Genomic DNA, 95,577 nt, shown 5'->3' with positions numbered 1-95,577 from the left:
GTATTCCGTATAGCCCCCGCTGTACTGATGGACACCGTCTGGGGTCAGTTCCAGGACGCGATTCGAGAGCGCGGCCAGGAAGTGGCGATCATGCGAGACGAACAGCATGGCGCCCTCGAATTTGGGGTGATCTGTCTGGAGACCCAAAATGCCCTGTTTTGATTTTCTAAGCCGTCTGCCGGCTGCGAAAAATGCTAACCACATTAGGGCGTTGTAGCTCTTCCATGGGCTGCTGCAGCCGCGGCGACAGCTTGTACAGGAGGCTCACCTGAACCTTCATCTCTCGAGCTACATACGCCATCGGGAGATTGAGTTGCTCTCGCATGACCATCAGGCCATCGACGAGCACCGACGGAGATTCATGGGCAATGAATCGGTCTTCGACTTCCTCAATGGCTTCGCCATGGCGCCTCAGAAAAATAAATCCGGTGCGCACCTGGGCCTCGTTGAGATGCCCAAGCTGATGCCCGCGAAAGATGATCGCGGCCTTCGACGTTCCCCATTTTTTCTTCAGTTCCGAGATCCCTTTCCAGTTGAGCCGACTTCCGCGCACTGCATGCCTGCAGTCGGCGCCAAACGACGACCTCGGCAGCAGCAGCGCACTGGCAAACCGATTGGCTTGGGTCTCGGTCAGGCGATCGCCGGTGAGCACACCGTGGTGTAGCGCGAAATGACCAAGCTCGTGTGCAATGCCAAAACGCTGCCGGCACGCCGAGCGTCCGCCCGCATTGAGCGCAATCACAGGACGCTTGGTCGCAAAAGACACCGCATCGATCTCCGGCGCCAAGCCGTCGACCATGGTCACGACCGCTCCCGCATTTTCGGCCGTGCGTGTGATGTTGCTCAACGGACCAAGGCCGAGGCCGAATCGCTTCCTGAACTCCTCGGCCCCACGCTCAATGTTCTCGATCGTAGACGCATCCGCGGCTCCGATCTGGTACGCCGGCAGATCGAGATGGTTGTCGAGAACACGGACTAGGCGCTTGAGCATCTCGCCGCGCGCACGACCAATCTGCCGCAGCGCAGGCTTGGTCGTGAGCTGGCTTCGGAAGTGGCACTGATCGTCCGCGATCGGCTCGGGTTCGACCGCATAGAAGAACTCCGGCAAAACTTTGAGCTCGTCGACAAGCGCGGACTCGAGTTGCGCCGTCATCGGCTCACCGGCTTCGAGGCGACTCAGATACTGCTTCGATACGTTGACCCGTTCTCCCAGCTCTGTCAGCGACAAGCCATGGAACAACCGAATCAATCGGAGATTGTCACCGATAAACTCAGCGCTCACGACTGCTCGGCGACAGCGTCGTCGTCGGCCGGCCGGCGCTTGGGCGCCACGGTGGGTTTTGCAACCGGGACTGCTGCCGGTGTTGTCTCGCCGACAATCTGGAAGTTGCGGACACTGCTGCTGATCCAACGGCAGGCGATAGTGTCAATGGGCGTGAAACCGACGAACTCGACGTGTGGGTCCGAGATGCCCTCGAGACCACGATCGATCACGAAGCAGAAACGCTGCGGCCGTTGGAAGTCGTCGTAGTCGAACAAGCTTTGCTGGTACGAGTTCGCCAGCGTAACCGCATCTTTCTTCGGGTTGTCGGGATCGTCGTTGCTGTAGCGGCACGGCAGGCCGTCGACGGTGAAGACGAGGTCGTTGCCGGCTGTGGCGATGCCGAGCCAGGGGTGCTTGCCGGACATCGCCTCTTTCAGGATCCGGAGGCGCTGTCGCATGAAGGTGGTACATCCGCGGGTGTAATTGTCGTCTGTATCCCGAGTGAGATCGTCTTCAGTGGCGTACAGCTCATCCAGCAGCCAGCTGGCGACGAGCGCCAAGTGGTTGAGGGCCAGCTGGGGGAAGAACGCGGTCGGCAGCGGATATTCCATTTGTGCAGATTCCGGATTTCGTCAACCGAGAGTTTTGTGCAAAACAGCGATTTCGTCAACTAGAGCGATTTCTAACCATTTCGGTAGGGAAAACAGGCCTTTTTGGGGACTTGCGCGGCAGTGCTGGCGCAGGTCAATTTCCGCGGTCTATGGCAATATCTTTATATATCAATATGTTATGAATTATCAGTTCACCTGCGCATTCCAGAAAACAGGCCATTCTGTTGAGCCCGGATCGACGACCGCGGGCTAAGAGCCGCGCACCAACGAGATCATAGTTTCTCCCTGTCACCTCTCAGCCGCAGCGAAATTTTGTGCACGCCCCGCGTGGCGCCGTTTGTTTGGCTTTTATGTAGGTGAAGCCGCTGTTTACGATCTAACGGTCTTGGTCTGCGCTCTCAGTCGGAAATGCACGATTTGCGCGATGGGCCTCTTCACTGCTTGATGCGCTGTTGTGATCGCAGGGGCATTAGCACGAGGGGGCCAGGACCAGAATTTCTGGACGGATGCGTAGCGTCGCGTCGCTACTGAGCCGCCGCGAGGAGCTTAGGGCTCACCGACGCTTGAGCTCGCGCACTGGCCTCGCAGCTCTCAGTGCCGGAGCAAACCCTTCTTTCCTGCGAGGCAACCGCACGCGCCGGTCGACATCCTCCAGCATCGTGGCGACATGCTTGAGCGCCGATTCTTGGTTTTTGAGCGAAACGCTCTGTGCACCTTGGTAGTCCGCTGCAGCGCTGCGTAGGGCGGCGAACGCCCGCATGAGGCCCTCGTGCGCGCCGCGGATCGTCCCAGGTACGTCCGCCAGCGTGTCCGCCGCACGTTCCTGGGCTTGCTTGATGTCGACGAACTGGGCGTGCTGCGCGTCGAGCCGGGCGATCCAGGCGTCGCGTTCGCGGTCGAGCTGTCCGGCCATCGCATCGCGCGCCGCGAGCGCGCAGTCGCGTTGCACGCGCATATCGTCGAGCAGCGGCGCCAGGCGGCCGAGCTCGAGGTCCTTGTCCGCCAGCCGTGCCTCGGCGCTTGCGCGTTCGCGCTGGGCCTCTGCAGTGGCGACTTCCATCGCGTGCAGGCGCGCATCCAGCTGCGCGGAGAGCTGCTCCAGCGCGGCGCGCTCGGCGGCGAGACGCTCCTCGGCCTCACGCCGCGCCTCGGTCCACAGCGACTCCAGCTGTGGCGGCACCGACGGCGCGGGCGCCGGGCTCGGCGCCTGTTCGGCGTTCCAGCGATCGAGGTGCTTCTTGATTGTCGTGAAGCTGCCGCGGCCGAGCTGTTCGCGCACCGCGATGGTGGTGGCTTTCTCGCCGCCGTTGAGCAACGCTTGCGCGGCGCTCACAACGTCGTCATAAGTGATCGGCGCCGGTGCTTCGGACATGACGGATCTCCAGTCGAGACTGTAATTATATAGTTGTTTACATCGTTTACATACAATAATTACATGTCCGACAATGGCACATGTCGGACACATCGAGTTGGGGCACACTGCGCCCATGACCGACACACCTATCAGTTCGGAGCCTCGCGACCAAGCCGTCGCGGAGCTGCTGGCGCAGACGCCCGAGGCGCTGGTCGACCGTTTGCGCGCGCTCGCCGACGATCTGAAACTCGCCTACGCGCCCAACACGCTGCGCACCTGGCGCGCGGACTGGCGCGTGTGGACGGACTACTGCGCGCGCCACCGCGAGCCGGCCCTGCCCGTCACCCTCCCCGTGCTGCGCGGCTTCCTGCTCGAGCGCATTGCCGCCGGTCGCAAGCGCGCGACGTGCGAGCATTACCTGGCAACGCTGACCATCGTGCACCGGCTCGCGGGTCTGGTGTCGCCGATGGACGCGATGGAAACCAAACTGATGTGGCGCGGCTTGCGTCGGGAGCACCTGAGCGCGCGCCAGCGCCAGGCCCAGGGTCTGACGCTCGCCGACGTCGACACCATTCTGGCCACGCTCGATCCGACGCAGCCACGCGATCGGCGCGATGCGGCGCTGATCAGTGTAGCTTTTGAGGGCATGTTTCGGCGCTCGGAGCTGATCGCACTGCGGATCGAGGATCTGTCGACCGAAGCCGACGGCTCTGGTCGCATTTTCCTGGCGCACAGCAAGACCGACCAGGAAGGCGCCGGCGTGCTGCAGTACCTGTCGCCGGAAACCATGGACCGCGTGCAGCGCTGGCTCGAAACGACCGGCCAGACCGACGGTCCGATCTTTCGATCGGTGCCGCGCTCGAACAAGGCCGACCGTTACGACACGCCCTTGTCCGACCGCGACGTCGCGCGCATCTTCAAGGCCCGGGCCTTGGCCGCCGGTCTGGATCCTGTGCGCATTTCTGGGCACAGCACACGCGTGGGTGCCGCGCAGGATCTGCTCGCCGCCAACTTCAGTGCGGCGGAAATCATGCGCCAAGGCCGCTGGAAGTCCGAGCGCATGATCGTGCGCTACGGCGAGAGCCTCTCCGCAGGCCGCGGCGCGATGGCGCGGCTGATCAAAGCGAAGCGACGCGATACACCCCAAGGGTGAGCGCAATCCCTACGGATGCGATGCGCGAGTCGATTGAACGGCACCGGCGTCAGCCGGAAGTCTCGACGGACGAGCACCTTCGACAGGTCGGTATCGCCCTGGGCGCGTCGATCGCCCATCGGCGCAAGCTGTACCTCGATACGCGATATTGGGTCCTGCTGCGCAATGTCGTGCTCGGACGCGCGCAGTCGCCTCTGTATACCGAGATCCTGGAGCGGCTGCGCGCCCAGGTCGCAGCGGGTATCGCGCTCTGCCCAATGAGCGACGTCACGTTCACGGAGCTGATGCGGCAGTCGGATCCCGTGACGCGGACAACCACGGCGCAACTGATCGACGAACTCAGCCTGGGTGTCGCACTCCACACTGAAGAGCGGCGCGTGGGCACGGAGATCGCCCACTATCTGTATCAGGATGGTGCGCGAGAAAACGTGCACCCGTTGGCTCATCTGGTCTGGACCCGGCAGGGCTTGCTGCTGGGCGCCGCCTATCCAAGGGGGCTTCCCCTCGATGCGGCTGAGGAGCAGGCGCTGCAGAAGGCGTTCATCGATCACCTGTCGCGGCTGTCGCTGGCGGACCTCGTGGCCACGATCGGCGAGCCCCCAATGCCCTACCCCTTCGAGGCGATCGCATACAGACTCAACGCGAGCGCCAGGACCCATGCGCATCAAATTCGTATCTTCCGGCAGGCCGTCCTCAACGAAGTAGCCGGCGGCCTGGATTTGATGAAGGGACAGATGGCCGACGTGATGCTCGAACTGTATGCGCGCAAGCATGGTGGCCCGCCGGTGCAGACGCCTGAGCAACGCACCGAGCAGGAACGCAGACTGCACGGTTTTTTCATCCACTTGTTTGAGAAGCGACCCCAGCAGATCGGGAAGTGTTTGCCGACCCTCTATGTTCACGCCAAGTGCCATGCAGCCGTGCGATGGGATCGCAAACGCAATCTCGACGGACACGACCTCCTCGATTTCCATCACGCCGCCGCAGCTGTCGGATACTGTGACGCATTCTTCACGGACCATCCCCTCAAGGTGCTGCTGCGATCGGGGCACGTGGCGTTGCACAAGGAGTTTTCGTGCCACGTCGTGGCCAGCGAACGCGAGGTTCTCGATTATCTGCGACGGTGATGTCGACCCTGCGGTAACATTTTCGGCAAAGCGCTGAGAATCAAGCTGCAAACGCATTGTGGGGTGACAGTCGCCGACGTTCTCCACAAGGTCGTCCACAGGCTCTGTTGATAACTCTGTCACCCTCTCAGAGCCGGGTGATGGGCCAATCTTGCTGCTCTGCTGCCTGTACTCACGGCCTCCAAGTAAGCGGATACCGGTATGGCCGACATCGCGGGCATCTAAAGCTGAAATAGTGGCCTCTCCAAAAAGACAATTCGCCAAGCGGTCGCCCCGCTTCAACGACTATCCACTTCGCATCGGCATGAAATTGTCGCGCTCAAGCGGAAGCTGGATTCGATCGAGAGGATGACGAAGACCCGTAGCAGGTCGGCCACGCAATGCGGACCGACTCGAGGAACCATCATGCCCATCATCATCCGCTGTCTGCTGCCACTCCTGGCCGCCGGTCTGAGCGCCTGCGGTGCAGGCCATCACGCATCGTCGGTCGTTGCCGATGCGGGGACCGTCGCGGCGCAGGCCTACGACATCAGCGTCGATTCGCCGGCGCCGGACAATCTCAGCGGCGCCGCCACCACCGCGATCGCCGCCACGGTGTTCGTGCCGGCCCATCGCGCAGGCGAGCGCTATCCGCTGATCCTGCACAGCCACGGCTGGGGCGGGGATCGCATCAATGCCTCGGATGCCGAGACCAACAACCAGAATGCCGACACGTCGACGCTGTACTCGCGCGTTGTGGACCTGGAGGTCAAGCGTTTCTGGGACGCCGGCTACGCCGTGATCAGTTTTGACGAGCGCGGCATCGGCCAGTCCGGCGGAATGGTGCGCGTCATGGACCCCGATTACGAGACACGCGATGCGATGGCCCTGATCGACTGGGCGCTGGCCAATCTGGACCTGGCGCTGGACGCGCACGGCGATCCGCGTGTGGGCACGATCGGCGGCAGCTACGGCGGCGGCTGCCAGTTGCTGCTGGCGGCGCGCTGGCCAAGGGCTGGCTTTCCGGCTTGTGCCTGGTCGCCAAGACCGACCAGCGCAGGATGGACGCCGTCGTGCAGGGCGCCTGCGAGGAAGCAGCCGACCTGCCCGCGACCCGCTTCAGCGAAGACCTGCTGGTTTCCGGACCCGGCATCACGGAATACTTCGGCGAGCACAGCCTGGCCGCCTTCGAACGCCGCCACGACGACCCGGCCGACGCCTACAAAATGCAGGCGGTGGACGCGCTGTTCGTGCAGGGCATGCGCGACACCCTGGTCAGCCTCAACCACGCCTGGCACGGCTACCGCTTCCTGAGCCAGCTGGGCGGCGACGTGCGCCTGCTGACGCATCAGCACGGCCATATCCTGCCGGCGCCGTTTTCCACCAATGCCGCGCTCGGCAGCATCGCCTGCGGCGGTGTGGACACCATCGAAACGATCCGTGCATGGATGGACGCCAAGCTGCGTGGCAACGCGCAGGTGCTGGCGCAGATTCCGGAGGTGTGCATTTCGCTGGACGACGACGGCGGCGTGCGCCTGGACCAAGTGCCGCGCGGTGGCGCGGCAGTGGTCAGCATTCCGCCGACGGCCGTCACTTCGGCCAACAGCGATCTGGCCAACGGTCCGGTGTTCGTGCCGCTGGCGGCTCCGATCCGGGGCGAGAACTTCGTGCTGGCCGGCATTCCGACCGCCAGCCTGAAAATCACCAGTGACCTGCCCGGCACGGCCGGCGTGGCCTTCGTCGCGGTGGGCGTGAAGTACGGCGACGCGGCGCCGTATCCGGTGGATCACCAAGTGCGCGCCCTGCGCAGCGACCGCGAGCATGTCGACATCGAGCTGCGCGGCGTCGGCGAGCGCCTGCACGACGGCGGCCAGGTGGGCGTGCTGATCTACGGCGACTTCAGCGAGTTCGAACCCGAAGGCCAGCCGGTCAACTTCCTCGCCAACGCCTTCACGATCGAAGGCGAAGTGAGTCTGCCCGTTTTCTCCCGCTGATGCGCGCGTCCAGCCTGCTGCAGTCATTCGCAGTTCTGGCCACGGCCGGCTGCGATTCCGGCGCTGGCGCAGGTCCCGACGCCACGGCACTGCAGGCCGAGACGTCCGGAGACGTATTGATGCGCTGGCGCGCAAAAAATACTACACAGTCGATCTCGATGCGCGTGTCAACGGCAGCAAGATCGCGCAGGCGATCTGCACGACGAGTCAGCAAGGCACGGTGATCAAGCTCGACAACCTGTCGGCAAGCGTGAAGTAAGCGTCCGGCGAAGATCGGCAGCCATTCCCTTTCCATCCCTGGAGCCAAGCGTTGAAGAAGCGCTGCTTTACGTGTTCTCCGAATTGCCGGGCCGCGCGCTGGTTCCGGATTGATCAAAGTCAAGAACACACCCCAGAGCATCGGCAATAATTGCGCGGCCGATGCCGATCCTGCGCCGTCATAAAATCCTGTCCGCGCTCGCCCTGTGGGCGGCGCTGGCCCAGCTGTGGCTGGGCACACTCCACGCCAGCATGGCCGGCGCAGCATTCTGCGGCGACGGCAGCGCGGGGCGCGCGGCGGCATTGCAGCAGCAGCTGCCACCGGAACTGCGCCTTCCGCTGGAACGCCTCGACGGCACGCCGCAAGCGGACTGCAAACTCTGCGCGCTGAGCTGCAGCGCAGCGCTGCCGGCCCCAGCCGCCATAGCCGACTGGCCGAAGCCTGCTCCGCTGGCCACGAGCGTCGCACTGCCTGCCCACCCTTCTGTGGGCCCTGTCCCACTGCCGCCGCCGCGCGGACCACCCGCCACGCGCTGACTCCCGCGTTCGCGTTTTCCATCTCATTTCAGCGCGCCGGCCCGCACGCCGCGGCCGGCGCCGGAGTCATTGCATGCGTCCTCTCGTTCACGGCGGGCTCGCGCTCGTCTGCGCCCTTGCCGTCACGGCGGCATCCGCCGAACCTGCATCCGAACCAACGCCACCGGCTGAAGCTGCCCACAAGAAAACCAAGCCGCAACAGCTCGACCTCATCGTCGTTACTGCGCCGGAAACGCGCGCGCCGCTGACGATCCGTCTCGACGCGTCGGTCCCGCAGCAACCGCTGCCGGCCGCCGACGGCGCCAGCTATCTGCGTAACATCCCCGGCTTCAACCTGATCCGCAAAGGCGGCGCCGACGGCGACCCGGTGCTGCGCGGCCTAGCCGGCTCGCGCCTGACCATCCTCAGCGACGGCCAGGAGCTGTACGGCGGCTGCGGCATGCGCATGGACCCGCCGACGGCCTACCTCTATCCCGAGACTTTCGACGAGGTCGTAATCGTCAAGGGACCGCAGACCGTGCGCCACGGCAACGGCAACCTGGCGGGCGTCGTCCGATTCGAGCATGACGACCCTGTGCCCGGCAGCGCGTATCGCCTCAGCGGCGTCGCCGGCAGCTTCGGCCGGTACGACACCGCGGGCAGCGCGCGCTGGCAGAACCAGGCCGGCGGCCTGCGCGTCGACGGCAGCCAGGCGCAGATGGACGACTATGCCGACGGCGACGGCAACGACGTGCACGGCGAGTATCGCCGCTGGAACCTGCGCGCCAGCGCCAACTGGACGCCGACTGCGGACCAGCGCCTAACGCTGGGCGCGGAGCGCTCCGACGGCGAAGCCGCGTACGCCGACCGCGCGATGGACGGCGTGATGTTCGAGCGCGACGGCCTGTTCCTGCGCTACGCGATCGCACAGCCATTCGCACGCGCCGACAAGGCCGAGGCCGAGGTCTACCGCAACTATGTCGATCACGTCATGGACAACTATAGCCTGCGCACGCGAGCGCCGGGCGCGATGGCCATGGTTTCCAATCCCGATCGCGAAACCTGGGGGTTGCGTGCCAGCGTCGACCTGGCGCCGACACCGTCACTGACCGTGGCGGTTGGCGGCGATCACCGCGCGGACACGCACCGCGTGCGCAGCGCCATGTCGATGATGGGCGAGCCGGACTACCGGCCGCTGCCGCGCACGCCGGACATGGACGCCCGGATCACCGGCGTTTATGCGGAATCGACCTGGGCCCGGGTCCCCGGCCGGCGCCTGGTCGGCGGCCTGCGCTACGACCGGTACGTGGCCCATAACCGCAGGACCAGCGGCGACTTCGCCGGCGACACGCAGACCGATGACCTGTTCAGCGGCTTCGCGCGCCTCGAAGCCGATGGCGGCCCGTACACGGCCTACGCCGGCATCGGCCACGCACAGCGCCCGGCCGACTACTGGGAGCGCATCAGCTACGACGCGTTCGATCTCGACCCCGAGCGCAACAGCGAGATCGATCTGGGCGTCGTGCGCGAGTCCGGTCGCTGGCGCGGAAGCGTCGCGCTGTTCTACAGCCGCATCGACGACTACATCCTCACGCGCAGCGACCGCACCGCGCGCAATGTCGACGCGCGGCGCTGGGGCGGCGAGGCCGAACTCGGCCGCGCGCTTGGCGCCGAATGGCGCGTCGGCACGGCGCTGTCATGGGTACACGGCGAAAACCGCAGCGACGGCACGGCACTGCCACAGACACCACCGCTCGAAGGCCGGCTCACGCTCGACTGGCAGCGCTCCGCCTGGGCCGCCGGCGCGGTCTGGCGTGGCGCCGACCGGCAGGACCGCGTGCAGATCGGCTACGGCAACATCGTCGGCCAGGACGTCGGCACGACGCCGGGCTCAGGCACGCTCGCGCTGCACGCCGGCTGGCGCGGCTCCCTCGGCCTGCGCGTCGTGCTCGGCATCGACAACGTCTTCGACCGCGCCTACGCCGAACACCTGAGCCGCTCCGCCGGTGCCGTGCCAGGCTATCCGACCCTGGTCCGCATCAACGAGCCGGGACGGCAGACGTGGCTGCGGCTGAGCTGGCAGATCGGGGGCTGAGATCTCTTCAAACACTCGATCTTGCGCACCGACAATCTAGCCGTCGGCCGTTCCGCGAGGCGAACGGGGATCGGATACCGAAGCGCCCACCTAGGCCCAGGATGTTTGGTCCCGGCGCCCGAGACGTCCCGGTGTCAGTTTGGCCCCCTTTCCGAAGGCGTGAGAGAAGTTTGCACGTTTCCTTTCGAGCGCCGCATCTCGATTGCTCACCAGACTTCAGTGGTCCGCCATAAGGAGGCGCACTCGACGCTGCAGCGATCGCCAGGATCGCTCCCATTTCCCCGCATGCGGCGTCGTGAACGCGACGGTCGCAGCCAGCGCCCCGAGTTTCTCGAGCCGCGCGAGCAACGAATCCCGTTCTGCGCACACCCGGTCGAAGTCGGCAGGGTCGACAAACGCGACCTTGCGATCCTTGCAGACGCCGATGCAAGGCTGAGGTGCTTCGATCTTTCCGCAACCGATGCACTGCCATGCCTCGTACCGGGTAACCGCTTCGTCACCGTGCCGCGGATCGTGATTGCTTCGCATCGTCCTGGTTTAGGTTAAGCCGCTGCTCAACCCAGCCACGGGCGCAGCAGGCCGAGCGGATGATGCGCCCGCGCAATGCTGTACATGAGTGCAAAGGCGAGCAGCGCGAGCGCGCATGTCACCGCCCGGACAGTCGCCGTGCGGCCTCGCTTGAGCGCAAACGAGCCGAGCACGATGTACGCGACCAACAGGGCGAGCTTGGCGGTCAGCCAACCGTTGGCGAATATCGCGCCGGGCAGGACCGAGACCAGCATCAGCGCCGCGGTCAGCAGCGTCGTATCGATCGTGTAACTGACGTAGCGCACCGGTGCAGCGAGCGCCCAGGACTGCCGCCCCCCGAGGACGAGCATGCCGCGCACGAGAAACAGGCCGCCGCTCAGCAGCACCGTGAAGACGTGCACGAACTTGATCTGGGGATAGAACTCGATCATCAGCCCGGTTTTCCGTCCGCGCGCGGCGCCAGGTAGGTCCACGCCAGCCACAGTGCCCAGGGTCCGAGTGCCAACAGCCAGCCGACGCCGGCAAGCGCGTGCCAGAGCATGGGATCCCGAGCGACGTCCGCGGCTATGCGGACGATCGCGACGAGCTGGATCGTGGCGAACGCAAAGACCGCGATCGGCGGCAGCACCAGCGGCCGTCCGGCATGACCTTGCGTCACGCGCGTCACCATGGCGACCAGGACGCTGCCGAAAAAGCCGATGAAGAGCGCGTGCGCGGGCGCGCGGCCGAGCTCGAATGCTCCGGTGACGACGTACCAGATGCTTTGGGCTGAATAGAGCGCGAATGTCGCCGGCAACCAGGCCAGCCCCAGAAACAGCACCATCAGCAGCGGCGGTGGCCGCTGCGCATGCGGCTGACGCGGCCACCAGCGCCGGCACAGGTACGCGGTGAGCAGGAACATCGGCACGTCGACCGTCCACAGCCAGACGTAGGCATGGACCAGTTCGAGTGCGAGGTGCGCCAGGCAGCCGAGCCAGAACGCGGCGAGCAGCCACAGGGGCCGCCAGGGCACGTAGCCGGCCACGACGTTGCCCGCGAAGAACGGAAACATGCGGTGGGCAACCGTCAGGTAGATGAGCAGCAGAAACCCGAACGTGCCGATCTTGATGCTGGCGAACAGCCACCAGGCGCCGGCGCCGAGCAGGAACGCCCCGAACATCGCGAGACCGGAAAGGCCGACGAGCAACGCGCACAGGCACGACCATGCATGCCAGGTGGTGCCGCGCTCCCGCCACAGGTGCGGCGCCAATGCGGACACGCCGGCGAGCCAGCCGAGCGCGGTCATCGCCCAGCCGGCGACCAGGGCCCAGTTCGGCCCTGTTGCTCCAACGAGCGTGACAATCTGGCCGCCGAACAAGCCGAACCCGACCGGGAGGTAACGCCAGCGCGGCAACTCGGCAAGCCCCATCCAGCGAGGAAAGACCGTCAACAGGAAGCCGAACATGAAGCTCGGCAGCATCTGGTACTGCATGACGAAGGCATGCAGCCAGCCTGCAGGTACGCGCGGCTGCGGCATCCACGGGGTCGACGCATTTGCCGACAGCAGCCACGCCGTCCACCACGCCATGGCGAGGAGCAGGTTTGTCGCACCGACGAAGAACATCAGCCGGTGCGGCGCGGCGCCCAGGCGGCGCAGCGACAGCGTGCTGGCCGCCGGCTCGGGCACGTCAGGCCTTTCGCGTCTCGCCGCTGCTGACGGGTTCCGGCGTCGGCGCGATCCACAAGCGGATCATGAACCACGCCAGGGCCAGTGCGCCGACGCTGAAGATGACGTCACCCGGAACGCGCATCCAGACCAGCACCTCGATGATCGGCTTACCCATGAATTCCGCCGAGCGCGCGTAGGCGTAGCCATGCTCAATCGCGGCCAGCAGCTGTAGCGTGCCCAACGGCAACAGCGTCAACAACGCCATCAGCGCAAGTCCGATGTTGAGTGCCCAGAATGCCGTTCCCAGCAGCTTCGTGTTCCAGAGCATCTGCCCGCGCAGTCCGCGCAGGCAGAACAGTACCAGCGCGATGCCTAGCATGCCATAGACGCCGAACAGCGCCGTGTGGCCGTGCAGCGGCGTCAGGTTCAGACCCTGCATGTAATACAGCGACAGTGGCGGATTGATCAGAAATCCGAACAGGCCTGCTCCGACGATATTCCAGAACGACACGGCGATGAAGAACATCACGGGCCACTTGTATCGAACCATCCACGGCGCCGCGTGACCGAGTCTCCAGGTGTGGTACGCCTCGAATGCAATGTAGGCCAGCGGCACGACCTCGAGAGCGCTGAAGCTCGCGCCCAGCGCCACGACACCGGTTGGCGTGCCGACGAAATACAGGTGATGCAGCGTGCCGAGCACGCCACCCGACATGAAGATGATCGTGGCGAACAGGACCGCGACCGTTGCCGTGCTCGCACGCACTAGTCCAAGACGCGTGAAGATCAGCGCCATGACCGCCGCGGCGAAGACCTCGAAGAAGCCTTCGACCCAGAGATGCACCAGCCACCAGCGCCAGTACTCCACTTCGGAGATATGCGTGTGCTCGCCCCACATCAGCGCCGAAGCGAAGAACAGTCCGATCGCGACCGTCGACAGAAACAGCAGTGCGGTGATCGAGCGCGTTTCGTTCGTCGGTCCGCGCAACACCGGCCACAGCGCGCGGCCGACGAGAACCAGCCACAGCAGCAGGCCAATGAACAGATACCACTGCCAGAAGCGGCCCATGTCGGCGTACTCCCAGCCCTGGTGGCCGAACCAGAAGTTGTGCTCCAGGCCAAGCGTCTGCATGACCGCCAGCCACTGTCCGGCGAACGAGCCGACGACGATGATCAGCAGTGACACGAACAGGAAGTTCACGCCGAGCCGCTGGAAGCGAGGCTCGTGCCCCGAGAGGGCCGGCGCGATGTACAGCCCGGTGCCGAGCCACGCGACGGCGATCCAGAGCACGGCCAGCTGCGTGTGCCAGGTGCGTGTGATTGAATAGGGCAGATGCTGCGACAGCGGGTAGCCGTAAGCCTCCTGCCCTTCCACCTGGTAGTGCGCGGTGATCGCACCGAGCAGGATCTGGACGAGGAACAGCGCCAGCACGACCCAGAAATACTTGGCGGTCGCGCGCATTGACGGCGTGATCCGAAGCACCGCGAACGGATCAGACGCGGGTATCGCAGCCGCCGGCTCATCCCGGCCATGCGTGACAGCATAGTGCCAGCCGAGCAATGCAATGCCTGCCAGCAGGAACAGAACGCTGAAGGCTGACCACACCCACAGTGCAGGTGGCGGCCGGTTGCCCACCAGCGGCTCCGCCGGCCAATTGTTCGTGTACGTGACCCTCTGCGGCTGCACGCCACCGCGCTCCGGCGCAAGCGTCTCCCCTTGCGTGCCAAGGCGCTCGGTCGTGGCCGCCCACGCAGTCCACCAGAAGAACGCCGACAGTGCCTCGCGGTTCTCGGCCGAACCCACCGTGTCATCGCGCATCGCGTACGCTTCGCGCAGCGTGGCGGTATCGGCGCCCGAGCCGAACAGGCTTTCGTAATGGCTGCTGACCTCGCGGATCGCCGCCACCCGATCGTCGCTGAACGTGATCGTCGCCGTGGCCGGGTCGTACGTGTTGCGGCGTATCGAAGTCTCGAGACGTCCGCGCAAGGCCGCCTGGTCGTCGGCCGGAAGATCGGCGTACCGCGCGCCTCGGGAACGTTGCGCCCACGTGTCCAGGAGGGTTGTCGCCTCGCGGTGCAGCCAGTCCGCGCTCCAGTCGGGCGCCACATACGCGCCGTGGCCCCAGATGGATCCGAGCTGCATGCCGCCTGTGGACTGCCAGACCTGCCGTCCGCGCTCGATGTCGGCGCGCGTATAGACCACTTCGCCGTTCGCGCCGACGACACGCTCCGGCATCGGCGGCGCGGCGCGGAAGATCTCGCCGCCGGACCAGAGCAGCACGGCAAAGGAGACCACAAGAAGAGAGATCAGGCTGGTCCAGAGTTTCTTGGTGTTATTCACGACTATCTCCTTGGCAGTCAGTGATTTACCCCTGCGGGATACCAGCGCCCCTCCGGCCGACGCGGCAGCCGAAAAGTCAGACGGCCTGCGGCGCAGGAAGGTTCCCGGGTGCAGGGGTCGGAACCCGGCGCACGTGCCTCATCAACGAGGACGGGTCGCGCTATCGCGTGCTCAAGGTTGTTCGTAACGCGGAAAGAGCACGTTGTTCTCAAGGTGGATGTGCTCCATCAGGTCGTGCACCAGCTTGGCTGCGCCGAGATAGAGTGCCTGCCACGATCGGCACGCGCCCTCGGGCAGCTCGAAATCGCCAGTCAGTTCCTCCAAGCGGCGCAACTGTGCGCCGTGGTCGTTGTGCTCGTGCCGCATTTGCGCAATAGGGCCACTCAACCAGTCGGCAAGCGGCTGCTGCATTGCTGGGAACAGGATGGTCTCTTCCTTGCACATGTGTGCCTCGAGTTCCGCTTGCACTTCAGTGAGTGCATCGGCGAGTCCGTGCGGCACACGCGGATGATCTGCATGAACCGATTCAACTTTGCGCGACAGCCGGATCAGCTCCGGAAGCTCTCGCCGGTGGACATCGTGATAGCGACTCAGAATGTGGTGAATCAGTAGCGCGGTGTCCTGCGGGGCCGGCGCCGCCTCGGGGACGGAAGCGAGGCCGTCGAGCGCGCGCACCACCTCGGCCGTATCAACGCCGCGCGCTCGCGCCGCTTCATCGAGCGGGACATTGCCCCGACAGCAGAAATCGAGCCTGAACCTGCGAAAAATCGCCGTCGCGCCAGGCAGTGTCGCAGCGATATCACCGACGGTGCGCAGATGCATGGAAGCCTGCTGGAGTTGCACGTTCATTGAGTCTCTCAGAGTGAACAGGTATTTGCGATGCGCATTTAAAACCGTGTAATGTGCATTGTCAATACTTGTTTAGCGTGACCAATGCGCCTCACCGCTTTCACAGACTACGGCTTGCGCGTCCTTATGCGACTGGCCGGTGCACCGGACCGGCTGTTCACCACCGACAAGCTCGCCGAGGAGTTCGGCATTTCACGCAACCACCTTGCCAAGGTGGTCCAAGACCTGGCCCGCGCCGGGTTCATTCGCACACAGCGCGGGGCCGGCGGCGGCTTCATGCTGGCAGTTGCGCCTGGGTCGATCTCGTTGGGCGATGTTGTCCGTCAACTTGAACAACGCCAATCACTGGTCGAATGCTTCCGCAGCGACGGCGGCGCGTGTTCGCTGACGCCGCGGTGCCGGCTCAAGTCGCGTCTAGTTGCTGCGCAAGAGGCCTTCCTTACCGAACTCGACAGGACCTCACTGGCCGAATGTGTCTATGTTCCCGGCAGCGCGACGCTCTCGACATCGGCGATAGAGAGTTCGCCCGTGCGCGCGGCGCGGTCTGCGAGTGCGCAGACGGCCAAGTATCGCGGGAGGACGCGCGGACGCGCACTGTAGTTGCATTCCACAAAGTGCGAGCGCGCAAGAGAGGGGTACGCGATGCGCCCTCCCCTACAGCGTCGTAGCGTGGGCGGCAGCACAGAATCGCGCAGAACTGACATCGGGATCGGCGGCTCTCGTAGCAGCCCCACTCGTTCGGGAGCGGCCTGTTGCATTTGAGTCGGCCGTGGCGCCTAGCGATGTTGACTTGGATCAAATCCAGCGCCGTGGATCCGATGCATATTCCACGACGACTCGAACCCCTGATCGGAGAATGTCATGACAGTCCAAGCAGCGCCTGCCGATTCCGATGCGCCCACCGTCGATCGATCCCGACGCCATTTCCTCGAGACTGCCGGTCTTGCAGGAGTCGCAACGGTCGGACTCCCTTTCGCATTGAGCGCGTGCCGTCAGCCCGACGCGCCCGACATGCCGCAGAACCTCGCTACGGCAGCCACGTCACTCCCGAAGCGCCACGAGATCTCACCCGGACAGCTCGACGAATACTACGGCCTGTGGAGCGGTGGCCACTCGGGCGAGGTGCGCGTGCTGGGCATGCCGTCCGGCCGCGAGATCAAACGTATCCCGGTGTTCAATCGCTGCGCGATGTCGGGCTGGGGACAGACCAACGAGTCGAAGGCGATCCTCGGCACCCGGGCCGACGGCACGATGAAGTACACGACTGGCGACACCCATCACGTGCACGCCTCGTACACGGACGGCACCTACGACGGCAAGTACGCCTGGGTCAACGAGAAGATCCACGGCCGCATCGCGCGCATCCGGCTCGACACCTTCGAGTGCGACAAGATCACCGAGATCCCGCACATCCAGGGCTTCCACGGCATCTTTCCGGACAAGCGCGATCCGGTGAAGGCGGAGGTGAACCACACCACGCGCGTGTTCTGCGGCTCGGAGTTCGCGATTCCGCAGCCCAACGACGGCCGTGATCTCGACGACCCGACCAAGTACTACTCGGTGTTCAGCTGCGTCGACGCCGAGACCATGGAGGTGCGCTGGCAGTGCAAGGTCAAGGGCAACATGGATCTGGTCGCCACCTCGTTCTCGGGCAAGCTCGCCGCCGCCAACCAGTACAACGTCGAGAACGGTGCGATGCTCGCCGACATGATGTCGGCCGAGCGCGACGCCTGCGTGTTCTTCAACGTCGCGCGCATAGAGCAGGCGATCAGCGACGGCAGGTTCTACACGCTGTCCGATTCCAAGGTACCGATCGTCGACGGCACGCCGGAGAAGAACACCGATCCGAAGACGGCACTGACCGCCTACGTGCCGGTGCCGAAGAACCCGCACGGCGTTAACGCCAGCCCCGACGGCAAATACTTCATCTGCGCCGGCAAGCTGTCGCCGACGGCGACGGTGATCGACGTCGCCGCGGTGGAACGATGGTTCGAAGGGGAAGTTCCCGAGATCGCGCAGACCATCGTCGCCGAAGTCGAACTGGGCCTCGGACCGCTGCACACCGCCTTCGACGGCCGCGGCAACGCCTTCACGACGCTGTTCCTCGACAGCCAGATCGTGAAGTGGAACGTCGAGAAGGCGATCGCTTTCTACAAGGGCGACAACAACGCCGCCTACGTCGTCGACCGGCTCGACGTCATGTACCAGCCGGGCCATCTCAACGCGTCGATGAGCGAAACCCGAGAGGCGGACGGCAAGTGGTTGATCACGGGCTGCAAGTTCTCCAAGGACCGCTTCCTGCCGGTCGGCCCGCTGCATCCGGAGAACGAACAGATCATCGACATCAGCGGCGAGAAAATGCAGCTGATCGCCGACCACCCGGTATGGCCGGAGCCGCACGATTTCATCGTCATGCGCCGCGACATCGTCAAGCCGCGGCAGATCTACGACCTCGCCGAATTTCCGAACGCAGTGAAGGAATCCAGGGTCGTGCGCGAGGGCAGAAAGGTCACGGTCCATCTGATCTCGGTCGCGCCGTCGTTCAGCCTGCCAGAGGTACGGGTCAAGAAGGGCGACGAAGTCACCGTGATACTGACCAACATGGACAAGGTCGAGGATCTGACCCACGGCTTCGCGCTGCCCAAGTACGACGTCAACTTCATCGTCAACCCACAGGAAACAAAATCCGTCACGTTCAAGGCCGACAAGCCCGGCGTGTACTGGTTCTACTGCTCGCACTTCTGCCACGCGCTGCACCTGGAAATGCGCTCGCGGCTGCTGGTCGAAGCCTGAGCGCCGTTCGACAGACCCGCGGCGGCCCGCTCCGCCGCGGGTCTCGTCTTGCGGCGATCAGCAACGATCCTCGTCAGCCCTTTGTAGGAGCGGCTTCAGCAGCCGCGACGAACCGCTGGGCCGCGTGCAGAACCGGGTTGCCAGTGACGTGCCTTGTTGACTTGCATCATCGAAGGACCAGCGCCCACATGAGAGCCTGCGCACCATGACAAGCGGAGTCCGCTCATGAAGGCGCTGGCGCGCATCGTCGCGCTGCTCGCATTCGCATTTGCCGGCGCCCTCGCCGCCTCTTCCTATGAGGCGCCGTTGCCGCCGCAGCTGGCGACCGATCCCGATTTGTGTGCCTACCTGCCCTGCGGCGAGGTGCTGCCGGGTGCCGCGCATTTTTCGCCGCGCAAGGGACGGCCGGCCTATGTCGAGGGCTATGGCGACGAAGGGGTGCAGCGGCAACTGCTCGGCTACGTGTTCCTGTCGACCGACATCGTCGACATCCCGGCGTACTCGGGAAAGCCCGTCGTCACGCTGATCGGCATGGACAGCGCCGGCCGCATCACCGGCGTGAAGATCCTGCGCCACTCCGAGCCGATCCTGCTGCTCGGCATCCCCGAAACCGAGCTGACGCGCTTCATCCAGCAGTACGAGGGCAAGTTCGTCGGCGGCAAGATCGAGATCGGTCGTTCGCGCGAGGATGAAGGCTACATCGGCCTGGATGCGATCAGCGGCGCGACGGTGACCGTGATCGCCGAGAACCAGGTCGTGCTGCGCTCCGGCCTGCAGATCGCGCGCCAGGTCGGCATCCTCAAGCCGACGATCCGCCCGCCGGCGCGCTTCACGGCGGTCGCGGATAAGCGCGACTGGGCGGCGCTGGTCGACGAAGGCAGCATCCGCCGCCTGACCGTGCAGCCCACCGACGTCGGCGTCGACGAAACCGGCACGCCCTACATCGACCTGCACTTCGGCTATCTCAATGCGCCCGCGGTCGGCCGCAGCGTGCTCGGCGAGCGCGGTTACGACAACCTGATGTCGCGCCTCGCGCCCGGCGAGCACGCAATCTTCGTGATCGGCAGCGGCGCGTCCTCGTTCAAGGGCTCCGGCTTCGTGCGCGGCGGCATCTACGACCGCGTGCAGGTGGCGCAGGATCTCGATACTTTCACCTTCCGCGATCTCGACTACCTCAACCTCTACGGCATCGAGGCCGCGGGCGCGCCGCCCTACCGCGAGTCGGCGATCTTCATCATCCGCTCGCCGGCATTCTCGCCGGCCTATCCCTGGAACCTGGTGTTTCTCGGCAACCGCATGGACCCCGCTAGCGGCGCCAGAAGCTTCGTCAGCTTCGACCGCGAATACTGGCTGCCGGCGCGCTACCTCGAAGGCGGCCGCCCCGCGGTCGAACGTCCCGAGGCGCCGTGGCTGCAGGTGTGGAAGACCAAGGCCTTCGAGATCGTCGCCTTCGCGCTGCTGCTGCTGCTTGCCGGCGCCAGCTACGCGATGCGCGACCGCCTGACGCGCGCGTCCACGCGCAAGGACAAGACGCCGATCGAGGCGACAAAGTACCTGTTCTGGTCGGTCAGCGTCGTCGCCGTCGGCTTCTACGCGATGGCGCAGCCCAGCATCACGCACGTGCTGACCTGGTTCCACTCGCTGATCTTCCACTGGAACTGGGAGCTGTTCCTGTCGGACCCGCTGATCTTCGTGTTCTGGTGGTTCATCATCCTGACCGTGTTCCTGTGGGGCCGCGGCCTGTTCTGCGGCTGGCTGTGTCCCTTCGGCGCCTTCCACGAGATTCTCTACAAGATCGCGGGCAGCCTGGGACTCAAGCGCTTCCAGTTCGCGCTGCCCAAGCCGCTGCATGACAAGCTCAAGTGGGTCAAGTACGGCGTCTTCGCCGGGTTGCTCGGCGTGTCGTTCTACTCGATGCCGCTGGCCGAGAAGCTCGCCGAGATCGAGCCGTTCAAGACGACGTTCCTCGTCGGCGTCTGGAACCGCTCCTGGCCCTTCGCGGTGTGGTGGGCGCTGCTCGCCGGCCTGGCGCTGTTCATGGACCGGCCGTTCTGCAAGTACCTGTGTCCGCTGGGTGCGGCGCTGGCGCTGCCGACGACGTTCCGTTTCTTCGGTCTCAGGCGCAAGGCCGAGTGCGGGCCCTGCGACGCCTGCGCGGTCGGCTGCTCGCAGCTGGCGATCGACAGCAAGGGCCGCATCGACCCGCGCGAATGCCTGCTGTGCCTGGACTGCATGGTGATGTACTACGACGCGCACGCCTGCCCGCCGCTGGCCAAAGAGCGCAAGCGCCGCGTGCGCGCCGGCGAGCCGCTCACGGCGATCGGCGCCGACGGCTACTACGCACCGATGGCCGGACCACTTCCCGGGCCGATTCCCGGACCGATGCACGAGCCGATTCGGCTGGCCGCACTGACATCGGGCGCGCACCGGCCGTCGGCTTCCAGACCGCCGTTCCACGACGGCCGGCCGCAACCGACCGACGCGGCGACGCTGCCCTCCTTCCTCTGGCAGGAGGCGGTCTTCCACCTGCTGCCGTGGAACCGCCACTTCTGGCGCCAGGCGTTCGGCCCGAGTGCGATCAGCGCGGCGGCGGCCGTGGTCGTCACCGTCGCCTGGCTGCTGACCGCAACGGGCCAGCTCGCGCCCGCAGTGACGCTGGCCTGGTGGCTCGGCTGGAGCGTCTACGAAGCGATGACGCGCCAGCGCTACAAGCCTTGGGTCAAGGACGGGCCGTGGTGGCGGCGCGACTACCGCGACGCTTCCGGCGTGGATCTGATCGCCTATGTCGCGACCAAGAACCTGCTGATCGGCGCCGCGCTGTTCCTCGCGGCGAGGGTGCTGCAGTGAAAGGCCCTCAACCACAACCCGTAGGATGGGCCGAGCGTCAGCGAAGCCCATCGCTGTTGTCGCGCCGCCCGATGGGCTTCGCTGCGCTCAGCCCATCCTACGGGATGCTCTGCGTTCTCTGCGTCCTCGGCGGTTTCGCCTGCGAGCTTCACGCCGCCGAATGGACCGTGCACCCCGGCGAGTCGATCGCGCACGCAATCGCCCGCGCCGCGCCGGGCGACACGGTGCGAATCGAGCGTGGGCGCTACGAGGAGAATCTGGTGATCGCCAAGCCGCTGACGCTGCGCGGCCTCGACCGGCCGACGCTGAGCGGCGGCCTGCGCGGCGACGTCATCCGCGTGATCGCGCCGGACGTCACGATCGAAAACCTGATCGTGATCGACAGCGGCGCCGACCTCAGCGCGCAGAACGCCGGCATCTTCATCCAGAAGGGCGCCGACCGCGCGACGGTGCGCCGCTGCGACCTGGTCTACAACCTGTTCGGCCTGTACATCGAAGGCGTGAAGGATGCGCAGGCGATCGGCAATCTCATCGTCGGCAAGCGCGACCTGCGGTCGGTGCATCGCGGCAACGGCATTCAGGTTTACAACACCCGCGGTGCGCGCATCGAGAACAACCACATCGGTTTCGTACGCGACGCCATCTACGTCGACATCTCGCACCACGCGGTGTTCCGCGGCAACCGGCTGCACCACAGCCGCTACGGCACCCACTACATGAACTCCCACGACAATCTGTGGGAGAACAACCAGACCTATCGCAATCGCGGCGGCCTGGCGCTGATGGAGGTGCGCAACCAGACCGTGCGCGGCAACTACGCCTGGGGCAACACGGACCACGGCATCATGCTGCGCACGATCCAGGACTCGGTGATCGAGGACAACGTCGTCGAGAACAACGCGCGCGGCTTTTTCATCTACGACGCCGAGTACAACGTGCTGCGCAGCAACCGCGTGATCGGGAACCAAGTCGGTGTGCACCTGTGGGCCGGCTCGGTGCGCAACCTCGTCGAGCGCAACGACTTCATCGGCAATCGCGAGCAGATCCGCTACGTCGCCGCGCGCGACGAGACCTGGGGCCGCGACGACGGCAACTACTGGAGCAACTACGTCGGCTGGGACCGCGACGGCAACGGCATCGGCGACGTGCCCTACGAGGCCAACGACCTGGTCGACCGGCTGTCGTGGCGCTTCCCGATGATGAAGCTGCTGCTGGCGAGTCCGGCGGTGCAGACCCTGCGCCTGGTCGCGCGCCAGTTCCCGCTGCTGCGCGCGCCGAGCATCGTCGATCCAAAGCCGCGCATGCGCCCCTGGCGCGCTGACGCCCACCCTCTCCCGCAGGCCAAATCGGGAGAACAGAGTTGAGCACGTCACACCCGGTCATTGAAATCCGCGCGCTGCACAAGCGCTTCGGCGCAGTGCACGCCGTCGCCGGCGTCGACCTCGCCGTCGAGCGTGGCGAGCTGTTCGGCCTGATCGGCCACAACGGCGCCGGCAAGAGCACCCTGTTCAAGCTGTTGCTGGGCCTGATCGCGCCGACCTCCGGCGACATCCACGTCGAAGGCAAGAGTCTGCGCGGCGCGGCGTTTCGCGAGGTGCGGCGCCATCTGGGCTACCTGCCCGAGAACGTCGTCCTCTACGACAACCTCAACGGCCGGGAAACCCTGCGCTTCTTCGCCGACCTCAAGGGCGTGCCGCGCGCGCAGTGCGACGGCGTGCTGGAGCGCGTCGGCCTGGGCGATGCCGGGCGGCGGCGCGTGCGCGAATACTCCAAGGGCATGCGCCAGCGCCTGGGCTTCGCTCAGGCCCTGCTCGGGCAGCCGCGGCTGCTGTTCCTCGACGAACCGACCAACGGCCTCGATCCCGAAGGCATTCGCGAGTTCTACGCGATCCTGCACGCGCTGCGCGAATCGGGCGTCACCATCCTGCTGACCTCGCACATCCTGTCCGAGATCCAGCAACGCGTGGACCGCCTGGCGATCATGAAGTCCGGCCGCATCCAGGCGGTCGGCACCGTGCAGCAGCTGCGCGAGAGCACCGACCTGCCGCTCAAGGTGTCGTTGCGCTTTGCGCGCGGCGACGACGGCCTGCAGGCGCTGCTCAGGACGCTACCGGCGCGCACGCTGCGCTTCGATGCCGGCGAGGCGACGCTGCAGTGCACGCGCCAAGCCAAGATGGAAGTGCTCACCGCGCTGACCGCGCTCAACGGCCGAGTGCTCGACCTGCACGTGCGCGAGCCCTCTCTGGAAGACGTGTTCCTGGGCCACGCCAGCGAGGAGCCGCGCTGATGGCCCGCCTTGCGCTGAGACCCATCGCGGTGATCGCCGGCAAGGAATTCCGCGACCGCGTGCGCAACCGCTGGGTACTGGTCGTCGGCCTGCTGTTCACCGCGTTCGCGCTGGTGATCGCCTACTTCGGCGCCGCGCAGCAGGGCACGGTCGGGTTCCGCGGCATCGAGATCACGATCGCGAGCCTGACCAGCCTGGTGATCTACCTGGTGCCGCTGATCGCGCTGATCCTGGGCTTCGATGCCATTGTCGGCGAACGCGAACGCGGCTCGCTGGACCTGCTGCTGTCCTACCCGGTCACGCGCTTGGAGCTGCTGCTCGGCAAGTTTCTCGGCCTGGCGGGCGCGCTGGCGGTGTCCACGGTCGCCGGCTTCGGCGCCGTGGCGCTGCTGCTGGCGCGGCAGCTGTCGTGGAACGACGCCTGGCACTACGCCGGCTTCGTGCTCAGTTCGGTGCTGCTGGGCATGAGCTTCCTGAGCCTCGCCATCGCCGTGTCGGTGTTCGCCTCCGAGCGCACGCGCGCCAGCGGCCTGGCCATCGCGCTATGGTTCTTCTTCGTGCTGGTGTTCGACCTGCTGCTGCTCGGCGCGCTGGTCGCCAGCGGCGGCGCGATCGGCACCGACGTCTTCCCCTACCTGCTGCTGCTCAATCCCGCCGACGTGTTCCGCGTGCTGAACATCTTCACGCTGGAAGACGTGCGCGTGTTCTACGGCCTGGCGACCGTGTTCCCGGAGCGCCTCGCCGACCCCTGGCTGCTCGGCGGCGTAATGAGCGCGTGGATCGTCGCGCCGCTGTGTCTGGCCTACTGGAGATTCCGCATATGAGATCGAATTTGAATGAGCGTCTGATGGGACAATCCGCCCTGCTGATGGTCGCGGCCTTTGCCGCCGGCGCGCTGATCGCCGCCTGCCGCGAGGCGCCGGGCACGCCCGTGCGTCCACTCGAAGTCACGGCGGGCACCGCCTGCAGCCTCGACGGCATGCTGCTCGCCGACTATCCCGGGCCCAAGGCGCAGATCCATTACGCGTCCGGCACGCCGGATTTCTTCTGCGACACCGTCGAGATGTTCTCGATCTACCTGCAGCCCGAACAGCAGAAGCGCGTCGCCGCGATCTACGTGCAGGACATGGGCGCGACCGACTGGGACACGCCGGCCGGCCACTGGATCGACGCGCGTAGCGCGACCTACGTCCATGGCAGCCGCAAACGCGGCTCGATGGGACCGACGCTGGCTTCGTTTGCACGCGAAAGCGATGCCCGCAGCTTCGCCACACAGCAGGGTGGCCATGTGATGCGCTTCGAGCAGGTGACGCCCGATATGGTCGCGCTCGACGGCGGCGCGCTGCACGACAGCCGCATGTAGGTGCCACGCATGCCGACATGTGCCCCAACTCGGAGTCACGGACCATGATGGCTGCGCAGTTTCCTTTCGGTGCTCATGCCACTTGCATATGCTGGGCTCAGGGTCCGCACCTGCCCTCCCTTGCCGGCCCGTCTTGCTCCAGGAGAACCTCATGACAACGCAAACGCTGCCGATTGAATACCGGGGCCGCAGCCGGCTGTGGGTGGTGTTCTGGATTTACGGTGCACTCGCCAGCCACCTGTACTTCGGCGCAATCCTGTACTTTTACAACCGTGTCGGGACGCTCCTTCTGGCTGCGTTGCTGGCCGGTTTCGTGGCCTACACCGCCTGGATCATGCGCGCGGTATGGGTGAACGCTTTCAACGTGCAGAACGAAATCTATGGCTACATCGCACGAGCGTTGACTGTCGCCTGGGCGATCAACGCGGTGCTGGTCGCGGGCTTCCTGTTCCTCGGCCACCTGGGCGCGGTCGCGTTGCCGATCTGAACCATGGCCGGGCTCGAAGCGCTGACGCCATGAACCCGGCGCCTGAGGCCGCAGGCGGATGGGCGCGGCTACGCCTGGACCTCTCGGGCATGTCGCCTGCCTACTTCGGCATGGCGATGGCCACCGGGATCGTCTCGCTTGCGGCGCACCTGCTGGCGCTGCCGCTGTTGGCGCGGGTTCTGCTGGCCATCAATATCTTCATCTACGGTCTGCTGTGGCTGCTGACGCTGGCGCGTCTGTGCCTGCATCCAGCGCGCTTCCTCGAAGACATGGTGGATCATCTGCGCGGCCCCGGTTTCTTCACGATGGTCGCCGCCTCCGGCGTGCTCGGCAGTCAATGCCTGCTGATCGCCGGCAGCCTGTTCTGGGGCATCGCTCTATGGTGCACCGCGCTCGTGCTCTGGGTCGTGCTGACTTACGCGATCTTCACGGCTTTCACCATCAAGGCGCGCAAGCCGCCCCTGGACGAGGGCATCAACGGGGGCTGGCTGCTGGCGGTCGTCGCGACGCAGTCGCTGGCCGTGCTCGGAACCTTGCTGGCGGCGCGCATCGGACAACCCTACAAGCTTGAAATGAACTTCCTCGCGCTGTCGATGTGGCTCTGGGGCGGGATGTTGTACATCTGGATGATGTCGCTGATTTTCTATCGCTACACGTTCTTCCGGTTCTCCCCTGCCGACCTGTCGCCACCGTACTGGATCAACATGGGGGCGATGGCCATTTCCACGCTGGCCGGCTCGCAGCTCATTCTCAACGCCCCGGACGCCCCATTCCTGTTGTCGCTGCTGCCCTTCATCAAGGGCTTCACGGTGTTCTACTGGGCCACCGGGAGCTGGTGGATTCCAATGCTCCTGATATTGGCGATCTGGCGTCACGCGGTCATGCGCTTTCCGCTGCGCTACGATCCCTTGTACTGGGGCGCGGTATTCCCGCTGGGCATGTACTCGGCCTGCACGCATCACATGATCGAGGCCCTGTCCTTGCCCTTCCTCCATTTTCTTCCGCGGCTGTTCATGGCCTTGGCCCTGGCGGCCTGGGCCGTCACCTTCCTGGGATTCCTGCTCGGCGCGCGGCAACGCATCCGCTCGGCCTGGCCCGCCGCAGCCCGGCCCGGCCCGGAGCCTGGGCGGTAGGCATCGGCCGGGCGGTCACTTGCCCGCCTGTACGGCGGCCATGATTTCCGGCAGGTCGGTGTCGCGGCCGACTTCCGGGTGCCGGGCCAGATCCATGCGCCGGATCGCGAAGTGCATCCACACCAGTGCAATCGAAACGAGCACGAACAGCAGCATGAAGCAACTGGTCCAGACCCCAATCAGGTCGTTCAGGGCACCGAAGGCGATTGGCAGGAAGAAGCCGCCGAGGCCGCCGATCAGGCCGACCACGCCGCCGACCGCGCCGACGTTGTCCGGGTAATAGACTGGGATGTGCTTGTACACCGCGGCCTTGCCCAGCGACATGAAGAAGCCGAGCACGAACACCAGCACGGTGAATGGCACGACGCCCATCGCCAGGGTGAATTCGATCGGCCCCTTCACCCCGCTGACGACATAGCTGGTGGACGGGTACGACAATAGAAAGGTGCAGCCCGCCGCGACGCCAAAGGTCCAGTACATGACCCTGCGCGCACCGTAGCGGTCCGACAGCCAGCCGCCGACGATGCGGAACAAGCTGGCCGGGATCGAATAGCAGGCCGCGATCAGGCCGGCGGTTCTGATGTCCAGCCCGTAGGCGCCGATGAGATAGCGCGGCAGCCACAACGCCAGCGCGACAAAAGCGCCGAACACAAAAAAATAGTACAGACCAAAACGCCAGACCTGCAGGTTCTTCAAAGGTTCGAGCTGCTTGAGGAATGGCTCGGGCCTGATCCCGGCGCGGCGGCGCGCAGTGTGTTGCGGGTCGTCCCGGGTCACCAGGAAGAACGCGATGGCGGTCGCGGCCAGCACCGTCGCCCAGATCTGCGCCACGGCGTGCCAGCCCCAGGCGACCAGGACCAGGGGCGCGCCGAGTTTGGTCACCGCCGCGCCGACATTGCCGGCGCCGAAGATGCCCAGTGCCGTGCCCTGTTTCTCCTTGGGAAACCACTTGGAGACGTAGGCAATGCCGACCGCGAAGGAGCCGCCGGCGATGCCGACCAACAGGGCCGCGAACAGGTACCCCTCGTAGCTGGACATGGTCGTCAGGAACCAGGTCGCCGCAGAGGCGCACAGCATCACCGCGGTGAACACGATGCGGCCGCCGATCTGGTCGGTCCAGATGCCCAGTGCCAGCCGGCTCAACGAGCCGGTCAGGATCGGCGTCGCCACCAGCAGACCGAACTGGGTGTCGTTCAGGCCCAGTTCCTGTTTGATTTGCACGCCGATGATCGAAAAAATCGTCCACACGGCGAAGCAGATGGTGAAGGCGAAGGTGCTGCCCCATAGGGCCACCTGCTGCTGGCCGGAGCCGACGCTGGCGTGGACTTGCATGCTGATTTCCTGGCTGAGTGAGATTCGAGTCGCGTCGAGGCGCCGAGTCAGGCCGTTGCCTCCAGCTCGTCCAGGCCAATGACCGGATAACGCTCGCGCAGGATTTGCAGGTACTGGTGCAGGGCGTTCTGCTTGACCTGCGTTTCCAGATATGCGGCGATCCGGTCGGCGGCCTCGTCGAAACTCAGCGCCGCGCCGCGGACGGTCTCGTCAACCCAGACCACGTGGTGGCCGTAGCGCGACTCAATCGTGAGGCCTGCCAGGCCAGGTTTGAGCACGTGCAACTGGCGCTCGAACTCCGGCGTGGTCTGGCCGCGCTCGATCCAGCCCAGCTCGCCGCCGTCGTCGCGGGACGGACAGGCCGAGTGGCGCATGGCGAACTCGGTGAAGCGCTCCGGATGCTCGCGCAGTTCGGCGATCAACTCCTTGCCCAGTTGGCCGGCGTGCTCGCGCGCGCTGTCGTCGCCGGGCGCCGCGGCCAGCAGGATGTGCCGGGCGCGAACCCGGTCGGGCTGACGCAGGCGCTCGCGGTTGTTTTCGTAGTAGTGGCGGCAGGCCTCTTCGCTGGGTTCCGGCGTCGCCACCTCGCGCTCGATCAGCGCGCGGATGCAAGCCTCTTCCAGGGGCTCTCCGTCCGCCGGTTCGACCTCGGCGGGCAGGCCCAGGCGCTCGGTCTCGCGGCGCAGCAGCTCGCGAACCACCAGGGCGCGCGCGGCATCGGCACGCGCGCGCTGCGGGCTGGTCGCCGGGTGATGCTGCATCTCGCGGGCGATCTCGGCTTCGCTGATCTCAGCGTCGGCCACCCGAACGTAGACAGGCGCGGGGCCAGGCAGCGGCCGGCTGGGGGCGTTGGCGTGAACGTGCACGTGCGCCGCGGCCTTGGTCTGCGTCGCTTCCGGCAATGCGCCCGCGTTCACGACAACGGGGAGGTCGCGCAACTTGGTCATGGCTTGGCGTAGTCCACCGGCGCTTGTCGCTTGCGCACCACCTGGTAGGGGCGCCGCAGGTAGCCGAGAGGAATCGACCAGATATGCACCAGGCGCGTGAACGGAAAAATCAGGAACAGGGTCAGGCCGAGCGTCACGTGCGCCTTGAAGATCCAGTGCGCGTCGAGCATGAAGCCCGCCGCCCCGAGGCGGAAGGTGGCGATGTGCTGCGCCCACTCGCTGAGCTTGATCATCTGCCCTCCGTCCATATGCCCGGACGACACAAAAATCGAACCGAGGCCGAGCAGCAGTTGGGCATACAGCAGCACGAGCACCAGGATGTCGCGGAAGCTCGAGGTGGCGCGGACGCGCGGATTGAACAAGCGGCGCAGCAGCAGGATGGTCAGGCCAATGAAACACATCACGCCGAAGATGCCGCCGACGACCATGGCCAGCAGCTGCTTGTTGCCAGCGCTGATGAAAGGTTCGTACAGCGCATGTGGGGTCAGCAGTCCGACGAAATGGCCGGCGAGGATGGCGAGCACGCCGATGTGGAACAAGTTGCTGCCCAGGCGCATCCACCTTCCGGACAGTAGCTGGCTGGACCCGGTGCGCCAGGTGTAGGGGTCATAGTCGAAGCGTACCCAGCTGCCGATCGCGAACACCGCGAGGGCGATGTAGGGGTAGATCTGGAAGAAGAACGTATTCAGGTAGTTCATGGCGTCATCTGTGATCGGAACTCTGCGCCTGCACAACCGGCCGCTGCGGCGGCTTGCAGTCCGTGGCGGGCGCCTCGGGACCGAAGCGCACGGCCTCCTCCTCCCACACCTGGTCCATGGCCTCGGCGGTATCATCGCGGGGCTCGGCGATCGCGCAGCGCCGCGCGATTTCCAGCTCCACTTTGCCCTCAGCGATTTCAACCAGGGCCTCGAACAGCACGGCATAAGGGCTGCGGCGCTCGGCCGCGCGCGCGGCGAGCAGCTTCAGAATGTGCGAGGTGTGCTGCAGCCAGTCGCGCGCTTCGGCCAGCGGACGCTGCGACAGATACTCCAGCACCAGCGGCAGATAATCCGGCAGCTCCCGTGCGGCCAGCTCGAAGCCGCTGCTGCGGTAGGTTGCGATCAGATCCACCATGGCCTGGCCGCGGTCGCGCGATTCGCCATGAACGTGTTCGAACAGCAGCAGGCTCATGTGGCGGCCGCGGTCAAACAGACCCAGCCAGCGCTCCTGGGCCGCCATCGGATCGAGTTCCAGAAGCTCGCGCACGAATTCCGACAACTGGAGGCTGCGCGCCGGCGCCAGCACTTCGTCGCCCGCAGCTTCGAGCAGCTCCTCGCGGTGTTCCCAGAGCGCCTCCGCCGGATAATCGAGCAGCACGCCGATCAGCTTCAGAACTTTCATGCTTTCTTCCCCTCGACCGTCTGACGGTTCGGCGGAACCTGATACGTGGTGCTGGGGCGGCCGCCGAACAGGGCCTCAGCCGGAGACGACGGCGAACAGCCGTTGCCGAAAGTGAAGCCGCAGCCGCCGCGCTCGCCGAAAGCGTCGTTGGCGTACTCGCGGTGCGCGCTTGGAATGACGAAGCGGTCCTCGTAATTGGCGATCGCGAGATAGCGGTACATCTCCTGCGCCTGCGCCACGGTCAGGCCGGCCTGCGTCAGCACCGCGGTGTCCTCGACACCATCGACGTTCATCGCCCGACGCCAGGCGCGCATCGCCAGCAGGCGCTCCAGCGCGCGGATGACCGGGGCCTCGTCGCCAGCGGTGAGCAGGTTGGCGAGATAGCGCACCGGAATGCGCAACGATCTGACGTCAGGGATCTCGCCGTTCGTGCCCAGCGTGCCGGCGTCGGCGGCCGCCTGGATCGGCGACAGCGGCGGCACGTACCAGACCATCGGCAAGGTGCGGTACTCGGGATGCAGCGGCAGCGCCAGTTTCCAGTCGATGGCCAGCTTGTACACCGGCGACGCCTTGGCGGCCTCCAGCCAGCTGTCCGGGATGCCCTCGGCGCGGGCGGCGGCGATCACCGCGGGATCGGTCGGGTCCAGGAAGAGATCCAGGTGCGCCTGGTACAGGTCTTTTTCCGACGGCACCGCGGCCGCAGACTCGATGCGGTCGGCGTCGTACAGCATCACGCCGAGGTAGCGGATGCGGCCCACGCAGGTTTCCGAACACACTGTCGGCTCGCCCATCTCAATGCGCGGGTAGCAGAAGATGCACTTCTCGGACTTGCCGCTCTTCCAGTTGTAATAGATCTTCTTGTACGGGCAGGCCGAGACGCACATGCGCCAGCCGCGGCACTTGTCCTGGTCGATCAGGACGATGCCGTCTTCCTCGCGCTTGTAGATCGCGCCGCTCGGGCAGGCCGCCACGCAGGCCGGGTTCAGGCAGTGTTCGCACAGGCGCGGCAGGTACATCATGAAAGTCTTCTCGAACGCGCCGTAGATTTCCTTCTGCACGCTGTCGAAGTTCTGATCCCTGCTGCGCTTGGCGAACTCGGTGCCGAGAATCTCCTCCCAGTTCGGGCCCCAGTGGATCTTCTGCATGCGCTCGCCGGAGATCAGCGAGCGCGGGCGCGCGGTCGGCTGGTGCTGGCCTTCCGGCGCCTGGTGCAGATGCTGGTAGTCGAAGTCGAACGGCTCGTAGTAGTCGTCGATCTGCGGCAGGTCGGGATTGGCGAAGATCCTGGACAGGATGCGCCAGCGGCCGCCGGCCTTGAGCTGCAGCCGGCCGCGGCCGTTGCGCACCCAGCCGCCGTTCCATTTCCGCTGGTTCTCCCATTCCTTGGGATAACCGATGCCGGGTTTGGTCTCGACGTTGTTGAACCAGGCGTACTCGACGCCTTCGCGCGAGGTCCACACGTTCTTGCAGGTGATCGAACAAGTGTGGCAGCCGATGCACTTGTCCAGGTTGAGCACCATCGCGATCTGGGCACGGACTTTCATCACACCACCTCCCTTGCGCTGGCCGGAATGGGCTCGCCGTCATGCCATTCGATCCGGTCCATCTTGCGCACAACCACCATCTCGTCGCGATTGGTACCGACGGTGCCGTAATAGTTGAAGCCGTAAGCGAGCTGTGCGTAACCGCCGATCATGTGCGTCGGCTTGACCACAACGCGGGTGACCGAATTGTGAATGCCGCCGCGGGTGCCGGTGATCTCCGAACCGGGTGTATTGATGATGCGTTCCTGTGCGTGATACATCATCGCGATGCCGTTCATCACGCGCTGCGACACCACTGCACGGGCGGCGATGGCGCCGTTGACATTGAACAGCTCGATCCAGTCGTTGTCCTCGATGCCGGCGCTTTTCGCGTCGTCCTCGCTCAGCCACACGATCGGCCCGCCGCGCGACAACGTCTGCATGATCAGGTTGTCGGAATACGTGCTGTGGATGCCCCACTTCTGGTGCGGCGTGATCCAGTTCAACACGATCTCCTTATGGCCGTTGGGCCTCCGGCCCAGCATCGGCGCGATGGTCTTCGTGCTGACCGGCGGACGGTAGCCCATCAGACCCTCGCCGAAGGCCAGCATCCACTCGTGATCGAGGTAGAGCTGCTGGCGACCGGTGAGCGTGCGCCACGGGATCAGCTCGTGCACGTTGGTGTACCCGGCGTTGTAGCTGACATGTTCATCCTCCAGACCCGACCAGATCGGCGAGGAGATGATCTTGCGCGGCTGTGCTTGCACATCGCGGAAGCGGATCGCTTCGTGCTCCTTGCCTTCCGCCAGGTGGGTGTGGTGGCGCCCGGTGAACGTCTCCAGCGACGCCCAGGCCTTGACCGCGACATGACCGTTGGTCTCCGGGGCCAGATGCAGGATCACCTCGCAGGCATCGATCGCCGTCTCGATCCGCGGGCGACCCTGGCTGACGCCGGCTTCGGTCACGCTGTGATTGAGCTGGCCGAGGAATTTCACTTCATCCTGGGTGTCCCAGCTCATGCCCTTGCCGCCGTTGCCGAGCTTGTCGAGCAGCGGGCCCAGCGAGGTGAATTTTCGGGACAGGTTCGGGTAGTCGCGCTCGACCACGACCATCGACGGCATGGTCCGGCCGGGAACCGGCTCGCACTCGCCCCGTTTCCAGTCGGTGACTCCGAATGGCATCGACAGTTCGTTCGGCGTGTCGTGCAGCGTCGGCACCAGCACCAAGTCTTTTTCAACGCCGAGCACACCCGGCGCTATTTCGCTCACGGCGTGCGCAATCCCCTTGAAGATGTCCCAGTCGCTGCGCGCCTCCCAGGCGGGGTCCACCGCCTTGGACAGCGGGTGGATGAAGGGATGCATGTCCGAGGTATTGAGATCGTTCTTCTCGTACCAGGTGGCAGTCGGCAGCACGACGTCCGAGTACAGCGCCGTGGTGCACATGCGAAAGTCGAGCGTGACCAGCAGATCGAGCTTGCCTTCCGGGGCATCGTCATGCCATTTGACGTCCTGCGGCTTGGCGGCGCCGCGCTCACCCAGGTCCTTGCCCTGCAGGCCATGGCGCGTGCCGAGCAAGTGCTTGAGCATGTACTCGTGGCCCTTGCCCGAGGAGCCGAGCAGGTTGGAACGCCAGATAAACAGGTTGCGCGGAAAATTTTCCGGCGCCTCGGGATCGGCGTAGGCGAAATCGAGCGCGCCGGACTTGAACTGCGCCACCGCGTGCTGTACGGGATCGAGACCCCGGGCCTCGGCTTCGCGTACCACCTTCATCGGATTGCAGTTGAGCTGCGGCGCCGAAGGCAGCCAGCCCATGCGCACCGCGCGCAGGTTGTAGTCCACCAGCGAGCCGCCGTATTTCTTCGGATCGGCCAGCGGAGAGAGAATTTCGCTGACGTCGAGCTTTTCGTAGCGGTACTGGCTGGAGTTGAAATAGAAGAACGAGGTGCCGTTCATCTGCCGCGGCGGCCGGCTCCAGTCCAGGCCAAAGGCCAGCGGAGCCCAACCGGACTGCGGACGCAGCTTTTCCTGACCGACGTAGTGCGCCCAGCCGCCGCCGGTCTGGCCGACGCAGCCGCACATGACCAGCATGTTGATCAGGCCGCGGTAGTTCATGTCACTGTGATACCAGTGGTTCATCGCGGCACCGACGATGATCATGCTGCGGCCACGGGTCTTGTCTGCGGTGCGCGCGAACTCGCGGGCGATCCGGATCACCTCCGCCCGCGGCACGCCGGTGATCTGCTCCTGCCACGCCGGCGTGCCGGGGACGTTGTCATCGAAGCTCTTGGCCACGTGATCGCCGCCGAAGCCGCGGTCGAGACCGTATTGCGCCATCAGCAGGTCGTAGACACTGGCGACCAGGATCTCGCTGCCACCGGCGCACATGATCTTGCGCATGGGCAAGTTGCGCTTCAGCACATCCTGCTGCTTGTTGCTGTTCCAGTACGCATTCTCGACGCCACCGAAATACGGAAAGCTGACTTCGACGATGTCGTCGCAGGCTTCCGCCAGGCTCAGGCACAGGTGGGTCTCGCGGCCGCGGCTGTCGCGCTGCTCGATGTTCCAGCGCCCTTTCTCGCCCCAGCGGAACCCGACCGAGCCTTGCGGCACAACCAGCTCGCCGCTGAGCTCGTCGAAGGCGAGTGTTTTCCATTCCGGGTTGTTGGTCTCTCCCAGCGCGCCGTCGAGGTCGCTCGCCCGCAGGAAGCGGCCGGCGACGTAGCTGCCGTCCGCGTGCCGGTCCAGTCTCACCAGCAGCGGCATGTCGGAGTACTGACGGCAGTAGTCCTGGAAATACTGCGAAGGCTGGTCGAGATGGAACTCGCGCAGGATCACATGGCCGAATGCGAACGCCAGCGCGGCGTCGGTCCCCTGCTTCGGATGCAGCCAGTGGTCGGTGAGCTTGGCGACCTCGGAGTAATCCGGCGTAATGGCAACGGTCTTGGTGCCGTTGTAACGCGCCTCGGTGAAGAAGTGCGCGTCCGGAGTGCGGGTCTGCGGGACGTTCGAGCCCCAGGCGATGATGTAGCGACTGTTGTACCAGTCGGCCGACTCCGGCACGTCGGTCTGCTCGCCCCAGACCTGCGGGCTGGAGGGCGGCAGGTCGCAGTACCAGTCATAGAACGACAGGCAGGCGCCGCCGAGCAGCGACAGATAGCGTGCGCCGGCGGCGTAGCTGACCATGGACATGGCCGGAATCGGCGAGAAGCCGATGACCCGGTCCGGGCCGTACTGCTTGGTGGTGTACAGGTTGGAAGCGGCGATCACCTCATTGGCCTCGTCCCAGGTGACGCGCACGAAGCCGCCCATGCCGCGCCTGGACTTGTAGCTGGCGGCCTTTACCGGGTCTTCGACGATGCTGGCCCAGGCGTCCACCGGCGATTGGGTCTTGCGCGCCTCCCGCCAGAGTTTGAGCAGCGCGCTGCGCATCAGCGGGTACTTCAGCCGGTTGGCGCTGTACAGATACCACGAGTAGCTGGCGCCGCGCGGGCAGCCACGCGGCTCGTGATTCGGCAGGTCCGGACGGGTGCGCGGGTAGTCGGTCTGCTGGGTTTCCCAGGTCACCAGGCCGTTCTTGACGTAGACCTTCCAGCTGCAGGATCCGGTGCAGTTCACGCCGTGGGTGGAGCGCACGATCTTGTCGTACTGCCAGCGCTGGCGATAGCCATCCTCCCAGCTGCGGTCCTCGTCGCGCGTCGCCCCATGGCCATTGGAAAACGGCGCCGGAGCCGGCTTCAGGAAGTTCAGTCGATCAAGGAAGTTACTCATACGCGCCTGCTCCAGGAGAACGAATCGATCCGCACGGTCCGCGCGCGCTTAGCACGGACACTCCGCGCCCTTGCGGAAGTACCACCACCACGTGACCAGCACGCAGATCGCGTAGAAGACGACGAAGCCGTACAGGGCTGCCTGAGGACCGCCGGTCAGCGCGATCGAGGAGCCGTAGCTCTTGGGAATGAAAAACCCGCCATAGGCGCCGATGGCCGAGGAGAAGCCGATCACCGCGGCCGACTCGATGCCGGCCCGGCGCATCGCTACAGCTTTTTCCTCGACGCTGGCGTTCGCACCGAGCGTGCGTTCCTGCAGCGTGCGGAAGATCACCGGGATCATGCGGAACGTCGAGGCGTTGCCGATGCCGGTCAGGACGAACAACAGCATGAACATCGCCAGAAAGCCGTAGAAATTGCCGCCACTCCCCGCTTCCGGCAGGAAGTGGACGACGCCGAACACCGCCGCAATCATCAGCGCGAATACCCAGAAGGTCAGCAGCGCACCCCCCAGCCTGTCCGCGAGTGCGCCGCCGGCCGAACGTGCCAGCGCCCCCACCAGCGGCCCGAGGAAGGCGAACTTCAGCACGTCCACCGCCGGGAACAGGGTCTTGGTCAGCATCGGAAACCCCGCCGAGAAGCCGATGAAGCTGCCGAAGGTGCCGACGTACAGCCAGCACATCAGCCAGTTGTGCTTGCGCTGAAAAATCACCGCCTGCTCGGCGAAGCTGGACCTGGCGTCGGCGAGGTCGTTCATGCCGAACCAGGCGGCGGCCGCGCTCACCAGCAGGAACGGAAGCCAGACGAACCCCGCGTTCTGCAGGTACAGCGTCTGACCGCCGGCGGCGGTCTGAGGACCGCCTGCGATCGCGCCGAACAGACTCAGCGAGATCACCAACGGAATAACGAACTGGGTCGCCGACACGCCGAGGTTGCCAAGCCCGGCGTTCATGCCCAGCGCGTAGCCTTGCCGCGCCTTGGGGAAGAAGAACGAGATGTTGGACATGGACGACGCGAAATTGCCGCCGCCCAGGCCACACAGGATGGCAATCGCCACGAAATGCCAGAACGGCGTGCCCGGGTCCTGCACGGCCAGGCCCAGCCAGATTGCAGGGATCATCAACGAGGCCGTGGAGATGGCGGTCCAGCGCCGGCCGCCGAAGACCGGCACCATGAACGCGTAGAAGATGCGCAGCGTCGCGCCCGATAGCCCCGGCAGCGCTGTCAGCCAGAACAACTGGTCGGTACTGAATCCAAAGCCGATCTTGGGCAGGCTCACCGTCACTGCCGAGAACATCATCCATACCGCGAAGGCCAGCAGCAGCGCCGGGATGGAGATGGCGAGGTTGCGGTTCGCTACGCGTTGGCCGCCACCCGCCCAGAAGGCCGGATCCTCCGGACGCCAGCCGTGAAGAGCGTCGTCGCGACGCCCGGCAAGGAGTTCATGGGTCGCTGTCATATCGGTCATATCGGCTCTATGTCCAGTCCGGGAAAGCGTGGGGATGACCAGCACAGGCGCGGTCATCCGCTGCCCTCGCTGCCCTGCAGGCTAGGCGGCGCGGGCGCGCTGCGCGTTGACCTGTATCAAGGACGACCGTTCTGCAATGGCCCATATCGGATTTCCTAAAATCTGTACTCGATCCACGCCCACGACTTGGTCGTGTCGACGGAAACGGATCTGGCGTTGTAGTCGGCGTACTTGGCGCCGACGGACAGTGTCTCGAGGAAGGCCCAGGTGAGCTGGACGTCGATCTCGTCGCCGTAGTCGCGGCCGCCCTCGTCGGCTGCGAATTGGTGCCCCCGCAGCAGCCAGCCGAGCTTCTCGAACAGCGTGCCGCTGATCTGCGCGTAGCTGTCTTTGATGCCGTCGCGTGGGGTCATCAGGAACTGGTCTGCCCAGCCCTGGAAGGCGTGCAGCGTGGCGAGCGGGGTCTGGAAGCTGTCGGTGCCGTCGCCGCCCAGCACTTCGTAGCCGAGCTTCAGTCCGATGGCCGGAATGCCGTAGCCGAGCTCGGCAAGCAGGTAGGACGACTCGCCGATGGCCGAGTCGCTGTAATCGGACTGGCGGGCGACGTCCGCGGCGTAGACCAGCTTGCCGGCCCCCAACGCGATGCTTCCAGTCGCACGCAAGCCGAAGGTCCGGCTGTCCTCGCGCTGCGGCGGATTGAGCGATCCCGGCGCGTTGGGCACCGACGTGGCATTGGCCGACCAGTCGAGCAGATAGCCGTACGCGGTCAGCGACAGCCACTGCGCCGGCGCGTAGATAACGTTCAGCAGATGGCCGTGCAGGCGCAGGTCGGCAAACGTGACGGTGTTGATGTCGGTGACGAAGGCATAGTCGATCGTGGTCTTCGGGATCCAGTTGCCGGTGAGCCGCGCGGCGTCGAAAGTCTGCTCGTTCTGGCGCCAGCCGACGTTGCCGACGAAGCGGGCGTTGTCGAGCACGATGCGCTGGCGGCCGTATTTGACGACGGTACCGGGGAGGCCGGCATAGCGGACGAAGGCCTGGTTCAGCTCGTTGCCCTTGGGATCGGCAACCGTCGCGAACCCGGTGCGGCCATTCAGCGTGCTGTTGTAGCGCTCCGCACCGATGGCTTCGACGCCCTCGAACTCGATGCCCGCGTCCAACCCGTTCCAGCGGTCGGTGGTGTAGCCCAGGCGCGTGCGGACCGTGCCGGCGGCGGCGCCTTCCAGCGCGTTGTCCTGGTCAACGCTTTCATAGCGCAGCCGTAGATCGAGATTGGGTTTGCCGTCCGCCAGCGCACTGCGCAGCGCCGGCAAATCGTCGCCCGCCAGCGCGGCACCGGCGTTGGCAACCGCCAGCGTACCCAGTCCCAGAATCGTTGTTTGCAGGCGGTTCATGTCAGCTTTTCTGCGCTGTTGTCTCTAGGGTTCTTGAACCCGGCATTGGTGCCGAGGCCGTACCAACAGTTCAGCACCAAGCCGAGCAGCTGGTGCGAGCGGGCGCAGGTTGCGGCCGGTGGTGGGGTTTGGATTTGACTCAGATCAAACGCCGAAGACGGGCGAGTCGGCGACTACCTCAGAAGGGGTACTCCCGGCGCGCAACGCAGACCACTGTTTTTCCTTGACTTGAATCAAGGTTGCTGCGCCCGCAGCAGCTACGATGACGGCGTCGAACTCATTGGAGGTAGCTTCGCAAGACCGGCGCGGCACCGTATGACGAACCCGGACACGCTGCCGACGCTACCCGCGAGGAGCCTGCTGCTGCGGCTCGCTCTGGCGATGGGCACGATTACGGCGCTCGCCTTTGCCAGCATGGCGAGTTCGGTGTTCTTCGCCGAAGCGATGCGGGGGGCCGCTGGCGCCATCAATCAGGCGGGCACGCTGCGCATGCAGTCCTATCTCATCGCTGCACGCCTGGCATCGGGTGAAACCAGCGCGACCGTCCGCCAGCAGCTTGCGGCCGACTACGATGCCCGGCTGGCGAGCCCGCGGCTGACCTCGGTGTTGCTGACCGGTCCCGACGACGAGGCGCGTGCGAGCTACATCGCCGTCGCGGGAGAGTGGACCCACCGCATCCGGCCCATGCTGCTGGCGACGACAGCCGATGCGGAACGGGCGCAGCGCTTTCTGGTCAGCGTGGCGCCCTACGTTGTCAAAGTGGATGATTTCGTCAGCCTGCTGGAGCGTCGCACCGAATCCAAGGTGCGCTGGCTGTACTTGATCCACATGGTCTCGCTGTTCCTGACGCTGGCAGTCGTCGTACTCACGATGTACATGATGCATGTGCGCGTGCTGTTGCCGCTGCGCGACTTGCTGGCATGTGCACGCCATGCGCGGCGCGGCGACTTCAGTCAGCGCACGCCCTACGAATCCGAGGACGAATTCGGGCAACTCGGCCGCGCCTTCAACACGATGGCCGAGGACTTGTCGAAGATCTACGCGGACCTGGAAGAACGTGTGCGCATCAAAACAACCGACCTGGAGCGCAGCAACCGCTCACTGGAGCTTCTGTACAGCGTCGCCGTCCGGCTGAACCAGAACCCTCTGCCACAAGACGCTCTGCGCGCGCTGCTGCCCGATCTGGAAACCGCACTCGGCGTAGGCCCGACCGCGATCTGCCTGAACACGGCCGACGGCTGCGACTCGTTCTATCTGGCCGGCACGCATATCGCAGACGCGGGCGACGCCAGTGCCTATGCTGCCCCGCACTGTCACGACTGCGCGCCCACCGCCGCGTCGACCGTCGCCGAGCACCTGCCGCAGCACTGTCCGCGCCACAGCGGCCACACATTTCCCGTCCGCGACCACGAACAATCCTACGGCGTGCTTGTGGTCGGCACCCTGTCGCGCGAACTGCAAGCCTGGCAGTCGCGCCTCCTGGAGGCGGCGGCCGCACAGATCGGCACAGCCATCACCAACAGCCGACGCGCAGAGCAGAGCCGTCGTCTGGCACTGTTCGAGGAACGTGCCGTGATCGCGCGCGAGCTGCACGACTCTCTGGCGCAGTCGCTGTCCTACCTCAAGATCCAGACCAGCCGACTGGATGCGGTGCTGCAGAAGAACGGTCCGGGCAGTGACGCGCAGCGCGTGATCAAGGAGCTGCGCGAAGGCGTCGGCAGCGCCTACCGCCAGCTGCGCGAACTGCTCAGCACCTTCCGTCTGCGCATGGACGGCCGAGGCCTTGCGCCGGCTCTGGAAGCCACGGTGCACGAGTTCCAGAACCGCAGCGGCATTCCGATTGCCTTCAACTACCGCATGGAGCGCTGTCAGCTTTCACCAAACAAGGAGATTCACGTTCTTCAAGTCGTGCGCGAGGCCCTCTCCAACGTCGTGCGTCACGCTCAGGCCACACAGGCTTCAGTGACGGTGAGCTACGACTCGGCTGCCCCCCGTGTCACAGTGACGGTCGACGACAACGGTACCGGCATTCCGCCGCACGCAATGCGCGCGCAGCACTACGGCCTCGCGATCATGGACGAGCGGGCGCACAGCCTCGGCGGCACATTGCATGCGTTCACGCGTGCGCAGGGTGGCACACGGGTGCAGCTGGTGTTCTCACCCCCCAACGCCGATGGCGCGACGCGCGCGCACACCGAGGTCGCCGCCCATGCCTGAATCCGACGTAGCCGTGAACCTGGTCGTGATCGATGACCACCCGCTGTTCCGCCGCGGCGTCGCCGATCTGATCCAGATGTCCGACCGGCTGCACCTGTCCGGCTGTGCGTCGTCGGGTGCCGAAGGCGTTGCACTGGTGCGTACGCAGAAGCCGGCGCTGGTTCTGCTGGACCTGAACATGAAAGGCATGAGCGGCATTGACACGCTCAAGGCGATCAAGGCGCTGGACGTGGACAGCCGCGTCGTGATGCTGACGGTGTCGGATCACGAGGACGACGTGACTGCCGCACTGCGCGCCGGCGCGGACGGCTACCTGCTCAAGGATATGGAACCGGAAGACATTCTGACCCACCTGGAGCAAGCCGCAGCGGGGCGCCTCACGATCAGCCCCCGCCTGACCGAGCTGCTGGCGCGCGCGCTCCGCGGACTGCCACCGCTAACCGATGCACTGACGGCGCGCGAACGCGACATCCTGCGACTGCTGGCGACCGGCAGGAGCAACAAACTGATTGCCAGCCAGCTCGACATCGCCGAGGCGACCGTCAAGGTCCACGTCAAGAGCCTGCTGAAGAAGCTGCGCATGCGCTCGCGCGTCGAGGCCGCCGTGTGGGCCGTCGAGAACATCGAGCGCGACTCACCCTCCGGGAAACTCAAGACGCCATGACGCCCTCCTCCGCCCAGGCGCTCGCGCTGCTGCGCGACGGCTCGCATTTCCAGTGGTACGTCATCCCGCTGCTGCTGATCGTGCTGTATCTGTATGCCGATCAGATCGCCCAACGGCGCTGGTCCGTTGTGCTCGGCGCCCTCGCGTTCTGGCTGATGGACTGGATCAATGAAATCTGGAACGGCCTGCTGTTCCACTTCACCCAGTTCGCTCCAGCCTGGGGCACGCCGGGCAGCTCGGCCTACGTGATCCTGATCGGGCTCAACATCGAGATCAGTCTGATGTTTGCGGTGATGGGTCTGTATGCCGTGCGTCTGCTGCCGCCCGACCGTGGACTGAGGGTCCTCGGTATCAACAATCGCTGGCTCATCGCCGTGGTCAATTCGGTCGCGTGCGTGCTGGTCGAGGTCTGGCTCAACCGCGCCGGTGCGCTGACCTGGGACTGGAGATACTGGAACGCCGGCTTCCCGTGGCTGATCTTCCTGATCGGCTACCTGCCGTTCTACGTCGTCGCCTACCGGGTACACGATATGGCCAGCACACGGCGGCAACTGATCGTTGTTGGATCGCTGGCCGGCGTCGTCGTAAGCGCGCTGGCGGTCTTCGGCGGCGCACTGGGTTGGATCTGACGCCCGGCTTACCGTCGCTGCGGTATGGCGGATACTACCTGCTCGTTCAGCGCCACCGCTATGTTTCACTCGGGATCATAGCGCGCGTGGACGAACGCGACGCACCGCTTTCTGTTGCGCGCAAGGATCGGGCTCGTAATCGGGTCATTGCCGGCCATCCCCTCGAAGTGCCGGCGCCTCAATTCCGACCACGTGGCGCGATCATGCGCACACCAGCTGCGAAAGGTGTCGGGTGACGCGCTGTACGGCACCCACTGTCAAGCCCAGACTGGGAATGTGCGGTGATGTCCTCGCCGAGCGCGGGCCGCAGGGCCGATCCGATCTATCCGGTGCCTAGCAGCAGAGCGCGTCCCTGCCCAGGTCGCGTGCTCGCCGCACGCCGAGCAGCGCCAGCGTCACTGCCAGCTCGCGCTGCAGGATCGCAAGGACCTCGGACACGCCCACGCCGCCGCGCGCGGCAAGCCCCGCGAGCCAGGCGCGGCCAACCAGGCAGGCGCGCGCGCCACAGGCCAGTGCCTTGGCGATGTCGTCGCCGCTGCCGATGCCGCCGTCGACCAGCAGCTCGAGCCGGCCGCAGACGCCATCGGCGATGCGCGGCAGCACCGAGATGGTCGACGGCGCGCTATCGAGCTGGCGGCCGCCGTGATTCGATACCACAATGGCGTCGGCACCCGCATCCGCCGCGCGCACTGCGTCGTCGGGATCCATGATGCCTTTGACCACCAGCGCACCTGGCCAGCGTGCGCGGATCCAGGCAATGTCGCGCCAGGTCACGGACGCGTCGAACTGCGCGTCGACCCACTGCTTGAACTGGTCGATGTTGCGCGCACCGGGCACCGCAGCCGCGAGGTTGCCGAAAGTCAGCGGGCGACCGCGCAGGCCGACATCCCAGAGCCATCCGGCATGACCCAGCATGTCCAGCGCGAACTGCACACGGCTGCGCGCCGTCGTCTGCCCGGCGAGACCATTGCGCACATCCCGATAGCGATCGGCGAGCACCGGCAGGTCCACGGTCAGCACCAGCGTGCGGCACCCGGCCACGCGGGCCCGCTCCATCAGCGCAGCCACGTAGCCGCGGTCGCGCATCATGTACAGCTGGAACCAGAACGGCGCATCGACGGCGGCGCGCACCTCCTCGATCGAGCACACCGAGACGGTGCTCAGGCAGAACGGCACGCCCGCCACCCGCGCGGCGCGCGCCGCCTGTACTTCGCCGCGCCGCGCGTAGAGCCCGGCCAGTCCGCAGGGCGCCAGCACCACCGGCAGCGCAAGCGACTCGCCTAGAACCTGCGTCGAAAGGTCGAGCCGCGACACATCGCAGAGCACGCGCTGGCGTAGCTTCAGCGCATCAAGATCCGCCCGATTCGCCGCCAGGGCGCGCTCCGCATAGGACCCGCCGTTGAGATAGTCGAACAGGGATCGCGGCAGTCGCTCCTGCGCCTGTCCGCGATAGTCGGCCACCGAAGCCAGCACCGCCATATCCGCACCCTCGTTGTCGATCTTTGGCGGAACTTGCCAGAGCGATTGTCCGGGCATTTTGATTCAGATCAGACTCGCGTCGCGGAGCGGTGCAGGCGAATGATCGGACGCGTCCCCCTTGACTCAAATCAAGAACACGCTGCGGCCATCGATCTATGTTTCTCCCTCGTATGCCATGCATTCCGGACGGAGCGCTTCCCGATGAATCTTCAGCCCGGACTTCCATGCGGAACCCAATCGGAAGTCACGCCGCGATCCAGCCTTTCGCATCGGCTCGATCGGCACCATCTAAAGCCAGCCCTATCTGACGGCTTTCTCGCCCTCGATTCGACGCACGGCGATCTCGACGATCTGTTCGCCACGCATCAGGAGCAGATCATCGCGCAGGACTTCAGGCTCGCCGCACGGCTGCTCAATCACTATCGCGAGCGCCTGTTCCTGCACATGCGCCAAGAGGAGGCGCATCTGCTGCCCTTGTATTCGCATCGCCGCGGACGGCGCGAACGCTCGGGAACTCCAGCGGCGGAGATCTATTACGCCGAGCACCGCAAGCTGCGCGAGCTGATCGATCGCGTCTCCCACGACTTCACGTTCCTGCTGCGGCCGCAGCCTTCGCGCCTGCAGATCGTTGCGATGATCGAACGCGAATCACAATTCAAGCGCGTTCTGGAGCACCACGGCGAACGCGAGCGCAGCGAGTTGTACGTTGAGCTCAACCGGCTGACAGCCGCCGCCGAGCGCGACGCACTGGTCGCGCTATGCCTGAGTGAGTGGCGCGACGGCGGTGCCTGACGTCCAACTCAGGCACTCGTTCTCCCCCAACTCGTAGGACAACCTGCCGAACACCTCACTCAGCTAGTTGCAGTGGAGATGAGCACATCCTCCGCGTCGGGCCTGGAGATCACATGGGCCTTGGCCACTTCGAACTGGTCAGCAGCACCCCGCTGATACTTATGCTGCCGACGATCTTGTATCGCCGAATCGCAGAAAACACCTGCGATAACCCGCCACTGCATCCCTGCAGCGGCGCGACCTCCGGCCATTCAGGTCTCGAATCGATCTGCCACGATCAGGGCATGGACACGAAAGCGCCATCGGTGCACATCTCGTGCACGAACATCGCATCACCGACGTCTGCCGCAAGCACGTCCGCGGACAGGGAGATCGTTGCACGATCGTACGGCTGAGTGACGCGGCGTCCGATGACGGCGTACGTCGGGCCGGTGAGACCCGTGCCGAGCAGGTCCAGCGCCGTCGCATCGAGCACAACTGGCGCTTCCTGCGGAGTTGCGCTGTCACCGAGGTACGTCGCGACGGTCACGCTGGTCAGCAGGCCCAGGTCCAGGAGCCCCGGCGGGAACGAGACCGCGAATACCGCATAACGGCCTGCAGGGATAGATGCCGGTTCCGGAATCAGCACGCTCTGGTCAAGTGAATCAATCGCCGTGCCCAGGAGACTTGCCGTCAGGGTGAACGTCGACGCTGTACGCAGCGTTCCGTCGATGGCAAGTTCCTTGTCGCCAACGCTGTTGAGCAGGTCCGTTGCGCTGTTGCCTCCGAGCGAGTTCAGCAGTCCCGTCAAGGTGTCGCCGGCCAAGCCGTTGGCGCCCACTTCCGTCGTGGCCCCGGCCGTCGACTGCGCGCTACGCGTGCAGACGAATCCGAAGTTGGTGCCATCGCCAGCAATCGGAGTGTCCTCTTCCAGGATGATGCCGTCGACGACCGGGTAGTTCGGATTCGTCGGGTCGTTGGGGAATCCGGTATCGGTGTTGGTGCCGTCGCCGGTGGGCGTGCCATCGTCGCCGATGCCGTCATCGGGATCGATGGGACCGCTTCCGTCGTTACCAGGCCCTCCGCTCCCGGGACTTCCGGATGAGCCGTCGAAGTCCGCCTGGCAACCGACGAGCCCTGCCGAGAGCAGCGAAACAAGAAGCGTGATGGGAAGGAGACGCTGTGTTTTCATGGTCAGTCCTGATGAATGTCCAATTGGCTTAGTTGAGGATGCGTAGTTCAACGCGACGGTTGCGCTCGCGACCTTCTTCGGTGTCATTGGTATCGCGCGGCTCCGACTCGCCGTAGCCCTTGACGCTCATCTGCCCGTCCGGGACACCGTGGTCGACGAAGTACTGCTTCACCGCCTGCGCGCGTCCTTCGGCGAGCGCCTGGTTGTATTCGTCGGTGCCGATGTTGTCGGTGTGGCCGGCGATCTCGACCTGCATGTCCGGATACTTCTTCAGGATGTCCGTCGCCCAGTCGAGAATCGTCTGCGCATCCGGACGCAAGCGGATCTTGTCGAACTCGAAGGTCACGCCCTTGAGTTCGATGATCTTGTCGAGCGTGCAGCCATTGCCGGCGACGCGATCTCCGGTTGGCGTGTTCGGACACTGATCCTTGTCGTCGACGACCCCATCGCCATCGGCGTCGAGAAGTCCGGTGGAGACCTCGACGGTGCGTACGACTTCTTGCGGCGCTGCAGCTTCGGCTTCGTGTGCTTCAAACAACGGAATCTCGATGCCGAGATTGATGCGCGGCTCCCAGTAGCCTTCCTGGAAGTCGTCGTAGACGTAGCGCGCTTCGCCGCGCAGGCGGATCTGACCGGCTTCGGTGACCGCGCCGGAGACCACGCCGATGCCGACATTGCCGGTCCAGGACCAGTCGTCCTCGGAGTCCGGCAGGGTATCGTTGTAGGCGGCGGCGAGGCCGCCGAGCAGGTACAGCGCGCCTTCAAAGCGGTTGCCGAACGTGTAGGTCAGGTCGGCGCCGAAGCCGTTGCGGTACAGATCGATGCCGGCGGTCTTGTCGGTCTCGTAGTTATCGAGCGCGAAACCGAGTTCGTAGCCCCAGCGACTGTCCTCGAACGCCGTGCCGTACAGCACCTGGACGCCAGTGGCGTAGTCGAGGTTGTCGTTGCCGCGCATCTCATCGGCGAAGGTGTAGCCGCCGAGGATGCCGACGTAGCTCGAAGAGGTCAGCTGGGTCTCGTGTGCGTTGGCCGGGACCACGAACAGCCCCGCCAGCGTGACGGCGCAACAGGCACAAAGGTGCTTCATGAATGCCCCCGATTGTTATTGGCTGGCGTCGTCCCTATGCCTGCGCGAGTGGCGCGACGTCGAAGCCTAGCAACCGTTTGAGCTTCTCGATCTCAACGACGTTCGGGCAGAACGCCAGCCGGGCGAGCTCCGCTTCGCGGCACGCGAGCGCACGATCGCACGCGGCCTTGCAGGGACAGGCGCGGCACGCTGCGATCTGGCGCTTGATCACGGCAACCGGAACCGCACGCAGATAGGCGCGGAGGTCGAACTGTCGATTCTCCAGCATCAGACGCAGACGCAGACGCGCCAGGCGCAGCCTCTGGTAGCCGCGCACCAGCCACGTGTCGTCGTCGGCATCGTTCAAGGCCAGCAGAAAGAAAATGGCCACGCACACCGTGAACACTCCGAGGAGCGCGTAGATGTATGGCGCAATGGGAATGCCGCTCGTGAAGCTCGCATCGATCATGGCCGTCTCCTGCATGCGGGCGACGTGCGCCCCTTGCGTATCATTATTCGGGACCGCGCTGCGGGCGAGTTGATCTGGATCAAATGTCTCCGCGGCGTTCCGTGCGGACGGGCGCCATGGCCAACGCAACAGGGCTCGCGTCACAATGATGTTGACGATCCCGGACTGCGGACGAAGAGTCGCACGTATCGCGCCAAGGGTCACGCCGTGAAACACGTGATCCAGGTCTAGCCGCGTCCGCAGATCGCCGCGAAAGTCCACGCGCAGATCCTGATTCATTACCGCGGTCAGCGGCACGGATGCGGTCACGCGCGCCAGCGTGTCGACGTGAACCTCGAGCGGCAGCTGAAGGTTGAACCGCAGCGGCAGCCGCGCCCGGAAGCGGACGTTGCGGTACTGCTTGGCGCCCGCATACTGAAACTGTGTCGCTGCCTCGATCTCTGCGGTTGTCGTCACCGGCAAAGAGACGGTGTGCCGCACCATGAGGCGCACCGGCACCCGCTGATCGAACTGGGCGCGCAGACGGTAGCGCCCGCGCAGCGGAACGCTCAGCGTGTCGCGCACCGGCAGCACAGTCTCGACTTGTCCGCGCACCTGCAGTCGCTGCAGGCGCGCCGCATCCAGCGTCGCGGCCATGCCTTCCTTGAAGCGGATCTGCATCGGCTGCTGCTCCATCAGCACGTCGGGTTGCAGCTGCGTCGGAACCGAGAACGTCAGCACGGCGACTCCCATGCCGATGAGCGCGGCGGCCGCGGCCGCAATCAGCGCCAGCAGCAGCGCGCGCAGCAGCGTCATGGCCGGTCTCTGAGCAGGCGTAGCGCGTCGATCGGCAAGTCGATGTCGGCCGACTGCACTTCGATCAGCACCGGCGTCGGATCGATCACGACACGTGTGTCGAGAGGGCCGATCACCGGCATGCTCAGGCGGCCACGGATCGGGATGTCGGCCTCGAACTCCGTTTGCAGCGGTACGTTCAGCACCTGATCGAACTTGATCGCCATCGGCGCATCGAACTTCAGCGGCATGTCCTGATCGATCGGAATGGTCAGGCTGATCGGCACGTCCGCCTTGATCGGGATGAGCCCGCGGATCGGCAGTCGTTGCCGCACGCCGAGAAATTCGGTTTCGACGACGGTATTGAGCGGGATCGCCTGGTCGAGGTGGAGCTGGTGCTTCACCGGCACGTCCATGCGGATCCGCACCGGACTGTCGAAGTGGGCGACGACGTTGAGCGTATCGGCGACCGGCAGCTGCAGCGTCTGGTTCACCGGCACACGCGCATGGATCGTGTCGGCGATATCCACCTCGACCGGATCCAGCACTTCGGCGTGCATGCCCATGGGGTCCTTGATAACGATGTTCATGTCCTGATTTCGCACCGGTAGCTGCAGGCGGTCCGGTTTGAGGATCGCCAGACCGCCGATGAGGCCGCCGGTCACGCCAGCCGCGGATGACAACGTGAACAGCAGGACGAGGGCCGGGCCGCGCATCAGAACTCCACCGATAAGGACAGGGAAAACTGGTCACGGTCACGCAGCACGTTGCGCCGGGTGCCGCCGATGTGGACCAGCTGGCCCACGTCCAGCCGCCAGGAACCGCGCGCGATGCCCAGCGCTGCGAAGCCGATCTTGCGTCCGGCCAGAAAATTCTCCGCAAGACCGGGACCGACGCCGGAGACGTCGTGGACCAGAAACAGTGCCGGCGACAGGCGCACACGGCTGTGCAGCAGGTCGTCGTACTGCAGCACCACGCCGGTGCGATAGCCCCAAGCGTGGCGCGTGACGTAACCGCCGGTGTTGCGCAGCGGATTGATGCGCAGCCCGTCGCCGCTGTCGGCGGCGCCCGCGGAGGCATGCGTATGCGTTCCCGGGCCCTCCAACTGGAGGCGGTCCAGCGACGGCAGATCCGGCAGCCACACCGCCTGCAGCTCGGCAATCCACGCACCCTGATGTGCGCGCAGCCAATCCTCCGGCGCAAAGATGCGCGTCGCGCCCAGGGTCGTATTCAGCATGCGCAGACGTTCGTAGCCGCGAACGTATTCGCCCGGCGCAATCTCGCCCGGCACGCCACCGCGATGGGCGGTCAGGAAGTCCGGCGCGGCGCGGCGCGACGACGGCAGCACGAACGCGCCGAGTCCGAGCCCCGCTGCGAGGCTGGTCAGATCGACGTCTGCCCGCGGGAACGCTGGCTGCACGGCGGCGAACAGCACGTCTTCCATGTCGACCTGCACCGGCTGGTTTGGCCGCCACGCCGCTTCGGCCTGCAGCAGCCACGCGCCGGCCTGTGCGCCAAGCGACAGGCCGTAGAGCTCGACGTCCTCCGGGTATTCGAGAAACCAGCGCGCGCCGTCGATCGGCAGCGCCTCGAACCCGTCGCCCGGCGGGTCGACAAAGGGCACGCCGCAGTCGGCGAGGAACTGCAGGCCGCTCGCGGTATCGCGGTGGTTGGCATTGCCCTCGCGGCGCGTGCAGCTTGCCGGCGCCGCGTAGGCCGACAGCGCCGGAACGCGGCTGTGATAGCGCGCATAGTGCAGGCCCAGCTCGGCGCCTTCGAGCACGTCCGGCAGCGTCTGGTAGACGGCCAAGCCGAATTCCCCGCCGCTGCGCGGCTCGCGGTTGGCAGCGCGCCGCAGCGAGTAGCTGGTCGCCGACACGCGCGCCAGCAGCGGATTCGCCGGCGTGCCGAGCTGGCCCGGATCGTCGGGCGCCTTCGAGAACAGGCCGACGACGTGGTCGTCCTCGTCGACTTCGTTGCCGGCGTCGAGAAACGACTGCAGCGAGCCTTTCGCCGGAAAGCCGTAGGGCCGCCACTCGTACAGCTGGAAGGCCTCGACCGCAGTGCCCGAGGGCAACGGTCCCAGACGCAGCAGCGTCATGCCCAGCGGCTGGAACACTTCGGTCATCCGCAATCCCGGGCGCACGAGGCTGTTGACGTCGGGCGGGTTGACGACATTGAGCGTGCCCTGCGTCGCCAGCGCGCTGACGCCCCACAACACGGTCTGCCGGCCGACACTGATGTCCACCGGGATGACGTCGGCGAGCAGGTCCGCGTAACGCACATAGGCGTCCTGGAGCCGTACGCCATGTCCTTCCGCGCGCCGCGCCTGCAGGCCGCGACGCTGGCGCAGCGGCACGCCTGGCTGCGGGCCGGGCACGACGATCTCGTTAGGATGGAATTGCCGCAACCGGTCCCGAAGCGGGTCATAGAAAGCCAGCCCCGAGAGCTGCATGCTCCACGAGCCGTGCTCGGCCAGCGCCTCGACCTGCCACTTCGTCGTGGCGGCGACCGCGTCGCCGCGCTCGAAGTTGAGGTCGCCGTCGTCGGTGTTGGATGACAGCGCGCCGCGCGCGGCGAGATAACGCGCGTTGGGCGCGGTATCGGCGCCCGTCGCCCCCAGGCAGTCGTCTGCAGCGCACAGGTCCGGATCGAGGCTGGCCTTGCCGATCAGAGAGGGATCACGCGCCGCGGTTCGCCACGCCGCGCCAGCCGACACGCGGTGATGCATGGACAGCGTCCACCCCGGAGCGTCAGGTGACGCGTGGACCGGTATCGAAACCAGTCCTGGAATCAGAGCCAGCGCCCGCACAATCTCGCGAGCGCGGCCCTGCCTCTCGCCGCTGCACCCCCGGCTTCCGCTCATGCCACTTAGGCCCAGATGTTAGTGAAATCCATCATCTGGCAGTGCGCCGGACAGCCTCTTGATTTAAATCAAAGGCGTTTGGGCGGGACCCAATAGGATGTATCTATACCGCGGCCGAGACACAACATCATGTGATTTTGGCTGTCTTTAATCTCGACGCGCACCGGGCAGGGGGCAAGATGACGACCAACAAGCTGTGGTCCATGCAGGAAGTTTTCTACGACAGCGTACTCAAGGACAAGTACTGCAAGGCCGACGAGGCGACGGTCGACGACGTGTTCCGCCGTGTCGCACACGGCCTTGCTGCGGCCGAGCGCGCCGACGCGCGCGCGGATTGGGAGGCGCGCTTCCTGCAGGCAATGCAGGACGGCTTCTGCCCCGCCGGCCGCGTGATGTCGGCCTGCGGCACCGACATCCAGGCAACGCTGATCAACTGCTTCGTGCAACCGGTCGGCGACGCGGTGTCCGAGGACGCGTCCGGACGTCCGGGCATCTACGCGGCGCTGATGCAGGCCGCGGAGACGCTGCGCCGCGGCGGCGGCGTCGGGTACGACTTCAGCCACATCCGACCCAAGGGCGCGCGCGTGCGCGGCACGCGTTCGCGCGCCAGCGGACCGGTCAGCTACATGCGCGTGTTCGACCGGTCCTGCGAGACGGTCGAAAGCGCCGGTGCACGACGCGGCGCGCAGATGGGCATCCTGCGCTGTGACCATCCCGACATCGAGGAATTCGTCGCTGCGAAGGACATCCGCGCCGAGGCACAGAAGCTGCGCAGCGGTGGCGTCGCCGGGGCGGATCTGGACGGCCTGCAGCAGCGACTGCGCACGCTGTCGAACTTCAACCTGTCCGTCGCCTGCACGGACGCCTTCATGCAGGCGGTGATCGACGACGGCGAGCATGCGCTGGTGCACGACGCCGAGCCCGATCCGACAGTGCACCCGCAGGCATACCGCCGCGACAGTGACGGCCGCTGGGTTTACCGCGTACTGCCGGCACGCGAGTTGTTCCGGCGGATCATGGAGACCACCTACCACACCGCCGATCCGGGCGTGGTGTTCATCGACCGCATGAACGCCGACAACAACCTGCACTACTGCGAAACCATCGAAGCGACCAACCCCTGCGGCGAAGAGCCCCTGCCCGATTACGGCTGCTGCTGCCTGGGTTCAGTCAATCTCAGCCGCTACGTGCAGGACGCGTTCAGCGCCGGCGCGCAGCTCGACTGGGAGAAGCTCGAAGCCACCGTCGCTGTGGCCGTGCGAATGCTCGACAACGTGCTCGACATCACCTACTGGCCGCTGCCACAGCAGGCCCGCGAAGCGGCCGACAAGCGTCGCGTCGGCCTGGGCTTCACCGCGCTGGGCACGGCGATGGCGATGCTGCGGCTGCGCTACGGCTCGGACGAGGCCGTGGCCTTTGCCGAACGCGTCGCGCAGACGATGCGCGACGCCGCATACCGCGCCAGCATCGCGCTGGCGCAGGAGCGCGGTCGTTTCCCGCGGCTCGATGCCGAAGCGTATCTGCAGTCCGGCTTCGCGCGCCGGTTGCCGGACGACATCCGCGACGGTATCCACACGCACGGCATCCGCAACAGCCACCTGCTGGCGATCGCGCCGACCGGCACGATCTCGCTGGCCTTCGGCCGCAACGTCACCGGCGGCATCGAGCCGGCCTTCGCCTGGTATTACACGCGCACGGCACGCAGCGGAAGCGGCGAGAAGATCAGCTGGCCGGTCGAGGACTATGCCTATCGCCTGTACCGGGAACTGGGCGGCGATGTGGAACATCTGCCCGACTATTTCGTCTCCGCGCAGACGCTGGGCGTGGCCGATCACCTGCGCATTCAGGCCGCGGTGCAACCATATATCGACACCAGCATCAGCAAGACGATCGGCGTTCCGGTCGACTATCCCTTCGCCGACTTCGAGAACGTATACATCGAAGCCTGGACGCTCGGGTGCAAAGGCTGCACGACCTACCGCCCAAACGACGTGACAGGCGCGGTTCTGACGGTCGCACCTGAACCCGCTGCCAAGCCGGCGCAGCTCGCGGCCGACGACCCCGATCGCCGCGTGCGCCTGGACCAGGTGCCGGCGCCGGCGCTGGCGAGCCTGCGCTGGCCAGGCCGGCCGCAGCTGCTTACCGGCAATCCGTCTTGGACCTACATGATTGAGGACGGCGGCGTGCGTTTCGCAGTGTTCGTAGGCCACACCGAGAACGGCACGGCCTGGCCGTTCGAGGCCTGGGTCAACGGCGCCGAACAACCGCGCGGCCTGGGCGCGACCGCCAAGCTGCTGTCGATGGACATGCGCTCGAACGACCGAGCCTGGCTGCGCCGCAAACTCGATTCGCTCGAGTGCACCGGCGGTCAGTTGATCCGCGTCGCATTACCGCCCGACGGACGCGAAGTCGTGCTCGGCAGCCCAACCGCCGCGTTCGCCAAGCTCGTGCGCCTGCGCTGCGAACAGCTCGGCGCGTTCGCGCACGACGGTCCGACTCCGGTGCTCAATGCGCTGATGAGCGAACACGAACCCAAGACCAGCACCGACGGTACGATGTCGTGGACCGTGGACGTGTGCAATCCCGGCACCGGCGACGACTTCGTGCTGACGCTTAAGGAGCTGCTGCTGCCCGACGGCTCACGCCGCCCGTACAGCGTCTGGCTCGCCGGCGACTACCCGCGCGACTTCGACGGCCTCGCGCGCCTGCTGACCCTGGACATGCGCATCATCGACGTCGCCTGGATCGGCGCCAAGCTGCGCAAGCTGCTGTCGTATGCGGAACCGCTGGGCGACTTCTTCGCGCCGACGCCGGGCAGTGCCAAGTCGCAGACCTGGCCGTCGACCATCGCCTACCTCGCACGGCTGATCCTGCACCGCTACCAGATGCTCGGGCTGCTCGACGCGGAAGGCCGGCCGACGCGGCCGATGGGGGTGCTCGAAGCGCCGGCGTGTGCGATGCGACGCGAAGGCGCCGCGACCGCCATTGCTGGCCGCCGCTGCCCCGACTGCGGCGCCTACGCAGTGATCAAGCGCGACGGCTGCGATGCCTGCACGGCGTGCGGCCATGTTGGTAACTGCGGTTAGCCCGTGCGGATGGCCCATAGACGCTATCAACTGGCATCTTGCGCAAGTTGATCTATATCAAGTCCTGGTGCGGATCGTGCGAATACCCTGCGCCGTCCCGCTGGGAATGCGACTACGATGAACACGCGAATGATTGCGGTGCTGTGGACGTCTCTCACCATTGCCGCTGCGCCCCTTGCAGCACAAGCCGGGGGCGCCGATCGCGCGGTCAATGCATGCGCCGCCGCATTTGTGGATCAGCAGTTTTCCAATCGAAACGTCGTGGTGAAGAAACTGTACCCGGCGCCGAGCATCATTGAACTGCTGGCGCGCAAGAAGCACTACACAGTCGATCTCAAAGCGCGTGCCAGAGGCGGCACGATTGCGCAGGCGGTTTGCACCACAAGCCTGCAAGGCAAAGTGATCACGCTGGAGAGCCTTGCTGTGAACGTAAAGTGAGCGTCCGGCGAAGGACACGATATCAAGCTGTTCACCGCGATGATTGCATGCGCTGGCGCCAAGCCTCGCGCGTTCCTTCCCAGTAGAGGGAGCGGCGGACGGATCCATCCGGGCGGACGCTGTCGCGCTCACCCATCGGCCGGAAGCCAGCCGCCTCGATCACGCCGGCCGAACGGACGTTGTCGAGCGCAGCGGTGACGCCGATCAGGCGCACACCCAGCGACTCGAACATCCAGCCGAAGCTGCGCGCCGCGCCGGTCTTGCCGACGCCTACGCTTTGCAGGTCGGCGCGATAGGCTCCGACAATCTCGGCGGCGGAGCGCTCCGGCCAGACCGTGAAGCGGGAATAGCTGGCGATGCGCCCCGCGGTGTCCACCAGGACAACCAACAGGCCTTCGCCGACTTCGCGGGCGCACCGGGCCTCCTCCACCAAGGTTGCAATGTTGCCCGCAGTCAACGGCCGCGGCAGGTCGTAGATGGGATCCGAAACGGCGGGGTCGCTGAGCAGATCCACAAGCCCCGCCACATGCGCGGGAGAGGCCAGGACATAGCCCTGCCCCAGTTGCGACAAGTCCGCAGCGCGCACCGCCGCGCGGATCGCGGCGGCCTCCTCGGGCGATACATCGAGTACCGTCTTCGGTGCAGCACTCATCTTGCCCTTCCTCCGCGTACGCGCCTCTGATCCACCTGCGGTTGCGGCCAGCGGCGCCAGAACCGTTCAAGGTGAAATCCTATCGCCCGACACGCGGCTGATGAAGAGGCACATCTACTTCTTCAGTACGCCTTCCCCATCGTCGCCGCATCGCTTATCGGCGTCCATGAACTCTGCGATCACCCGCTATTTAATCTGCCCCACCATGTAATCAACCGCCGCCTTGATCTCGTCGTCGGTCAGCGCGGGGTTGGCGCCCTTGGGCGGCATCACGCCCTTGGCCCCTTGGAAACCCTTGATTGCGTGGTCGTAAAGCGTCGGCTTGCCCTGCGCAATGCGCGCAGTCCAGTCCGCCTTGTTGCCAACCACCGGCGCGCCCATGCCGGGCATCTGGTGGCACATCGCGCAGCTCTTCTTGACGATTTCCTCGCCCTTGCCCGCGGGCACGCCCGCCGTGGCGGCGGCGGAGAACAGAAACAAGAGGACGGAAGCAGACTTTTGAATGGACATTGCGTGCTCAACGGAAAAGGTGCACCCCAAAGCGGGCGCTGCATCCTCACATGTTCGCGGCTCGCTGGAGTTGATTTGCGTCAAAGGTCGCTCCGCGACGCATGATCTACATCAAAAGGGCCGTCACAGCGCGCGCCATCATTGGTCGGTACTGAATCCAGGCGACAGCAGGCGGAAGACCGCGATGACAAATGCAAATGGCCTGACGCTTGCGCTATGTCTGCTGTCGACCGCGCACGCCGCAGATATCCGAGGCACGGTGACGTCCGTCGACGGCGATTCCGTCGCCGGCGCGATCGTGAGCCTGACGCGCGCCGATGGAGTGTTGCGCCAGTCGGTCTACAGCGATGCATCCGGTCGCTTCCTGCTGGGCACCGGGCAGTCCGGCGCGGCGCGCCTGAGTGTGCGTGCGCCCGGCTTCGCTGACGAGAGCCGCGACATCGCCGCAGTGAGCGCAAATCCTCGGCCTCTGAGCATCACCCTGGCTCGACTGAGCAAACCCGCCCAGGTCTCAGACGCACTGCCGGCGTCGGCGCATGCGGCACGCGTCCACCTGGAAGACGAGCGCATCCGCCAGGGCTACCGCTCGCAGTGCTTTTACTGCCATCAGCTCGGCAATGCCTGGACACGGCGGCCCCGAACCGAAACGCAGTGGCGCGAGACCATCGATCGCATGGAACGCTATGGCGCGCTGCTGACCTGGCCGGCGCGTAGGCAGGTGGCGGCCGCCTTGGCTGCGAGCTTCGACGGACGGCCGATTCCGGACCGGCAGACCCATGTCTACGACCCAGCCACCGCTGGCACCACGCTCACGGAAGTGGCGGTCGCCGGCAACGGGGCGTTCGTGCACGACGTCGAGCTCGGTGACGACGGCCTCTTCTACAGCGTGGACATGGCCAACGACCGCGTCTACGTCACCGACCTTGCGACGGCGCAATCCACCGCTCTGCCGATGCCGGACAACGGCCTGCCGTTGCACGGCGACTTCGCCGGCGCCTCCGCGCCGGTGGCTGCGTTCCACGCCCACCACGGCCCGCACAGCATCGTGCGCGGACCCGACGGCCGCCTCTACACAACCAATTCCATGTCGGCGGAGATCGGCGTGCTCGACCCGGCGACGGAGCGTTACAGCTTCCACAACGTCGGCGGCGGCGCAGTGTATCCGCACACGCTGCGCTTCGACCGTTACGGCGTGCTGTGGTTCTCGATCGCCCTGTCGAACCAGCTCGGCCGGTTCGATCCCCGCACCGGCGCAATGCAGGTGATCGACCTGCCGGCCGGCGGCTTCTGGCAGGGCCTCACCGACGCGACGCTCACCGGCGTGCTGAAAATCGCCTCGCTGCTTCCCGGCAAGGATCTGCAGCTGCTGCTGTCGCACCACAAGTGGAGCGGCCAGGGCCACCGCATTTTCAACCTGCCCTACGGCCTGGACATCCATCCGGTTGACGGCAGCGTGTGGTACGCGAAGCTCTACGCCGACAAGATCGGCCGCTACGATCCGAAGACCGGTGCGATCAGCGAGTGGGACACGCCGCTGCCCGGACCGCGGCGCATGCGTTTCGCGCCCGACGGCACGCTGTGGATCCCGGCGTTCGGCGGCAGCGGGCTGTTGAAATTCGAACCGGACACGCAGCAGTTCACCCGCCATCCAATGCCGGTGCTTGCCCCGGATGAGTTCGAAACCCCCTACGCGCTCAACGTGCATCCGCAGACCGGCGATGTCTGGATCACGTCGAACCAGTCCGACCGCATGTTCCGCTTTACACCCGCATCAGCGCGCTGGACCGCGTATCCGATGCCGACGCGCACGACTTACATGCGCGACATCGTGTTCACGGCGGACGGATCGGTGTGCTCGACCAATTCCAACCTGCCGCCGATGGCCATCGAGGATCAGATGCAGTCCATCGTCTGCCTGCGGCCCGGAGAGACCTCGCAATGAGCCTCCACCATCGCCTGTGCCGGATCTGGGCGGTCGTGTTCGTGATCGCGGGACTTTCGTTCGCCTTTGCGCCGGCAACGGTCGCGATGCTGCTCGATGCGCTCGCGCGCGTGCTGGGTCTGTCGCCGGGATTCGCGGAAGCGGTGGCGCGCGCGTCGCTGTGGTACGGACTGGCGCTGTCGCTGATGGCGACACTGGTCTATCTCGCCTGGCAGGCCGGCGGGCCAGACGCACCGCCGCAGCTGCTCAACGCAGTGTTGCTGTCCAAGCTCGCCAGCACGCTCGCCTTCTCGATATTTGCGCTGACCGCGTTCAGCGGCTGGTGGCTGTGCGCAGCGGCAGACGGCTTCGTCGGACTGACGCTGATCGCTACGCGTCCGACCGCACGCAGGGGCACGTAGTGAACGCCGGCGAAGCGTTCGCGCGCCGCTGGCTGATTGCGCGCGGCTGTGCGCCCGTCCGCGCCGGCGCTCTTGCGATGGCGGCCGGCCAGCGCGCGCGCCGCTACCCGCGCGCGGTCGCACTGCTGCGCGCGGCCGGCCTGTGGCTCATCGAATTCGTGTTTCCGCGGCTGCTGCTGGGCCGCTGGCGTCGCGCCAGCCGGCTCGATGCGACCGCCTTCGAGGAGCTGGAGCAACGCGCGCACCACGCCGGGCGACTGTGGATCCGCGGCATCTATCTGCTGGCGCGTCTGCCGCTGTGGGAGCTGCGCCATGCCGAGCCGCCGCCGCGGCAGACGCCGCATCCGCTGGAGCCGTTGCTGGCGCGGGTGCCACCTTTGACGGACCACGCCGAATTCGATGTCATCGTGGTCGGCTCCGGCGCCGGCGGTGCGCCACTTGCCGCGGACCTCGCGGCGCGCGGCCATCGCGTTGCCATCCTGGAGGCCGGCGGCCTGGTTCAGGGCGAGACCACCGCCGGCGCCCTTGCGCACTACTACCTGAACCAGGGCTTCGTCGGCGGCGCCAGCGGCAACGCGCTGTTGCCGGTAATGCTCGGGCGCAATGTCGGCGGTACCACGCCCATCAATTCGGCGACCTGCCTGGAGCCGCAGCCGCCCTTCCTGCGGCAGTGGGACCGCATCACCGGCCTGCCGTTCAGCGACGGCCTGCTGTCTGGAGAGCTTGCCCGCGTCCGCGAAACGCTCGGCGTGTGTGTGCCGGACCGCAAGCTGCTCGGTGCCTCCGGCGAAATCTTCGAGCGGGGACTCAAGTCATTGGGACGCGAAGGCGCCTATGTGTTGCCGCGCAACACCCCCGCTTGCGAGGGCCTGGGGCGCTGTCCTTTCGGCTGTCCGCGCTTCCACAAGCGCAGCACCGACATTGCGTTTCTGCCGCTGGCACTGCAGCGCGGTGGAGTGCTCTACCCCGGCGCGCGCGTGGACCGCATTGCCGAATCGAGCACCGGCGTTCAGCTGCATGTCCGGTTCCGTGATGGGCAACGCCTGAGCCTGCGCGCACGCAAGTGCGTGCTCGCCGGCGGCGCCCTGGGCACGCCGCAACTGATCCGCGCCAATCGCCTGGGCTCGCACTGGCGCGCGGCCGGCGATCACCTCAAGGTCCACCCTGCGGCCAAAGTGCTGGCGTTGATGCCCGATTCCGTGCACGGCGAGCGCGGGATTGCGCAGGGCATGGGCTATCAGGCGCCGGAACTGCCGCGCATCGCCTTCGAAGGCATCTTCACGCCCAAGAGCACCGTCGCGCCGGTGCTTCCTTGCGCGGGGGCTGCTGCGGATTACTGGATGGACCACTACGATCGTGCTGCCAGCTTCGGCATGATGGCCCTCGACCGCGGCAGCGGCTCGGTGCGCTGGACCGGCGGCCAGCCGGTGCTGCGCTATGCACTGCATGCGGACGATGTGCTCGATCTCGCGCGCGGCATGAAGCTGATGGCCGAGGCATTCTTTGCCGCCGGCGCCGAGTGCGTACTGCTGCCGCTGATCGGACTGCGCAACGAGTTCATCACTGCCGCGCAGCTCGCCGACTTTTCGCCTGCTGACGTACGGGCCCACCATCTTGTCGCCAGCGGCTTCCACCCGCAGGGCACCGCCGGCATGGGTCGCGTCGCCGACGTCGATCACCGCCTCTACGGATGTCGTCATATCTTCGTCAGCGACGCGTCACTGCTGCCCGACACTCCGGGCGTCAATCCGCAGCTCACGATCATGGCGCTGTCGCTTCGATTGGCCGGAATGATGGACACGGAACTGGCGAGCTGACCGACCGCGCCTCATGAACACAAGCATTCGCCCCGATCTCACCCTCGTCGCCCAGCGCACGCTGCATGATCTGGCGACAACCATGCCCGGCGCCACAGCGGTCCTCCAGAAGTACCGTTTGGACTATTGGCGTAACGGTCGCACGACGCTTTTGGACGCTGCGGCACACCTCAGGCTGTCCGCAGACGCAGTCGCGTCGGAACTCGACGCGCTGGACCCATCCAGCTTCCCGACTCCACCACCGGACCGACATCGGCTGATCCGGCACATCGAAGAACGCTTCCATCGCGTTCACCGCCGGGAGTTGCCAGAACTGGTACGTCTCGCGTTACGCGTTGAGACTGTGCACCGTAACCACCCGCAGGTTCCCCTGGGCCTTGCCGATGCGCTCGATAGTCTCGGGCGAGCCATGGAGGCACATATGCAAACGGAAGAGGATCTCGCATTCCCGATACTCTGCCTGCACATCGACGTGATCTCTCTCCCAATCGCGATGCTGCGCGTGGAGCATGAAGACCACCTCGCGCGACTACGGCATATCGAACGGCTGACAGATGGTTGCCGCGTGCCGGACGATGCCTGTACGCACTGGCATGCGCTATGTCTCGGTCTGTGCAAGCTCAGCGACGATGTCTCGGAGCACATCGAACTGGAGAACACGTACTTGTTCCCAGTCGAAAGTGCCTGACGATGGACGCTATCGGTCGAGGTTTCCGTGGGACTCGGGCAGCCTGCTGAACACCACCAACGCCGGCTCTGGGCGCTGCTGGCGCTGGGCCTGGCGTGCTGCAGTCCAGCAACGGCCCTGGAACTGAAGCTGACCGGCGCGGACGGCACGGAACTGCCTGCCGTCATGGTGCGCGCCTGGTCCACGGCCCCGGCGGTAGGAGAGCACAGCGGAAACGGCACACCGCTCCGCGGCCGCGCGCAGCCGGAGCATGCCTGGTTCACCGACGCCCACGGCCTGCTGAGGATCGCAAAGCCGCCATTCGCCGATTTGCGCCTGCAACTGCGCCGCCCGGGATACCGGACGCTGAACCTCGATCGAGTGCGCGGCGATGCCTACCTGGAGCTGCGACTCGAGCCGGAATCCGATCCCGCAGCCTTGGCCGCGAGCCGGCCTGCCAATGCGTGGTTTTCCCAGCTCGATCTGGGCGACGCGACACTGAAGAAGCACTTCGCGCTGCAGTGCGCGTTCTGCCATCAGCAGGGCAACGCATTCCTGCGCCGCGAACGCAGCGCGGACCAATGGCACGGCGCCATCGCGCGCATGATCACCTACGGGTCGCGGCTGGCGAGCGCGGCGCAAGACGCGCTCCCGGAGCGCCTGAGCCGCGGCTATCGCGAACTGCGCGAGCATCCGCAGAGGATTCCTGCCGGTACGCCGTGGTCGCAGGACCTCGCCGGCATCGCCATCACCGAGTGGCCGATCGGCGATGCAATGTCGCAGATGCACGATCTGCTGGCGCATTCCAACGGCAAGGTCTATGTCGGCGACAACCTCAAGGACGACCTCTACGAGATCGATCCTGTCAGCGGCGGGTACACGATCTACAAGTTGCCGCACGATCCCGGCGACGATCCGGGCGGCCTGCTGGCCGCGCGGCTCCGGAGCTTTCCGCAGCACGAGACCTACGTCGGCCTGCATTCCCTCGCCGAGTCGCCCGCGGACGGCCACATTTTCATGACCTGCTCGTTGCAGCGGCGCCTCATCGAGTTCGCGCCCGAAAGCGGCACCTTCATCGTGCACCGGTTCAACGAGGGCTATTACCCGCACACGATCCGGGCCGATGCGCGCAACCGCGTGTGGTTCACGCTGGCGCTGTCGAACCAGGTGGCGATGCTCGATCGCCGCAGCGGCCGCTTCGCGTTTGTCGATCTGCCGCCGCGCAATCTGCGTGAGCGCATCACGGTGGCGCTGGTCGGCGTGATCCTCAGGCTCGCCGACTGGGGGCTGCCGCTGAACAGGCTGCCGATCGACTGGCAGTCCTCGGGCCTGCCCCTCCCCTATGGTGTCGAGGTGGCGCCCGACGGCGCGGTCTGGTTCGCGCGCCTGTATGCAGACGACATCGGCCGCATCGATCCGCAGACGCTGGCGTTGACGATGGTGCCGACGCCCTTTGCCGGCCCGCGCCGTCTGCGCGCCGACGCTGACGGCAATCTGTGGATTGCCGCGTTCCCCGAATCCGCGATCGCCCGGTACGATCCGCGCAGCGGCAGCTTCACCCGCCACGAGCTGCCGGTACAGCCGACGGGCAGCGAAACGCCCTACTCGCTCAACGTGGACCGGGCGCGCGGCATCGTCTGGGTGAACGGCAACCAGTCGGACTCGGTGATGGCCTTCGACATCGCGCGCCAGACCTGGCATTTCGTTCCGCTGCCGCGCGCGGTGTCGTTTACCCGCGACGTCGAAATCACCGCCGACGGTGCGGCGTGGACCAGTACGTCCAACTTCCCGAGCTGGCACACCGAGGGCGGCCAGCCGACGCTGATTCGCATCGAGGGCGTCGCGCCGTAATCGTCCATCCTCCGACCGCGCGCTGGGACCTCCGCGCCGTCGCGGTGACAATGGTCAAGTGCCGTTCGACTCCAGTCCCCTTGTTTGCGGACGCCAGGTGTCGGGCTCACCCATGACCAGACTTTCAATCAGCCGGGACAGACGTTTGCCCTCGTTGGCGTGGGGGGTCAGCGCCAGACGTGTGTGCTGAAATTCGGGTTTATCGAACCAGGTGGATGTCCCGAGCTGCTCGAACGTAGCATGTCCGCCCAGTTCCTCGAACCAGTCGCCCTTTCCCCGCGCCAAGTACAACAGTGCCAGCTCGTCATAGGCCGGGTCATTCTTCACAACACCGGGATGGACTTGCTTGGACGGGATGTTGTTCTCGACATACGCCATGCGGACCGGATGCAACACGTCCAGTCCGTTGTAAGCCTCGCCGGCCGGTACCCGCCAACCCGGCTCGTGGCCGATGATGACCTTGGGCAGGTCCAGTTCGTTCAACTTTTCAAAGACGCCCTCGGTCAGGCCGGGATACCAACCATGGGCGTTGTATTCGGCACCAAAGCCGTTGCCGGTGGACGAATGCACGGCCACCGTCAACACACCGTAGCTGTTCGGCGGATTGCTGAAATACTCCGCCTCGTAAAAGGCCAGATCGTCGGAGGTGATCGTATCGCCGAAGCCACCCACCATCATGATGATGCGGTCTACCTTGGCCTGCACAAGCTGCATGCCGGATAACGGCGAGAATTCATCCGGTCCCGAATTCAGCAGAGCCTTGAGGTTGTATAACTGACCGACGGTCAAAATCGTCACACTGCGGCCCGGCTCGGCTGCCAGGAGTCGGCGGTACAACTCGACACTGCCCGGTACCGAATCGTAGGTCTGTGGCGTCCAGTCGGCGTAATGGCCGGCAATGATGCGGGTGGCGGGAAACAGTTCATGCGTGACGGCTGAGGCCAGTTGCACGTTCTGACTGTAGCCCTGGTCCGACGGATCCTTGAACACGCCGATCGGGACGTCGTGGCCGTACCATTTGTTCAGGATGTCGATGACTTCGATGTTGCTGGACTCAGGCAACGTGGCCATGAAGCCTAGCAGTCGGATCTCGCCGGCACGATGCAGGTTGTGCGCCATGGCCAGCGTGCCGACATCGCAGGGATCGGGACCCACGTCGCCGTCCAGAATCACTTTCGGCACCGACCGGGCCGTGGCGGAAACGTTGCCAGTGCTGGCGGGCAACATGGCATCGCTGTCCCCGACGCACGCGGCCATGGGCAGCGACAGCATGATCAGGAGCAGACGTCTCATGACACTGCCTCAGTGCGCGCAGTCGTCGCCCAGGCGCTGGAACACCAGGCTCGCATTGGTGCCGCCGAAACCGAAGCTGTTCGACAGCACCGTATCCAGCTGCACATCGTCGCGGCGCTCGCGCACGATCGGCATGTCGGCAGCGTCCGCATCGAGTGTCTCGATGTTGGCGGATGCAGCGATGAAGCCGTGCTGCAGCATCAACATGCTGTAGATCGCCTCGTGCACGCCCGCGGCGCCGAGCGAGTGTCCGGACAATGACTTGGTCGAACTGATTGGCGGTGCCTGGGCGCCGAACACCTCGCGAATCGCGCGCAGTTCGACGATGTCGCCAGCCGGCGTGCTGGTGCCGTGCGCGTTGATGTAATCGACCGGCCCCGGCACGGTCGACAGAGCCTGGCGTATGCAACGTACCGCACCCTCGCCCGACGGCGCGACCATGTCCTCGCCGTCGGATGTCGCGCCATAGCCGGTCAGCTCGGCGTAGATCTTCGCGCCGCGATCGCGCGCGTGCTCATAGTCCTCCAGAACCAGGATGCCGCCGCCGCCGGCGATGACGAAACCATCGCGGTCGCGATCGTAGGTGCGCGAAGCCTGTTCCGGGCGGTCGTTGAAGTGGCTCGACAGCGCGCCCATCGCATCGAACAGCATCGCCATCGACCAGTGCTCCTCTTCGCCACCGCCGGCGAAGATCACGTCCTGGCGGCCGGCGCGGATCTGCTCGGCGGCGTGACCGATGCAGTGCGCGCTGGTCGCACACGCAGAGCTGATCGAGTAGTTCAGTCCGCGGATGTGGAACGGCGTGGCCAGGCACGCGGCGACCGTGCTGCCCATCGTGCGCGGCACCATGTACGGACCGACGCGCTTGACGCCGCGCGCGCGCAGATTGTCGGCGGCCTCGACCAGGTTTGCGGGCGATGCGCCCCCGGTGCCGACGATCAGACCGGTGCGCGGATTGGATACATCCTCCGGCGCGAGCCCTGCGTCGGCGATCGCCTGCTGCATCGCCACGTACGTGAACATTGCAGCGTCGCCCATGAAGCGGCGCAGCCTGCGGTCGATCAATGCCTCGCGGTCGAGATCGACCGCGCCGCAGACCTGGCTGCGCAGCCCGGCGTCGCGGTACTGCGGGCTGAAGCGGATGCCGGAGCGACCTTCGCGGAGCGCCGCGCACACCGTCGCCGGATCATTGCCAAGGCACGAGACGATGCCCATACCAGTGACGACAACACGCCCCGAACGCCGGCTGTCTCTGCGGTCTGAAACAGCGCAGCATCCACGCGATAGAGACGCGCGACGTCGTGTCCCCGCGCTCACCCGATCACCTCCCCGTGCTGGAACAGGCCCACGCGCAAATCCTTGGCGGTGTAGATCTCGCGGCCGTCGACGGCCAGGCTGCCGTCGGCAATGCCCATCACCAGTCGGCTGCTGAAGATTCTCTTGATATCGATCCGGTAGCTCACACAGCGCGCATCCGGCAAGACCTGACCACGGAAGCGCACCTCGCCGACGCCCAGTGCGCGTCCACGTCCCGTGTGACCGCTCCAAGCGAGGAAAAAGCCGGTGAGCTGCCAAAGCGCGTCCAGGCCCAGGCAACCCGGCATCACCGGATCGCCGGGAAAGTGACAGCCGAAAAACCAAAGGTCCGGCCGAATGTCGAGTTCGGCCAGCAGCACACCCTTGCCGTACGCTCCGCCGTCGCGGCCGATGTGCGTGACGCGGTCGACCATCAGCATCGGCGGCGCCGGCAGCCGCGCGCTGTCTTCGCCGAAGATCTCGCCGCGCGAACAGCTCAGCAGCTGCTCGCGGCCGTACACAGCGCCGGGCAGCGGCGTCTCGTTCAGGCTCGGTATCGCGCTCATCGCATTCTCCAGGGCGCGCCAGCATGCAGATGCAGTGCGGCCGCGATCTTGATGTAGGTCAAGTGCGCCGGCCGCCGTCGAGGCGAGGATGACTATCGACCCGCCGCATCCCCCGAATCGCCGATGAGCATGAACCCGCGCTTCCTGACCCATGTCGTCGAAAACCAACCGGCATCTCTTGCCGACTACGACGCCTACGCGACCGACCGCGCGCTGCAGGAGGCGGTACGGCGCGAAGGTGGCGCCTGGGGTGAGGAACGGCTGAAGCGCATGGGTCGGCTCGCCGGCGGTGAGTTGATGCAGCTGGGCGCCGAGGCCAATCTGTACAAGCCGGCCCTCAGGTTGTTCGACCGCCACGGCCATCGGCTCGACGAAGTGGAATTCCACCCGGCGTACCACTGCCTGATGGAGACCGGGATCGCCAATGATCTGCACGCGCTGCCGTGGCGCGAGCCGCGCGCCGGCGCGCAGGTCCTGCGGTTGACGCTGTACTACCTTTATGCGCAGGCCGAACAGGGCACCGACTGCCCGCTGACAATGACGCACGCCTGCGTGCCGACACTGCGGGCACAGCCGGACGCGGCCCGAGAGTGGCTGCCCCGCGTGCTGTCGCTACGCTACGACCCACGGCCGCTTCCCGCCGCGCAGAAGCTCGGCGTCACCGTCGGCATGGGCATGACCGAGAAACAGGGCGGCTCGGATGTGCGCAGCAACAGCACACGTGCGCACGCCATCGGCGCGCGAGGACCGGGTCAGGCCTATGAGCTGGTCGGCCACAAGTGGTTCTTGTCGGCGCCGATGTGCGACGCCTTCCTCACGCTGGCACAGGCCGATGGCGGTCTGTCGTGCTTCCTAATGCCGCGCTTCCGGCCCGACGGCACGCGCAACGCGCTGCGCATCCAGCGCCTAAAGGACAAGCTCGGCAATTGCAGCAACGCGACCTGCGAGGCCGAGTTCGCCGGCGCCCACGCGGTGATGATCGGCGAGGAAGGCCGCGGCATTGCGACGATCCTGGAGATGGTCGCGCTCACGCGGCTCGACTGCATCGTCGGCTCAGCGGCGATCATGCGCCAGGCGCTGGTACAAGCGATCCACCATGCCCGCCATCGCAAGGCCTTCGGCAAGCGGCTGGTCGACCAGCCGCTGATGCAGAACGTCCTCGCCGACATCGCGCTGGAGTCCGAGGCGGCGCTGGCACTGCTGCTGCGCATCGGCCGCGCGGTCGACGATTCGGCAAGCAACCCGGCCGCTGCGGCGTTTGCACGCATCGCCACCCCCGTCGGAAAGTATTGGATCTGCCGGCGCGCGCCGGCCGTGGTGAACGAAGCGCAGGAGTGCCTCGGCGGCGCCGGCTACGTCGAAGAATCTATCTTGCCGCGGCTGTACCGCGAGGCGCCGGTCAATTCGTTGTGGGAAGGCTGCGGCAACATCCAGTGCCTCGACGTGCTGCGTGCGCTGACGAAGGAGCCCGACGCGCGCGACGCGCTGTTCGCCGAACTCGACGCCGCACGCGGCGGCCATCCAGCGCTGGACCGCGCGGTCACCGATATCAAGCGCGAACTGGATAATCGCGACGGCATCGAACTGCGCCTGAGAACGATCGTCGAGCAGATTGCGTTGGCGCTGCAGGCGTCGATCCTGTTGCGCGCCGGACCTGCGGACGTCGCCGAGGCGTTCTGCGCCTCGCGCCTCGACGGTCGCCACGGTCTGGCGCTGGGCACTCTGCCAGCGCAGGTCCCACACGCAAGACTGATCGATCGTGCCTGGCCCCGGACTTGAGTCCCCACATCATGGACGCACCGACATCGCTGAGCACTGCAGCACTGCCCTCCCAGGACGCAGCGCATGACGCCGGGATCAAGCCGCGCAGCGAGATTGAAGCCCTTCGCGCAAACTTCCACGAGCATATCGAAGCGCGGATCCACGACGTCGGCACGATCTCCAATCTCGTGCTGACACTCAGGCAGGTGCTGCACCTTGCCGATTCGTCTGAGGTCTCGCCCCGTATCGTTGCACGCGTTCGCGCCATCGCCGCAGAGCAGTTGCGCCGCTTTGAACATGGCGCCTGTGGCTGCGATCGATGCCTTTCCGCCAGCACGCAGACGTTGCCGTCGGCCATCCGCGTACTTTGAACGGCAAGGTTGAGGTCTCCCACCCAGGTTCTACATCCACACCTTGCAATTAGTCATGAACAGACCCATCACGCCGGAGTTGCAGCAGCTGTTTCGCAGCGCGCCTTTCGTAGCCGACCTCGGCATGGCACTCGACCGGCTCGCCGATGGCGAGTGCGACACTTCGTTGCTCATCGCGCCCCGTCATCTGCAGCAGTTCGGATCGGTCCACGCCGGTGTGCTGGCAACGATGGCCGACCATACTGCGGGCGCTGCTGCCAGCACGCTGCTGTTGCCGGGCCACCGGGCGATGACGCTCGAGTTCAAGATCAACTTGCTGCGTCCGGCGTGCGGCGAGCGACTGGTCTGTACCGCCAGAGCGCTCAAGCCCGGGCGCCAGTTCGTGGTGCTGGAGTCGGAGGTCTGGTGCGAGCACGGCGAACAGCGCCCGCTGATCGCCAAGGCGATGGTCACCGTCGCAGTGCTCGCCCCGCCTCCACCATCGCCGAAGTAGACGCGAACGTCCGTCGTCTTCGGGCTTTCAGCACCTCCGGTGCAGGCAACGATCGAGGATTTCCTGCTTCATGCCTGGCGAGAGGTCACTGAAGTACGCCGAGTAGCCCGAGACGCGCACCAATAGCCACGGATGCGCGTCGGGATTGGCGATGGCTTCGCGCAGCACTTGTGGATCGAGGATGTTGGTCTGCATCTGCATGCCACCGCGCGCGAAGTAACCGCGCACCAGTCCGCCCAGCGTGTTCCCGGCATCGGCGCCGTCGAATGAACCCGCGTCGAGCGTCAGATTCACGTTGATGCCGTTGCCCGCGCAGCGCCCCGGCGAGGTCGACGCGACCGAGTTGAGCGCGGCGGTCGGACCGCGACGGTCCTGGCCGTTGGCCGGCGTCAGACCGTTGGCCAGCGGCCGTCCGGCGCGGCGTCCCGACGGCAATGCTCCAGTGGTTTCACCGAAGGCGGCATGACAGGTCACTGAGTAGAAACCGGCGACATACGCGCCGCCGCGCGTGCTGTGGTGGCGCGCCAGAGAATCGGCGAACACCCGCATCACGCTGGCCGCGATTTCGTCGACGCGCGGATCGTCGTTGCCGTACTTGGGTGCGGTCAGCAGGTCGCCGCGCAGATCGTCGTGGCCCCGGAAATCCGCGGCCAGCGCACGTTGCAGCGTGGCCATGTCGCTGCGGCCCTGCCGGAACACCACCGCGTCGATCGCGGCGAGACTGTCGGCGACGTCGGCGACGCCGACGCCCTGCACGCCGCTGGCGTTATAACGCGCACCACCTGCAGTGGAGTCGGCGCCCGACTCCAGGCAGCCGCGCAACAGCATCGACGACAGCGGCGTCGGATGATGGCGCGCGTTCGCGCGCTCGATTGCCTGCAGGTCGGCGATCAGCTCGTCGACCAGCCGATCCAGTTCCTCGCGGAACGCATCGAACACGTCTTCGGCACTCCCCAGCCGCCGCGCCGGCCGGCGCAGCGCCCGCTCCAGCGGCAGTGCGAGGTTGAGCAGCGCGGCGTCGGTGGAGCCGAAGGTCGCGCCGGCGGCGACCGGCTCGATGCAGCCGACCGGCGAGTAGTCGCGCGCATCGGCAAGGTCCATGCCGCGCGACACTAGCATCGGGATCACGACCTCGTCGTTCATCATTGACGGCGCACCCGCGCGCATCGCCGCGACACGCGCGACATAGGCGGGCGGACTGCCCTCGTGGATACGCGCGTGGTAGTTCGGCTGGCGCATCTGCAGCTCCTGCATCGCGTCCAGAAACAGCCAGGTCATCGCGTTGGTGGCGTCGTTGCCCTCCCTGTCGACACCTCCAACGACGACCACCTGGCCGTTGAAGATGCCGCCGTGATAGCGCGTCACACGGCGCGAGAACACCGGCACGATCTCGCTCATCTTGACCGTGAAGCAGCCGACCAGCTCGCGCGCCCGCGTCTCGTCGCAGCATCCGGAAGCAAGATCTGCCGCGTAGTACGGATACAGAAGCTGATCGAGGCGGCCCGGCGAGATCGCGTTGTCGAGGCTTTCCAGGTTCAAGGCGACCTGCGCGAACAGCAGCGACTGGAACGCCTCGCGCAGCGTCGTCGCCGGTTGAGCGGGCACGCGACGGCAGACCCGGGCGATCTCCTCCAACTCTGCGCGTCTTGTCGCGTCGGACGTGCGGCGCGCCTCGTCGAGTGCGGCGCCCGCGTGGGCGGCAGCGAGCCGTTCCAGCGCGTCGCAGGCGATTCCGACGGCGGCGTAGAACTCGCGCCGTGCCGCGTCCGGCGCGGCGGTTGCACGTTCGCGCGCCTGTGCCGCGATGCCGGACGTGCCGAGCCGCAGCAAGGTTTCATAGTCCGGCACAAAGTGCGAGATGCCGCCCGCTTCGTTGACCACGTAGCGGCGGCCGCGCAGCTGGTCGACGACGAAGCGCGCGGCCTGCAGCGGCGGGAAGGCGCGCGCAGCGAGAAAGCGCGTGGACCAGAAGGGCAGGATCTCCAGCAGAAGCTCGGCACGCCCGCGCAGCGTGATCTGCAGCGGATTGACCGCGCGCGACGGCAGGCGCAGCAAGTCCTCGGCCAGAGACACGTGCGACAGTTCCGGCATCACCGAACCGCCGACGCGATGCGAACTGAACGCGCCGACCAGCAGCTCGTCGTCGTATACGATGGCGCTGCGTTCTGTGAGAATCCGGTGCAGCGCTTCAGCCTTCTGCATGATCATCGGCTTGTCCGCGTTGCCGTGGTCGCGGAAATAGCGCGTGACCGCGCGGGCGCGCTCCAGGCACACGGCGGGCTGCGCCGTCTGCACTGCGGCGCGCAGACGCATCACGCGTTCGCCGAACCGCGATGAGTACGCGGCCGGCCGGGCCTCGGCACATTCGACCTCGATGCCGGCGACGCGCAACAGGCTGGCGGCGCGGTCGAGTGCCGCCTGCGCCTGAGCCGGCAGGATTCCCAGACTCGGTTGCCCGCCGCCAATGCGCGCGATCTTGTCCTCGCCGGTCCGGTGATAGCGCAACAGAGTGATCGACGGCCGGTCGAGATCGCGCAGCAGACCGGCGATGCCGCGCAGGGTGTCGTCGTCGTCATTGCAGCCGGGCACCACCGCCATGCGGAATTGCACGTGGGCGCCCGCGCTCACCAGGCGTCGGGCGTTATCGAGGATGCGGCGCGCCGACGCGCCGGTCAGCTCGCGGTGGCGCGCGTCGCCCCAGGCCTTGAGGTCGAAGTAGATCCGGTCGACGTGCGGCAGCGCGCCTTCGAAGGCCCGCCACGGCACCGCGCCGCAGGTCTCGACCAAGGTGTGCAGGCCGGCAGCCCTGCAGCGCGCGAGGAACTCTGCGGCGGCATGTTCCTGCATCAGCGGCTCGCCGCCCGACAGCGTGACGCCGCCGCCGGAGGACTCGCAGTAGTCGCGGTCGCGCTCCACCTGTTCGAGTAGCTCGTCCGGACGGACCTCCTCGCCGATCAGGCGCAGCGCCTCGTGCGGGCACACTTTCGCGCAGGCGCCGCACGCGTCGCACTTTTCGCGATCGACCTGCACCGATGCCGCCGACACCGTGATTGCGCTTCGGTCGCAGGCGTCGACGCAACGACCGCACCCGGTGCAGCGGTCTGCGTAGATCGCCAGCTCCGCCTGCGGCAGCTGTGACTCCGGGTTGTGGCACCAGCGGCAACGCAGAGGACAACCCTTCAGGAACACAACCGAGCGTATACCGGGGCCGTCGTGCACACAGAAGCGCTGCACGTCGAACACGCGCAGACGTCCGCTCCGCGCGCCCCGGCTACTGCGCGATTCAGTCGGCGCGGGCTCGAAGCGGTTCAACGGGACCGCTTCGGCTCAGCCACCGCTTCTCCGTACGGCAGGATTACGCGCAAGGCATCGTTGCGGAACACCGCGAGCGGCCTGCTGCGATCCATGCCCAGCGCCTGCACTGTGCGCGCGGCCGGGCCATCGCCGGTGATCTTCAGCACGACCGACCCGGCGCCGCCGAACCGCAAGCGGCCGTGCGTCGGGATCACGGTGTGTATGAGCTTGCCCTTGAGGATGGAGAACGTCGTCACCGTGAACGCGTCGACACCGACGCCGTGGCCGCTACGATGGTCGAACGTCAGTTCGCCATCCAGCTCGATGTGAACCGACTCGCGCGCGAAGTGCGTGGGAATCGGCTTCACGTATTTGGGGTAGCCCCAGAACTCGACGCCGGCGGCGCGCGCCAGCGGCGTGGTCACCGGCAGGTTGACGACGTAGAAGCCGGCATCGGGTTCCCGCTCCGGATGGCGCAGCAGCCGCCACAGCGACGGCGACGTCTGGCGGCGCCGCACCAGGATCACCAGTCCGATCTCGTTGTAAGCGCCGGCGCTGGTGTCGCGGTATTCGAATGCGACGAAGCCGGCGATCGCCTTGCCGAAGACCGGCATCGGTTCCAGCCGCCCGTCCGGCATCAGCGCCGCCGCGTCCGCGAGCGGCACGCGCCAGAACGCAAACACCTGGCTGGCGTCCTCGTACAGGATCGGCATGTCGCAGCGCCCGGCCGAGCAGTGCGCCTCGACCTGCGGCGTTGCCGCGAGAAATGGATGCGAGTAGCGGTTCGCCGACTTGCGTGCGCCTTCAGCGTTCATGGCCGTGCCTCGTTGAGCAGGATGGGGTTCATCAGGCAGGCGCCGCCCTTGATCGCCAGCGCTTCGTTGCAACCGTCCTCGATCAGCGCGGCGCGCGCATCGCGCAGCAGCTTCTCCAGCGGAAACTCGCGCGCCAACCCGGCGCCGCCGAAGATCTGCAGCGCCTCGCTGGCGACTTCGAACGCGGTCTGCGTCGACGTGATCTTGCTGGCGATGGAGCCCTGCAGCGCGGGACGGCCCGCGTGCAGCGCGTTGTAGCGCATCGCACTGCGATTGAGCGCGCGCGCCGCCTCGATCTTGCGAAACATGTGGAACAGGCGTAGCGGACGTTCTGATGGCGGATCAGCGGCGCGCCGCCCTGGCGGCGCTCGTGCACGTAGGCGAACGCATGCTCGTAGGCCGCCCGCGCGACGCCGACAAACGCCGCGCCCATGCCGGCGTTGGCGTGCGCGAGCGTCAGGTACACGGCGCGCGCATAGTCGTCCGGCCCGGCAACCAGGCAATCGCGCGCGACCCGGACGTCGTCGAAGTAGATCTCGCCCTGCGGCAGCGCACGCTGGCCGAGCTTGTCGAGCGGCTTGCCGCGCGACACGCCCGGCGCATCGAGCGGCACCATCAGCACGCAGCCGCCACGGACGGCGCCGCCTTCCTCGTATCCGCAGAACAGGATGCAATGTGTCGCCACCGGGCCGTTGGACACCCACGCCGATTTCTGGCCGCGGATCACCAGCTCGCCGCCGTCGGCGGCGGCGACGCAGTTGGGCCGGCGTGACACCCCACCCGCCGCAGAGAGCGCGCCGTCGTAGTCGAGCATGTCGGTGCCGTGGTCCGGCTCGGTGATGCCCCACGCACCGAGCCCCTTGCCGCGCCAGCGCTGCGCGAACTCCGGTCGGTTCAGCAGCAGCGCAACCACCGACGGCAGCATGCCGGCACCGAACGACACCGCCAGGCCCGCGTCCCCCCAACCCAACTCTTCGAACAGGATGCTCTGCAGCTCCGCCCCTTCTTCGGGCGGCAGTTCGTGCAGCGTCAGCGCGTCGATGCCGAAGGCGGCGAACTGCTGCAGCACCGTCCAGTACGGCGAGCCGGCGGCAATGACGGCATCCGGCGCCAGGCGGTCGAGCTGCGCCGCCGCCGGCCGCATCACACCGTGGGCGAAGCGGTGCGCGACGTCCGCCAGCGCAGTCTGCGCGTGCGACAGCGGTCCTTCGAGACCGCGCGCCGGAAGATCGACGCGCAGTGCCGCACCCGGTATGACTGCATCATCCATGTCCCGACCTCCTGGACGCAGCTTTCGTCCGGACGAACCTACGCACGCGCGCGGTCCAGGATCTTGATGTATGTCAAATCGGCGCCGCGCCGAACACCTGCGGCCACAACGCGTCTACCTTGCGCACCACGTCCTCGCGCATCACGATCGGCTGGCCCCAGGCGCGCGTCACCTCCGGCGCCGCCTTGCGCGTGGCGTCGAAGCCGAGCTTGCCGCCCAGGTTCGGCTCGGGACTGGCGAAGTCCAGGTAGTCGATCGGCGTGCGGTCGAGAATCAGCGTGTCGCGCGCCGGGTCCATGCGCGTCGACAGCGCCCACATGACGTCCTTCCAGTCGCGCACGTTCACGTCGTCGTCGGTGACGATCACGAACTTGGTGTAGGTGAACTGGCGCAAGTAGGACCAGATGCCGAGCATCACGCGCCGGGCATGCCCCGGGTAGCGTTTGCGGATCGACACGCAGGCGATGCGGTACGAGCAGGCTTCCGGCGGCAGATAGAAGTCGACAATCTCTGGAAACTGCTTCTGCAGCAGCGGCACGAACACCTCGTTGAGCGCCGCGGCCATCACTGACGGCTCGTCGTACGGCGAGCGGCCCATGTAGGTGCTGTGGTAGATCGGCGCGTCGCGATGCGTGATGCATTCGATCGTGAACACCGGGAACATGCCCTGCGCGTTGTAGTGCCCGGTGTGATCGCCGAACGGACCCTCCAGCGCCTCTTCGCCCGGCTCGATGTAGCCCTCCAGCACGATCTCGGCGCTCGCCGGCACCTGCAGGTTGTGGGTCAGGCAGCGCGCGACCTCGCTGCGCGCGCCGCGCAGCAGGCCGGCGAACTGGTATTCGGAAATCGTGTCCGGCACCGGAGTAACGGCGGCCAGCGTCGTCGCCGGATCGGCGCCGATCGCCACCGCGACCGGGAAACGCTCGCCGGGATGCGCCTCGCACCAGTCCTGGAAATCGATCGCGCCGCCGCGGTGCGACAGCCAGCGCATGATCACCTTGTTCTTCGCGATCACCTGCTGGCGGTAGATGCCGATGTTCTGCCGCTCCTTGTACGGCCCGCGCGTAACGACGAGACCGAAGCTGATCAGTGGGCCGGCGTCTCCGGGCCAGCAGGTCTGGATCGGAAAGCGGCTCACGTCGACCTCGGCTCCGCGCAACACGTTCTGCTGGCACAGCGCATGATCGACGGCGCGCGGCGAGGTGTGCAGCGCGTGCCGCAGCTGCGGAAAGCGCTCGATCGCCTCGCCGAGGTCGCGCGGCCACTGCGGTTCCTTGAGGAAAGCCAGCAGCCGGCCGAGCTCGCGCAGTTCGTCCAGCGATTCGCGGCCCATGCCCAGCGCCACGCGCCGCGTCGTGCCGAACAGATTGCCCAGCATCGGCATCGTGCCGCCGACCGGATGTTCGAACAGCAGCGCCGGGCCGCCGGACTTGAGCGTTCGCTGACAGATTTCGGTGACTTCAAGATTCGGATCGATCGGTGGCGCGACCCGCTTGAGTTCGCCTTGCAGTTCGAGCAGCTGCAGGAACTCGCGCAGGCTGCGCAGCGGTGCGACACGCATCGTGCTTCTCGCGACGTCGGAGGGAAAAAGCGGGAATCCGGGGCCCGGAGAGTTGGCGCGCTACTCCGGCGGAGGAGAATGAGTGCCCGGGATTCCCTGGACGCAGATACTAAAACCGGTACAGCAGGTACATCTTGACCTACGTCAAACGGCGACAGATCCGCCGCTGTTAAGATCCGCGCCCTCCTCCTGCCGCGGTACGTGAGCGCGATCCATGCAGCCAGCCCCGCAGCCGGGCCAAATTGAACTGGTCTGCCCGGCCGGCAATCTGCCGTCGCTGCAGGCGGCGGTCGACAATGGCGCCGATGCGGTCTACTTCGGCTTTGCCGACGACACCAACGCCCGGCATTTTCCCGGGCTCAACTTCAACACAGACACCGCCGCGCGCGGCGTCGCCTACGCGCACGCGCGCGGACGCAAAGCGTTTCTGGCGATCAACACCTATCCACGGCCGCGCATCTGGCCGCGCTGGCGCGAGGCGGTCGATCGCGGCGCCGAACTGGGCGTCGACGCGCTGATCGTCGCCGACTTCGGCCTGATGGAATACGCACGCGAACGTCATCCCCAACTGGCCCTGCACCTGTCGGTGCAAGGCTCGGCGACCAATCAGCAGGCGCTGCGTTTCTACACGGAGCGCTTCGGCATCCGCCGCGCGGTGATTCCGCGCGTGCTGTCGGCGACGCAGGTGGGTCGCCTGGCCGCACAAAGCCCGGTGCCGCTGGAAGTGTTCGGCTTCGGCAGCCTGTGCATCATGGCCGAGGGGCGCTGTCATCTGTCCTCGTATCTGACCGGCGATTCGCCCAACATGAGCGGCGTGTGCTCGCCGGCCTGGGCGGTGCGCTGGGAGCAGAACGGCGCCGCGCTCGAGGCGCGACTGAACGGCGTGCTGATCGATCGCTATGGGACCACCGACCGCGCCAGTTACCCGACTTTGTGCAAGGGGCGCTTCGAAGTGGATGGTCACGTCTTCCACGCGCTGGAGGAGCCAACCAGCCTCAACACCCTGCAGATCCTGCCGCAGCTCGCCCAGGCCGGCGTGCGCGCGATCAAGATCGAGGGCCGCCAGCGCAGCCCGGCCTACGTCGCCCAGGTCGCGCGGGTCTGGCGCCAGGCGCTAGACCTGCTCGCGCGCAGCCCGCAGGGCTACGCCGCACGCAGCGACTGGATGCGGGCGCTGGCGGCCCTATCCGAAGGCTCGCAGACGACGCTGGGCGCGTACCACCGGCCCTGGCAGTAAGACATGAAGATCTCTCTCGGACCCCTGCTCTATTACTGGCCGCGTGCCGCGGTGTTCGACTTCTACGAGCGCGCGGCGGTGTCGGCGGCCGACATCGTCTACCTCGGCGAGACAGTCTGTTCCAAACGGCGCGAGCTGGGCCCCGAAGACTGGCTGGCCATCGCTCGCACGCTCGCGCGGGCCGGCAAGGAGGTCGTGCTGTCGACGCTGGTGCTGATCGAGGCCGAGTCCGAGCTGGGCGTGCTGCGGCGCTGCTGCGACCAGGACGAGTTCATGGTCGAGGCCAACGATGTCGGTGCGATCCAGCTGCTGGCGCAGCGCGGACGGCCGTTCGTCGCCGGCCCCGCCATCAACAACTACAACGCACGCAGCCTTGCGCTGCTGCAGCGCAGCGGCCTGCGCCGCTGGGTGATGCCGGTGGAGCTGCCCGGCGACGTGCTGCGCGACATCGTGAGCGATCTGGACGCGGCAAGCCTCAAGGGCGCAGTCGAGACCGAAACCTTCGCCTACGGCCGACTGCCGCTGGCGTACTCGGCGCGCTGCTTCACCGCGCGCGCCCACAACCTGCCCAAGGACCAGTGCGAGTTCCGCTGCCTGCAGCATCCGCAGGGCATCGCGCTGAAAGCGCAGGACGGCCGCGCGCTGTTCACGCTCAACGGCATCCAGACGATGTCCGCGGCCATCCAGAACCTGGGCTCACAGTGGCAAGCGCTCGCCGACCGCGGGGTCGACGTGCTGCGCGTCAGCCCGGAAACGCCAGACAGTCTCGATGTCGTCACCGAACTGGCGCAGGCGATCCGCGAGGATCGTCCTGCCGGGTCAACCGATGGCGCCGACATCTGCAATGGCTACTGGACCGGCGCAGCCGGGATGCTATGGAACACGACCGAATCCGCATGAACCGACTACCCCTTCCACCGCTGCCACCGCCTGGACGATGGGTCCCATTTCCGCTGCAGAAGCTGGCGCTCGAGCGCGCACTGGCCATCGCGTTCCGCGAGCCTCTGGCCGCCGGTGCGCTGGATTTCCTGCGCGGGCGCTGGGTTGCGATCCGCATCGAGGACGCCTGTATCGAGTGGTATGTCACGCGCGGCTTTCGCGGGCTGCGCGTGATCGCCGGCGGTGTCGCGCCCGATGTCAGCTTCCGCGGCCGGCTCCGCGACTTTGCGCTGCTCGCCAGCCGGCGGGCGGATCCGGACACGCTGTTCTTCCAGCGCCGGCTGTCGGTGACCGGCAGCACCGAACTGGGACTGGCCTGCAAGAACGTGATGGACAGCGTCGAATGGGACCGCTGGCCGCCTCTGCTGCGCCGGCTGGTCGACGGCGCCGAGCGCTTGAGCGCACTCGCCCTCGGAAGCGGACGAAGCTCGCTGTAGGTCGGGCGAAGCGACGGTACGCCCTCACCAAGGGAGGCAAGGCCGCCTGGCCTGCGCTGGCTCAGCCTGGTGGTGCGTACCTGGCATCTACGTAAACCCACGCCGTGCGCCCCGAGGACAGTGGCGCAGCAACCCGCATGTACGAAGGCACTTCGTACCGATCGGCATGCTCCAGCTCTTGTGCGGTGACCTCGAACACGGTGCCGCCGACTCGCGCACCGGCGTCGCCGATGTACTTCACGATCGGGTGGTGCGTCTTGCCACTGGCTCGAACGACCTCCGGATCGCCGATGGCGACCAGGGACTGTTCATAGCCAACCAAGGAGTCCGGACTGCCGGAAAGCTCTCGACCGAATGTCGCCAGCTGAACGTCTGACTGCTGCAGGGTGCCGTAAGAGAAGAGCAATGGCATGCGAGGAGATGCTCGCTCCGAGGAGACATGCGAGATGCCTTGCAGCGGCTCGGTGCCCTGTCCACGCAATCCCGCTAGAGGCTGGCCGGTGGGACTCGTCGCGAGACATGTTCGAGACCGTCGAGGTCGACGATGTGCATCACCCGGTGGTCGAGCTCGATCAGGCCCTGCCCCTGGAAACGGGCAAGAACCCGGCTGAGGGTCTCGCCGGCGATGCGCAGGTGGTTGGCGATGTCCGCACGTGGCATCGGTAGCACCACCCGCGTGGACAACTCGCCGCGCGGATGGACGCGCATCGCCAGACCGAGCAGGAACGCGGCCAGACGTTCTTCGGCCATGTAATCGCCGATCACCGCCATGTTGCCATTGATCTCCTTGCACATCAGCCGCATCAACTGCCGCGCCAACGTGCTGACGTCGGAGGTCATCTCCATCAGCGCCTTGTACGGGAAGATGCAGACCGAACTGACCGTCAGCGCGCTGACGCTGCACTGATGGACCCCCGCGTGAACGCCATCCAGGCCAATCAATTCACTGGGCAACTGAAACCCGATGACCTGCTCGTAGCCGTCGCAGTCGATCGCGGTGGACTTGAAGGCGCCGGTGCGCACGGCGTACAGCGCCTTGAGCGGCTCGCCGGCATGGAACAGGTACTGCTTGGTCTGCATCACCCGACCGATGCGCATCACGCTGTCCAGCCGCTGCGCCTCGTCGAGCGGCAGACCCAGCGGCAGACAGAAGCGACCGCGCGGACATCGACTGCAGAGGTGGTCGGGAACGACCGCTTCCTCGGATTGCTGCCAAGCTCCGGCCGTCAGCACGCTCGAATTCATTTCATTCAGACAATATGCATCTATTGGCAATGTCGTCGGAATCCGCCGGCGCCTCATTGACCTAGATCAAAGAACTCGCTCATGCGTCTGCGCTACGCGTTGCATCTCTTGATCCAGATCAAAGCCGGCACGCAGCGGCACGCTATGGTTGGCGCTCGCGCCGCTCAATCAGCCGGCGCCTGAGGTCATTTCCGGACGACTGCAACGGCCATGTTGGACACACATTCAAACGCCACGGCCTCCAGGACGGGCGAAAGCGCCGCAAAACCCCTGGTGTTTGCCTGTGCCGGCTGCTCCCACGTCGCGCGCCTGAGCTACGACCTCGCACGCGAACTCGATCGCCGCGGCATCGCCGAGATGTCGTGCCTCGCCGGCTTGGGTGCATTGAAGCCCGCATTCGTCAAAGAGGTCGCGCGGCGCACCACCTGGGTGATCGACGGCTGTCCGATCGAGTGCGGCGCTGGGGTTTTTGCACGAAACGGACACGCAATCGGTCGGCACATCAAGCTCCACGAGCTCGGCTTCCGCAAGTACGGCGAGATCGCGCAGGACTTCGACATGGGCGGCTTGATCCGTCGTCTGTAGGCGCCTGTGTGAACGGAGCTGCGCCGGTGAACGAATCCAACCCTGATCCAGCGCGCGGGGCACGCGACTTCCTCGCACCGCTGTTCCTCGGCTCTTACGGCGAAAATGACGACGCCTTCGAGAGAATCCTGATCGAGTTCCTGCGCGACCACATTTATTGGCGACGCAACTTCCACCCGGAAGACCCGCCGCCGATCTCGACTTGTGCCGCCGACTCCGCGGAATACCGCGACTTCATGGCGCGCATGCGCCGCGAACTGCACCTGCTGAGCGCGGCGCTGAAACACTCGGTGCCGTTCTCCAGCCCGCGCTACATCGGCCACATGGCCTCGGATCTGCTGCTGCCGGGCCTGATCGCCCAGATGACGGCGCTGCCCTACAACCCGAACAACGTCGTCGACGAGGCGGCGCCGGTCACCGTCGACATGGAGATCGACGCCGGCCTGCAGCTCGCACGCATGCTCGGCATGCCCGCCGACGAGACGCGGTGCCCCAGTGCCTTCGGCCACCTGACTTCCGGTGGCAGCGTCGCAAACTACGAGTCGCTGTGGCTGCTGCGCGCGGTTCGCTTCTTCCCGCTCGCGGTGCGCGCGGCCGCGCAGCGCTGCGGCTGCGACTTCGACTGCGGCGACCGGCCGCTGAGCGCGCTCGACGACTGGGCGCTGTTCAACTTGCCGCTGGACCAGGCGATCGCGCTGCGCGCCGCCTGTGAGACGCATCTGGCCGCCGACGCCGACCGGTCTCGGGCGGAGGCACTGGCGCAGGCGATCGAGGCCGAGCGCATCGAGACGCTGGGCGTCGCCGAATTCTGCGCACGCCACCCGAAATGTCTTCCGCCGGTCGTGATCGTGCCGGTCACGGCGCATTACTCCTGGGACAAGGCGATGAAGCTGCTGGGCCTGGGCACTGCGAACCTGTGGCGCATTGCCACACGCGGCATGCGTCTCGATCCAGCCGCGCTGGACGCGGCACTGGCGCGGGCGCACTTTGAGCAGCGGCCGGTGCTGTGCGTCGTCGGTGTGCTCGGCACAACCGAGTTCGGCACGATCGACCCGATCCATCGCATCGTCGCAGCGCGGCAACACTGGCAGGCGCGCGGCCTGAACTTCGGCATCCACATCGATGCCGCCTGGGGCGGGTACCTGGCGAGCATCTTCCGCGCCGAGGACGGTTCGCTGCGCAGCCACGAACAGGTGCGCGCGGACTTCCGCTACTTCCCTTCGCACGAGGTCTACGACGCCTTCGCCGCGCTGGGCGACGCCGACAGCGTCACCGTCGATCCGCACAAGCTGGGCTATCTGCCTTACGGAGCGGGCGCGCTGGTGTGCCGCGACCACCGCGTGTTCGATTTCGTCGCGCAGGACGCGCCGTATGCGTTCTCCGCTCCCGCGGCGCCGACTGCCCACGATCCGCGCGCCCGGTTCCGCGCGCTGGGCCGATACATTCTCGAAGGCTCCAAGTCCGGCGCCGCCGCCGCCGCGGTTTACGTCACGCACCGCACTCTGCCGCTCGACCATCGCCATTTCGGGCGCCTGCAGCGCGAATCTCTGCTCGCCACTGAGTACTTCTTCGACCGCGTGCGGACGCTTGCCGACGCCGTCGCCGACGTGGCGCGCCTGATCCTGCCGTTCGAGCCGGACAGCAATCTGGTCTGCATCGCGATCAACCCGCTCGGCAACAGCTCGCTGGCGCGCATGAACGACTTCACGGAGCGGATCTACGGCCATCTCAAGGTGGATCGCCAGCAGCCGGTGCAGACGCGACAGTTCTTCGGTTCGTCCACGCGCCTGTCACGCGCCGCGCTCGGCGGGACCGACAGCCAGCGCATCCTGTCGGCGCTGGGCATCGATCCGGCCACATTCTGCGACCGCCCGGGCGTCGACGAGCGTTCGGCCGACAGCATGCTGATCCTGCGCCATACGCTGATGAACCCGTGGCTGCGCGACGCGCCCGCCGGTACGAACTACCTGGACCTGTACTGCGATTACCTCGCCGGCCTGATCCGCAGCGAACTGCGCGGCGGCGTCAGCCCGCCAGCTTCCGGGACACCGCCGCCGGCAACGTGAAGCGGAACACCGTGCCGCCGCCCGGGTTGGCCTCGGCCCACAGCCGGCCGCCGTGCGCGCCGACAATCGTGTGCGCGACGCACAAGCCGATGCCGCTGCCATTGGGCTTGGTCGTGACGAACGGCATGAACAGGCGCTCCTGAACCTCCTTCGCGAGCCCGTCGCCGCTGTCGGCTACGGCGACTTCCAGAGAGCCGTCGCCCGCCCGCGCGGTGCGGATCGACAGGTCGCGCCGTGCGCAGCCGTGGACGGCTTCAATGGCGTTGCGGGCCAGGTTGAGCAGCACCTGCTGCACCTGCGTGCGATTCATCAGGCATGGCGGCAGATCGGCCGCCAGATCGAGCGTGGCATGGATGCCCAGCTGCCGGCTGCCGATCAGCGCAAACGCCGCGACTTCCTCGACCGCCGCATTGAGGTCATCCGCAGTACGCTCAGTAGAGCCCGCCTTCATCATCCGCAGCACCTGGCGCGGCACTTGCGCGGCGCGGTTCGCCTGCTCGGTCACCTTCGCCATCAGCTCGACAGCCTCGCAGCTGCCACCCTGCTCCGGCGGCGGCAGCAGGCGGCGCGCCGCGGCGACGTAATTGCAGACTGCCGTGAGCGGCTGGTTGAGCTCATGGGCGATCGCGCTGACCATCTCGCCCAGCTCGCCGCGGCGAGCGATGTGATAGAGATTCGCCTGCAGCTCCTGGATCCTGCGCTCGGCCTCGCCTTCGTCGTTGCGCAGCCGCATCAACGCGCCCTTATGGAGATAGCACAACACCGCAGTCAGCCACACGATCGCCAGCGCCATCGTGCGGTTGGTCAGCACGATCCACTGTTCGGCGCCCGGCGGCGAACCCCAGTAACCCATCGCGGTCAGCGCGGTGCCCAGCGCCGCCAGCGCGAACGGTGCGCCGCGCCATGGCAGCCACAGGCTCGGCAGCACGAGCGCAACGTAGAGCATGCCGTCCGCGACACCGCGCGGCGTCGTCAGATCGAGCGCGAGACTGCCCAGCGCGATCATCGCGCACAGCATCAGGGTCACCGGCAGCATCGCCGCGTGCGCAAAGCCGGCGATCGCGCGCATAGGGTCTTCCGAACGGTCCCGCATACCGAATTCTACGGCGACCGCCACAGCCCGCGCATCGTCGCCGGCGCCCACTCAGCTGGTCTCCGTTTCCGGCGGCCGGACGCGGCGCAGCAGGGCGCGGCCGGCCATGCGCAGCTTCATGCGCGCGGGCATGCGCGCGAAATTGGACTTGATCACGCCCTGGGTGAAGCGCGTCGCTTTCGAGTAGTCGATGTTTACATCGACGATAACCGGCCGGTTCTGACCCGCCACGCGCAGGGCCTCGCCGATGACCGCTCCCACGTCGTCGTTGGTTTGCATCGAAAGGAAGGCCGCGCCGGTCGCCTCCGCCACGCCGCGAATCTGGATGTCCGGCAGTATCGAACAGGCCTTGCGGTTGTACGGCAGCTTCTGCGCCTGCGCGATCTGCGAAAGCTCGCCGTCGTGGAACACGAAGTACACAATGCCCAGCTTCAGCTCGGTAGCCGTCAGCGTCTCCATGCAGGTCATCAGGAAAGCGCCATCGCCGACGATGCCGACCACCTGCTGCTGCGGATGCGCAAGCTTCGCGCCGATCGCCGCCGGCACGCAGTAGCCCATGCAGTTGAAGTCGGTCGGCGAGATGAAATGGCGGTTCTTCAACACCGGGAACAGCTCGGCGACCAGGAAAGTGTGATTGCCGTCGTCGGCGACGACGATCGCGTCCTCCTGCAGCGCCGCGCGCAGGCGGTCGAAAAATCGCGCCGGGTTCACGCGCGTACCACTGTCGTGCGCGAGCCACTCGGCGTGATAGCGGCTCTTATCGTCGCGAATGCGGGCGCGCAAGGCGTCGTCGGTGCGTGGCGCGGCCGCGTCGGTGGCGGGCATGTCTGCGAGCAGCCGCTGCAGCACTGCGCGCGCATCGCCGGCGATGGCAACGTCGGCCGGGTAGTTCACGTTGAATACGTCCGGGTTGATGTCGACGTGAATCAGGCGCCAGCTCGGCCGGATGCCGTAGCTGCCGGTGGCGATCTCACCGAAGCGCACGCCAACGGCAAGCAGGCAGTCGCAGTGCCGGAACGCCTCGGTCGCGGCCGGCACTGCGGCCGGACCGAAGCCCATGCCGGTATGCAGCGGATGCGAAGCCGGGAACACGCTCAAGCCCTGCAGCGAGGTCGCCACCGGCGCGTTCAGGCGCTCGGCCAAGGTGATGATCAGATCACTCGCACCGTGGGCGCCCCAGCCCAGGAACAGGCCCGGCTGGCGCGCGTGCGTGAGCAGATCCACGGCCTGCGCGATGGCCTCATCGCACAGCGGTGCAGCGGCAGGGTTCGGCGTATACGGCGCGGGTTCCTCGACCTCGGCCGGAAACAACTGGATGTTGACCGGAATCTCGACGAACACCGGGCCAGGTTCGCCGCTGATGGCAATCCGGTAGGCCTCGTACAGCGTCGGCACGATCTCGGCGTGCGTACGGATACGGTAGCGCGCCTTCGTGTAGCCCTCGACCAGCCGCATCTGATCGATCTCGTGCACCTGGTAGTGGTAAGGACTGTCGGTGCGCACGCCGCCGGTGATCACCAGCATCGGGATACCGTCGAGAAACGCCTCGGCGATGCCGCTCGAGGCCAGCGTGACACCGGCAGCCGGCACGATCACCAGCGTGCCGATCGAGTCGGAGGTGCGACTGACCGCGTCGGCCATGAAGGCCGCGCCGCCCTCGTGCGTCACGCGCACCGGCCGGATCGTCGCCGAGTCCACCAGCTCGTCGTACAGCTCTGTGTTGTGCACGCCGGGAATGCCGAACGTAAAGCGCACGCCCAGCTGTTCGAGGGCGAAGCGCGCGAGTTGAGCACCTGTCTGTTTCATGTGGAAACTCCTTCAACGTCACGAACGACCGGCTTTGGCGCACGCGACTGGATGGCAGCGGGCGTACCGGCAGCGATGGCCGCGGCCGCCGCCTGGCCGGTGAGGATGCAGCCGCTCAAACAGGTACCCTCCATCGAGCGCTTGCCACTGCTGCCGCCGCCGCCGAAGCCGGCAGACTCCCCGACTGCATACAGGCCCTGCAGCGGCATGCCGAAGGCGTCGAGCACGCGCCCGCCCAGATCGGTCTGGATGCCACCCAGGGTCTTGCGTGTCACCACGCGCAGGCGGACTGCAATCAGCGGCAAGGCTGCCGGGTCGAGAATGCGCTGGAAGCGGCAGGTGCGCACACGGTCGCCGAGCCAGCGGCGCAGCTGCGCGATGCGGCGCAGCTGGTCGTCGTTGTGGAAGCGCGGCCCGCGCGAGATGTTGTCGTCGTAGCGCCGGATCTCCGCTTCCAGCACACCTGCGTCCACGTCAGAGCTGCCGGCCAGCTGATTCATCTTTTCCGCGAGTTCACTGACCGACTTCGCGGTGACGAAATCGGCACACTCCATCACCATCTGCCGGATCAGACGCGGATTCCCAGAGAGGATATTCACGAGGAATGACATGAACCGCCGATCGCGGATATCGGGGTTGTGCTCCGCGCCCGACACTGCCAGCTCTCGCGCCGCGATACGCCAGTTCAGCACCTGCCACGAATACGGCTTCTCAAGCGCCGCGACGCGCTGTACCAGATGCCGAGTGTCGAAGCCGGTCACCAGCGGCTCCGGCCCGATGCGCACGCCGCGGTGATCCATCCATAGCGCGGACTTGCAGGGAATCAGGCTAAGGCCGTGCCCGTCGAAACGTGGCCGCGGATGGCGCACACCGGCGGCATAGTTCCACATCTGGTCGAGGTGTGTGACGCGGCCGCCGAGTGCAGCCACCGCATCATGCATCGCGCCGTCGGCCTCCGGGTGCGAGCCGTTGAGCAGCATGTCCGGCGCGGCACCCCAGTCGCGCGGCCAGTTCGCGCGCACCCTGGCCAGATTGCCGGTAATGCCGCCACTGGCCACGACGATGTGCTCCGCATCGACCGCGAACGCGCCGCCGTCCGCGGTCTCTCCCGCGCAGCCGGTGACTGCGCGCCCATGGTAAGTCAGCTCGTGCACGGTATGGCCACAAAGGACTTGCAACCGATTGCGCTGTGGATGCTCCCGCAGCGCCGCGACCAGCACCTGCGTCAGGTGCCGCGCGGTGCCCCAAACGACGTGGTAACGCGGCACGCTGTTGCCCGGCCGGTACCAGCCGCGCTCGACCCACTGGACTGCCGGAAAGAAACTGACACCGTAGCGCCTTAGCCAGTCGTACACGTCCGGCCGGCAGCGCTCAACGTAGTACTCAGCCCACTGTCGCGGCCAGTGATCGTCGGCGTCAAACTCTGCAAAGCTGTGCCAGTCCGCCAGTGCCAGCGTCCGAGAATCGCGCACACCTTGCAGGCGCTGCAACGGCGTATCCACTAAGTGCACGCCGCCAAACGCCTCATTGGCAAGCCCACCGACCCCGTCCGCGCCACCGCGCTCAAGTAAGAGGACGTTCCGATTCCGATCGAGAAGTTCGAGAGCTGTGACGACACCAGCCAAGCCCCCTCCAATGATCGCTGTTTCGGTGCGGTACCGCATCTGTGGCCCATCAGTCTCTGCTGACAACATGTCTTTGGTTTGCGCACGCTGCTGCGTCAGCGAAGGGACAGACAAGGCTGGATACTGATGGCATTAGCAACGACCGGTGTCGGGATGCCAACCACTCTAGGTGACCTGCCTTTGCAGGACTTGACCTAAGTCAATCGGAATGCTCTCAACGGTGCGTTGAGTGGGGGGGATGGCTTGAATCGACCGGTGCAAACACTCCGTGGGCGCACATGACAACCGGTTGAAGAGCTGCATCAGCGTCTAGGCCATCAATCGCATTGGTCCGTCTTTCGCTTCAGTCGAAGCGGCGATACGTCACATCTCGACGTATATGGCCCGCGCCGCCGTCAGAGCGATTGCCGTCTCACAGACAGACCTGTCAGCGCTCGAACGAAACGTTGCTAGGCCCGATAACCGCAGGGAATCACAATAACAGCCGTTACGCCACGGCGAGGGAAATCCCCCTCGCCTCGCGCCGATTTCCCTCTACGATAGGGTGCCCGTCCTGGGCGATATCGATGGAGTGATGAGGCATGGCTACGGCCAAGAAGAAACCTGCTGCGAAGAAGCCCGCTGCCGAGAAGGCGGTGAAAAAGGCTCCCGCGAAGAAGATCGCCAAGAAGGCGCCGGCCAAGAAGGCCGTCAAGAAGGCCGTCAAGAAGGCCAAGCGCAAACCGAACCCCGCGCTGATGGTGCCGTTGACGCCCAGCGCGACGCTAGCCGAAGTCGTTGGCAGCAAGCCGCAGGCGCGCGGCCAGATTGTCAAGAACCTCTGGGCCTACATCAAGAAGCACGGCCTGCAGGACGGCAAGAACAAGCGTCAGATCAACGCCGACGAGAAGCTCAAGAAGGTGTTCGGCGGCAAGGCGACCGTGAACATGTTCGAGATGACCAAGCTGGTCAGCAAGCACATTAAGTAAGCGCCGGCCGCGTACCTCCAAGGCTCACTTGGAAGCAGCCCCCGGGGACGATGCCGCTCCCGGGGGTTCGTTGTTGCTGGACACGTAACTTATCGGTGTCCCTCATGGGTCGTTGTTGCCGTGCCTGTCGTCAGCTTGGCTTACGGGATCCATTCGCCCGAAGAAGCGATCGCCGCGTGCATGGCGTCAGGAGCCAAATCGATGTCGCCCGGCCACGACACAGCTCCGAGTTCGACGTGAACGTCCCCGAACCGAGCAGGATCCGAGAGTGCCGAGAAGATGCCGGCGCTGTCAGAGTGAATTAGCCGCTTCATCCGAACGACGCCTGCAGTTCCGTCGTTGAAGACCACGCGCAGGCAGTAATCCGGCAGTACCTCGACCGAACGCACGCGCCATGCGGCAGCCGGTCGCGTGGCGACCACAGGTGCGGTGTGATCCTCTGCCTCCCGCTCCGTCGCGCCGGTGTCGGCCGACAGGAAACGAAGGCGCCGTCGCAGGTGTTCCAGAACGCTTGCCCACGTCGGAAACCGACTGGAGCCGAAATGAAGCACCTCGCCCTCAAATCGGTCCTGCCCTTTTCCACTGATGTTGTCGTCGATCAGAACGTCGCCGCGCAGCAGCGACTTGTCGGACGCCAGGATCAGGCGCTTGGCCAATGGATAGTCGAACACCTTCTCGACCCAGATGCGCTTCTCCGAATAGCACGCCGGGTTGCGCGTCGACGGCGCCGACAGGATCCATACGTCGAGTCTAGGATTGCTCCGCAGCTCGGCAACCGCCTCTATCGCCCCTGGGATTACGCGGAGCGAGGCGAACAACCCGGGGATGCTCTGCGGAAAAGCGACGTCAGGGTGCGTGCGTGCCGCTTGCTGATATGCAGCGGCGATGTCACAGAGCACGCCGTCCATGTCGATGAAGACGCGTAGCTGCGCATCGGCGGGGCGCGGTCGCCGGCCCTGCTTAGCTTCGCCGTCAGGCGGTAGCTTCGGTTTCATCGCTGATCCCGAGGTAAGGCGACGTACGCATGGATATCGGGGACGCAGCGATCGCAGGCAGTGAACCACCAGCCCGCCAACACTCGACGGGTGACCTGGGCCGACGGGTCAGTGGCGCCACACCGGCTGCAGGTTTGCAGCGATGCCGTCTGCGCCTCTCTGATCTTCGCTTCCAGCGTCGGGGCGGCCGGCACGGATCCCTCTTCGCCTGCGCTCGTGAACGAGGTCGCGCCGTCGGCGGATTGGAATTCCGCGCGCAGGGCCACTCCTTCGGCGTACATCCGCAGTTCGCCGAACTTTTCCTTGATCTGGTGCCAACGGACGGGAATCCCGTGCTCCGCTACGTAGGCGCATACGCCGGCGACCAGTGTGTGCCAGCCGTCAGGCCAGCGGAGACCGAGATTCTGGCCTTGGAACTGCTCGGGATAGCGGGCCTTCAACTCGGCGTCGTGTTCAGCGAAGTGCGCGTAGAGGTCGCCAGGATGGACGGCCTTGCCGGCCGTCGCGACCCCCTCACCGTCATTCCCTGCTGGGCCGCTCATAGATCCACCACGAAGAGCCCGTCGGCGCGGAAGTCGGGGATGGCGTCGCCCGCGCACCCGAGCTGATTGGTGACGACGCGGACGCCCTGCACGCGCGCATCGACGTTGACATGGGTATGGCCGTGCACCCACAACCGGACCGGGCTGCGCAGCAGGTGGCACATGGGGCGGACCGTCCGATCTGCATCAAGCTCGGATGACGGCGCGGTCATCGGCGCGTTGTGCGTGACCACGATCAGTGGCCGGTCGGCGGAACTGATCTGATGGTCCAGCCAGCGGACACTTTTCACGAACTCCTTAGCCTCAGTCTGTGCGAACAGCGTCTGCCAATCGCGGAACAGCTCCGCGCTGGTCCACTCATCGATGGACGAGAAGTTGGCCCACAAGGTCGTGCCCAGCACCCGCACACCGCCGATGTCGAGCGTATCCCGCTCGAGAACGGTGACGGTGGAGCCGCGGGCGACGTGTTGGCATTCATCGATCAGTCCGTTGTAGGGAGTACCGTCGTATTCGGCGCTCCCGAGCACGTACACGACGCGCGTGCGGCGAAAGGTGTATTTCGCCCAGTAGACGCCTTCGGCACCCAGGCCGATGTTGCCGGCAAGAATCACCAGATCGGCATCGTCCGGCGGCGTGAACTCCAGAGGGTTTCGGCCGGACTCGAAGTGCAGGTCCGAGAAGATGCGGATTCTCATGGCGCTCAGACGTCCAGCTCGAAGAGGCCGTCCTCTCGGAAGCCCTGCGCCGGGGTGCATGGGTAGCCCCACTGATTCGTGAACACCCGCACGCCGTTGACCTGCCGGTCGACGTTGTGATGCGTGTGGCCATGGACCCAGACCCGGATCGGCGGTCGGATCAGGTCGTCGCACAGGCTGTGCGATGCCGTGCTGTTGATCTGGCCCGCGAACAACGGATGACCCGTGCGCGCCGTTGGCGCATGGTGGGTCACGACAATCAGCGGTCCGCGCGCGGCCTGGATCTGCTGCTCGAGCCACAGACGGCTCTGTGCGTGACGCGCCATTGTGCGTTGCGGACGCAGTGGCGCTGTCCCGTCCCGGATGACCGCGTAGTCCCCCAGCTCATCGCGCGCCCAGTCGACGCAACGTTTGATGAGGGATTCGCCCACAGCGGCGAAATCCGTCCAGAGCGTCGCCCCCAGAATCCGGACGCCTCGAAAATCCAAGACGTCGTTCTCCAGCACGTGGACACTGGTCCCCCGGGCTGCCGCGCGGCATCGCTCGACGAGATTCCCGAATTCCTGGTGGTAGTACTCGTGATTGCCGAGCACATAGACCACCGGGCGCCCCGCGAAGCGATTCGTGGCCCACTCGATCGCGCCTGTACCCACGTCGATGTCGCCGGCGAGGATCACCAGATCCTCGCCGTAGTCCGTCCCGAACACCGGGTGGAAGCGACCGAGCTCGAGGTGGAGATCGCTGTAGATCCGCAGCTTCAGCATGCGCGGCCACGCGGAATCATCTGGATCACTTCTAACTGCGTTGCCTGCCGCCCTTCTTCGTGGTGGGCGGTGCCGATCGCTTCTTCCGACCCTTGGACTGGGACTTCCTGTCGGGCGCCTTGGGTTCGGGTGTGTCGGCGACCGGGTCAAGCACCTCTGCGGTTTCCAGGGCAGCCTGCAGCTTGTCCATGCTCAGCACGTATGCGATCGCGCGCATGAACTGAAGGTAGCCTTCGAGTACGCCGCCGTGCCAGCGAGACCACAACTCGTGGATGGCGTTGGCGTCCGCGGAATCCGTCTTGAGTTCGACGATGGGACTTTCGGGGCACCCCGGAACGTTCATTCGCACGAGTTTCTCGCCGGCGTAGGTGTCCGGCAGAAACAATCCGTGGAAATGCGCGTCGTCGATGGTGCCGATGACGGAAAGCGTGTAATCACACGCCTCCGGCAGGCGATAGTCGAGGAGCAGCGGGATCGCTCGGCCGCGACGCAGGGCTTCCGCGAGATCGGCGGGCAGATGATCTGAGGACGGCATGGTGTCTCCGGGTTGATAGCGAGAAAGGAAGGTGTGCCACTGGATGATCAGCGGGTCGAAACGTCACTCCAGCTCCGGTTGGGAATTCCCGACTGGTTGCGTGGCGTCAGAGTCCGGCGCCGAACCGGACATCGCCGGCGTCACTTCACGAACCGCGACGGGTTCGGGTTCGACGTCAAAGGCGCAAGAGATTTCGGCCGGCAAGTACGGACCGAAATCCGGCGTGCCCGCCAGCCTGACGACGTAGTACCAGCCATCGATGTCCTCCAGGACGCGGAGAACCTGGGTGGGCGAACCGCGCCGTCGGAATGCGAGGTGTCGGCGAAACTGAAGCCCGGAGAAGGAGGCATTCATCACGGGCCCGATCGCTTGAGTCGCTGGGCCTCGGCGATCAACTCGGCGCTATGCCGCTCCCAGAGTTGATCCGCCAATTCGTGGCCCAGTTGCTCGTCGGCGACGTCCAACCCAAAGATCCGGTCCGCCATGGGCGGTACGAGCAGATACGAGGGCGCCACCGCGTAGTAGCTGAGGGCACCACATCGGGCGACTACGACCACTTCGCCGGTCGCCGGAATGCCGTACTGCGCCCAGACGACTTCGGGTACCTGCTTGTCCTGGCAGCTTTCGGCCTGAGGAATCACCTCGCCGCGCGAAATGCGTTGCTCGACATCGGAGCCTGGCGTCGCGCCAAAGCGCATGTGCTCCGGCGTCATGACCCGGCCTCAACTGAGCAGGGTCTACCAAAGCGCGGCGAACAACGGCTTGTGAGCGGAGCAATATGCACGGTCGAATCTCGAGCCTGTGGGCTGGATGGATTTCGACCGCATTCCCAGACTGCCTGCCGCGGCTTCGGGCTATCCGCTGGCACATCGACAGGCGACTCAAGCGCTGGGGGCGCCGACCGCGAGATTATTCCCTACTGGAAATATCCTGTCGAGCCCGAAAGACGCCTGTCTTCACTTTCTGAGCAGCTGATCCGGCGTCACGCCCAATGCGCGAGCAAGCTTGTCAAGGACGTCGATGGACACCGACTTGGCCCCGGATTCCAGCTGGCTGAGGTACGACTGCCCCATCCCTGCTCGAGCGCACAATTCTTCCTGGGTCAAACGTTTCTCTTGGCGCAGGCGCCGTACGTTGACCCCCAGGAGTTCTCGTAATTTCTTGGCCGGCCTCCGCATGGGAGGCTAGCCTCAGGGCAAGGGACTAGACGGTCTATTTCCAGTTGGGAATAATCTACAAGCCGGCGCGAGCGGAGCGTGGTGCCCGGCCCTTGGATTCCGAGCGGTCAGCCCGGAGGGAAGCCAATGGGCGCTCTGCTGCGGTCGAACACTGTGGGCCCGTTGGTCTGGAGGCGTCATCAGTGTCATTCCGCTTGGTCTACGGCGATCACGAACTCTCGGTCGAGATCCCATTCGAGCCTCACGTCGAGGATCGCGTGCTCGCCCTGCTCTCGAAGAAATCGGACAAGCCCGGCCCGGACCGGGCCGCCACCGAGTTCATCCAGGGACTCGTGGCTATCGTGACCGACATGCTCGAGCGAGCGCCGATGCCACCCAGTGACAAACAGGTCCAGTACGCAGTACAGATCGCGCGAACGCTCAATCTGGAGCTGCCGGCGGAGGTCCTGCAGTTACGAGAGTCGATGAGCGCATTTCTGGACGAGCACTCACCCGAGTACCGCCGACGCCGATCGACCGAGCGCGGTGACTTGGGCCCCTACCCTCGTTAACGTGCGCTATAGAGCTGATTGCTTTGCCGCGTCGGATATGAGGCACAACTCCAGTGATGCCGCGCGGCCGTGGTCCGGCCGCAGCAGCACTCCAAAGTCGCGGATAACTCCGCGGTCTCCGAAAGCCAGCACGCATAGCTCTGCGGATCAGCCAGCTCGCAGCTGGAATCCCCTACGTTTCCGCAAATCTTCCCTTGGATAGGCGCTACGTGCATGATCATCGAGCTGCGGCGGTTGTGGACGAAGCGACAGATCCCAATGCTTCAGAATTTGCGAGCGGCCAGGATGGAACGAGTTGAGCGCTTCTACTTGATCGACCAACTACTGCGCTCTCAAACCGGGGGGGTATCTCGAAACGCGCTTCTCGATCGACTCGGAATTTCACTGCCGACATTCAAGCGCGATCTGGAATACATGCGCAATCGATTCTGGGCGCCCATCGTGTGGGACAGCAGTACGGGCAAGTACCGATTTGACTTCGCGCAGGCTGGCGCTGACCGCTACAACCTCCCCGGGCTCTGGTTCAGTCCACGCGAGGCGCATGCGTTGCTGGTTCTCGAATCCATGTTGCAGCAGATTCAACCGGGCGTGCTCACCGAGCATACGTCCCCGTTTCGAGTGCGGCTCGAGAAGTTGCTCGAGAATTCGATCGATGATCGCGAACAGCTTCGGCGTCGAATCCGCATTCTGACTATGGGCGGTCGCGCCGTCGACTTCGCCGGCTTCAGCTTGCTCGCGCATGCCGTGCTCAAGCGCAGGCAGATCCACCTGAAGTATGAAGTGCGCGCCAGGGGCGAACTGACTGAACGTACTGTCTCGCCACAGCGACTGGTTCACTATCGCGACAACTGGTATCTCGATGCTTGGTGTCACTTGCGTTGTGGACTTCGCAGCTTCGCAGTCGACGCGATACAGGAACCTTCTCTGTTGGATAAGAAGGCCAAGAGCGTACCCGACAAAGCGCTTGATCGAGAGCTCGCGAGTAGCTACGGGATCTATTCCGGACAACCAGACAACCTCGCCGTACTCCGTTTCTCGGTGCTGCGGAGCCGCTGGGTGGCGAAGGAAACGTGGCATCCCGAACAACGGGCCGAGATTGCCGCCGACGGAAGGCTGACCTTGCGCTTGCCATATCTCCATGACGACGAACTGATCATGGACATTCTCAAGTACGGCCCGGACGTCGAGGTCTTGGACCCGCCGGCGCTTAGGCAATCCGTTCACGAAAAGCTCTTGCAAACCAGAGCGTTATACGACGCCTGAGCCAGGCTCATCTGGTGAGCCACCCGGGGTGGATCATAGGAAGCTCAGGAAACCGGAACGGGCTTTGCCCGGACTGCAGCCAAGGAGCGTCACATGAGCAAACCGCAGGACCGCACCGTGTATCGCGACAAGGATGGCGACTGGGTCAACAAGCGCAACGACGCCGAACGCGCGTCGAGTCGTCACGACAATCAGGCCGAAGCCGAGAAGGCGGCCAAGGAGATGCTGCGCAATCAGGGCGGCGGTGAGCTGACGGTCATGGGCCGCGACCACCTGATCCGCAGCAAGGACACAATTGCCCCAGGCAACGATCCCCATCCGCCCAAGGATAAGGAACACTGAGCGCCACGACGTAAGGCGCGGCCATGTCCAACAGAAGGGAGCATGCCTTGACCGCAGCCGTGACGGTCGGACTTGCACAGGCCGTCTATGAGCGCAGCTCGGGGCGGGCAACAGCGATGCCTGCTCTGTCGGCTGCGTTGGCTGTGGCGCTCGCGAGTCTGCCGGACTGGCTTGAGCCACCGTGGCATCCGCACCATCGCCAGTTTTGCCATAGCTGGGTGGCTGCCGGTTGCCTGCTCCACGGAGGCCATCGGCTCCTTCTCTGGCGGCCCCAAGATCCTGCGCACGGCGCAATACGCTACCTCAGCCTCATCGGCGTTCTGACATACCTCACCCACCTGGCCTTGGACGCCCAAACGCCAAGATCGCTCCCGTTGATGGGCCGGCTGACAATCTAAAGGCACGAAGCATGTACGACCGCATGGTGTTCAGAATGTTCGCCGCGCCTGCTCTACTCGTCTTGGGCGCGGCAATCGCCGCCATCGTATTCAGATGGTGGATCCCGAGCAGGCTTTCTCATCAGCCCTTAATGAGCGCATTGGTCGAGGCGTCACATCAGGCGGCGACGTACGTGCCGGCCGGATTGTTGCTCTGGTCGGGGATCCTCGCCTTCGGTCAGCTCCTCGAGCTATGGCAGTGGCGTGCGGGTCGAGCGGATTCCTGTCATCACTGCGGAGGGGCTGTCCGGCTTCAGGAAGGTCGTTGGGGGTTCTACTTCAGGTGTTATGCGTGCGGCCGCACCCGCCGTGCCTAGCCGAGCAACATTCGCACGTGTTGCGTTACGGGCACACGGAGCCGCTCGGGCGGATCAAACGCACATCTCGCGCATTCTTCATCTTCTAATCCAGCCTCAATGCAGGTAGCGCAATGGCCAGGTCCGTTACCCCCTCTCAGCTTCGGAACATGATCCGACAGGCGCAGCAAAAGCAGCGTCAGGCGATTGACAAGATCAACCGAGAACTCAGGGCTCACTCGCAACGAGTGAACCAAGCAGTGAGGAACTACAACCAGCAGGTAACGGCGTACAACGCACGCGTACGCGCAAATCGCGATCGCCTCGCCAGAGAGCTTGCGCGGCTGAGTCGGCCCACGGCTTCGTCTCGACAGGTGACGCTGCGCGTTTCCTTCAATGCTGTGCATAGAGCCTATGAGTGCTTGGAGCGAGCCGCGGATGCCGGACAGCTGGATCAAAAATACAGCGAGATCCTGGATTTATCCGAACGTGAGGCTGCAAATAGCGCCGGGCTGGTGAACGCTTTTGAAGGTGACGCAGAACAGACGTCTGGCGCCGCTCCAGACGAGCCGGCCAGCCCGGTGACTCCCTTCCTTGAGATCATCTCATCCGAACTTGCTGATCGTTGGCGCGGCGCCCTGTACTCACTGAGTCCGCGCAATCCCGACGCTGCGAGGCACTTCTGCACCAGCGCCCGGGAGATCATCGCGCGCATCTTGCAGACGAAGGCGCCGGACGACGCAGTCGCCGCTGCCACTCCGGATTGCGACCGCACGCCGCAGGGCACTCCAACTCGCCGAGCCAAAGTACGGTACCTGCTTCGAGTCCGCGGGCTGGATCAAGCTGACCTCGAGGCATTCGTCGAGAGCGATATCAGCAACGTTGTCGATCTCTTTGAGGTCTTCAATACCGGAACTCATGGGACAGCGGGCGCTATCAAGCTCACGCAACTCCAGGCACTCCGAAAGCGAGTCGAGGACGGGATCGCGTTCCTATCCCATCTGGTGCAGTAGCAACTTTCCGGCAGATGCGGTGGGAGATCCAGATCGCCAGGAACCTGCCTGCAGAAGTCCTTCAGTTGCGCAAGGCGATGAGGGTGTTTCTGGACTAGCACGCGCCCCGAGTACCGCCGCGCCCCGCTCCCCAGATAGTCGGGGCGCCCTAGCTTAACTAGCGCGAATGTCCTCCCGCACCTTGTCTGTTCGATGGGTTCTACCCCGATGACTCGGACACTTTCGAGAAGGCCGATAATGGCCGCAAGGAGTGTTCATGTCGAAGCGAAGGAAGTTCAGTCCAGAGTTCAAGCGCGGGGCCGTTGAGCAGGCCCGCC

Annotated in this window: 81 protein-coding genes and 3 pseudogenes; 39 read left to right on the top strand and 45 right to left on the bottom strand. The window is 65.8% G+C overall.

The features are described from left to right. Window positions 1–166: 166 nt before the first annotated feature. From E4T66_RS20135 to E4T66_RS20125, 3 genes are all read right to left on the bottom strand, one after another. A complete protein-coding gene (locus tag E4T66_RS20135) occupies window positions 167–1,282 on the bottom strand; it encodes a helix-turn-helix domain-containing protein (RefSeq protein WP_136851711.1) in 1,116 nt (371 codons plus the stop codon). After that, on the bottom strand, window positions 1,279–1,875 hold the full coding sequence (locus tag E4T66_RS21760) for a hypothetical protein (protein WP_136851709.1): 597 nt from the start codon (window positions 1,873–1,875) through the stop codon (window positions 1,279–1,281). Before E4T66_RS21760 ends, E4T66_RS20135 begins: the two co-directional genes overlap by 4 nt. A 553-nt stretch (window positions 1,876–2,428) precedes the next feature. Continuing rightward, window positions 2,429–3,247, bottom strand: coding sequence for a DNA-binding protein (locus E4T66_RS20125; RefSeq protein WP_169577748.1), 819 nt, complete (start codon window positions 3,245–3,247; stop codon window positions 2,429–2,431). 202 nt (window positions 3,248–3,449) lie between these two features. Here E4T66_RS20125 and E4T66_RS20120 point away from each other — a divergent pair, with 202 nt between their 5' ends. The 6 genes from E4T66_RS20120 (at window position 3,450) to E4T66_RS20100 (ending at window position 10,351) form a co-directional block, all read left to right on the top strand. Beyond that, complete coding sequence (locus E4T66_RS20120) at window positions 3,450–4,382, top strand: tyrosine-type recombinase/integrase (RefSeq protein WP_169577747.1); 933 nt, start codon at window positions 3,450–3,452, stop codon at window positions 4,380–4,382. 20 nt (window positions 4,383–4,402) lie between these two features. Further along, a complete protein-coding gene (locus E4T66_RS20115) occupies window positions 4,403–5,509 on the top strand; it encodes a hypothetical protein (protein WP_136851703.1) in 1,107 nt (368 codons plus the stop codon). A 405-nt stretch (window positions 5,510–5,914) separates the two neighbouring features. Further along, the gene (locus E4T66_RS20110; protein WP_169577746.1) at window positions 5,915–6,802 is read left to right on the top strand and encodes an alpha/beta fold hydrolase; all 888 of its coding nucleotides are present in this window, start codon (window positions 5,915–5,917) and stop codon (window positions 6,800–6,802) included. Continuing rightward, the gene (locus E4T66_RS21475; protein WP_169577745.1) at window positions 6,748–7,482 is read left to right on the top strand and encodes a hypothetical protein; all 735 of its coding nucleotides are present in this window, start codon (window positions 6,748–6,750) and stop codon (window positions 7,480–7,482) included. The genes E4T66_RS20110 and E4T66_RS21475 overlap by 55 nt, the downstream gene beginning before the upstream one ends. A 420-nt stretch (window positions 7,483–7,902) precedes the next feature. Continuing rightward, window positions 7,903–8,277 carry a hypothetical protein gene (locus tag E4T66_RS20105; protein ID WP_136851698.1) on the top strand — a complete coding sequence of 125 codons (375 nt, stop codon included), beginning with the start codon at window positions 7,903–7,905 and terminating at the stop codon, window positions 8,275–8,277. A gap of 73 nt (window positions 8,278–8,350) precedes the next feature. Beyond that, window positions 8,351–10,351 (top strand): TonB-dependent copper receptor, encoded by a 2,001-nt coding sequence (locus E4T66_RS20100; RefSeq protein WP_136851696.1) that lies wholly within the window; start codon window positions 8,351–8,353, stop codon window positions 10,349–10,351. Window positions 10,352–10,567: 216 nt separating this feature from the next. Here E4T66_RS20100 and E4T66_RS21645 read toward each other — a convergent pair whose 3' ends face one another. From E4T66_RS21645 to ytfE, 5 genes are all read right to left on the bottom strand, one after another. After that, window positions 10,568–10,879: a hypothetical protein gene (locus E4T66_RS21645; RefSeq protein WP_211243049.1), complete on the bottom strand. Its 312-nt coding sequence runs from the start codon at window positions 10,877–10,879 to the stop codon at window positions 10,568–10,570. A gap of 26 nt (window positions 10,880–10,905) precedes the next feature. Further along, the gene (locus E4T66_RS20095; protein WP_136851694.1) at window positions 10,906–11,310 is read right to left on the bottom strand and encodes a SirB2 family protein; all 405 of its coding nucleotides are present in this window, start codon (window positions 11,308–11,310) and stop codon (window positions 10,906–10,908) included. Continuing rightward, window positions 11,310–12,545 carry an NnrS family protein gene (locus tag E4T66_RS20090; RefSeq protein ID WP_211243048.1) on the bottom strand — a complete coding sequence of 412 codons (1,236 nt, stop codon included), beginning with the start codon at window positions 12,543–12,545 and terminating at the stop codon, window positions 11,310–11,312. Before E4T66_RS20090 ends, E4T66_RS20095 begins: the two co-directional genes overlap by 1 nt. A gap of 1 nt (window position 12,546) precedes the next feature. Continuing rightward, window positions 12,547–14,868 (bottom strand): nitric-oxide reductase large subunit, encoded by a 2,322-nt coding sequence (locus E4T66_RS20085; RefSeq protein ID WP_136851692.1) that lies wholly within the window; start codon window positions 14,866–14,868, stop codon window positions 12,547–12,549. 171 nt (window positions 14,869–15,039) lie between these two features. Then, window positions 15,040–15,690, bottom strand: a complete 651-nt coding sequence (gene ytfE, locus E4T66_RS20080) for an iron-sulfur cluster repair protein YtfE (protein ID WP_248679824.1) — start codon at window positions 15,688–15,690, stop codon at window positions 15,040–15,042. 111 nt (window positions 15,691–15,801) lie between these two features. On the opposite strand from ytfE, the gene E4T66_RS20075 reads away from it, so the two are divergent. The 9 genes from E4T66_RS20075 (at window position 15,802) to E4T66_RS20035 (ending at window position 26,627) form a co-directional block, all read left to right on the top strand. Beyond that, window positions 15,802–16,317, top strand: coding sequence for an RrF2 family transcriptional regulator (locus E4T66_RS20075; protein WP_136851687.1), 516 nt, complete (start codon window positions 15,802–15,804; stop codon window positions 16,315–16,317). A gap of 261 nt (window positions 16,318–16,578) precedes the next feature. After that, window positions 16,579–18,510, top strand: a complete 1,932-nt coding sequence (nosZ, locus tag E4T66_RS20070; protein WP_136851685.1) for a TAT-dependent nitrous-oxide reductase — start codon at window positions 16,579–16,581, stop codon at window positions 18,508–18,510. Between the two features lie 225 nt (window positions 18,511–18,735). Beyond that, window positions 18,736–21,357, top strand: coding sequence for a 4Fe-4S binding protein (locus tag E4T66_RS20065; protein WP_136851683.1), 2,622 nt, complete (start codon window positions 18,736–18,738; stop codon window positions 21,355–21,357). Between the two features lie 104 nt (window positions 21,358–21,461). Beyond that, window positions 21,462–22,721, top strand: a complete 1,260-nt coding sequence (locus tag E4T66_RS20060) for a nitrous oxide reductase family maturation protein NosD (protein WP_367396780.1) — start codon at window positions 21,462–21,464, stop codon at window positions 22,719–22,721. Further along, entirely contained in the window at window positions 22,718–23,644 is a 927-nt protein-coding gene (locus E4T66_RS20055) for an ABC transporter ATP-binding protein (RefSeq protein ID WP_136851679.1), read from the top strand. The genes E4T66_RS20060 and E4T66_RS20055 overlap by 4 nt, the downstream gene beginning before the upstream one ends. Next, complete coding sequence (locus E4T66_RS20050; RefSeq protein WP_136851677.1) at window positions 23,644–24,468, top strand: ABC transporter permease; 825 nt, start codon at window positions 23,644–23,646, stop codon at window positions 24,466–24,468. The genes E4T66_RS20055 and E4T66_RS20050 overlap by 1 nt, the downstream gene beginning before the upstream one ends. Further along, a complete protein-coding gene (locus tag E4T66_RS20045; RefSeq protein ID WP_211243046.1) occupies window positions 24,465–25,007 on the top strand; it encodes a nitrous oxide reductase accessory protein NosL in 543 nt (180 codons plus the stop codon). The genes E4T66_RS20050 and E4T66_RS20045 overlap by 4 nt, the downstream gene beginning before the upstream one ends. Before the next feature lie 151 nt (window positions 25,008–25,158). Continuing rightward, window positions 25,159–25,494 carry a hypothetical protein gene (locus E4T66_RS20040; protein WP_136851673.1) on the top strand — a complete coding sequence of 112 codons (336 nt, stop codon included), beginning with the start codon at window positions 25,159–25,161 and terminating at the stop codon, window positions 25,492–25,494. Window positions 25,495–25,523: 29 nt separating this feature from the next. Beyond that, complete coding sequence (locus E4T66_RS20035; protein ID WP_136851671.1) at window positions 25,524–26,627, top strand: tellurite resistance/C4-dicarboxylate transporter family protein; 1,104 nt, start codon at window positions 25,524–25,526, stop codon at window positions 26,625–26,627. 15 nt (window positions 26,628–26,642) lie between these two features. Here E4T66_RS20035 and E4T66_RS20030 read toward each other — a convergent pair whose 3' ends face one another. From E4T66_RS20030 to E4T66_RS19995, 8 genes are all read right to left on the bottom strand, one after another. Further along, a complete protein-coding gene (locus tag E4T66_RS20030; RefSeq protein WP_136851669.1) occupies window positions 26,643–27,959 on the bottom strand; it encodes an MFS transporter in 1,317 nt (438 codons plus the stop codon). A 47-nt stretch (window positions 27,960–28,006) separates the two neighbouring features. Further along, complete coding sequence (locus tag E4T66_RS20025; protein ID WP_136851667.1) at window positions 28,007–28,906, bottom strand: peptidylprolyl isomerase; 900 nt, start codon at window positions 28,904–28,906, stop codon at window positions 28,007–28,009. After that, entirely contained in the window at window positions 28,903–29,604 is a 702-nt protein-coding gene (gene narI / locus E4T66_RS20020; RefSeq protein ID WP_136851653.1) for a respiratory nitrate reductase subunit gamma, read from the bottom strand. Before narI ends, E4T66_RS20025 begins: the two co-directional genes overlap by 4 nt. A gap of 4 nt (window positions 29,605–29,608) precedes the next feature. Further along, window positions 29,609–30,286: a nitrate reductase molybdenum cofactor assembly chaperone gene (narJ, locus tag E4T66_RS20015; protein WP_136851651.1), complete on the bottom strand. Its 678-nt coding sequence runs from the start codon at window positions 30,284–30,286 to the stop codon at window positions 29,609–29,611. Continuing rightward, window positions 30,283–31,830 (bottom strand): nitrate reductase subunit beta, encoded by a 1,548-nt coding sequence (gene narH / locus E4T66_RS20010; protein ID WP_136851649.1) that lies wholly within the window; start codon window positions 31,828–31,830, stop codon window positions 30,283–30,285. Before narH ends, narJ begins: the two co-directional genes overlap by 4 nt. Next, on the bottom strand, window positions 31,830–35,576 hold the full coding sequence (locus E4T66_RS20005) for a nitrate reductase subunit alpha (RefSeq protein WP_136851647.1): 3,747 nt from the start codon (window positions 35,574–35,576) through the stop codon (window positions 31,830–31,832). Before E4T66_RS20005 ends, narH begins: the two co-directional genes overlap by 1 nt. Window positions 35,577–35,624: 48 nt before the next feature. Beyond that, entirely contained in the window at window positions 35,625–37,034 is a 1,410-nt protein-coding gene (locus tag E4T66_RS20000; RefSeq protein WP_136851719.1) for a NarK family nitrate/nitrite MFS transporter, read from the bottom strand. Between the two features lie 164 nt (window positions 37,035–37,198). Further along, complete coding sequence (locus E4T66_RS19995; RefSeq protein ID WP_136851645.1) at window positions 37,199–38,437, bottom strand: alginate export family protein; 1,239 nt, start codon at window positions 38,435–38,437, stop codon at window positions 37,199–37,201. A gap of 315 nt (window positions 38,438–38,752) precedes the next feature. On the opposite strand from E4T66_RS19995, the gene E4T66_RS19990 reads away from it, so the two are divergent. Genes E4T66_RS19990 through E4T66_RS19980 form a run of 3 tightly spaced genes read left to right on the top strand, consistent with a single transcriptional unit; the run spans window position 38,753 to window position 41,947 of the window. Next, the gene (locus E4T66_RS19990) at window positions 38,753–40,654 is read left to right on the top strand and encodes an ATP-binding protein (RefSeq protein WP_136851643.1); all 1,902 of its coding nucleotides are present in this window, start codon (window positions 38,753–38,755) and stop codon (window positions 40,652–40,654) included. Beyond that, window positions 40,647–41,318: a two-component system response regulator NarL gene (narL, locus tag E4T66_RS19985; RefSeq protein WP_136851641.1), complete on the top strand. Its 672-nt coding sequence runs from the start codon at window positions 40,647–40,649 to the stop codon at window positions 41,316–41,318. The genes E4T66_RS19990 and narL overlap by 8 nt, the downstream gene beginning before the upstream one ends. Beyond that, the gene (locus tag E4T66_RS19980; protein ID WP_136851639.1) at window positions 41,315–41,947 is read left to right on the top strand and encodes a hypothetical protein; all 633 of its coding nucleotides are present in this window, start codon (window positions 41,315–41,317) and stop codon (window positions 41,945–41,947) included. Before narL ends, E4T66_RS19980 begins: the two co-directional genes overlap by 4 nt. 333 nt (window positions 41,948–42,280) lie before the next feature. Here the strand turns inward: E4T66_RS19980 and E4T66_RS19975 are convergent, their stop codons facing one another. Next, window positions 42,281–43,426, bottom strand: coding sequence for an L-lactate dehydrogenase (locus E4T66_RS19975; RefSeq protein WP_136851717.1), 1,146 nt, complete (start codon window positions 43,424–43,426; stop codon window positions 42,281–42,283). A gap of 201 nt (window positions 43,427–43,627) precedes the next feature. Here E4T66_RS19975 and E4T66_RS19970 point away from each other — a divergent pair, with 201 nt between their 5' ends. After that, window positions 43,628–44,218: a hypothetical protein gene (locus tag E4T66_RS19970; protein WP_136851637.1), complete on the top strand. Its 591-nt coding sequence runs from the start codon at window positions 43,628–43,630 to the stop codon at window positions 44,216–44,218. A 277-nt stretch (window positions 44,219–44,495) separates the two neighbouring features. Here E4T66_RS19970 and E4T66_RS19965 read toward each other — a convergent pair whose 3' ends face one another. From E4T66_RS19965 to E4T66_RS19945, 5 genes are read right to left on the bottom strand one after another with little or no spacing between them, the layout of a single operon-like run. Beyond that, the gene (locus E4T66_RS19965) at window positions 44,496–45,476 is read right to left on the bottom strand and encodes a hypothetical protein (protein ID WP_136851635.1); all 981 of its coding nucleotides are present in this window, start codon (window positions 45,474–45,476) and stop codon (window positions 44,496–44,498) included. After that, entirely contained in the window at window positions 45,418–46,476 is a 1,059-nt protein-coding gene (locus E4T66_RS19960) for an OmpA family protein (RefSeq protein ID WP_136851633.1), read from the bottom strand. Before E4T66_RS19960 ends, E4T66_RS19965 begins: the two co-directional genes overlap by 59 nt. A 34-nt stretch (window positions 46,477–46,510) precedes the next feature. Beyond that, entirely contained in the window at window positions 46,511–47,719 is a 1,209-nt protein-coding gene (locus E4T66_RS19955) for a hypothetical protein (protein ID WP_136851631.1), read from the bottom strand. Continuing rightward, entirely contained in the window at window positions 47,716–48,414 is a 699-nt protein-coding gene (locus E4T66_RS19950; RefSeq protein ID WP_136851629.1) for a hypothetical protein, read from the bottom strand. The genes E4T66_RS19955 and E4T66_RS19950 overlap by 4 nt, the downstream gene beginning before the upstream one ends. Next, on the bottom strand, window positions 48,414–50,564 hold the full coding sequence (locus E4T66_RS19945; protein WP_136851627.1) for a DUF1302 domain-containing protein: 2,151 nt from the start codon (window positions 50,562–50,564) through the stop codon (window positions 48,414–48,416). The genes E4T66_RS19950 and E4T66_RS19945 overlap by 1 nt, the downstream gene beginning before the upstream one ends. A gap of 179 nt (window positions 50,565–50,743) precedes the next feature. Here E4T66_RS19945 and E4T66_RS19940 point away from each other — a divergent pair, with 179 nt between their 5' ends. Both E4T66_RS19940 and E4T66_RS19935 read left to right on the top strand, forming a co-directional pair. Beyond that, a complete protein-coding gene (locus E4T66_RS19940; RefSeq protein WP_136851625.1) occupies window positions 50,744–53,650 on the top strand; it encodes an adenosylcobalamin-dependent ribonucleoside-diphosphate reductase in 2,907 nt (968 codons plus the stop codon). Window positions 53,651–53,767: 117 nt separating this feature from the next. Beyond that, window positions 53,768–54,088 carry a hypothetical protein gene (locus E4T66_RS19935; RefSeq protein WP_136851623.1) on the top strand — a complete coding sequence of 107 codons (321 nt, stop codon included), beginning with the start codon at window positions 53,768–53,770 and terminating at the stop codon, window positions 54,086–54,088. A gap of 31 nt (window positions 54,089–54,119) precedes the next feature. Here E4T66_RS19935 and E4T66_RS19930 read toward each other — a convergent pair whose 3' ends face one another. Then, on the bottom strand, window positions 54,120–54,740 hold the full coding sequence (locus E4T66_RS19930; RefSeq protein ID WP_136851621.1) for a GNAT family N-acetyltransferase: 621 nt from the start codon (window positions 54,738–54,740) through the stop codon (window positions 54,120–54,122). Between the two features lie 186 nt (window positions 54,741–54,926). After that, window positions 54,927–55,250 (bottom strand): c-type cytochrome, encoded by a 324-nt coding sequence (locus tag E4T66_RS19925; RefSeq protein WP_136851619.1) that lies wholly within the window; start codon window positions 55,248–55,250, stop codon window positions 54,927–54,929. Between the two features lie 184 nt (window positions 55,251–55,434). Here E4T66_RS19925 and E4T66_RS19920 point away from each other — a divergent pair, with 184 nt between their 5' ends. From E4T66_RS19920 to E4T66_RS19900, 5 genes are read left to right on the top strand one after another with little or no spacing between them, the layout of a single operon-like run. Next, window positions 55,435–57,192 carry a carboxypeptidase regulatory-like domain-containing protein gene (locus E4T66_RS19920; protein WP_169577743.1) on the top strand — a complete coding sequence of 586 codons (1,758 nt, stop codon included), beginning with the start codon at window positions 55,435–55,437 and terminating at the stop codon, window positions 57,190–57,192. Then, entirely contained in the window at window positions 57,189–57,593 is a 405-nt protein-coding gene (locus E4T66_RS19915) for a hypothetical protein (RefSeq protein ID WP_136851615.1), read from the top strand. The genes E4T66_RS19920 and E4T66_RS19915 overlap by 4 nt, the downstream gene beginning before the upstream one ends. Continuing rightward, window positions 57,593–59,410 (top strand): GMC family oxidoreductase N-terminal domain-containing protein, encoded by a 1,818-nt coding sequence (locus E4T66_RS19910; protein WP_136851613.1) that lies wholly within the window; start codon window positions 57,593–57,595, stop codon window positions 59,408–59,410. Before E4T66_RS19915 ends, E4T66_RS19910 begins: the two co-directional genes overlap by 1 nt. A 13-nt stretch (window positions 59,411–59,423) precedes the next feature. After that, window positions 59,424–60,098 (top strand): hemerythrin domain-containing protein, encoded by a 675-nt coding sequence (locus E4T66_RS19905; protein WP_136851611.1) that lies wholly within the window; start codon window positions 59,424–59,426, stop codon window positions 60,096–60,098. A 27-nt stretch (window positions 60,099–60,125) separates the two neighbouring features. Beyond that, window positions 60,126–61,928: a Vgb family protein gene (locus E4T66_RS19900; RefSeq protein WP_136851609.1), complete on the top strand. Its 1,803-nt coding sequence runs from the start codon at window positions 60,126–60,128 to the stop codon at window positions 61,926–61,928. Window positions 61,929–61,982: 54 nt separating this feature from the next. Here E4T66_RS19900 and E4T66_RS19895 read toward each other — a convergent pair whose 3' ends face one another. From E4T66_RS19895 to fabA, 3 genes and pseudogenes are all read right to left on the bottom strand, one after another. Then, a complete protein-coding gene (locus tag E4T66_RS19895) occupies window positions 61,983–63,221 on the bottom strand; it encodes a nucleoside hydrolase (protein WP_136851607.1) in 1,239 nt (412 codons plus the stop codon). 9 nt (window positions 63,222–63,230) lie between these two features. Next, window positions 63,231–64,454, bottom strand: a pseudogene (gene fabB / locus E4T66_RS19890) (beta-ketoacyl-ACP synthase I); the annotation flags it as partial. An 80-nt stretch (window positions 64,455–64,534) separates the two neighbouring features. Beyond that, the gene (fabA, locus tag E4T66_RS19885; RefSeq protein ID WP_136851603.1) at window positions 64,535–65,083 is read right to left on the bottom strand and encodes a 3-hydroxyacyl-[acyl-carrier-protein] dehydratase FabA; all 549 of its coding nucleotides are present in this window, start codon (window positions 65,081–65,083) and stop codon (window positions 64,535–64,537) included. Between the two features lie 123 nt (window positions 65,084–65,206). Between fabA and E4T66_RS19880 the strand changes: the two genes are divergently transcribed. Genes E4T66_RS19880 through E4T66_RS19870 form a run of 3 tightly spaced genes read left to right on the top strand, consistent with a single transcriptional unit; the run spans window position 65,207 to window position 67,708 of the window. Further along, window positions 65,207–66,862 (top strand): isovaleryl-CoA dehydrogenase, encoded by a 1,656-nt coding sequence (locus E4T66_RS19880; RefSeq protein ID WP_136851601.1) that lies wholly within the window; start codon window positions 65,207–65,209, stop codon window positions 66,860–66,862. Between the two features lie 11 nt (window positions 66,863–66,873). Beyond that, window positions 66,874–67,215, top strand: coding sequence for a hypothetical protein (locus E4T66_RS19875; RefSeq protein ID WP_136851599.1), 342 nt, complete (start codon window positions 66,874–66,876; stop codon window positions 67,213–67,215). 55 nt (window positions 67,216–67,270) lie between these two features. Then, the gene (locus E4T66_RS19870) at window positions 67,271–67,708 is read left to right on the top strand and encodes a PaaI family thioesterase (protein ID WP_136851597.1); all 438 of its coding nucleotides are present in this window, start codon (window positions 67,271–67,273) and stop codon (window positions 67,706–67,708) included. Window positions 67,709–67,735: 27 nt separating this feature from the next. Here E4T66_RS19870 and E4T66_RS19865 read toward each other — a convergent pair whose 3' ends face one another. The 5 genes and pseudogenes from E4T66_RS19865 to ubiD form a co-directional block, all read right to left on the bottom strand. Further along, a complete protein-coding gene (locus E4T66_RS19865; RefSeq protein WP_169577742.1) occupies window positions 67,736–70,951 on the bottom strand; it encodes a glycyl-radical enzyme activating protein in 3,216 nt (1,071 codons plus the stop codon). Window positions 70,952–71,016: 65 nt separating this feature from the next. After that, window positions 71,017–71,817, bottom strand: coding sequence for an acetoacetate decarboxylase family protein (locus tag E4T66_RS19860; RefSeq protein ID WP_136851593.1), 801 nt, complete (start codon window positions 71,815–71,817; stop codon window positions 71,017–71,019). Further along, window positions 71,814–72,170, bottom strand: a pseudogene (locus E4T66_RS21890) (acyl-CoA dehydrogenase family protein); the annotation flags it as partial. The gene E4T66_RS19860 and the pseudogene E4T66_RS21890, both read right to left, overlap by 4 nt. After that, window positions 72,131–72,631: pseudogene (locus tag E4T66_RS21885) on the bottom strand (acyl-CoA dehydrogenase family protein); the annotation flags it as partial. The pseudogenes E4T66_RS21885 and E4T66_RS21890, both read right to left, overlap by 40 nt. A 529-nt stretch (window positions 72,632–73,160) precedes the next feature. After that, complete coding sequence (gene ubiD / locus E4T66_RS19850; protein WP_136851591.1) at window positions 73,161–74,648, bottom strand: 4-hydroxy-3-polyprenylbenzoate decarboxylase; 1,488 nt, start codon at window positions 74,646–74,648, stop codon at window positions 73,161–73,163. A gap of 241 nt (window positions 74,649–74,889) precedes the next feature. Between ubiD and ubiU the strand changes: the two genes are divergently transcribed. The 3 genes from ubiU to ubiT are packed head-to-tail and all read left to right on the top strand — an operon-like array spanning window position 74,890 to window position 77,261. Further along, window positions 74,890–75,885: a ubiquinone anaerobic biosynthesis protein UbiU gene (ubiU, locus tag E4T66_RS19845; RefSeq protein WP_136851715.1), complete on the top strand. Its 996-nt coding sequence runs from the start codon at window positions 74,890–74,892 to the stop codon at window positions 75,883–75,885. A gap of 3 nt (window positions 75,886–75,888) precedes the next feature. Further along, on the top strand, window positions 75,889–76,785 hold the full coding sequence (locus tag E4T66_RS19840) for a U32 family peptidase (RefSeq protein ID WP_136851589.1): 897 nt from the start codon (window positions 75,889–75,891) through the stop codon (window positions 76,783–76,785). Next, window positions 76,782–77,261, top strand: coding sequence for a ubiquinone anaerobic biosynthesis accessory factor UbiT (gene ubiT / locus E4T66_RS19835; RefSeq protein WP_136851586.1), 480 nt, complete (start codon window positions 76,782–76,784; stop codon window positions 77,259–77,261). The genes E4T66_RS19840 and ubiT overlap by 4 nt, the downstream gene beginning before the upstream one ends. Window positions 77,262–77,322: 61 nt before the next feature. Here ubiT and E4T66_RS19830 read toward each other — a convergent pair whose 3' ends face one another. Next, entirely contained in the window at window positions 77,323–77,673 is a 351-nt protein-coding gene (locus E4T66_RS19830) for a gamma-glutamylcyclotransferase family protein (protein ID WP_136851584.1), read from the bottom strand. 74 nt (window positions 77,674–77,747) lie between these two features. Continuing rightward, entirely contained in the window at window positions 77,748–78,506 is a 759-nt protein-coding gene (locus tag E4T66_RS19825; protein WP_169577741.1) for a helix-turn-helix domain-containing protein, read from the bottom strand. Window positions 78,507–78,716: 210 nt separating this feature from the next. Here E4T66_RS19825 and E4T66_RS19820 point away from each other — a divergent pair, with 210 nt between their 5' ends. Next, window positions 78,717–79,091 carry a putative zinc-binding protein gene (locus tag E4T66_RS19820; protein ID WP_136851580.1) on the top strand — a complete coding sequence of 125 codons (375 nt, stop codon included), beginning with the start codon at window positions 78,717–78,719 and terminating at the stop codon, window positions 79,089–79,091. A gap of 236 nt (window positions 79,092–79,327) precedes the next feature. Continuing rightward, a complete protein-coding gene (locus tag E4T66_RS19815) occupies window positions 79,328–81,157 on the top strand; it encodes a pyridoxal phosphate-dependent decarboxylase family protein (protein ID WP_211243043.1) in 1,830 nt (609 codons plus the stop codon). Here the strand turns inward: E4T66_RS19815 and E4T66_RS19810 are convergent. The 3 genes from E4T66_RS19810 to E4T66_RS19800 form a co-directional block, all read right to left on the bottom strand. Beyond that, entirely contained in the window at window positions 81,117–82,226 is a 1,110-nt protein-coding gene (locus tag E4T66_RS19810; protein WP_169577740.1) for a sensor histidine kinase, read from the bottom strand. The two genes, E4T66_RS19815 and E4T66_RS19810, sit on opposite strands and share 41 nt — an antisense overlap. 75 nt (window positions 82,227–82,301) lie before the next feature. After that, the gene (locus E4T66_RS19805; RefSeq protein WP_136851574.1) at window positions 82,302–84,056 is read right to left on the bottom strand and encodes a thiamine pyrophosphate-binding protein; all 1,755 of its coding nucleotides are present in this window, start codon (window positions 84,054–84,056) and stop codon (window positions 82,302–82,304) included. Then, entirely contained in the window at window positions 84,053–85,720 is a 1,668-nt protein-coding gene (locus tag E4T66_RS19800; RefSeq protein ID WP_136851572.1) for an FAD-binding dehydrogenase, read from the bottom strand. Before E4T66_RS19800 ends, E4T66_RS19805 begins: the two co-directional genes overlap by 4 nt. A 542-nt stretch (window positions 85,721–86,262) precedes the next feature. On the opposite strand from E4T66_RS19800, the gene E4T66_RS19795 reads away from it, so the two are divergent. Beyond that, window positions 86,263–86,649 (top strand): SWIB/MDM2 domain-containing protein, encoded by a 387-nt coding sequence (locus E4T66_RS19795; RefSeq protein ID WP_136851570.1) that lies wholly within the window; start codon window positions 86,263–86,265, stop codon window positions 86,647–86,649. Between the two features lie 140 nt (window positions 86,650–86,789). Here the strand turns inward: E4T66_RS19795 and E4T66_RS21640 are convergent, their stop codons facing one another. The 8 genes from E4T66_RS21640 to E4T66_RS19750 form a co-directional block, all read right to left on the bottom strand. Then, a complete protein-coding gene (locus E4T66_RS21640; protein ID WP_211243042.1) occupies window positions 86,790–87,557 on the bottom strand; it encodes a 5' nucleotidase, NT5C type in 768 nt (255 codons plus the stop codon). An 83-nt stretch (window positions 87,558–87,640) separates the two neighbouring features. Then, window positions 87,641–88,186 (bottom strand): hypothetical protein, encoded by a 546-nt coding sequence (locus tag E4T66_RS19780; protein WP_136851568.1) that lies wholly within the window; start codon window positions 88,184–88,186, stop codon window positions 87,641–87,643. After that, window positions 88,183–88,881: a metallophosphoesterase gene (locus E4T66_RS19775; RefSeq protein WP_169577739.1), complete on the bottom strand. Its 699-nt coding sequence runs from the start codon at window positions 88,879–88,881 to the stop codon at window positions 88,183–88,185. The genes E4T66_RS19780 and E4T66_RS19775 overlap by 4 nt, the downstream gene beginning before the upstream one ends. Before the next feature lie 5 nt (window positions 88,882–88,886). Beyond that, window positions 88,887–89,645 (bottom strand): metallophosphoesterase, encoded by a 759-nt coding sequence (locus tag E4T66_RS19770; RefSeq protein WP_136851564.1) that lies wholly within the window; start codon window positions 89,643–89,645, stop codon window positions 88,887–88,889. A 31-nt stretch (window positions 89,646–89,676) separates the two neighbouring features. Then, window positions 89,677–90,180 carry a hypothetical protein gene (locus tag E4T66_RS19765; protein WP_136851562.1) on the bottom strand — a complete coding sequence of 168 codons (504 nt, stop codon included), beginning with the start codon at window positions 90,178–90,180 and terminating at the stop codon, window positions 89,677–89,679. Between the two features lie 63 nt (window positions 90,181–90,243). Beyond that, window positions 90,244–90,534, bottom strand: a complete 291-nt coding sequence (locus E4T66_RS19760; protein ID WP_136851560.1) for a hypothetical protein — start codon at window positions 90,532–90,534, stop codon at window positions 90,244–90,246. Continuing rightward, entirely contained in the window at window positions 90,534–90,893 is a 360-nt protein-coding gene (locus E4T66_RS19755) for a hypothetical protein (RefSeq protein WP_136851558.1), read from the bottom strand. The genes E4T66_RS19760 and E4T66_RS19755 overlap by 1 nt, the downstream gene beginning before the upstream one ends. A 243-nt stretch (window positions 90,894–91,136) precedes the next feature. Next, window positions 91,137–91,358 carry a helix-turn-helix domain-containing protein gene (locus tag E4T66_RS19750; protein ID WP_136851555.1) on the bottom strand — a complete coding sequence of 74 codons (222 nt, stop codon included), beginning with the start codon at window positions 91,356–91,358 and terminating at the stop codon, window positions 91,137–91,139. A gap of 182 nt (window positions 91,359–91,540) precedes the next feature. Here E4T66_RS19750 and E4T66_RS19745 point away from each other — a divergent pair, with 182 nt between their 5' ends. The 4 genes from E4T66_RS19745 to E4T66_RS19730 all read left to right on the top strand — a co-directional run bounded on the left by E4T66_RS19745 (window position 91,541) and on the right by E4T66_RS19730 (window position 95,260). Continuing rightward, complete coding sequence (locus tag E4T66_RS19745; RefSeq protein WP_136851553.1) at window positions 91,541–91,909, top strand: hypothetical protein; 369 nt, start codon at window positions 91,541–91,543, stop codon at window positions 91,907–91,909. Window positions 91,910–92,122: 213 nt separating this feature from the next. Then, window positions 92,123–93,172 (top strand): helix-turn-helix transcriptional regulator, encoded by a 1,050-nt coding sequence (locus E4T66_RS19740; protein ID WP_136851551.1) that lies wholly within the window; start codon window positions 92,123–92,125, stop codon window positions 93,170–93,172. 93 nt (window positions 93,173–93,265) lie between these two features. Continuing rightward, window positions 93,266–93,514 (top strand): DUF2188 domain-containing protein, encoded by a 249-nt coding sequence (locus E4T66_RS19735; protein WP_136851549.1) that lies wholly within the window; start codon window positions 93,266–93,268, stop codon window positions 93,512–93,514. 903 nt (window positions 93,515–94,417) lie between these two features. Further along, window positions 94,418–95,260 (top strand): pPIWI-associating nuclease domain-containing protein, encoded by an 843-nt coding sequence (locus tag E4T66_RS19730; RefSeq protein WP_211243041.1) that lies wholly within the window; start codon window positions 94,418–94,420, stop codon window positions 95,258–95,260. Window positions 95,261–95,577: the final 317 nt, after the last annotated feature.

This window comes from Sinimarinibacterium arenosum, from assembly GCF_005047655.1.
In the GTDB taxonomy this organism is placed as follows: Bacteria; Pseudomonadota; Gammaproteobacteria; order Nevskiales; family Nevskiaceae; genus Solimonas.
The sequence above is the reverse complement of the archived record's forward strand: the minus strand, read 5'-3'. Positions and strand labels throughout refer to the sequence as shown.

Bases quoted from the DNA above. Each gene is read 5' to 3' on its own strand.
- E4T66_RS19945 (WP_136851627.1), bottom strand. From the start codon at position 50,564: ATGAGCGGAAGCCGGGGGTGCAGCGGCGAGAGGCAGGGCCGCGCTCGC.
- E4T66_RS19970 (WP_136851637.1), top strand. From the start codon at position 43,628: ATGAATCTTCAGCCCGGACTTCCATGCGGAACCCAATCGGAAGTCACG.
- E4T66_RS20025 (WP_136851667.1), bottom strand. From the start codon at position 28,906: ATGACCAAGTTGCGCGACCTCCCCGTTGTCGTGAACGCGGGCGCATTG.
- E4T66_RS21645 (WP_211243049.1), bottom strand. From the start codon at position 10,879: ATGCGAAGCAATCACGATCCGCGGCACGGTGACGAAGCGGTTACCCGG.
- E4T66_RS20065 (WP_136851683.1), top strand. From the start codon at position 18,736: ATGAAGGCGCTGGCGCGCATCGTCGCGCTGCTCGCATTCGCATTTGCC.
- E4T66_RS20115 (WP_136851703.1), top strand. From the start codon at position 4,403: ATGCGCGAGTCGATTGAACGGCACCGGCGTCAGCCGGAAGTCTCGACG.
- E4T66_RS21475 (WP_169577745.1), top strand. From the start codon at position 6,748: ATGCGCGACACCCTGGTCAGCCTCAACCACGCCTGGCACGGCTACCGC.
- fabA (WP_136851603.1), bottom strand. From the start codon at position 65,083: ATGAGCGCGATACCGAGCCTGAACGAGACGCCGCTGCCCGGCGCTGTG.
- nosZ (WP_136851685.1), top strand. From the start codon at position 16,579: ATGACAGTCCAAGCAGCGCCTGCCGATTCCGATGCGCCCACCGTCGAT.
- E4T66_RS19780 (WP_136851568.1), bottom strand. From the start codon at position 88,186: ATGAGCGGCCCAGCAGGGAATGACGGTGAGGGGGTCGCGACGGCCGGC.
- E4T66_RS19730 (WP_211243041.1), top strand. From the start codon at position 94,418: ATGATCCGACAGGCGCAGCAAAAGCAGCGTCAGGCGATTGACAAGATC.
- E4T66_RS19920 (WP_169577743.1), top strand. From the start codon at position 55,435: ATGACAAATGCAAATGGCCTGACGCTTGCGCTATGTCTGCTGTCGACC.
- narJ (WP_136851651.1), bottom strand. From the start codon at position 30,286: ATGAAAGTTCTGAAGCTGATCGGCGTGCTGCTCGATTATCCGGCGGAG.
- E4T66_RS19940 (WP_136851625.1), top strand. From the start codon at position 50,744: ATGACGACCAACAAGCTGTGGTCCATGCAGGAAGTTTTCTACGACAGC.
- E4T66_RS19950 (WP_136851629.1), bottom strand. From the start codon at position 48,414: ATGCGCGGCCCGGCCCTCGTCCTGCTGTTCACGTTGTCATCCGCGGCT.
- E4T66_RS19895 (WP_136851607.1), bottom strand. From the start codon at position 63,221: ATGAGACGTCTGCTCCTGATCATGCTGTCGCTGCCCATGGCCGCGTGC.
- ubiD (WP_136851591.1), bottom strand. From the start codon at position 74,648: ATGCGTGTCGCACCGCTGCGCAGCCTGCGCGAGTTCCTGCAGCTGCTC.
- E4T66_RS20045 (WP_211243046.1), top strand. From the start codon at position 24,465: ATGAGATCGAATTTGAATGAGCGTCTGATGGGACAATCCGCCCTGCTG.
- E4T66_RS19825 (WP_169577741.1), bottom strand. From the start codon at position 78,506: ATGAATTCGAGCGTGCTGACGGCCGGAGCTTGGCAGCAATCCGAGGAA.
- E4T66_RS19795 (WP_136851570.1), top strand. From the start codon at position 86,263: ATGGCTACGGCCAAGAAGAAACCTGCTGCGAAGAAGCCCGCTGCCGAG.
- E4T66_RS19915 (WP_136851615.1), top strand. From the start codon at position 57,189: ATGAGCCTCCACCATCGCCTGTGCCGGATCTGGGCGGTCGTGTTCGTG.
- E4T66_RS19755 (WP_136851558.1), bottom strand. From the start codon at position 90,893: ATGACGCCGGAGCACATGCGCTTTGGCGCGACGCCAGGCTCCGATGTC.
- E4T66_RS19740 (WP_136851551.1), top strand. From the start codon at position 92,123: ATGATCATCGAGCTGCGGCGGTTGTGGACGAAGCGACAGATCCCAATG.
- E4T66_RS19980 (WP_136851639.1), top strand. From the start codon at position 41,315: ATGACGCCCTCCTCCGCCCAGGCGCTCGCGCTGCTGCGCGACGGCTCG.
- E4T66_RS19770 (WP_136851564.1), bottom strand. From the start codon at position 89,645: ATGCTGAAGCTGCGGATCTACAGCGATCTCCACCTCGAGCTCGGTCGC.
- E4T66_RS19935 (WP_136851623.1), top strand. From the start codon at position 53,768: ATGAACACGCGAATGATTGCGGTGCTGTGGACGTCTCTCACCATTGCC.
- E4T66_RS20005 (WP_136851647.1), bottom strand. From the start codon at position 35,576: ATGAGTAACTTCCTTGATCGACTGAACTTCCTGAAGCCGGCTCCGGCG.
- E4T66_RS19805 (WP_136851574.1), bottom strand. From the start codon at position 84,056: ATGAAACAGACAGGTGCTCAACTCGCGCGCTTCGCCCTCGAACAGCTG.
- E4T66_RS20105 (WP_136851698.1), top strand. From the start codon at position 7,903: ATGCCGATCCTGCGCCGTCATAAAATCCTGTCCGCGCTCGCCCTGTGG.
- E4T66_RS19875 (WP_136851599.1), top strand. From the start codon at position 66,874: ATGGACGCACCGACATCGCTGAGCACTGCAGCACTGCCCTCCCAGGAC.
- E4T66_RS19815 (WP_211243043.1), top strand. From the start codon at position 79,328: ATGGCGCGCATGCGCCGCGAACTGCACCTGCTGAGCGCGGCGCTGAAA.
- E4T66_RS19975 (WP_136851717.1), bottom strand. From the start codon at position 43,426: ATGGCGGTGCTGGCTTCGGTGGCCGACTATCGCGGACAGGCGCAGGAG.
- E4T66_RS20125 (WP_169577748.1), bottom strand. From the start codon at position 3,247: ATGTCCGAAGCACCGGCGCCGATCACTTATGACGACGTTGTGAGCGCC.
- narH (WP_136851649.1), bottom strand. From the start codon at position 31,830: ATGAAAGTCCGTGCCCAGATCGCGATGGTGCTCAACCTGGACAAGTGC.
- E4T66_RS20095 (WP_136851694.1), bottom strand. From the start codon at position 11,310: ATGATCGAGTTCTATCCCCAGATCAAGTTCGTGCACGTCTTCACGGTG.
- E4T66_RS19960 (WP_136851633.1), bottom strand. From the start codon at position 46,476: ATGAAGCACCTTTGTGCCTGTTGCGCCGTCACGCTGGCGGGGCTGTTC.
- E4T66_RS21640 (WP_211243042.1), bottom strand. From the start codon at position 87,557: ATGGACGGCGTGCTCTGTGACATCGCCGCTGCATATCAGCAAGCGGCA.
- E4T66_RS20050 (WP_136851677.1), top strand. From the start codon at position 23,644: ATGGCCCGCCTTGCGCTGAGACCCATCGCGGTGATCGCCGGCAAGGAA.
- E4T66_RS19995 (WP_136851645.1), bottom strand. From the start codon at position 38,437: ATGAACCGCCTGCAAACAACGATTCTGGGACTGGGTACGCTGGCGGTT.
- E4T66_RS19775 (WP_169577739.1), bottom strand. From the start codon at position 88,881: ATGAGAATCCGCATCTTCTCGGACCTGCACTTCGAGTCCGGCCGAAAC.
- E4T66_RS19750 (WP_136851555.1), bottom strand. From the start codon at position 91,358: ATGCGGAGGCCGGCCAAGAAATTACGAGAACTCCTGGGGGTCAACGTA.
- E4T66_RS19905 (WP_136851611.1), top strand. From the start codon at position 59,424: ATGAACACAAGCATTCGCCCCGATCTCACCCTCGTCGCCCAGCGCACG.
- E4T66_RS19830 (WP_136851584.1), bottom strand. From the start codon at position 77,673: ATGCCATTGCTCTTCTCTTACGGCACCCTGCAGCAGTCAGACGTTCAG.
- E4T66_RS19800 (WP_136851572.1), bottom strand. From the start codon at position 85,720: ATGCGGTACCGCACCGAAACAGCGATCATTGGAGGGGGCTTGGCTGGT.
- E4T66_RS19965 (WP_136851635.1), bottom strand. From the start codon at position 45,476: ATGACACCGAAGAAGGTCGCGAGCGCAACCGTCGCGTTGAACTACGCA.
- E4T66_RS19990 (WP_136851643.1), top strand. From the start codon at position 38,753: ATGACGAACCCGGACACGCTGCCGACGCTACCCGCGAGGAGCCTGCTG.
- ytfE (WP_248679824.1), bottom strand. From the start codon at position 15,690: ATGCATCTGCGCACCGTCGGTGATATCGCTGCGACACTGCCTGGCGCG.
- E4T66_RS19810 (WP_169577740.1), bottom strand. From the start codon at position 82,226: ATGCGCGCGATCGCCGGCTTTGCGCACGCGGCGATGCTGCCGGTGACC.
- narI (WP_136851653.1), bottom strand. From the start codon at position 29,604: ATGAACTACCTGAATACGTTCTTCTTCCAGATCTACCCCTACATCGCC.
- E4T66_RS19765 (WP_136851562.1), bottom strand. From the start codon at position 90,180: ATGCCGTCCTCAGATCATCTGCCCGCCGATCTCGCGGAAGCCCTGCGT.
- E4T66_RS20035 (WP_136851671.1), top strand. From the start codon at position 25,524: ATGAACCCGGCGCCTGAGGCCGCAGGCGGATGGGCGCGGCTACGCCTG.
- narL (WP_136851641.1), top strand. From the start codon at position 40,647: ATGCCTGAATCCGACGTAGCCGTGAACCTGGTCGTGATCGATGACCAC.
- E4T66_RS19820 (WP_136851580.1), top strand. From the start codon at position 78,717: ATGTTGGACACACATTCAAACGCCACGGCCTCCAGGACGGGCGAAAGC.
- E4T66_RS19880 (WP_136851601.1), top strand. From the start codon at position 65,207: ATGAGCATGAACCCGCGCTTCCTGACCCATGTCGTCGAAAACCAACCG.
- E4T66_RS20000 (WP_136851719.1), bottom strand. From the start codon at position 37,034: ATGACAGCGACCCATGAACTCCTTGCCGGGCGTCGCGACGACGCTCTT.
- E4T66_RS19930 (WP_136851621.1), bottom strand. From the start codon at position 54,740: ATGAGTGCTGCACCGAAGACGGTACTCGATGTATCGCCCGAGGAGGCC.
- E4T66_RS19870 (WP_136851597.1), top strand. From the start codon at position 67,271: ATGAACAGACCCATCACGCCGGAGTTGCAGCAGCTGTTTCGCAGCGCG.
- E4T66_RS19925 (WP_136851619.1), bottom strand. From the start codon at position 55,250: ATGTCCATTCAAAAGTCTGCTTCCGTCCTCTTGTTTCTGTTCTCCGCC.
- E4T66_RS20075 (WP_136851687.1), top strand. From the start codon at position 15,802: ATGCGCCTCACCGCTTTCACAGACTACGGCTTGCGCGTCCTTATGCGA.
- E4T66_RS19735 (WP_136851549.1), top strand. From the start codon at position 93,266: ATGAGCAAACCGCAGGACCGCACCGTGTATCGCGACAAGGATGGCGAC.
- E4T66_RS21760 (WP_136851709.1), bottom strand. From the start codon at position 1,875: ATGGAATATCCGCTGCCGACCGCGTTCTTCCCCCAGCTGGCCCTCAAC.
- E4T66_RS20030 (WP_136851669.1), bottom strand. From the start codon at position 27,959: ATGCAAGTCCACGCCAGCGTCGGCTCCGGCCAGCAGCAGGTGGCCCTA.
- ubiT (WP_136851586.1), top strand. From the start codon at position 76,782: ATGAACCGACTACCCCTTCCACCGCTGCCACCGCCTGGACGATGGGTC.
- E4T66_RS19860 (WP_136851593.1), bottom strand. From the start codon at position 71,817: ATGAACGCTGAAGGCGCACGCAAGTCGGCGAACCGCTACTCGCATCCA.
- E4T66_RS20040 (WP_136851673.1), top strand. From the start codon at position 25,159: ATGACAACGCAAACGCTGCCGATTGAATACCGGGGCCGCAGCCGGCTG.
- E4T66_RS19760 (WP_136851560.1), bottom strand. From the start codon at position 90,534: ATGAATGCCTCCTTCTCCGGGCTTCAGTTTCGCCGACACCTCGCATTC.
- E4T66_RS19840 (WP_136851589.1), top strand. From the start codon at position 75,889: ATGAAGATCTCTCTCGGACCCCTGCTCTATTACTGGCCGCGTGCCGCG.
- E4T66_RS20060 (WP_367396780.1), top strand. From the start codon at position 21,462: ATGCTCTGCGTTCTCTGCGTCCTCGGCGGTTTCGCCTGCGAGCTTCAC.
- E4T66_RS19955 (WP_136851631.1), bottom strand. From the start codon at position 47,719: ATGACGCTGCTGCGCGCGCTGCTGCTGGCGCTGATTGCGGCCGCGGCC.
- E4T66_RS20110 (WP_169577746.1), top strand. From the start codon at position 5,915: ATGCCCATCATCATCCGCTGTCTGCTGCCACTCCTGGCCGCCGGTCTG.
- E4T66_RS20100 (WP_136851696.1), top strand. From the start codon at position 8,351: ATGCGTCCTCTCGTTCACGGCGGGCTCGCGCTCGTCTGCGCCCTTGCC.